The 112041-nt window shown below is 72.5% G+C and carries 107 protein-coding genes, 2 pseudogenes and 1 riboswitch (1 of these 110 only partly in view); of the genes and pseudogenes, 50 read left to right on the top strand and 59 right to left on the bottom strand.

Annotated features, from left to right (window positions below; genetic code table 11):
• From ACEZDG_RS19830 to ACEZDG_RS19820, 3 genes are all read left to right on the top strand, one after another.
• Positions 1–158: the 3' end of a peptidase inhibitor family I36 protein gene (locus tag ACEZDG_RS19830; RefSeq protein ID WP_380511308.1), read on the top strand. The gene continues 241 nt to the left of window position 1, outside the view; 158 of the gene's 399 nt are visible here — the last part of the coding sequence; its start codon lies off the left edge, out of view; it ends in the stop codon at positions 156–158.
• Between the two features lie 38 nt (positions 159–196).
• Positions 197–598 (top strand): peptidase inhibitor family I36 protein, encoded by a 402-nt coding sequence (locus ACEZDG_RS19825; RefSeq protein ID WP_380511305.1) that lies wholly within the window; start codon positions 197–199, stop codon positions 596–598.
• A gap of 71 nt (positions 599–669) precedes the next feature.
• Entirely contained in the window at positions 670–1119 is a 450-nt protein-coding gene (locus ACEZDG_RS19820) for a hypothetical protein (RefSeq protein WP_380511302.1), read from the top strand.
• 11 nt (positions 1120–1130) lie between these two features.
• Here ACEZDG_RS19820 and ACEZDG_RS19815 read toward each other — a convergent pair whose 3' ends face one another.
• Positions 1131–1775 (bottom strand): TetR/AcrR family transcriptional regulator, encoded by a 645-nt coding sequence (locus ACEZDG_RS19815; RefSeq protein ID WP_380511299.1) that lies wholly within the window; start codon positions 1773–1775, stop codon positions 1131–1133.
• 164 nt (positions 1776–1939) lie between these two features.
• On the opposite strand from ACEZDG_RS19815, the gene ACEZDG_RS19810 reads away from it, so the two are divergent.
• On the top strand, positions 1940–3607 hold the full coding sequence (locus ACEZDG_RS19810) for an FAD-binding dehydrogenase (RefSeq protein WP_380511296.1): 1668 nt from the start codon (positions 1940–1942) through the stop codon (positions 3605–3607).
• A gap of 37 nt (positions 3608–3644) precedes the next feature.
• Here ACEZDG_RS19810 and ACEZDG_RS19805 read toward each other — a convergent pair whose 3' ends face one another.
• The gene (locus tag ACEZDG_RS19805) at positions 3645–4250 is read right to left on the bottom strand and encodes a TetR/AcrR family transcriptional regulator (RefSeq protein WP_380511294.1); all 606 of its coding nucleotides are present in this window, start codon (positions 4248–4250) and stop codon (positions 3645–3647) included.
• 154 nt (positions 4251–4404) lie between these two features.
• On the opposite strand from ACEZDG_RS19805, the gene ACEZDG_RS19800 reads away from it, so the two are divergent.
• From ACEZDG_RS19800 to ACEZDG_RS19770, 7 genes and pseudogenes are all read left to right on the top strand, one after another.
• Positions 4405–5271 carry a S1 family peptidase gene (locus ACEZDG_RS19800; RefSeq protein WP_380511291.1) on the top strand — a complete coding sequence of 289 codons (867 nt, stop codon included), beginning with the start codon at positions 4405–4407 and terminating at the stop codon, positions 5269–5271.
• 286 nt (positions 5272–5557) lie between these two features.
• Positions 5558–5824 (top strand): annotated as a pseudogene (locus ACEZDG_RS19795) (aromatic-ring hydroxylase C-terminal domain-containing protein); the annotation flags it as partial.
• Between the two features lie 133 nt (positions 5825–5957).
• Entirely contained in the window at positions 5958–6512 is a 555-nt protein-coding gene (locus ACEZDG_RS19790; protein ID WP_380511288.1) for a GNAT family N-acetyltransferase, read from the top strand.
• Positions 6513–6640: 128 nt separating this feature from the next.
• Positions 6641–7597: an ABC transporter ATP-binding protein gene (locus ACEZDG_RS19785; RefSeq protein WP_380511872.1), complete on the top strand. Its 957-nt coding sequence runs from the start codon at positions 6641–6643 to the stop codon at positions 7595–7597.
• Positions 7598–7607: 10 nt separating this feature from the next.
• Complete coding sequence (locus ACEZDG_RS19780) at positions 7608–8399, top strand: ABC transporter permease (RefSeq protein WP_380511285.1); 792 nt, start codon at positions 7608–7610, stop codon at positions 8397–8399.
• Positions 8400–8418: 19 nt separating this feature from the next.
• Positions 8419–9702, top strand: a complete 1284-nt coding sequence (locus ACEZDG_RS19775) for a sensor histidine kinase (protein WP_380511282.1) — start codon at positions 8419–8421, stop codon at positions 9700–9702.
• A complete protein-coding gene (locus ACEZDG_RS19770) occupies positions 9699–10337 on the top strand; it encodes a response regulator (RefSeq protein ID WP_380511279.1) in 639 nt (212 codons plus the stop codon). The genes ACEZDG_RS19775 and ACEZDG_RS19770 overlap by 4 nt, the downstream gene beginning before the upstream one ends.
• A gap of 56 nt (positions 10338–10393) precedes the next feature.
• Here the strand turns inward: ACEZDG_RS19770 and ACEZDG_RS19765 are convergent, their stop codons facing one another.
• The gene (locus ACEZDG_RS19765; RefSeq protein ID WP_380511276.1) at positions 10394–11416 is read right to left on the bottom strand and encodes a LacI family DNA-binding transcriptional regulator; all 1023 of its coding nucleotides are present in this window, start codon (positions 11414–11416) and stop codon (positions 10394–10396) included.
• A gap of 125 nt (positions 11417–11541) precedes the next feature.
• On the opposite strand from ACEZDG_RS19765, the gene ACEZDG_RS19760 reads away from it, so the two are divergent.
• Entirely contained in the window at positions 11542–12318 is a 777-nt protein-coding gene (locus ACEZDG_RS19760) for a glucosamine-6-phosphate deaminase (RefSeq protein WP_380511273.1), read from the top strand.
• Entirely contained in the window at positions 12315–13481 is a 1167-nt protein-coding gene (locus ACEZDG_RS19755) for an N-acetylglucosamine-6-phosphate deacetylase (RefSeq protein WP_380511271.1), read from the top strand. Before ACEZDG_RS19760 ends, ACEZDG_RS19755 begins: the two co-directional genes overlap by 4 nt.
• Positions 13482–13498: 17 nt before the next feature.
• On the opposite strand, the gene ACEZDG_RS19750 is transcribed toward ACEZDG_RS19755, so the two are convergent.
• Both ACEZDG_RS19750 and ACEZDG_RS19745 read right to left on the bottom strand, forming a co-directional pair.
• Complete coding sequence (locus ACEZDG_RS19750; protein ID WP_380511268.1) at positions 13499–14521, bottom strand: N-acetylglucosamine kinase; 1023 nt, start codon at positions 14519–14521, stop codon at positions 13499–13501.
• Between the two features lie 37 nt (positions 14522–14558).
• Positions 14559–15818 (bottom strand): Gfo/Idh/MocA family protein, encoded by a 1260-nt coding sequence (locus tag ACEZDG_RS19745; RefSeq protein WP_380511265.1) that lies wholly within the window; start codon positions 15816–15818, stop codon positions 14559–14561.
• A gap of 72 nt (positions 15819–15890) precedes the next feature.
• Here ACEZDG_RS19745 and ACEZDG_RS19740 point away from each other — a divergent pair, with 72 nt between their 5' ends.
• From ACEZDG_RS19740 to ACEZDG_RS19705, 8 genes are all read left to right on the top strand, one after another.
• Complete coding sequence (locus ACEZDG_RS19740) at positions 15891–17105, top strand: ROK family transcriptional regulator (protein ID WP_380511263.1); 1215 nt, start codon at positions 15891–15893, stop codon at positions 17103–17105.
• A 105-nt stretch (positions 17106–17210) separates the two neighbouring features.
• Entirely contained in the window at positions 17211–18488 is a 1278-nt protein-coding gene (locus ACEZDG_RS19735) for an ABC transporter substrate-binding protein (protein ID WP_380511260.1), read from the top strand.
• A gap of 1 nt (position 18489) precedes the next feature.
• Entirely contained in the window at positions 18490–19470 is a 981-nt protein-coding gene (locus ACEZDG_RS19730) for a carbohydrate ABC transporter permease (protein WP_380511257.1), read from the top strand.
• Positions 19463–20296, top strand: coding sequence for a carbohydrate ABC transporter permease (locus ACEZDG_RS19725; protein ID WP_380511254.1), 834 nt, complete (start codon positions 19463–19465; stop codon positions 20294–20296). Before ACEZDG_RS19730 ends, ACEZDG_RS19725 begins: the two co-directional genes overlap by 8 nt.
• A 42-nt stretch (positions 20297–20338) precedes the next feature.
• Positions 20339–21646, top strand: coding sequence for a spherulation-specific family 4 protein (locus tag ACEZDG_RS19720; protein WP_380511251.1), 1308 nt, complete (start codon positions 20339–20341; stop codon positions 21644–21646).
• A 98-nt stretch (positions 21647–21744) separates the two neighbouring features.
• Positions 21745–22314 (top strand): TetR/AcrR family transcriptional regulator, encoded by a 570-nt coding sequence (locus tag ACEZDG_RS19715; protein WP_380511248.1) that lies wholly within the window; start codon positions 21745–21747, stop codon positions 22312–22314.
• Between the two features lie 62 nt (positions 22315–22376).
• Positions 22377–23540 (top strand): GDSL-type esterase/lipase family protein, encoded by a 1164-nt coding sequence (locus tag ACEZDG_RS19710; RefSeq protein WP_380511245.1) that lies wholly within the window; start codon positions 22377–22379, stop codon positions 23538–23540.
• 50 nt (positions 23541–23590) lie between these two features.
• A complete protein-coding gene (locus tag ACEZDG_RS19705; protein ID WP_380511242.1) occupies positions 23591–24133 on the top strand; it encodes a GNAT family N-acetyltransferase in 543 nt (180 codons plus the stop codon).
• Here the strand turns inward: ACEZDG_RS19705 and ACEZDG_RS19700 are convergent.
• Positions 24130–24894, bottom strand: a complete 765-nt coding sequence (locus tag ACEZDG_RS19700; RefSeq protein WP_380511239.1) for an NRDE family protein — start codon at positions 24892–24894, stop codon at positions 24130–24132. The genes ACEZDG_RS19705 and ACEZDG_RS19700 overlap by 4 nt on opposite strands.
• Positions 24895–24950: 56 nt before the next feature.
• Positions 24951–26279 (bottom strand): C4-dicarboxylate transporter DctA, encoded by a 1329-nt coding sequence (gene dctA / locus ACEZDG_RS19695; RefSeq protein ID WP_380511236.1) that lies wholly within the window; start codon positions 26277–26279, stop codon positions 24951–24953.
• A 162-nt stretch (positions 26280–26441) separates the two neighbouring features.
• Between dctA and ACEZDG_RS19690 the strand changes: the two genes are divergently transcribed.
• Together ACEZDG_RS19690 and ACEZDG_RS19685 are read left to right on the top strand one after the other, a co-directional pair.
• Positions 26442–28103 carry a sensor histidine kinase gene (locus tag ACEZDG_RS19690; RefSeq protein ID WP_380511233.1) on the top strand — a complete coding sequence of 554 codons (1662 nt, stop codon included), beginning with the start codon at positions 26442–26444 and terminating at the stop codon, positions 28101–28103.
• Positions 28100–28774 carry a response regulator gene (locus ACEZDG_RS19685; protein ID WP_380511229.1) on the top strand — a complete coding sequence of 225 codons (675 nt, stop codon included), beginning with the start codon at positions 28100–28102 and terminating at the stop codon, positions 28772–28774. The genes ACEZDG_RS19690 and ACEZDG_RS19685 overlap by 4 nt, the downstream gene beginning before the upstream one ends.
• 16 nt (positions 28775–28790) lie before the next feature.
• Here ACEZDG_RS19685 and ACEZDG_RS19680 read toward each other — a convergent pair whose 3' ends face one another.
• Positions 28791–29606: a PIG-L family deacetylase gene (locus tag ACEZDG_RS19680; RefSeq protein WP_380511226.1), complete on the bottom strand. Its 816-nt coding sequence runs from the start codon at positions 29604–29606 to the stop codon at positions 28791–28793.
• A gap of 180 nt (positions 29607–29786) precedes the next feature.
• Here ACEZDG_RS19680 and ACEZDG_RS19675 point away from each other — a divergent pair, with 180 nt between their 5' ends.
• The 3 genes from ACEZDG_RS19675 to ACEZDG_RS19665 all read left to right on the top strand — a co-directional run bounded on the left by ACEZDG_RS19675 (position 29787) and on the right by ACEZDG_RS19665 (position 33771).
• Complete coding sequence (locus ACEZDG_RS19675) at positions 29787–31385, top strand: APC family permease (RefSeq protein ID WP_380511223.1); 1599 nt, start codon at positions 29787–29789, stop codon at positions 31383–31385.
• 23 nt (positions 31386–31408) lie between these two features.
• Positions 31409–32881: a DHA2 family efflux MFS transporter permease subunit gene (locus ACEZDG_RS19670; RefSeq protein ID WP_380511220.1), complete on the top strand. Its 1473-nt coding sequence runs from the start codon at positions 31409–31411 to the stop codon at positions 32879–32881.
• A 77-nt stretch (positions 32882–32958) separates the two neighbouring features.
• Positions 32959–33771, top strand: a complete 813-nt coding sequence (locus tag ACEZDG_RS19665) for an SGNH/GDSL hydrolase family protein (protein ID WP_380511217.1) — start codon at positions 32959–32961, stop codon at positions 33769–33771.
• Between the two features lie 43 nt (positions 33772–33814).
• Here ACEZDG_RS19665 and ACEZDG_RS19660 read toward each other — a convergent pair whose 3' ends face one another.
• Positions 33815–34420 (bottom strand): TetR/AcrR family transcriptional regulator, encoded by a 606-nt coding sequence (locus ACEZDG_RS19660; protein WP_380511214.1) that lies wholly within the window; start codon positions 34418–34420, stop codon positions 33815–33817.
• Positions 34421–34524: 104 nt separating this feature from the next.
• Between ACEZDG_RS19660 and ACEZDG_RS19655 the strand changes: the two genes are divergently transcribed.
• Positions 34525–34749, top strand: a complete 225-nt coding sequence (locus ACEZDG_RS19655) for a hypothetical protein (protein ID WP_380511211.1) — start codon at positions 34525–34527, stop codon at positions 34747–34749.
• Here ACEZDG_RS19655 and ACEZDG_RS19650 read toward each other — a convergent pair.
• The 3 genes from ACEZDG_RS19650 to ACEZDG_RS19640 form a co-directional block, all read right to left on the bottom strand.
• Positions 34712–35257 (bottom strand): DoxX family protein, encoded by a 546-nt coding sequence (locus tag ACEZDG_RS19650; RefSeq protein WP_380511208.1) that lies wholly within the window; start codon positions 35255–35257, stop codon positions 34712–34714. The two genes, ACEZDG_RS19655 and ACEZDG_RS19650, sit on opposite strands and share 38 nt — an antisense overlap.
• A gap of 93 nt (positions 35258–35350) precedes the next feature.
• On the bottom strand, positions 35351–35869 hold the full coding sequence (locus tag ACEZDG_RS19645) for a GNAT family N-acetyltransferase (RefSeq protein ID WP_380511205.1): 519 nt from the start codon (positions 35867–35869) through the stop codon (positions 35351–35353).
• 20 nt (positions 35870–35889) lie between these two features.
• Positions 35890–36282, bottom strand: a complete 393-nt coding sequence (locus ACEZDG_RS19640) for an ankyrin repeat domain-containing protein (protein ID WP_380511202.1) — start codon at positions 36280–36282, stop codon at positions 35890–35892.
• A gap of 407 nt (positions 36283–36689) precedes the next feature.
• Between ACEZDG_RS19640 and ACEZDG_RS19635 the strand changes: the two genes are divergently transcribed.
• The 5 genes from ACEZDG_RS19635 to ACEZDG_RS19615 all read left to right on the top strand — a co-directional run bounded on the left by ACEZDG_RS19635 (position 36690) and on the right by ACEZDG_RS19615 (position 40881).
• The gene (locus tag ACEZDG_RS19635; RefSeq protein ID WP_380511199.1) at positions 36690–36884 is read left to right on the top strand and encodes a hypothetical protein; all 195 of its coding nucleotides are present in this window, start codon (positions 36690–36692) and stop codon (positions 36882–36884) included.
• Positions 36885–36927: 43 nt separating this feature from the next.
• On the top strand, positions 36928–38574 hold the full coding sequence (locus ACEZDG_RS19630) for a hypothetical protein (RefSeq protein WP_380511196.1): 1647 nt from the start codon (positions 36928–36930) through the stop codon (positions 38572–38574).
• A gap of 168 nt (positions 38575–38742) precedes the next feature.
• Entirely contained in the window at positions 38743–40302 is a 1560-nt protein-coding gene (locus ACEZDG_RS19625; protein ID WP_380511193.1) for an amino acid permease, read from the top strand.
• Between the two features lie 165 nt (positions 40303–40467).
• Positions 40468–40665: a DUF4236 domain-containing protein gene (locus ACEZDG_RS19620; RefSeq protein WP_380511190.1), complete on the top strand. Its 198-nt coding sequence runs from the start codon at positions 40468–40470 to the stop codon at positions 40663–40665.
• Between the two features lie 36 nt (positions 40666–40701).
• The gene (locus ACEZDG_RS19615) at positions 40702–40881 is read left to right on the top strand and encodes a hypothetical protein (RefSeq protein WP_380511187.1); all 180 of its coding nucleotides are present in this window, start codon (positions 40702–40704) and stop codon (positions 40879–40881) included.
• Between the two features lie 18 nt (positions 40882–40899).
• Here ACEZDG_RS19615 and ACEZDG_RS19610 read toward each other — a convergent pair whose 3' ends face one another.
• Both ACEZDG_RS19610 and ACEZDG_RS19605 read right to left on the bottom strand, forming a co-directional pair.
• Positions 40900–41097 (bottom strand): hypothetical protein, encoded by a 198-nt coding sequence (locus ACEZDG_RS19610; protein WP_380511182.1) that lies wholly within the window; start codon positions 41095–41097, stop codon positions 40900–40902.
• 50 nt (positions 41098–41147) lie between these two features.
• Positions 41148–42572 carry a ferredoxin reductase family protein gene (locus tag ACEZDG_RS19605; RefSeq protein ID WP_380511179.1) on the bottom strand — a complete coding sequence of 475 codons (1425 nt, stop codon included), beginning with the start codon at positions 42570–42572 and terminating at the stop codon, positions 41148–41150.
• A 206-nt stretch (positions 42573–42778) separates the two neighbouring features.
• On the opposite strand from ACEZDG_RS19605, the gene ACEZDG_RS19600 reads away from it, so the two are divergent.
• Positions 42779–43468 carry a response regulator transcription factor gene (locus ACEZDG_RS19600; RefSeq protein WP_380511176.1) on the top strand — a complete coding sequence of 230 codons (690 nt, stop codon included), beginning with the start codon at positions 42779–42781 and terminating at the stop codon, positions 43466–43468.
• 8 nt (positions 43469–43476) lie between these two features.
• On the top strand, positions 43477–44853 hold the full coding sequence (locus tag ACEZDG_RS19595) for a HAMP domain-containing sensor histidine kinase (protein ID WP_380511173.1): 1377 nt from the start codon (positions 43477–43479) through the stop codon (positions 44851–44853).
• A 27-nt stretch (positions 44854–44880) separates the two neighbouring features.
• On the opposite strand, the gene ACEZDG_RS19590 is transcribed toward ACEZDG_RS19595, so the two are convergent.
• From ACEZDG_RS19590 to ACEZDG_RS19555, 8 genes are all read right to left on the bottom strand, one after another.
• A complete protein-coding gene (locus tag ACEZDG_RS19590) occupies positions 44881–45687 on the bottom strand; it encodes an ABC transporter ATP-binding protein (RefSeq protein ID WP_380511170.1) in 807 nt (268 codons plus the stop codon).
• Positions 45680–46693: an ABC transporter ATP-binding protein gene (locus tag ACEZDG_RS19585; RefSeq protein ID WP_380511167.1), complete on the bottom strand. Its 1014-nt coding sequence runs from the start codon at positions 46691–46693 to the stop codon at positions 45680–45682. The genes ACEZDG_RS19590 and ACEZDG_RS19585 overlap by 8 nt, the downstream gene beginning before the upstream one ends.
• Positions 46690–47550 carry an ABC transporter permease gene (locus ACEZDG_RS19580; RefSeq protein ID WP_380511164.1) on the bottom strand — a complete coding sequence of 287 codons (861 nt, stop codon included), beginning with the start codon at positions 47548–47550 and terminating at the stop codon, positions 46690–46692. Before ACEZDG_RS19580 ends, ACEZDG_RS19585 begins: the two co-directional genes overlap by 4 nt.
• Positions 47550–48500 carry an ABC transporter permease gene (locus ACEZDG_RS19575; protein ID WP_380511871.1) on the bottom strand — a complete coding sequence of 317 codons (951 nt, stop codon included), beginning with the start codon at positions 48498–48500 and terminating at the stop codon, positions 47550–47552. The genes ACEZDG_RS19580 and ACEZDG_RS19575 overlap by 1 nt, the downstream gene beginning before the upstream one ends.
• Before the next feature lie 29 nt (positions 48501–48529).
• Positions 48530–50191 carry an ABC transporter substrate-binding protein gene (locus ACEZDG_RS19570; protein ID WP_380511162.1) on the bottom strand — a complete coding sequence of 554 codons (1662 nt, stop codon included), beginning with the start codon at positions 50189–50191 and terminating at the stop codon, positions 48530–48532.
• A gap of 31 nt (positions 50192–50222) precedes the next feature.
• A complete protein-coding gene (locus ACEZDG_RS19565) occupies positions 50223–51161 on the bottom strand; it encodes a nitrilase-related carbon-nitrogen hydrolase (RefSeq protein WP_380511159.1) in 939 nt (312 codons plus the stop codon).
• The gene (locus tag ACEZDG_RS19560) at positions 51158–52171 is read right to left on the bottom strand and encodes an agmatine deiminase family protein (protein WP_380511156.1); all 1014 of its coding nucleotides are present in this window, start codon (positions 52169–52171) and stop codon (positions 51158–51160) included. Before ACEZDG_RS19560 ends, ACEZDG_RS19565 begins: the two co-directional genes overlap by 4 nt.
• A 67-nt stretch (positions 52172–52238) precedes the next feature.
• A complete protein-coding gene (locus ACEZDG_RS19555; protein ID WP_380511154.1) occupies positions 52239–53402 on the bottom strand; it encodes an agmatine deiminase family protein in 1164 nt (387 codons plus the stop codon).
• Positions 53403–53521: 119 nt separating this feature from the next.
• On the opposite strand from ACEZDG_RS19555, the gene ACEZDG_RS19550 reads away from it, so the two are divergent.
• From ACEZDG_RS19550 to ACEZDG_RS19535, 4 genes are all read left to right on the top strand, one after another.
• Positions 53522–54103: a TetR/AcrR family transcriptional regulator gene (locus ACEZDG_RS19550; protein WP_380511151.1), complete on the top strand. Its 582-nt coding sequence runs from the start codon at positions 53522–53524 to the stop codon at positions 54101–54103.
• An 82-nt stretch (positions 54104–54185) separates the two neighbouring features.
• A complete protein-coding gene (locus ACEZDG_RS19545; RefSeq protein ID WP_380511148.1) occupies positions 54186–55049 on the top strand; it encodes a glycerophosphodiester phosphodiesterase in 864 nt (287 codons plus the stop codon).
• On the top strand, positions 55046–56422 hold the full coding sequence (locus ACEZDG_RS19540) for an MFS transporter (protein ID WP_380511145.1): 1377 nt from the start codon (positions 55046–55048) through the stop codon (positions 56420–56422). Before ACEZDG_RS19545 ends, ACEZDG_RS19540 begins: the two co-directional genes overlap by 4 nt.
• A 260-nt stretch (positions 56423–56682) precedes the next feature.
• On the top strand, positions 56683–57057 hold the full coding sequence (locus ACEZDG_RS19535) for an RNA polymerase-binding protein RbpA (RefSeq protein ID WP_380511143.1): 375 nt from the start codon (positions 56683–56685) through the stop codon (positions 57055–57057).
• A gap of 101 nt (positions 57058–57158) precedes the next feature.
• Here the strand turns inward: ACEZDG_RS19535 and ACEZDG_RS19530 are convergent, their stop codons facing one another.
• The 5 genes from ACEZDG_RS19530 to ACEZDG_RS19510 all read right to left on the bottom strand — a co-directional run bounded on the left by ACEZDG_RS19530 (position 57159) and on the right by ACEZDG_RS19510 (position 62983).
• Positions 57159–57695, bottom strand: coding sequence for an FxsA family protein (locus ACEZDG_RS19530; RefSeq protein ID WP_380511140.1), 537 nt, complete (start codon positions 57693–57695; stop codon positions 57159–57161).
• Positions 57696–57813: 118 nt separating this feature from the next.
• A complete protein-coding gene (locus ACEZDG_RS19525; RefSeq protein ID WP_380511137.1) occupies positions 57814–58617 on the bottom strand; it encodes a polyprenol monophosphomannose synthase in 804 nt (267 codons plus the stop codon).
• A 65-nt stretch (positions 58618–58682) separates the two neighbouring features.
• Entirely contained in the window at positions 58683–60329 is a 1647-nt protein-coding gene (lnt, locus tag ACEZDG_RS19520; protein ID WP_380511134.1) for an apolipoprotein N-acyltransferase, read from the bottom strand.
• 539 nt (positions 60330–60868) lie between these two features.
• Positions 60869–62509: an amidohydrolase gene (locus tag ACEZDG_RS19515; RefSeq protein WP_380511131.1), complete on the bottom strand. Its 1641-nt coding sequence runs from the start codon at positions 62507–62509 to the stop codon at positions 60869–60871.
• Between the two features lie 30 nt (positions 62510–62539).
• Positions 62540–62983: an Lrp/AsnC family transcriptional regulator gene (locus tag ACEZDG_RS19510; RefSeq protein WP_380511128.1), complete on the bottom strand. Its 444-nt coding sequence runs from the start codon at positions 62981–62983 to the stop codon at positions 62540–62542.
• Between the two features lie 261 nt (positions 62984–63244).
• Here ACEZDG_RS19510 and ACEZDG_RS19505 point away from each other — a divergent pair, with 261 nt between their 5' ends.
• Positions 63245–63646 (top strand): hypothetical protein, encoded by a 402-nt coding sequence (locus ACEZDG_RS19505; RefSeq protein WP_380511125.1) that lies wholly within the window; start codon positions 63245–63247, stop codon positions 63644–63646.
• A gap of 7 nt (positions 63647–63653) precedes the next feature.
• Here ACEZDG_RS19505 and ACEZDG_RS19500 read toward each other — a convergent pair whose 3' ends face one another.
• A complete protein-coding gene (locus ACEZDG_RS19500) occupies positions 63654–64835 on the bottom strand; it encodes an acyl-CoA dehydrogenase family protein (protein WP_380511122.1) in 1182 nt (393 codons plus the stop codon).
• Positions 64836–65175: 340 nt separating this feature from the next.
• On the opposite strand from ACEZDG_RS19500, the gene ACEZDG_RS19495 reads away from it, so the two are divergent.
• Positions 65176–65760, top strand: coding sequence for a uridine kinase family protein (locus tag ACEZDG_RS19495; protein ID WP_380511119.1), 585 nt, complete (start codon positions 65176–65178; stop codon positions 65758–65760).
• Positions 65761–66355: 595 nt separating this feature from the next.
• Entirely contained in the window at positions 66356–68266 is a 1911-nt protein-coding gene (locus tag ACEZDG_RS19490) for an AAA family ATPase (protein WP_380511869.1), read from the top strand.
• A gap of 12 nt (positions 68267–68278) precedes the next feature.
• Here the strand turns inward: ACEZDG_RS19490 and ACEZDG_RS19485 are convergent, their stop codons facing one another.
• The 14 genes from ACEZDG_RS19485 to ybaK all read right to left on the bottom strand — a co-directional run bounded on the left by ACEZDG_RS19485 (position 68279) and on the right by ybaK (position 80898).
• Positions 68279–69484 carry an ABC transporter permease gene (locus ACEZDG_RS19485; protein ID WP_380511116.1) on the bottom strand — a complete coding sequence of 402 codons (1206 nt, stop codon included), beginning with the start codon at positions 69482–69484 and terminating at the stop codon, positions 68279–68281.
• Positions 69481–70419 carry an ABC transporter ATP-binding protein gene (locus ACEZDG_RS19480; RefSeq protein WP_380511113.1) on the bottom strand — a complete coding sequence of 313 codons (939 nt, stop codon included), beginning with the start codon at positions 70417–70419 and terminating at the stop codon, positions 69481–69483. Before ACEZDG_RS19480 ends, ACEZDG_RS19485 begins: the two co-directional genes overlap by 4 nt.
• A 100-nt stretch (positions 70420–70519) precedes the next feature.
• Positions 70520–71536, bottom strand: coding sequence for a hemolysin family protein (locus ACEZDG_RS19475; RefSeq protein WP_380511110.1), 1017 nt, complete (start codon positions 71534–71536; stop codon positions 70520–70522).
• On the bottom strand, positions 71533–72891 hold the full coding sequence (locus ACEZDG_RS19470) for a hemolysin family protein (protein WP_380511107.1): 1359 nt from the start codon (positions 72889–72891) through the stop codon (positions 71533–71535). The genes ACEZDG_RS19475 and ACEZDG_RS19470 overlap by 4 nt, the downstream gene beginning before the upstream one ends.
• A gap of 74 nt (positions 72892–72965) precedes the next feature.
• Entirely contained in the window at positions 72966–73439 is a 474-nt protein-coding gene (locus ACEZDG_RS19465; protein ID WP_380511104.1) for a PH domain-containing protein, read from the bottom strand.
• Between the two features lie 31 nt (positions 73440–73470).
• Positions 73471–74319 (bottom strand): ATP phosphoribosyltransferase, encoded by an 849-nt coding sequence (gene hisG / locus ACEZDG_RS19460; protein ID WP_380511101.1) that lies wholly within the window; start codon positions 74317–74319, stop codon positions 73471–73473.
• A 99-nt stretch (positions 74320–74418) separates the two neighbouring features.
• Positions 74419–74688 (bottom strand): phosphoribosyl-ATP diphosphatase, encoded by a 270-nt coding sequence (locus tag ACEZDG_RS19455; protein WP_380511098.1) that lies wholly within the window; start codon positions 74686–74688, stop codon positions 74419–74421.
• An 87-nt stretch (positions 74689–74775) separates the two neighbouring features.
• Positions 74776–75258 carry a 6,7-dimethyl-8-ribityllumazine synthase gene (ribH, locus tag ACEZDG_RS19450; protein WP_380511095.1) on the bottom strand — a complete coding sequence of 161 codons (483 nt, stop codon included), beginning with the start codon at positions 75256–75258 and terminating at the stop codon, positions 74776–74778.
• Between the two features lie 36 nt (positions 75259–75294).
• Positions 75295–76611 (bottom strand): bifunctional 3,4-dihydroxy-2-butanone-4-phosphate synthase/GTP cyclohydrolase II, encoded by a 1317-nt coding sequence (locus tag ACEZDG_RS19445; RefSeq protein WP_380511092.1) that lies wholly within the window; start codon positions 76609–76611, stop codon positions 75295–75297.
• Positions 76608–77267 carry a nicotinamide mononucleotide transporter family protein gene (locus ACEZDG_RS19440; protein WP_380511089.1) on the bottom strand — a complete coding sequence of 220 codons (660 nt, stop codon included), beginning with the start codon at positions 77265–77267 and terminating at the stop codon, positions 76608–76610. The genes ACEZDG_RS19445 and ACEZDG_RS19440 overlap by 4 nt, the downstream gene beginning before the upstream one ends.
• Positions 77264–77917, bottom strand: coding sequence for a riboflavin synthase (locus tag ACEZDG_RS19435; protein ID WP_380511086.1), 654 nt, complete (start codon positions 77915–77917; stop codon positions 77264–77266). Before ACEZDG_RS19435 ends, ACEZDG_RS19440 begins: the two co-directional genes overlap by 4 nt.
• A gap of 239 nt (positions 77918–78156) precedes the next feature.
• A riboswitch (FMN riboswitch) is annotated at positions 78157–78287 on the bottom strand.
• 107 nt (positions 78288–78394) lie between these two features.
• Positions 78395–79066, bottom strand: coding sequence for a response regulator (locus ACEZDG_RS19430; protein WP_380511083.1), 672 nt, complete (start codon positions 79064–79066; stop codon positions 78395–78397).
• A 35-nt stretch (positions 79067–79101) separates the two neighbouring features.
• Positions 79102–80379 (bottom strand): sensor histidine kinase, encoded by a 1278-nt coding sequence (locus ACEZDG_RS19425; RefSeq protein ID WP_380511080.1) that lies wholly within the window; start codon positions 80377–80379, stop codon positions 79102–79104.
• Between the two features lie 21 nt (positions 80380–80400).
• Positions 80401–80898: a Cys-tRNA(Pro) deacylase gene (gene ybaK, locus ACEZDG_RS19420; RefSeq protein WP_380511077.1), complete on the bottom strand. Its 498-nt coding sequence runs from the start codon at positions 80896–80898 to the stop codon at positions 80401–80403.
• 83 nt (positions 80899–80981) lie between these two features.
• On the opposite strand from ybaK, the gene ACEZDG_RS19415 reads away from it, so the two are divergent.
• Both ACEZDG_RS19415 and ACEZDG_RS19410 read left to right on the top strand, forming a co-directional pair.
• Positions 80982–81449: a PPOX class F420-dependent oxidoreductase gene (locus ACEZDG_RS19415; RefSeq protein ID WP_380511074.1), complete on the top strand. Its 468-nt coding sequence runs from the start codon at positions 80982–80984 to the stop codon at positions 81447–81449.
• 6 nt (positions 81450–81455) lie between these two features.
• The gene (locus ACEZDG_RS19410; protein WP_380511071.1) at positions 81456–82208 is read left to right on the top strand and encodes a VOC family protein; all 753 of its coding nucleotides are present in this window, start codon (positions 81456–81458) and stop codon (positions 82206–82208) included.
• A 5-nt stretch (positions 82209–82213) separates the two neighbouring features.
• Here ACEZDG_RS19410 and paaE read toward each other — a convergent pair whose 3' ends face one another.
• The 14 genes from paaE to ACEZDG_RS19340 form a co-directional block, all read right to left on the bottom strand.
• Positions 82214–83350: a 1,2-phenylacetyl-CoA epoxidase subunit PaaE gene (paaE, locus tag ACEZDG_RS19405; RefSeq protein WP_380511068.1), complete on the bottom strand. Its 1137-nt coding sequence runs from the start codon at positions 83348–83350 to the stop codon at positions 82214–82216.
• A complete protein-coding gene (gene paaD, locus ACEZDG_RS19400) occupies positions 83350–83832 on the bottom strand; it encodes a 1,2-phenylacetyl-CoA epoxidase subunit PaaD (protein ID WP_380511867.1) in 483 nt (160 codons plus the stop codon). The genes paaE and paaD overlap by 1 nt, the downstream gene beginning before the upstream one ends.
• A gap of 53 nt (positions 83833–83885) precedes the next feature.
• A complete protein-coding gene (gene paaC / locus ACEZDG_RS19395; RefSeq protein WP_380511065.1) occupies positions 83886–84725 on the bottom strand; it encodes a 1,2-phenylacetyl-CoA epoxidase subunit PaaC in 840 nt (279 codons plus the stop codon).
• A 10-nt stretch (positions 84726–84735) separates the two neighbouring features.
• On the bottom strand, positions 84736–85032 hold the full coding sequence (paaB, locus tag ACEZDG_RS19390) for a 1,2-phenylacetyl-CoA epoxidase subunit PaaB (protein WP_380511062.1): 297 nt from the start codon (positions 85030–85032) through the stop codon (positions 84736–84738).
• Positions 85029–86030, bottom strand: coding sequence for a 1,2-phenylacetyl-CoA epoxidase subunit PaaA (gene paaA / locus ACEZDG_RS19385; RefSeq protein WP_380511059.1), 1002 nt, complete (start codon positions 86028–86030; stop codon positions 85029–85031). Before paaA ends, paaB begins: the two co-directional genes overlap by 4 nt.
• A gap of 126 nt (positions 86031–86156) precedes the next feature.
• Positions 86157–87407: a hypothetical protein gene (locus tag ACEZDG_RS19380; protein WP_380511056.1), complete on the bottom strand. Its 1251-nt coding sequence runs from the start codon at positions 87405–87407 to the stop codon at positions 86157–86159.
• On the bottom strand, positions 87407–87916 hold the full coding sequence (locus ACEZDG_RS19375) for a SigE family RNA polymerase sigma factor (protein ID WP_380511053.1): 510 nt from the start codon (positions 87914–87916) through the stop codon (positions 87407–87409). Before ACEZDG_RS19375 ends, ACEZDG_RS19380 begins: the two co-directional genes overlap by 1 nt.
• A gap of 110 nt (positions 87917–88026) precedes the next feature.
• Positions 88027–89343, bottom strand: coding sequence for a DUF2254 domain-containing protein (locus tag ACEZDG_RS19370; protein ID WP_380511050.1), 1317 nt, complete (start codon positions 89341–89343; stop codon positions 88027–88029).
• Complete coding sequence (locus tag ACEZDG_RS19365; RefSeq protein ID WP_380511048.1) at positions 89340–90725, bottom strand: uracil-xanthine permease family protein; 1386 nt, start codon at positions 90723–90725, stop codon at positions 89340–89342. Before ACEZDG_RS19365 ends, ACEZDG_RS19370 begins: the two co-directional genes overlap by 4 nt.
• Positions 90726–90871: 146 nt before the next feature.
• The gene (locus ACEZDG_RS19360; RefSeq protein WP_380511045.1) at positions 90872–91570 is read right to left on the bottom strand and encodes a FadR/GntR family transcriptional regulator; all 699 of its coding nucleotides are present in this window, start codon (positions 91568–91570) and stop codon (positions 90872–90874) included.
• Between the two features lie 54 nt (positions 91571–91624).
• Positions 91625–92740 (bottom strand): ABC transporter permease, encoded by a 1116-nt coding sequence (locus ACEZDG_RS19355; protein WP_380511042.1) that lies wholly within the window; start codon positions 92738–92740, stop codon positions 91625–91627.
• Positions 92741–92763: 23 nt separating this feature from the next.
• Positions 92764–94326, bottom strand: coding sequence for a sugar ABC transporter ATP-binding protein (locus ACEZDG_RS19350; protein WP_380511039.1), 1563 nt, complete (start codon positions 94324–94326; stop codon positions 92764–92766).
• Positions 94327–94383: 57 nt separating this feature from the next.
• Positions 94384–95538 (bottom strand): sugar ABC transporter substrate-binding protein, encoded by a 1155-nt coding sequence (locus ACEZDG_RS19345; protein ID WP_380511037.1) that lies wholly within the window; start codon positions 95536–95538, stop codon positions 94384–94386.
• A 42-nt stretch (positions 95539–95580) separates the two neighbouring features.
• A complete protein-coding gene (locus ACEZDG_RS19340) occupies positions 95581–96894 on the bottom strand; it encodes an enolase C-terminal domain-like protein (RefSeq protein WP_380511034.1) in 1314 nt (437 codons plus the stop codon).
• Between the two features lie 289 nt (positions 96895–97183).
• On the opposite strand from ACEZDG_RS19340, the gene ACEZDG_RS19335 reads away from it, so the two are divergent.
• Positions 97184–100189: a glycosyl hydrolase family 95 catalytic domain-containing protein gene (locus ACEZDG_RS19335; RefSeq protein WP_380511031.1), complete on the top strand. Its 3006-nt coding sequence runs from the start codon at positions 97184–97186 to the stop codon at positions 100187–100189.
• An 87-nt stretch (positions 100190–100276) separates the two neighbouring features.
• Here ACEZDG_RS19335 and ACEZDG_RS19330 read toward each other — a convergent pair whose 3' ends face one another.
• Positions 100277–100720 carry an RICIN domain-containing protein gene (locus tag ACEZDG_RS19330; protein ID WP_380511865.1) on the bottom strand — a complete coding sequence of 148 codons (444 nt, stop codon included), beginning with the start codon at positions 100718–100720 and terminating at the stop codon, positions 100277–100279.
• A gap of 6 nt (positions 100721–100726) precedes the next feature.
• A pseudogene (locus ACEZDG_RS19325) lies at positions 100727–101956 on the bottom strand (alginate lyase family protein); the annotation flags it as partial.
• Between the two features lie 269 nt (positions 101957–102225).
• On the opposite strand from ACEZDG_RS19325, the gene ACEZDG_RS19320 reads away from it, so the two are divergent.
• From ACEZDG_RS19320 to egtD, 5 genes are all read left to right on the top strand, one after another.
• Positions 102226–103479: a ThuA domain-containing protein gene (locus tag ACEZDG_RS19320; RefSeq protein WP_380511029.1), complete on the top strand. Its 1254-nt coding sequence runs from the start codon at positions 102226–102228 to the stop codon at positions 103477–103479.
• Positions 103480–103689: 210 nt separating this feature from the next.
• Positions 103690–104964, top strand: coding sequence for an ergothioneine biosynthesis glutamate--cysteine ligase EgtA (egtA, locus tag ACEZDG_RS19315; protein WP_380511026.1), 1275 nt, complete (start codon positions 103690–103692; stop codon positions 104962–104964).
• On the top strand, positions 104961–106292 hold the full coding sequence (gene egtB / locus ACEZDG_RS19310; RefSeq protein WP_380511023.1) for an ergothioneine biosynthesis protein EgtB: 1332 nt from the start codon (positions 104961–104963) through the stop codon (positions 106290–106292). The genes egtA and egtB overlap by 4 nt, the downstream gene beginning before the upstream one ends.
• Entirely contained in the window at positions 106292–107098 is an 807-nt protein-coding gene (egtC, locus tag ACEZDG_RS19305) for an ergothioneine biosynthesis protein EgtC (RefSeq protein WP_380511021.1), read from the top strand. Before egtB ends, egtC begins: the two co-directional genes overlap by 1 nt.
• A 60-nt stretch (positions 107099–107158) precedes the next feature.
• Positions 107159–108136, top strand: a complete 978-nt coding sequence (gene egtD / locus ACEZDG_RS19300; protein ID WP_380511864.1) for an L-histidine N(alpha)-methyltransferase — start codon at positions 107159–107161, stop codon at positions 108134–108136.
• A 48-nt stretch (positions 108137–108184) separates the two neighbouring features.
• Here egtD and ACEZDG_RS19295 read toward each other — a convergent pair whose 3' ends face one another.
• Positions 108185–110146, bottom strand: coding sequence for a tetratricopeptide repeat protein (locus ACEZDG_RS19295; protein ID WP_380511018.1), 1962 nt, complete (start codon positions 110144–110146; stop codon positions 108185–108187).
• Between the two features lie 652 nt (positions 110147–110798).
• Between ACEZDG_RS19295 and ACEZDG_RS19290 the strand changes: the two genes are divergently transcribed.
• Positions 110799–111890: a Gfo/Idh/MocA family protein gene (locus ACEZDG_RS19290; protein WP_380511015.1), complete on the top strand. Its 1092-nt coding sequence runs from the start codon at positions 110799–110801 to the stop codon at positions 111888–111890.
• Positions 111891–112041: the final 151 nt, after the last annotated feature.

The raw sequence follows: 112041 nt of genomic DNA, 5'->3' as shown, positions 1-112041 counted from the left end.
GGCAGAGCGTGGTCAACAACGCGGCCTCGTTCGTCAACAACACCGGGGTCACCTGGACCGTCTACAACCAGACCGGGACCCAGGTCTCGTACTACCACCCGGGCACCTCCGGAATTCTGGCCTTCCCCAACGGCGACTGGTCGATGTACGGGGGCTGAGCATCATCCGTTCGTTCACAAAAGGCACAGGAGGACCGATGAATCGGAAGACGGCAAAAATCGGGTCGGTCATGGCGGCTGCCGCGGCCATGACGGTCGCACTGATCGGTCCGGCGTACGCCGCCGGCCCGTCCGGCGCCGAGGCCTGCCCCGCAGGGAATTTCTGCCTGTACTACAACTCCCCCGGGTACGGCTGGGGCTCGTTCGAGCACTGGAGCCTGGGCAGCTACGACCTCTCCAAATACACGTTCCGGGACTGGGGAAACGGCTCCGGATACGGGCAGGTCGCGGCCAACAATGCCGCCTCGGCCGTCAACAACACCGGTGACGAATGGGGAATCTGCGCCGCCGCCGGATGCGAGGTGTTCCGGCCCGGATTCGCCGGGGCACTGCCTTCCGACATCGCCAACAAGGACCTGTCGATGGCCTACATGGGCTGATCAGGCCCCATCCGTTCCCATTCCCGTTCCCGCTACCCCTCCCCATCCCCTGACCAGGAAGCGACACCACCTTGACCATCGGACGAAAGCTGCGTTCCGCAGTGGCCGCGACCGCGCTCCTCTCCGGCACCCTCGTGGCCGGCGTGAGCGCCGCCGGCCCCGCCTCGGCCGCCTCCGGATGCCCGTCCGGCTACTACGCCAGCCAGGGCTACAACCTCTACGACGGCTCGGGCAGCCTCGCCGCGGTCGGCAACGTGTACGACTACTCGAACCGCGTCTGCACGACGCTCACCGCCAAGGGCCGCTACTACGGGATGTCCAAGTGGATGTCCGACGGCATCACCGCCGACCCCGGCTACGGGACCGGCTCGATCTGGGACAACAACTACTACAGCTACTACGCCGGGCCGATCCAGCTGTCGGACGTCTACGGCGCGATCTGCAAGGACTTCCACTTCGGCATGAAGGACAACTACGGCAACTGGGTCTTCAACACCGACCGCACCCTCGGCTGCGACTGACCGACGGACCGTCACCCGGCCCGGCCGGGGCCGCCCCGGCGGGGGCGGTCAGCCGGCCGGGTGACGGCGGTCAGGATGCGGGCCAGGAACAGGCGTTCCAGGCGGCCCGGCGGCAGTTGCTCGGGTTCGACGTAGCTCTGCGCCAGACCGCCCTCGCGGATGGCGACGAGCAGCCGGGCCAGTTCCTCCGCACCGACGGTCAGGGTGAGTCCGGCCCGGCCGAGGTGCCCGGTGATGCCGCGCGCGAGCGCCTCGCGGAGCCGGGCGTCGTGGTCGGCCAGGATCCGGGCGGTCTCCGGGTTCCGGATCGCGTGCAGGGTGAACTCGGTGGTGACCAAATACCAGTCGCGCTCGTCCGGCTCGATCTCGCAGACCCGCTCGGCGAGCCGGTCCAGGGTGAGGTCCTCGGTGGGGATCGAGTCCATCGCGGCGTCCAGCCGGCGCACGGTCTGCTCGCTGTGCTGGTCGAACAGGGCGAGGAACAGCTCGTCCTTGCTGGTGAAGTTGGAGTAGAAGGCGCCGCGGGTGTAGCCGGCCCGGGCGCAGACCTGTTCGATCGTGGTGGCCTGGAAGCCGTGCTCGGCGAAGGCCGCCAGCGCCGCCGTGAGCAGCGCGGCCCGGGTGCGCGGGCGGCGCACGGTGGTGCCCTTGGGCATCGCGCCCTCCTCCCTCGGCCGACGTGCTGCGGACACACGATACAGGGATGTATCCGATACACGGATGCATCGGTTACCTTGTCGGCACCACGGTAGAAGGCCGTCGTGCGGCGCAGGCCGTCGCGCAGGCGGGCCGCCACGAGTGAAGGCAGGGAAGAGCGCCCATGGACGCTGATGTGATCGTCGTCGGTGCGGGGCTGGCCGGCCTGGTCGCCGCCGCCGAACTGGCCGAGGCCGGGCGGCGCGTGGTGGTGCTGGACCAGGAGCCGGAGACCGGCCTCGGCGGGCAGGCGTTCTGGTCCTTCGGCGGCCTGTTCCTGGTGGACTCGCCCGAGCAGCGCCGGATGGGCATCAAGGACTCCCCCGAGCTGGCCTGGCAGGACTGGCTCGGCACGGCCGGCTTCGACCGCGGCGCGGACGACCCGGCCGGGGAGGACTACTGGGCCCGGCAGTGGGCCCGCGCCTATGTGGACTTCGCCTCCGGCGAGAAGCGGTCCTGGCTGCGGGCGCAGGGCGTGCGCTTCTTCCCGGTGGTGGGCTGGGCCGAGCGCGGCGGCTACCTCGCGGACGGCCACGGCAACAGCGTGCCCCGGTTCCACATCACCTGGGGCACCGGGCCCGGCGTGGTGGAGCCGTTCGTCCGCCGGGTCCGCAGCCAGGTCGAACTGGGCCGGATCGAGCTGCGCTTCCGGCACCGGGTGGACGAACTGGTGCTGACGGACGGCACGGTGACCGGCGTCCGCGGCGCGGTGCTGGTGCCCAGCGACGCCGCCCGCGGCACCGCGTCCTCGCGCGAGGAGGCCGGGGCCTTCGAACTGTCCGCGCAGGCGGTGATCGTCACCTCCGGCGGCATCGGCGCCGACCACGATCTGATCCGGGCCAACTGGCCGGAGCGGCTGGGCACTCCGCCCCGGCGGATGATCTCCGGCGTGCCCGAGCACGTGGACGGCCGGATGCTGGGGATCAGCGAGCAGGCCGGCGCCCGGCTGGTGAACCGGGACCGGATGTGGCACTACACCGAGGGGATCCAGAACTGGAACCCGATCTGGGCCCGGCACGGCATCCGGATCCTGCCGGGCCCGTCCTCGCTCTGGCTGGACGCCAACGGCCGGCGCTTCCCGGCGCCGAACTTCCCCGGTTTCGACACCCTCGGCACGCTCAAGGCCATTACCGACACCGGCCACGACTACTCCTGGTTCGTGCTGACCTACCGGATCGCCGAGAAGGAGTTCGCGCTCTCCGGCTCGGAGCAGAACCCGGACCTGACCGGCAAGAGCATCCCGGACGTGCTGAAGCGGGCCCGTTCCGGCGCGAGCGCCCCGGTCCAGGCGTTCCTGGACCAGGGCGCCGACTTCGTGGTCGCCGACACCCTGCCGGAGCTGGTGGCCGGGATGAACCGGCTGACCGACCAGCCGCTGATCGACCTGGCCGACCTGGAGGCGCAGATCACCGCGCGCGACCGGGACCTGGACAACCCGTTCGGCAAGGACCTGCAGACCATGGCGATCCGCAACGCCCGGCGCTACCGCGGCGACCGGCTGATCCGGACCGCCTCGCCGCACCGGATCCTGGACCCGAAGGCGGGCCCGCTGATCGCGGTCCGGCTGAACATCGTCACCCGGAAGACCCTCGGCGGGCTGCAGACCGACCTCTCCGGACGGGTGCTGCGGGCCGACGGCGAGGTGCTTCCCGGCCTCTACGCGGCGGGCGAGGTGGCGGGGTTCGGCGGCGGCGGCGTGCACGGCTACCGCTCGCTGGAGGGCACCTTCCTCGGCGGCTGCATCTTCTCCGGCCGCCAGGCGGGCCGCGCGGCGGTCGAGGCCACAGCCTGACCTGACGCTCCCTCAGCCCTCGTCGCTGCCAATGCCGCTACCGCTGCGCGGCGGTGCGGGCCCAGCCGGTTTCGAGCAGCTGGAAGATCGCGTCGAGGGCCTGGCGGGGGTGCGGTTCAAGACCCGCCAGGCTGGGGGCCTCCAGGGCGAAGCGGGCCAGCGCCCGCACACCGACGCCGGCGGCATCGGTGCCGGCGGCATCCGTGCCCGCCTCGGCGGCGAGGGCCTCGGCCAGGAGGTCCTCGCAGCAGATCCACATCCGGCGCGCGTATTCGCGCAGGACGGGTGTGCCCATGATCAGGTCCAGCCTGCGCCGGAACTCGGGCGTGGGGTCGGGCTTGGAGGCGCCGCGGGTGCCGAGGAAGTCCCGGGCGGCGATCAGCACGCCGGTCCCGGCGGCCCGCTGGTCCAGGGCGGACTGAAATGCGGTGCGCCGCTCGTGCTCCTCGCCGAAGATCAGCGCGGCCTTGCCGTCGGGGAAGTGCTTGAACACCGTCGCGATCGAGGTGTCCGCCTCCTCGGCGACCTGGGCGATGGTGACCTGGTCGAAGCCGCGCTCGCTGAACAACCGCCAGGCCGCGTCGCTGAGCGCCTGCCGGGTGGCGGCCTTCTTGCGTTCACGGCGGCCCGTCGTCGTCTCCATGCCGCCATGCTACCCGCCCCGGTCGAACCACTCTGAAAGTAGAACGTTATGGGTTCAGCACCCTTGTCCGGGCCGACTCCTCTCGCCATTATGTACATGACAATAGACCGAACGATCGGTCGTGAGTCATGAGTCATGAGAGGAATCGCTCCCCATGAAGCATCCGATCCGCACCACCCTGGCCGCGCTCGCGGCAGCCGCCGCCGCACTGCTGGGCCTGGCCGGCCCCGCCTCGGCCGCGCCGGCCGTCGCGCCGGCCGCCGCACCCGCACCCGCACCCGCGGCGGTCACCGTGACCTACGCCGGGACGGTCGCGCTCGACGACTGCTCGGGTTCCGTCATCGCGATGCCCGCGTCCGTGGCGAGCGACCCGGCGCTGGTGATGACCAACGGGCACTGCCTGGAAACCGGATTCCTCAACCCCGGCCAGGTGGTGCTGAACCAGTCCTCCACCCGGAGCTTCAGCCTGCTGAGCTCCACCGGGCGCAAGCTCACCACGCTCCGCGCCGTCAAGGTGGCGTACGCGACCATGACGGACACCGACATCACCATCTACCAGCTGGGCAAGACCTATGCGCAGATCCAGTCCGCGTACGGCATAGCGCCGCTGCGGCTGTCCGCCACGCACCCGGCCGCCGGCACGGCCATCAAGGTCGTCTCCGGCTACTGGAAGACCATCTACTCCTGCTCGGTCGACGGATTCGTCTTCCAGTTGCACGAGAGCAACTGGATCTGGAAGGACTCGGTGCGTTACACCTCGACCTGCGACACCATCGGCGGGACCTCCGGCTCCCCGGTCATCGACACCTCCACCGGCCTGGTGGTCGCCGTCAACAACACCGGCAACGAGGACGGCGCCCGCTGCACCCTGGACAACCCCTGCGAGGTCGACCAGAACGGCAATGTGACGGTTCATCAGGGCACCAACTACGCCGAGGAGACCTACCAGATCCCCGCCTGCGTCGCCGCCGGCAACCGCTTCGACCTCACCCTCCCGGGCTGCACCCTGCCCAAGCCGTGAGCGACGCCGCTCACCGGAAACGTGTCGTACGGGCAATCATGCCCGTACGGCACGTTTTGCTAGCCAGCACCACATCGTCCAGGTGCTCCAGGAGCGGGCCGCCGGGCTCGGGGTGGAGATCCGGCGCGGCCACGAGGCCGTCGACCTGTCGCAGGACGACAAGGCCTACGGCGGATGGTGCTCAACGCCCAGGCACAGGCCGCGCTCACCGCCCCGGGCAGCGACGTCCGCGCTGCGCGAGCTGTTCGCCGAACTCCTCGTCCGGCCGGACAACGTCCGGTACGCCATGGGCGGCGCCGACGCGCACCCCCTGGTCGGCCGGTTCGTCCCCGACCTGGACCTGCGCCTACCGACCGGGGAGACCGCCCGGCTGGCCGAACTCACCAGGACCGCGCGGCCGTTGCTGCTGGACCTGACCGAAGGCGCGGTACTCGCGGAGGAACTCAGACCATGGCTCGACCGGGTGGACCTCGTCACCGCCCAACCCCAGTCCCCCGCACCGGCGTTCACCGCGCTGCTGCTCCGCCCCGACTGCTACGTGGCCTGGGCCTCCGCCTCACCCCGCCCCGACCCGGCCCGGCCCGGCCGACCTGGACGCGCTGCGCACCGCGGCGCAGCAGTGGTTCGGCCCGGGACGATGTACTGTTCCCTGGCCATCGACCCGGCACTGATCCACTGGAGTCCGCATGTACACACAGCCGCTCGGGCCCGGAGCGGAACTCGCCCCGCTGGAGCCCTGGCAGGCCGGGGAGTTCCTCGCCAACCTCGACCGGTGCCGCAGCCACATCGCGCCCTGGGTCGGCGCCAGCTTCCTCGCCACCGACCTGGAGTCCGCCGAGGCGGTGCTGCGCCGCTACTGGGACGCCCAGGCGGCGACCGGCGCGGGCATCCACGGCATCCGGCTGGACGGGGTCCTGGTCGGCGGGGTCATGTTCGTCTCCATCGACACCGCGACGGGTGTCGCCGAGATCGGCTGCTGGCTGGAGCCCGCCGCCCAGGGCCGCGGACTGGTCACCCGCGCGGCCGGGCTGCTGATCGACTGGGCCTTCCGGGAGCGGGACATGCGCCGGGTCATCTGGCACACGCTGTCCGCCAACGCCCCGAGCATCAGCACGGCCCGCCGTCTCGGCCTGACCTACCTGGAGCCGGACGACTCGGGCGACGAGCCCATGGAGATCTGGTCGATCACCCCCGAGCAGTGGCACGCGCCCCGGCCGGAGCGGCATCCACCGATCGGTTGATGCGGCGCCTCCACCAGGCGTCGCCCCGGCTCTGGCCGGTCGGGCGATTCGCCGCCCGCGCCGCCGCTCCAGTATGGAACCCAGCTCGGCGAACCGCGCCGAGCTGCGAGTTCAAGGGGGCGGCACCGATGCCGGTCATCGAAGTGGAACATCTGCACAAGCGGTACGGGGACCGGACAGCGGTGGCCGATGTGTCGTTCTCCGTGGACGAGGGCGAGATCTTCGGCATCCTGGGACCGAACGGGGCCGGCAAGACCACCACCGTCGAGTGCATCAGCGGGCTGCGCCACGCCGACGGCGGGCGGCTGCGGGTGCTGGGCCTCGACCCGGTCAAGGACCGGGCCCGGGTCGTCGCCGACCTCGGCGTGCAGCTCCAGCACAGCGCGCTGCAGCCCAACCTCAAGGTGAGCGAAGCGCTGCGGCTGTTCAGCTCCTTCTACGAACGCCCCGCCGACTGGCGTGAACTGCTCGAACTGCTGGGCCTCGGCCCGCAGGCCGGCACCCGGTTCGGCAAGCTGTCCGGCGGCCAGCAGCAGCGGTTGTCGATCGCCCTGGCCCTGCTCGGCAATCCGCGGGTGGCGATCCTCGACGAGCTGACCACCGGCCTGGACCCGGCGGCCCGACGCGACACCTGGGAACTGATCGAGTCGGTGCGCGACCGGGGTGTGACCATCCTGCTGGTCACCCACTTCATGGCGGAGGCCGAGCGGCTGTGCGACCGGGTCGCGGTGATCGACAGCGGCCGGGTGGTCGCCCTGGACACCCCTGCCGAGCTGACCGCGCAGCTGGACGTGCAGCAGCGGATCCGCTTCGTCCCCTCGGCCCCGATCGAGGACAGCCTGCTCACCGACCTGCCCGAGGTGGAGTCGGTCAGCCGGCGCGGCGAGGAGATCCTGGTGGTCGGCGGCGCCGAGGCCCTGGCCGCGGTGGCCGCGCAACTGGCCCGGCACGGAGTGCTCGCGCACCGGCTGCGGGTCGAGCAGCCAAGCCTGGACGACGCGTTCCTGGCCATCACCGAACAGAGCGAAGCACCGAACAGCGAGGCCCAGAACACCGCCATCCGTCCGACGCGCCACACCGGTTGAGGAGAGTGCCATGACCACCACCGCCGTACCCCCCGTTGCCCCCTCCCCGGCGCGGGCCGCCGCCCGGAGCCCGTTCTGGCTGCTGACCCGGATCGAGGGGCTGCTGTTCCTCCGCTCCGCGGGCGCGGTCCTGTGGACCGCCCTGGTCCCGGTCGCCGCCGTGGTGGTGCTGGGCGTCGTCCCGGCCACCCGGCACCCCAGCCGGTCCTTCGGCGGGCTGAGCCCGCTGCAGGTGTATGTGCCGATCGTGATGATGTACGTGTTCCTGATGGCGGCGGTGAACCTGCTGCCCGCGGTGCTCACCGGTTACCGGGAGAAGGGGGTGCTGCGGCGGCTGTCCACCACCCCGGTGCCGCCGTCCCGGCTGCTGGCCGCCCAGGGGTTGATCTATCTGGGCCTGGGCGTCGTCATCGACGTGGTCATCCTGCTGATCGCCACGGTCAGCGGGGCGCCGGCCCCGCGCCAGTTCGCCGGCTTCGTGGTGTCGCTGCTGCTGGTCGCCGCGGCCACGCTGGGCATCGGGATGCTGATCACCGCCGTGGCGCCGAACGAGCGGATCGCCAACGGGCTGGGGCTGATCGTCTTCTTCCCGCTGATGTTCTTCGCGGGGTTGTGGATCCCCCGGCCCACCATGAACCCGGTGCTGCGCACCATCAGCGACTACAGCCCGCTGGGCGCCGGGGTGCGCGCGGTGCAGGCGTCCATCGCCGGGCAGTGGCCGCCCACCGCCGCGCTGCTGGTCCTGGCCGGGTACGCGGTCCTCTGCGGCGCGGCGGCGGCACGGTTGTTCCGCTGGGAATGAGGGTGACACCATCGAGACCATGAGCGCTCTGACCGATCCGGACGTGTGGCAGGCGCGTTCCGACCGACTGGCCCGACTGGTGCTGCTGCCGATGCTGGCCGTGGCCACGGCGCTGGCGGTGCTGGAACCGCCGGGAGGGCACAGTTCCTGGTCCAGCGTCGGCCACGGTTCGATCGGACTGGCCACGGTGGCCCTGACCGCCCTCTGGGCGGCCGGGATGAACCGCTACCCGACCACCGGGGTGGCGCCCGCCGCGCAACTCCTGGTCTTCTGCCTGCACGTGCTGCTGGCTGGGGTCCTGGTCTGGGTGAACCCCTGGTACGGCGTGTTCGCGGTCAGCGGCTACTTCTTCGCCGACGAGTTGCCGCCGGTACGGCGCAAGGCCGGGTTCGCCCTGGTCGCCGCCGTGCTGGCGGCCTCGCAGACCAACGGCTACCCGACCGGGTGGAACACCCACACCTTGGTCTACCTGCTGATGGCCTGCTTCAATATGACGGCGGTGCTGCTGATGGTCAGCCTCACCAACCGGGTGATGACGCAGAACACCGAGCGGGGACGGATGGTCGAGGAACTGGGCGAGACCAACCGCCGGTTGCAGGCGTCGATGGCCGAGAACGCCGGCCTGCACGCCCAACTCCTGGTCCAGGCACGCGAGGCGGGCATCGTGGAGGAGCGCCAGCGACTGGCGGGCGAGATCCACGACACCCTGGCGCAGGGACTGACCGGCATCGTCGCCCAGCTCCAGGCCGCCCGGCAGGCACGCCACGACGAGGCGGAGTGGGGCCGCCATCTCGACCTGGCGACCTCGCTCGCCCGGGCCAACCTCACCGAGGCCCGCCGCTCGGTGCGGGCGCTGCGGCCGGAGCAACTGGAGCAGGCCACCCTGACCGAGGCCATCGGCGCGCTGACCCGGAGCTGGTCCGAACAGTCGTCGATCCCGGCCGAGTTCGAGGCCACCGGGACCCCGCTCCCGGCGGGCCCGGACGTGGAGGCGGCGCTGTTCCGGGTGGCGCAGGAGGCCCTGGCCAACGTCGCCAAGCACGCCGGGGCCTCGAAGGTGCATCTGACCCTCAGTTACCTCGACGACACGGTGCTGCTCGACGTCGCGGACGACGGCGTGGGCTTCGCGCCCGCCCGGCGCGCCGAGAGCGACGGCTACGGCCTGGCCGGGATGCGGCGCAGGCTGGACCGCCTCTCCGGAACGCTCAACCTGGAGTCCACCCCCGGCTACGGCACCACCGTCAACGCCACCGTCCCGATGCAGGCAGCCGTCCACGCACCGTCGTTGGGGGCAACCCAGTGAGCCCGATCCGGCTGCTGATCGTGGACGACCACCCGGTGATGCGCGACGGCCTGCGCGGGGTCTTCGCCGGCGACGCCGGGTTCGAGGTGGTCGGCGAGGCGGGGGACGGCGCGGAGGCGGTCCGGCAGGCGCAGCGCACCGACATCGGCGTCGACGTGGTCCTGATGGACCTCCGCATGCCCGGCACCGGCGGCGTGGAGGCCATCCTGCGGCTGCGCGAACTCGGCCACCCGGCCCGGGTGCTGGTGCTGACCACCTTCGACACCGACCGGGACGTGCTGCCCGCCATCGAGGCCGGGGCCACCGGCTACCTGCTCAAGGACGCCCCGCGCGACGAGCTGATCCGCGCGGTGCGGGCGGCGTACGCGGGCCAGCCGGTCCTGTCGCCCTCCGTCGCCGGGACCCTGATGGGCCGGCTCGGCGTCCGGGAACCTGGCAGCCTGAGCCCGCGGGAACTCGATGTGCTCCGCCTGGTCGCCTCCGGTGCCACCAACCAGGCCGTCGCCCGCGAACTGCACGTCAGCGAGGCCACCATCAAGACCCATCTGATGCACCTCTACACCAAACTCGGCGTCCGCGACCGCGCCGCCGCCGTGGCCGCCGCCTACGAACGCGGGCTGCTCGGCCAGAACTGAGCCACCGTCACCGGCCCTGCAACCGATTGCACGCCACGCAGTCGGCGCAGCCGCCGTCAGCGGCCCGGCGCAGGCCCGGTGGTGGCGCGGACCACGAGCGAGGTCTCCAGCATCAGCCGGGCGTCGCTTATCGCCACCGCGCTGGCGAGCCGTCCGGTCAGCAGCTCGACCGCCGCCCGGCCGGCCTCGGCCGCCCGGGCCGAGACCGTGGTCAGCTGGGGGTGGGTCTGCGCGGCCAGCACGTCGTCGCAGCCGACCACGCTGAAAGCGGACGGCACGGCGACGCCCCGTTCGGCCAGTCCGGTGAGGACGCCGTGGGCCAGCAGGTCGTCGAAGGCGATCACCGCGCTCGCCCCGCAGGCCAGCAGCGCGGGCACGGCCCGGCGCCCCGCCTCGTAGCTGGAGAGCCGGGCCGCGACCATGGACACCGACCGGCCCAGCCGCTCGGCGGTGCGCTGAACCGTCCGCCGGCGCTGGGTGTTGGACCAGGAGCGGGACGGGCCGTTGAGGTAGGCGATGTGCCGGTGGCCGAGCCCGGCCAGGTGCTCGACCGCCTGGGCCACGCCGCCGGCGCTGTCGACCAGCACCCGGGGCAGGCCCGCGACATCCCGGTTGACCAGCACCAGCGGCCGTCGCTCGGCATGCTCCCTGATCAGTTCCTCGGTCATCCGCGAGGAGGCGAGCACGATGCCGTCGACCTGCTTGGCCAGCTGCCCGAGCAGCTTGTGCTCCCGGGCCGGGTCCTCGTCCGCGTTGCCCAGGAAGACCGAGAAGCCGGCCCGGTCGGCCAGGCCCTCCATCGCCCGGATCATCGGCGGGAAGAAGGGGTTGGCAATGTCCGGCACCACCAGCGCCAGGTTGCCGAACCGACCGGTGGACAGCGCCTTGGCGACCGGGTTCAGCACATAACCGAGCTCCTGCGCCGTCTGCTTCACCCGCTCCACGGTCTCCGGCCGCAACCGCTCCGGCCGGCTCAGCGCCCGCGAGACGGTGGCCCGGGAGACCCCGGCGCCCGCCGCCACGTCGCCCATGGTGGGGGAACGGACGAGTGCCGCACGGCTCGATTCGGATGCTGCCATGGCCGCAGCCTAGCGGCTGGCCCCGCACCGGTCGCCCCAAGGGTGCGATTGACGTGCAACCGATTGCACAGCATGATGGCCGCGCAGCACCACCGAGCGCGGCCTACCCGGAAGAGACTGTGCCCATGACCGGATCCACCCTTGCCCCGCAGGTCCACCAGGACCGCGGCGCGCTGGGCCGCGCGGCAGCCGCCGCGGTCGCCGAGGCGATGCGCGAACGGCTGGCCGGCCAGGCCCGGCTGCGGATGGTCTTCGCCGCCGCGCCCAGCCAACGGGAGATGCTGACCGCCCTGGCCGGCCAGCCCGGCCTGGACTGGAGCCGGGTCACCGCCTTCCACATGGACGAGTACCTCGGCCTGGCGCCGGACGCGCCCCAGCGCTTCGGGCGCTGGCTGCGGGACGCGCTCTTCGACCGGGTGCCGCTGGGCCGGATCCGGCTGATCGAGCCCGGCCCCGATCCCGAGCGGACGGCCCGCGACTACGCGGCGGAACTGGCCGCCGAACCCGTCGACCTGGTCTGCCTGGGCATCGGCGAGAACGGCCACCTGGCCTTCAACGACCCGCCGGTCGCGGACTTCGCCGACCCGCTGGACGTGAAGGTCGTCGAACTGGACCAGCCCTGCCGCCGCCAGCAGGTCGCCGACGGCTGCTTCGCCGCCCTGGACCAGGTACCCCGGCGGGCGATCACGCTGACCGTGCCCCGACTGCTGGCCGCGGACCGGCTCTTCTGCGTGGTCCCCGGCGCACGCAAGCGCGAGGCGGTGCGGCAGGCGCTGCTGGGCCCGATCGGCCCGCACTGCCCGGCGAGCGCGCTGCGCGAGCACCCCGACTGCCTGCTCTTCCTCGACCGCGACTCCGCCGCGGGCCTCCCGGCCGGACTCCCTGCGGGCGGCCGGCCTTGACGGCCGATCAGCAGCCCGGGCCGGCCCGCGTCCTGACCGGCAGGGACCCGGCGACCGGCCGTCCGCTCGCGGTCACCGTCCGCGGCGGACTGATCGCCGCCATCGGCCCCGGGCCGGCCGACGAGTCGCACTGGCTCGCCCCCGGGCTGATCGACCTCCAGGTCAACGGCTTCGCAGGGCACGACCTCAACGCCGAGGACACCACCCCGGAGACCGTGGCCGCCCTCACCCGCGCCCTGCACCGGCACGGAGTGACCACCTTCGTGCCGACCGTGGTCACCGCCTCGCACCGGCGGATCGCCCGGGCGCTGGCCACCATCGCCGCCGCCCGGCGGCTGGACCCGCTGGTCCGGCACTCCATCCCGTACGCCCATCTGGAGGGGCCGCACCTCTCGGCGCAGGACGGTCCGCGCGGAGTGCACCCGGCCGAGCACATCCGGCCGCCCTCGCTCGAGGAGTTCGAACGCTGGCAGCAGGCCGCCGACGGGCTGGTCGGTATGGTCACCCTGTCCCCGCACTACGACGAAGCCCCGGCCTACACCGCCGAGTTGACCCGCCGCGGGGTGCATGTCGCGATCGGGCACACCCATGCGGATCCCGACCGGATCACCGCGGTCGCCGACGCCGGCGCAAGGCTGTGCACCCACCTCGGCAACGGCGCCCACGCGGTACTGCCGCGCCACCCCAACTACCTGTGGACCCAGCTGGCCGACGACCGGCTCACCGCCGGCTTCATCGCCGACGGCCACCACCTGCCGGCCGACACCCTCACCGCGATGGTCCGGGCCAAGGGCCCGCAGCGCTCACTACTGGTCTCGGACGCCGTCGCCCTCGCCGGAATGCCGCCGGGCCGCTATCTGACCCCGGTCGGCGGCAGTGTGGAACTCGGCGCGGACGGCAGGCTCGGCCAGACCGGCACGCCCTTCCTGGCCGGCGCCGCCCGCGGGCTCGCCGACGGGGTCGCCCAGGCGGTGGTCTCGGCCCGGCTCGGCCTCGGCGAGGCCCTGCAGTTGGCCACCGGGAACCCGGGCCGGTTCGTCGGCGGACGCGGCCGGCTCGAACCGGGCGCCCACGCCGATCTGCTGCGCTTCGCCTGGTCCCCCGGCAGCCGGACGCTGACCGCGGACACGGTCCTGGTGCGGGGTCAGCAGGTCTCCGGATAACGGCCGGTGACGGCGGGTCAGAAACTGGTCAGACCCTGTTCAGGCCCTGGTCGGCCCCCGTGCCGGTACGGGTCCGGGCTCGACGGCGGCGCGCTGTCGCAGAGCACCGCGTGCAGCCGTCGGGCCGCCTCGGTGTCGACCTGGCCCAGGGCCCGGCAGGCCGCGATCCAGGCGGCGCCGCGAGCGGGGTCGCGGGCGAACCGCACCCGCACACCACGGCCCTGGAGCGCGGCGACCAGCCCGTCCCGCACCGGAGTGTCCTGGCACAGGACTCCCCCGGCCAGCACCACCGTCCCGAGGGCGGCGGCGTCCAGCTGGTCCAGGGTGGCGGTCAGCCGGGCCACCGCCTCCGCGGTGATCGCCGCGGCCACCGGGTCACCGGCCCGCGCCTCGGCGCACACCGAGGGCGCCAGCGCGGCGATCCGGCCGAGCGGCAGCCCGGTCGCCCAGCGGACCAGTTCGTCGGCCGTGGCCACGCCCGCGTGCCGGGCGACCGCTCCGGCCAGCCCCTCGGCCGGGAGCACCGCTGTCGCCCGGCAGGTCCGGGCCACCCGGCGGACGGCCTGCAGCCCGAGCCAGAAGCCTGAGCCCTCGTCACCGAGCAGCCAGCCGAGGCCGTCCGCGATCCGGGCCACCTCGCGCGCCTCGACCAGGGCGGCGACCGCCCCGGTGCCGACGATGACCACCACGCCGGAGGGCTCCGGCGTTCCGGCGGCGAAGGCGATCGGGGCGTCGCCGGAGGTCCACAGCGGGCAGCGCAGGCCCGCGCCGGTCCAGGCCGCGGTGTAGGCGGCGGCGACGTCCGGGTCGGCCAGGCCGCCGGATCCCGCGATGCCGATCAGACCGGCCCGCACGGTGCCCGGATCCGTACCGCGCAACGCCTGCTCCAGTGCGTCGGCGAAGGACCGCACCGCGGCCCGGCCGCCGACGATCGGGTTCCCGGGACCGGCCTCGCCGCCGGCCACGACCTGCCCGTCCAGGGTGACCAGCAGGGCCCTGGTCGCCGTGCCGCCCGCGTCGATTCCCAGTACCGAAGTCATGGCGGCATCGAAGCAGACCCAGGCCCGTCACGGACCTTCACACGGCCGGGGACAGCCGGACCACCGTCCCGCTGGTGCGGGCGCGCTCGGCCGCCCAGACCACCCGGTGGCTGGCCAGGCTCGCCGCGGCGTCGGACTTGAGCAGGGCCGGATCCTGCGAGCCGACCGCCTGGAGGAAGGCGTCCATCAGCGCCTCGTCACCGCCGCCGTGGCCGTCGGCGGCCGAGGCCCAGGCGGTGGTGCGGGTGTCCAGCAGCTCCTCGGCGCCGGTGCGGAAGTCGACCAGCCGGAGGGTGACGCCGTCGCCGTCCAGGAAGCCGTGGGTGCCCAGCAGCCGGGTGTGCCGGTGCTCCATCGGGGTGAAGGCGCTCATGGTGAAGGAGCAGGTCGCGCCGTCGTCGAACTCCATGGTGACCACCTGGTGGTCGACCACGTCGTTGTCGCAGGCGTAGACGCAGCGGCCGTAAGGGCCGGTCCGCAGGGCCCGCAGCACGCCCTGCTCGGTGTGGTCCCTGGTGACCGCCGACAGCGGCCAGAACTCGCGGTCCGGATCGCCGAGGCAGTCCAGGTAGAGGCGCTTGGCGGAGTAGGGGCAGCTGCTCTCGACCGAGCAGTCCAGGCAGCGCTCCCCGGCCCCGGGCGGCGCGGCCTCGGGCCGGAAGTGGGTCAGGCTGCCGAAGGAGCTGACCCGTTCCGGTGACCGCCCGAAGAGGTACACCAGCCAGTCGATGTCGTGGCAGGACTTGGTCAGCAGCATCGGCGCCGAGGTGTCCGAGCGGCGCCAGTTCCCGCGGACGAAGGAGTGCGCCTGGTGCCACCAGCCGACGGGTTCGAGGTGCTCCACGCTGACCAGGCGGCCGATCCGCCCCTCGTCCAGCAGGGACTTCAGCGCCTTGGTGTAGGGGGTGTACCGGAGGACGTGGCAGACCGCCAGCATGGTCTTGTTGCGCTCGGCGGCCTCGGCGATCACAGCGGCCTCGCCCTCGTCCGTGGCCATCGGCTTCTCCAGGAGTACGTGGTACCCCAGGTCGGCCAGCCGCACGGTCGGCCCGGTGTGCTGCCGGTCCTGGGTGGCGATGATCGCCGCGTCGGCGAGCCGTCCTTCCGCGGCGAGTTCGGCCCAGCCGGCGAAGGCCCGGTCCGGCGGGATGCCGAACTCCCGGGCCGCCGCGGCGCGGCGGGCCGGGTCCGGTTCGGCCACCGCGACCACCTGGCCGGCGCCGGTGGACTGGGCGCGACGCGCGTAGGACTGTCCTCGCAGCCCCGCTCCGACGAGGGCTAGAGTCACCCGAGGCATGGGTTCCTTTCCGGTACTTATGATGGAGTGCCTCATTATTAGCGCGACTGCAAGCGATCACAAGGGGGCGTGGTGACCGAATCGTCGAGTGGTGGCGACCTCTCCCAACTGCGGAGGCTCAACTCGCTGGCGGTGATCACCGTCCTGCGGGAGGAGCCGGCGCTCACCCTGACCGAGGTCTCCCGGCGGACCGGGCTGTCCCGGGCGTCCACCGAGGACGTGGTCCGCGAACTGCTGGAGCTCGGCTGGGTGGCCGTGGTGCCCGCCGCGGCCGGCGCGGTGGGACGCCCGGCCCGCCGCTTCCGGTTCCGGGCCGACGCCGGCCGGGTGCTCGGCGTCGACATCGGCGGCCACAAGGTGCTGGCCCTGGTCGCGGACCTGGACGGGGCCGTGCAGTACACCGCCAGGGTCGCCGTGACGCCGTCCATGGGCCGGCGGGAGCGGCTGGCCGCGCTGGACCGCGCGGTGGCCGACGCGCTGGCCGGGGCCGGGCTGACCGCCGACGGCGTGTGGGCCGTCGGCGCGGCCACCACCGGCCTGGTGGACGGCACCGGGCGGGTGATGCTCTCCGAGGCGCTGCCCGAGTGGACCGGCGTGGACGTGGCCGCGCACCTGCGCCGGCTGGTCGGCGGCCCGGTCCTGGTGGAGAACGACAGCAAACTGGCGGCGCTGGCCGAGTCCTGGCGCGGGGTGGCCCGCTACGCCAAGGACGTGGTGGTCATCCTGGCCGGGCTGCGCACCGGCACCGGCCTGATCATCGACGGCAAGCTGCACCGGGGGTTCGGCAACGCGGCCGGGGAGATCGGGGCACTGCCCGCGTCCGGCTGGATCAGGGCCCAGGACCACCTGACCGCCTGGTCGGACGCGGATCCGACGGCGGACCGGGACTCCGCGGTGGCGGCGGTGTTCGAGGCCGCGCGCGCGGGCGACCGCAGGGCCGCCGCGGTGATACGGCGCTATGTGCGGGACGTCGCGGTCGGCACCGCCGCCCTGGTACTGACCCTCGACCCGGAGCTGGTGGTGCTCGGCGGCGGCTTCTCCCGGTCGGCGGATCTCATCGTGGAGCCGCTGCGGCGGGAGCTGGACCGCTGGTGCCTCCGCACCCCCGAGGTCCGGGTGTCGGAGTTCGGCGACGAGGGGGTGGCGCTCGGTGCGCTGCGGCTGGCGCTCGACCATGTGGACCGCGAGCTGCGCGAATACGCCGGCCTCGGCAGCCCGGAGCGCTTCTCCCGGGGCTCCCGCCGGTCCGGCGCGGTGGCGGTGACACCCCCGGCTACAACTTCGTAACCACGGCGGGTCTTGACTTAATTACCCTGGACTCCATTATTAGTGCCACTCAGTCCCCCGGCGTGGATCCGCGCCGGGGCACCTCGGACACGCGGAGGCCAGGGAATGAGAAAGTCTGTGCGGTGGGGCGCGTTGGCGCTGGGGGTGGTGCTCTCCGCCTCCGCCTGCTCCTCGGGAGGCAGCGGTTCGGCCGGCAGTGGCTCCAGCGGTGGCGGGGGCAGCGTCACCCTCTCCTACGGGGTGTGGGACGCCACCCAGAAGTCGGCGATGGACGCGCTGGCCGCGGCCTTCACCAAGACCCACCCCGCTGTCAGGATCAAGGTCGAGCTGACCCCCTGGGCCGACTACTGGACCAAGCTCAAAGCCGCCGCCACCGGCGGCGCCGCACCCGATGTGTTCTGGATGAACGGGCCCAACTTCCAGCTCTACGCCGCCAACGGGGTGATCCGGCCGCTGGACGACGACATCAGCAAGGACCAGGTGGATCTGTCGGTCTACCCGGCCCAGCTGGTGAACCTCTACACCTACCGGGGCAAGCACTACGGCCTGCCGAAGGACATGGACACCATCGGCGTCTGGTACAACAAGGCGCTCTTCGACGCGGCGAAACTGCCCTTTCCGAAGGACAACTGGACCTGGAGCGACTTCCAGCAGGCCGCCGCGAAACTCACCGATGCGAGCAAGGGCCAGTACGGCACCGACGCCGAACTGACCAGTTTCCAGGAGTACCAGTACAACACCATCGCCCAGGCCGGCGGCTACGTCATCTCGCCGGACGGCAGGAAGAGCGGCTACGACGACCCGAGGACCATCGCCGGGCTGCGTTTCTGGACCGATCTGATCCAGAAGAAGGAGTCGCCCGACCTGAAGACCATGACCGACACCGCCCCGCTGCAGCTCTTCGAGGCCGGCAAGATCGCCATGTACTGGGGCGGCTCCTGGGACGCCGCCGAGTTCGGCGGCAACAGCTACACCAAGGACAAGGTCGACGTGGCCCCGCTGCCGACCGGTGCGAAGCAGGCCACCGTCATCCACGGCGTCGCCAATGTGGTGTCCGCCAAGTCCGCTCACAGCGACCAGGCCTGGCAGTTCGTCAGGTTCCTGGGCTCCGAGCAGGCGGCCGACATCCTCGGCCGGATGGGCCCGATCCCGGCCTACCGGGGCACCCAGAGCGCCTGGGTCGCCGCGCATCCGCAGTTCAAGCTGCAGACCTTCCTGGACGAGATCCCCTACGCGGTGCCGTACCCGGTCTCCAAGAACACCGCCGCCTGGAACGAGGACGAGCTGACGTACCTGACCAAGGCCTGGAACGGCGAGGAGTCGGTGGACCGGGCCGCGAAGGACCTGGCCGCGGCGATGAACGCCAAGCTCGCCGAGGAGTGACATGACGATCACCAGCAGACCCGGCGCCAGGCGCACCGGGTACCAGCCGTCCCCCGGCGGCGGACGGGCCACCTGGCGCCGGCCGCGCCGGGACCGGGTGGTCGAGGCGCTCTGGGGATACGCGTTCATCGCGCCGCTCGGCCTCGGCCTGGCCGTGTTCTACCTCTGGCCGGTGCTGCAGACCGCGTACTTCTCCTTCACCGCCTGGGGCGCCTTCGGCGGCCACAGCTGGAGCGGCCTCGACAACTACCGCCAACTGCTGCACGACCACGAGTTCGGCCAGGCCCTGGTCAACACCCTGGCCTACACCGCGCTCGGGCTGGTCTCGATCCCGCTGGCGATCGTCTTCGCCGCCCTGCTGGACCGGCCCGGCCTGCGCGGCACCGGCGCCTACCGCACCCTGTTCTTCCTTCCGGTGGTCACCATGCCGGTGGCGGTCGCCATGGTCTGGCGCTGGCTCTACAACGGCGACTACGGCCTGGTGAACTACCTGCTGTCGCTGGTCGGCCTGAAGGGCCCGCACTGGGTGTCCGACCCGCGGGTGGCGCTGTTCGCGCTGGTGGTGGTCGGCGTCTGGAGCAGCATCGGCTACAACCTGGTCATCTTCCTGGCCGGGATGCAGGGCATCCCCAAGGAGTACTACGAGGCCGCCGAGATCGACGGCGCCGGGCCGGTACGGCAGTTCTTCTCGGTCACCCTCCCGCTGCTGTCGCCCACGGCCTTCTTCGTCTCGGTGATCTCGGTGATCGGCTCGCTGCAACTCTTCGACCTGGTCTATGTGATGGCCGGATCCGGCGCGGCGGCCCGCTCCAACCCGGCCTTCCCGCGCCTGGAGACCGTGGTGCAGCTCTTCTACGACCGGGCCTTCGTCACCAATGACCGGGGTTACGCGGCGGCGATCGTCATGGTGCTGCTGCTGATCATCGTGGTGCTGACCGCGATTCAGTTCCGGCTGCAGCGGAGGTGGGTGCACTATGGCTGACGCCCGTTCCCGGCGGGGCCGCTCCCGCGTCGGTGTGCACACCGTGCTGATCGCCGCGTCACTGGCGATGGTGGCCCCCTTCGTCTGGGAGTTCGTCACCTCGCTCCAGTCGCTCAGCGACGCCACCCGGGTGCCGCCCTCGCCGCTGCCCGGCGGCCACTGGGACAACTACGGCAAGGTCTTCGACCTGCTGCCGTTCGGCCGGCAGTTCCTGAACACCCTGCTGATGTCGCTCGGCCGCACCCTGGCCCAGGTGGTGCTGTGCCCGATGGCCGCCTACGCCTTCGCCCGGCTGCGCTTTCCCGGCCGGGGGGTGCTCTTCGGGCTGTTCCTGTCCGTGCTGATGGTGCCGCCGCAGCTGTTCATCATTCCGCAGTACCAGATCATCTCCGACCTGGGCTGGCTCAACAGCCTCCAGGCGCTGATCCTGCCGGGCATGTTCAGCGCCTTCGGGGTCTTCCTGCTGCGGCAGTCCTTCCTTTCCCTGCCAAGGGAGTTGGAGGAGGCCGCGCGCATCGACGGGGCCGGCCCGCTGCGGATCTACTGGTCGGTGATGCTGCCGCTGATCCGTCCCGGGCTGGTCGCGCTGGCCGTGCTCGCCCTGCTGTGGTCGTGGAACGACCTGCTGTGGCCGCTGGTGGTGAACACCGACCCGGACAAGATGACGCTCTCGGCCGGACTGGCCTCGCTGCAGGGGCAGTTCCAGACCGACTACCCCGTACTGATGGCGGGTTCGCTGCTCGCGTCGCTCCCGGTGATCGCCGCGTTCGTGTTCCTGCAGCGGCAGTTCGTGCAGGGCATCGCCTACACCGGCGTCAAGGGCTGAACCCCTCTCTCTCCGCTGCTCTTCCCCACGAAAGGGACCGAGATGCTCATCAACCGATCCGCCTCCCGCGCAGGGAACGGCCGGCGCACCGCCGTGATCGGCGCCGTCGCCGCACTCGCCCTCACCCTGCTGGGCGCCCGGGCCGACCGGGCCGACGCCACCGCCGGAGTGCAACACCTCGCCATACCCGCGTACTTCAACCCCGCCGACGCGGCGGGCGGCGGCTTCTGGACCCAGATCGACCAGGCCGGGCCGCAGGCCGGCATCGTCGTCGCCAACCCGTCCAGCGGGCCGGGCGGCGCGGCCGACAGCGGCTACGCCCATGCTGTCCAGGGCGCCGCGAGCGCGGGCAGCAAGGTGCTCGGCTACGTCGACACCGGCTATTTCGGCACCACCGGACGCACCACCCGCGACGGGCAGACCAGCATCGCCGCGTGGACCGCCCAGATCAAGGCCGACGTCGCCAACTGGTATGCCTGGTACGGCACTTCCGGCCTCTCCGGGATCTTCTTCGACGACGCCCTGAACGACTGCGGCAGCAACAACGCACATGTGGACCTCTACTCCGGGATCAACACCTCCACCAAGCAGAGCCACCCCGGCGCCTTCACCGTCGACAATCCGGGCACCGCCGCCGAGCAGTGCTACTCCTCCGCCGCCGACGTGCTGGTGATGTTCGAGAACACCTATGCCGCCTACACCGCGTGGACCCCGCCGGCCTGGGAGCTCTCCGCGCCCGACCCCGCCAGGTTCTGGCACCTGGTCTACGCCGCGCCGACCCAGGCGGACCTGGAGAACACGGTGGCGCTGAGCAAGCAGCGCAACGCGGGCTACCTCTACGTCACCCCCGACGACCTGCCCAACCCGTGGGACACCCTGCCCACCGGCTCCTACTGGTCCGACGAGCTGGGCAAGGCGTCCGGCTCCGGCGGTTCCGGCGGCGGCTCGACCTGCGGCAGCACCGCCGGGACGGGGGCCATCACCGGGTACTCCGCCTGCGCGTCGGCCGGCACCGCCACCTTCAGGGCCACGTTCAACACCGCGCAGAGCTTCCACCACGTCTTCATCAACAGCGACGGCAACACCGCGACCGGATACCAACTGCCCTCGCCCTCGGCCTCGCCGCTGGGCGCGGACTACATGATCGAGAACGGCAGCCTGTACCGCAGCCTCTCCGGCGGCTGGAGCTGGGCCGGCGTCACGGCCGGACTGACCACCACGGTCAGCGGTTCCACCTACACCTGGACGGTGCCGCTGAGCGCGCTCGGTTCGCCCGGCGGGAGCGTGCCGACGGAGTTCAACGCCGGGACGGACTACAGCCCGGTGATCACCCTCACCCCGCACTACTGATCCTCCGGAGGATTGGGGTGGCTTCCTACAGAGTCAGCCAGTTTGCCTAAATGTATTAGGCAAATGTATGGTCGACTCTGTAGGAAGCGAGGATGGTTATGGCACGCGTAGGAGTGACCCCGGAGCGGCTCACCCTGGCCGGAGCGGAACTGGCCGACGAGGTGGGCTTCGACCAGGTGACCGTCTCGGAACTGGCCAGACGGTTCGACGTCAAGGTGGCGAGCCTGTACTCGCACCTGAAGAACTCCCAGGACCTCAAGACCAGGATCGCCCTGCTGGCCCTGGAGGAACTCGCCGACCGGGCCGCCGACGCCCTGGCCGGCCGGTCCGGCAAGGACGCCCTGATCGCTCTGGCGAACGTCTACCGCGACTACGCCCATGAGCATCCCGGCCGTTATGCCGCGGCCCAGTTCCGGCTCGACCCGGAGACCGCCGCCGCCAGCGCCGGCGTCAGGCACGCCCGGATGACCCGGGCCATCCTGCGCGGCTACGACCTGGCCGAGCCCGACCAGACCCATGCGGTCCGGCTGCTCGGCAGCGTCTTCCACGGTTATGTGTCCCTGGAGATGGGCGGCGGCTTCAGCCACAGCGCGCCCGACACCCAGGAGACCTGGAACCGAACCCTGGACGCCCTCGACGCCCTGCTGCGGAACTGGCCCGCGGCCTGATCTCCGGCCCCCGCGCGCCATGCGTCACAGCGAACCGACCCTCCCGACGGCAGGTACCAACCATGCACACCTGGATCACCACCCCGCTCACCCCCGACCTCCTGCGCGGAGCCGTCGACCTGGAGCGCACCGAGCACGGCCTCCTGCCGCACCGGCTGCCCGGCTGGGCCCGCGCGCAGTTCTCCGACCCGCAGTTGGACATGGCCGAGTCCCAGCCCTCCGGGGTACGGCTGGTCTTCCGCACCCGGGCCACCGCCGTCGAACTGGACACCCTGCCCACCAGGCGCGCCTACCTGGGCGCCCCGCCCCGTCCCGACTGCGTCTACGACCTGCTGGTCGACGGCCGGCTGGCCGGCCAGGCCGTGGCGACCGGCGGCAACACCCTGACCATCGACATGACCACCGGCGCCACCGAGCACCGGACCGGCCCGGTCGGCACACTGCGCTTCAGCGGGCTGTCCGAGGGCGACAAGGACGTCGAGATCTGGCTGCCGCACAACGAGACCACCGAACTCGTCGCGCTGCGCACCGACGCCCCGGTCGAGCCCGCGCCGGACCGGGGCCGCAGGACCTGGCTGCACCACGGCAGTTCGATCAGCCACGGCTCCAACGCCGCCAGCCCCAGCGGCACCTGGCCCGCGCTCGCCGCGGCCCTCGGCGGCGTGGAGCTGGTCAACCTGGGCTTCGGCGGCAGCGCCCTGCTCGACCCGTTCACCGCCCGCACCCTGCGGGACACCCCCGCCGACCTGATCAGCGTCAAGCTCGGCATCAACCTGGTGAACACCGACCTGATGCGGCTGCGCGCCTTCACCCCGGCGGTCCACGGCTTCCTCGACACCATCCGCGAGGGGCACCCCAGCACCCCGCTGCTGGTCGTCTCGCCCATCCTCTGCCCGATCCACGAGGACACCCCAGGCCCCAGCGCCCCGGACCTCAGCGCCCTCAGCAGCGGACAGCTGCGGTTCCGGGCCGCGGGCGATCCGGCGGAGCTCGCGGCCGGGAAACTGTCGCTGGGCGTCATCCGGGACGCCCTGGCCCGGATCGTGGAGCAGCGCGCGGCCGAGGACCCGCAGCTGTACTACCTCGACGGCCGCGAGCTCTACGGCGAGGCCGACAACGCCGCACTGCCGCTGCCCGACGAGTTGCACCCGGACGCCGCCACCCACCGGCTGATGGGCGAGCGCTTCGCCGAACTGGCCTTCGCCGCCGAGGGACCGCTCCGCTGACCCGGCAAATTCGTTTGCCGTCGACCGATCCGTTCGGATAGGAAGCTTGCATGCTACGAGGCGACAAGGTCGGGCTGCGGGCCCGGCACGAGGACGACATCCCGGTCCTACTGGCCGAGCTCTACGACGACGTGGTCAACTCCTCGCGGGCCGAGAGCCGGCCGTGGCGGCCGATCACGCCCGGCTCCAAGGACTCGCGGCTCGTGGTGGACGACCAGGATCAGGCCCATGTCCCGTTCTCCGTGGTGGAGTCGGAGGGCGGCACGCTGGTCGGCACCGCGTCGCTGTGGGGCATCGACAGTCACCACAGGTCCGCGCACATCGGGCTCGGCCTGCGGCCCTCGGCCCGCGGCAAGGGCTACGGCACCGACGTGGTCGCGGTGCTCTGCCACTACGGCTTCGTCGTCCGCGGCCTGCAGCGGCTGCAGATCGAGACGCTGGCGGACAACAACGCCATGCTGCGCTCCGCCGAGCACAACGGCTTCGTCCGCGAGGGTGTGCTGCGCTCCTCCGCCTGGGTGATGGGCGAGTTCCTGGACGAGGTCCTGCTCGGCCTCCTGGTCCAGGACTGGAAGCCGGGCGCGAAGGCCTAGCCTGCGAGGATGGTGCTCCATTGGGCGGGATCGCCCGGGGTGCCGTTGAAGTCGTAGCGGACGGTGTCGCGGCCGAGGGCGAGCAGCGTGGTGGAGACGGTTCCGGCGGCGCGGCCCTCGAAGTCCTGACGCAGTACCAGCGCGCGGGGGTCGCGCGGGTCCAGGCCGTCGCCGTCGACCAGGGGCAGCCAGTCGCCCCAGGCGGTCGCGGTCGGCCCGGCGTCCGGGGACGGGCGCCGGGCCGCGGCCAGGCGGGGGCGGAAGTGGGCGATCCTGGCGTTGATCGCGTTCAGTTCCGGCCCTGCTGACGGGTCGTCCGCGACAGCCAGGCCGAGATTGGTCACCAGGTGGAGCCCGGGTTCCAGGGCCCGGTCGGTGAGCGCCTCGCCGTCCCAGCTGAGCAGCCGCACCTGGTCGAGGGTGGCCCGGACCAGGTGGAACGGGTCGTAGCGGGCCGCGTCGGGATCGCCGAGGCTGCCGTCCGCGGCGAACCGCAGCGGCAGGTCGCCCCGGGACAGCCGGTCCTGCTCCGGGGCGGGCCGCCCGACCCCGTTGAGCACCACGCCCGCCCGGGGCACCCCGGGGTCGACCGCCAGCCAGGTTCCGCCGGCCAGCAGGTCCTGGCCGCCGACCACCTGCGGGCTGTCCGGCCAGTGCCGCCCCGGCGGAACCGCCTTCCGGTCGTGGAACTCGTCGCGGACACCCACCAGGAGGACCGGGAACGGGGCGGACGGGTCGAAGCTGATCACCGCAGTGCACATGACGCCATTTCAGCATCCGGCCGGGGGGAACCGCACATCCCCTCCCTGACAGCGACTCAGACGGGTTCGAGGGCCGGGTCGGCCACGGGCTCCGGCGCCGCGGTGCCCGGGGAGAGCGTCCGGTGCATGGTGTCCCGGTCCAGTACTCCCTCCCAGGCGGCGACCACGAACGAGCCGACCGCGTTGCCGCAGGCGTTGGTCAGCGCACGGCAGGTGGACATGAACCGGTCGATGCCGAAGATCAGCATGATGCCGGCGACCGGGATCGAGCCGGTCGAGGCCAGGGTCGCGGCCAGCACGATGAACCCGGAGCCGGTGACCCCGGCCGCTCCCTTGGACATCAGCAGCATGATCGCCAGGATGCCCAGCTGGCCGGCCAGCGAGAGGTGGGTGCCGGTGGCCTGGGCGATGAACAGCGCGGCCAGCGTCAGATAGATGCAGGTGCCGTCCAGGTTGAAGGAGTAGCCGGTCGGCACGGTGAGGCCGACCACGTCCTCCGGCACGCCCGCCTTCTCGATCTTGCGCATCAGCTGCGGCAGCACGGTCTCGCTGGACGAGGTGCCCAGCACGATCAGCAGTTCGTCCTTGATGTAGCGCAGCAGCAGCAGGATGTTCAGCCGGAACAGCGCGCACACCGCGCCCAGGCCGAACAGCACGAACACCGCGCTGGTCGCGTAGGTGAGGCCGATCAGCGAACCGAGGCTGGTCAGGGTGTGCACCCCGTACTTGCCGACGGTGAAGGCCATCGCGCCGAACGCGCCGACCGGCGCCGCGTACATGACGATCCGCAGCACCGCGAACATCACCTTGCCCAGCTTCTCCACTCCGGCCGCTATCCCCGCGGCCGGTTCGCCGACCAGCTTGATCGCCACGCCGAACAGGATGGAGAAGAACACCACCTGCAGGTCGTTGCCGCTGGAGAAGGCGTTCACCGCGCTGGACGGGACCACCTCGGTCAGGATCGACCAGAAGCCCTGGGCCTGTCCCGTCGCGGCGTAGTCGGCGGCCGTGCCGGTCAGCTTCAGGCTGCTCGCGTCGGCGTGGATCCCGCTGCCGGGGTGGAACACGTCGATGGCGACCAGGCCGAGCAGCAGCGCGACCGTGGTCATCCCCTCGAAGTAGACCAGCGCCTTGATCCCGATCCGGCCGACCTTGCGCAGGTCGGCCACCCCGGCGATGCCGCCGACGATGGTCACGAAGATGATCGGGGTGACCACCATGGAGATCGCGCTGACGAAGACGGTCCCCAGCGGCTGCAGGCCCGCGCCGGTCTTCGGCCACGCCGCGCCGACAGCGGCGCCGGCGACGATCCCGACCAGGACCCAGACGTAGAGTTTGCGGTACCAGGCCGATCGTGGGGTCGGCGTCGTTGCTGACTCGGACATCGGAGCTCCTCGGAGGGGGTCGGGGGTGGCCGGACAGTGGACTGAATGTGGCGCAGGCCACACCACCGGGTCTGCATTACGCGCATTACGCGCATGGACCGCCGCCCTCCCGTCCGGTATCGGCCCTGGCCAGGGCACCAGCGGGATGCCACACTCGGCGACATGCCGCGCCCCCACCCGTACCGGAGCCTGAGAGTCCGCGCCTCGCGGCTGAGCATCGCCGTGCAGGTGCTGCTGCTCCAGCTCGGCACCGTCGCCCTGCTCACCGTCGGCGGCACCGCCACCGCGATCGAGGTCGCCCACTCCGGCCAGACCGCCCACGCCCGCACGGAGACCCTCGCGCTCGCCGAGACCTTCGCGGACGCCCCCGGCATCGCCGCGGACGTGACCGGCCCCGACCCGAGCGCGCACCTGCAGTCGACCAGCCTGGCCGTGCAGCACGCCACCGCGGTCGACTTCATCGTGGTGATGAGCCCGACCGGGATCCGCTACACCCACCCGACCCCCGGCGAGATCGGCAAGCACTACCTCGGGGACACCGCGCCCGCGCTGGCCGGACACCCCTTCACCGAGACCTACACCGGCACCCTGGGCCCGTCGGTGCGCTCGGTCGCCCCGATCTACGGGCCGGGCCACCGGGTGGTCGGCCTGGTCTCGGTCGGCATCACGCTGGAGCGGCTGTCCGCGACGGCGCACCGCGAACTCCCGCTGATCCTGGCCATCGCCGCCGGCGCGGTCGCGGTGGTCGGGCTCGGCACCTGGGGCCTGGCCCGACGGCTGGACAAGCAGACCCTGGGCCTCGGACCGCAGGAGATCACCCGGCTCTACCAGCACCATGACGCGGTGCTGCACGCCATGCACGAAGGGCTGCTGGTCCTCGACCGGCAGCGCACCGTCCTGCTCGCCAACGACGAGGCGGTGCGCCTGCTCGGCCTGGACCGGGACCCGACCGGGCGCGGCGTGGCCGACCTGGGGCTGGACGCGGCGCTGGTCCGGCTGCTCGGCTCCGGCCTGGAGGCGCACGACGAGGCGTATGTGGCCGAGGACCGGGTGCTGGCGGTGAACCAGTCCCCGGCCCGGCGCGACGGACGCACTCTCGGCACCGTGGTCACCCTGCGCGACCACACCGAACTACGGGCCCTGGCAGGGGAGTTGGACTCAGCTCGGGGATTCGCCGAGGTGCTCTCGGCCACCGCGCACGAGGCCGCGAACCGGCTGCACACCGTGGTCACCCTGATCGAACTCGACCGGCCCGCGGACGCGGTGCGCTTCGCCACCGCCGAGTTGGCCGCCTCCCAGCAGCTGGTCGACCGGCTGATGTCGGCGGTCGGCGACCCGGCGGTGGCGGCGCTGCTGCTCGGCAAGGTGTCCCAGGCCGCCGAGCGCGGGGTGGAAGTGACCGTCAGCGACGACACCGCCGCCCCGCAACTACCCTTCGAGACACGGGACTTGGTCACCATCATCGGAAACCTGATCGACAACGCGGTCGAGGCGGTGCTCGCCGCCCCGGCCCCGCGCCGGGTCTCGGTCTCCCTCCGCGTCGGCGATAGCGACGAAGACGTCAGCGAAGGGGACCTGCTGGTCCGGGTGGCCGACAGCGGGGCGGGGATCGACCCGGACCGGATCGAGGACCTGTTCACCCGGGGCTGGACCACCAAGAACGAGGCCGGACACGGGATCGGCCTCGCCCTGGTGCGGCAGACCGTCGCCCGCAACCGGGGCACCATCGAGGCCGACCGCGACCGCACCCTGGGCGGCGCCGCCCTGGCCGTACGCCTGCCGACCCCGCGCCGCGGCGCCGTCCCCGCCGGGCGGCCGGAGTGATCAGCACCCTGATCGTCGAGGACGATCCGATCCTGGCCGAGGCGCACCGGGCCTTCACCGAGCGGGTCCCCGGCTTCACCGTCGCCGGGGTGGCGCACCTGGGCGGAGAGGCCCTGCGGCTGGTGGCCACCCGCCCGGTGGACCTGCTGCTGCTGGACGTCAACCTGCCCGACCTGACCGGGATCGAGCTGTGCCGGATCCTGCGCACCCGCGGCGACCAGGTCGACGTCATCGCGGTGACCTCGGCCCGGGATCTGGCCACGGTGCGCGCGGCGGTGTCGCTCGGCGTGGTGCAGTACCTGCTGAAGCCGTTCTCCTTCGCGTCCTTCCAGGAGAAGCTGGGCTCCTACGCCGAGTTCCGCCGCCGCGCGGCCGAGGCCCCGGACGTGCTCGCCCAGGACGACGTCGACCGCACCTTCGCCGCGCTGCACCAGACCGCCGGGCAGCCGCTGCCCAAGGGCCTCACCGACGCCACGCTGCGCGCGGTGTTCACCCTGCTGCGCGCCGAGGGCCGGCTCTCCGCCGCGCAGACGGCGGCCGGGGTCGGCGTCTCGGTGCAGACCGCCCGCCGCTACCTCGACTACCTCACCGCGCAACGGCTGGTGTCCCGCGCCCCGGTGTACGGCGGCGCCGGACGCCCGGAGCAGGTGTACCGCTGGACCGCCTCCTGACGCCCCTTCGGAGCGGTCAGCGCAGGCCGGCGAAGAGGTCGTCCTCCTGGTCGGGGGCGGGGACGGTGCTGAACTGCCGGACGAAGGACTCGGAGCCGAACATCCGCTGCTGGCCCTCCTCGGGCATCCGCAGGAAGAAGATGCCGTCGCCCTGGCTGGCGTGCGCCTCCAGCGCCTTGCGCTTGCTGTCGACATGGGCGGAGGTGTCCACGGTGGTGGTGATCAGCTCGTCCGGGGTGCCGAAGTCTTCGGGCGGCTCGAAGCCCCCGAGGTCGAAACCGGTCGCGCGCAGGTAGTCGAAGAGCCGGGTCATCCCGCTCCGGGAGATGGCGGTGTGGTAGAACTTCGCCGGAATCCCGGTCCGCTCGATCGCCGCGACCGTGATCCGGTGGGCCTGGATGTGGTCGGGGTGGCCGTAGTTGCCGTTCTCGTCGTAGGTGACGACGACATCGGGGCGGTACTTCTCCATCAGCGCGGCCAGCCGGCCGGACGACTCGTCCAGCGGGACGTTGGCGAACGCCTCCGGGCGCTCGTTGGCGGCCCAGCCCACCATGCCCGAGTCGCTGTAGCCGAGCAGTTCCACGTCGGAGATGCCCAGCAGGGCCACCGACTCGGCCAGTTCCTCCAGCCGGAGTTCGCGCACGGCCGCCTCGTCGTGGGCCGGGTCGTCGGGCTTGATGCCGCCCGGTCCGTCGCCCTGCTCCCCGTTGGTACAGGTGACCAGCACGGTGCGGATGCCCTCGGCCGCGGCCCGGGCCAGGACGCCCCCGGTGGAGAGCACCTCGTCGTCGGGATGGGCGTGCACGGCCATCAACGTCAGCTGACGATCCATCGGTGGTCGACCTCCGGGAGAAGCGGGAGAAGCGGGGTTCGAACGGCGTCCTCCCACCCTATGCGGTCGCGGTTGCGGCACCCGGCGGGGCTCGCCTGCCGCACAGCCGTCACGGGGCGTGTCACGCTGGGGGCGGAAGCGCCCCGGCGGCGCCGGGCCGGACTACGGAACGAGGGACGCGTGTCGGACAGTCGGGCCACCGAGGAGCGCAGGCTCCGGCGCGATCTCGGCCTCTGGGGCCTCACCGCCATCGGCTTCTCCAACATCATCGGCTCCGGCTGGCTGTTCGCCGCCATGTACGCGGCGCAGACGGCCGGCCCCGCCGCGATCCTGGCCTGGCTCGGGGCCGGGGTGCTGTGCGCGCTGGTCGCCCTGGTGATGGTGGAGCTCGGGGTCTCCCGGCCGGAGGGCGGCGGCACCGTCCGCTGGCCGCTGCTCGCCAGCGGACGGCTGGTGGGGACGCTGATCGGCTGGTCCACCCTGCTGTCCGTGGGCGGGACCGCCGCCGAGATCAGCGCGATCATGCAGTACGCCGGGCACTACCTGCCGTGGGTCTACCACCACGGCAGCCTCACCGGCCGCGGCCTGGCCGTGGCGCTGGCCCTGAGCGTGGTGCTGACCGCGCTCAACTGGTTCGGGGTCAAGCTCTTCGCCCGGGTCAACAACCTGGTGTCGGTGTTCAAGGTCGTGGTCCCGGTGCTCACCGTGGTCGCGCTGTTCGCCTCCGGCTTCCACTCCGGCCGGATGACCGATCCGGCCCACGGCGGGTTCGCCCCCTACGGCTACGCGGCCGTCCTCAGCGCGCTGGCCGGCGGCGGCATCGTCTACTCGCTGAACGGCTTCCAGGCCCCGCTGGACTTCTCCGGCGAGACCCGCAACCCCCGCCGTACCATGCCCGGTTCGGTGCTGGGCGGCATCGGCCTGGCCCTGGTGCTCTACCTGGCGCTGCAGCTCGCCTTCCTGTTCACCGTCCCGGAGCGGCTGCTCGGCCACGGCTGGTCCGGGGTGAGCTTCGACTCGCCGTTCGGCCAGCTCGCGCTGATCCTCAATCTGCAGTGGGTGTCCAGCCTGCTCTATGTGGACGCGGTGGTCTCCCCCGGCGGCTCGGCCTACGTCGGTGTGGCGCTCGACGCCCGGCACACCTACGCGCTCGCCAAGAACGGCACCCTGCCGCGGTTCTTCATGCGGGTCAGCGGACGCCGCGGCATCCCGCAGCGGGCGCTGCTGCTCAACCTCGCGGTGATCGTCGTCTTCCTGCTGCCGTTCAACGGCTGGCAGCAGATCGTCAGTGTGATGGGCGACATGTACCTGCTGATCTACGCCGCCTCCGCGGTCGCCGTCTCGGTCTTCCTGCGCCGGCCGGACGGGCGGATCCGCGGCTGGGTCCCCGGGCTGGTCTGGATCGCGCCGCTGAGCTTCGTGGTGGCCGGCGAGTTCGTGTACTGGTCCGGCTGGCACGATCTGCGGCTGGCGCTGCCGATGGTGCTGATCGGCCTGCTGATCTTCCTCTTCCTGCGTCCCGAGGGCCGGGCGCGGCGCTCCCTCGGCCGGGAACTCCTGGACGGCGCCTGGCTGGTGGTCTACCTGCTGGCGCTGACCCTGCTGTCCTGGCTGGGCTCGTTCAAGGGCTCGGGCCACCTGCGCGCGCCGTACGACTCGATCGCCGTCGCGGTGCTGTCGGCGGCGGTGTTCGGCTGGGCGGTGCGGGCCGGCCGCGGGGTGCCCGAGGCGCCAGCGGCCCTGCTTGATGTAAGTGACGAGGGGCCTGTTGGGGCCTGACATATGGTGAGTATGCTCAGCATATGTTGAGACGACGTGCCAACCAGCGATTCGTCGTGCCCACGATGTTCGTCCTCACCCTGTTCCTGGTGGTGATGGACGCCTCCATCACCACCGTCGCGCTGCCGTCCATCGCGGCGCAGTTCCGGGTCTCCCCCGCCGCCATCGACGGGGTGGTGGTGGTCTACCCGGTCTGCGTCGGCATGGTGATCCCGGCCTCCGGCTGGCTCGGCGACCGGTTCGGCACCAAACGGGTGCTGCTCAGCGCGATGGTCGCGTTCACCGCCGCCTCCGCGCTCTGCGGCACCGCCGGGTCGCTCGGCGAACTCGTCGCCTACCGCGGCCTGCAGGGCCTGGCCGGCGGCATGCTCACCCCGGTGGCCAACGCCATCCTGTTCCGCACCTTCACCACCCAGGAGCGGGTCCGGGTGTCCCGCTTCATGACGATCCCGCAGCAGATGGCCCCGGCCGTGGCACCGCTGCTGGGCGGCTTCCTGGTGGACGGGTTCTCCTGGCGCTGGGTGTTCTACGTCAACCTGCCGGTCGGCCTGGCCACCGTGGTCTTCGGCCTGCTCTGCCTGCACGAGCAGCGGCAGCCCGCCCCCGGCCGGTTCGACCTGCCCGGGCTGCTGCTCGCCGCCGCCGGGATGGGCACCCTGATGTACGGGCTGTGCGAGGGGGCGCAGCAGGGCTGGACCGCCGTCCCGATCCTGGCCGCGCTGGCCGCCGGCGCGCTGCTGCTGACCGCGACGGTCGGGCTGGAACTGCGGATCGCCGAGCCGATGCTGCGGCTGCGGCTGTTCGGCTCCCGGATCTTCCGGGACGCCGGGGTGGTCAACCTGTTCGGCCTGATCCCGTTCCAGGGAGCCATGTTCATGGCCCCGCTCTTCCTGCAGCAGGGACGGGGGTTCAGCGCGGTGGAGTCCGGGTCGAGCACCTTCACCGAGGCGCTCGGGGTGCTGCTGATGGTCCAGGTGGTCAGCCGGGTGTACGGGAGGCTGGGGCCGCGCCGGCTGATCGCGGGCGGCCTGCTGATGGTCGGGGTGGTGCTGGCCGCGATGGCCACCTGCGACCTGCACACCGGGATCTGGACCTTCCGCGGCTACATGTTCCTGCTCGGGGTCGGCATGGGCGCGGTCTTCATGCCCGCGATGGTGGTCACCTTCGCGGTGGTGGAGCAGGCGGACGTGGGCCAGGCGGCCACGCTGAACATGGTGCTCCGGCAGATGTCGGGCGGGATGGCGCCGGCCCTGGTGGCCGGGGTGCTGGCGGCCGGAACCCTGCACCGGGTCGGGGCCGCCGGGACGGTCGGCACACCGCCGGTGGGCGCGTACCGGGTGGCCTACCTGGTGCTGGCCGTGATCGCCCTGCTCTGCGGCCTGTACACGGCCGCGCGGATGCGGGACGGGGTCAGCGGGCGCGACAGCCGCCCCCGCGGCCGGGCCGGGGCGGACGCGCACGCCGCCGAGGCCCATGCGACTGAGGGACCGTCATAGGCCGGGCTGTTCCCGGATCCGCTTCGGACCTATACTTGCCGGGCGGCAGGTAAGTACCCGGACTGGGGGGTGCAGACATGGCACGGGAACCGATGGCCAGACGCCTCATCGCGGCGGCGCTCTACGGAGGCGGTGCGATCGGCCTGGTCGCCGTGGGCCTGGCCGGCCTGCTGCTCACCGAGGCGAAGATCGCCGAGGTCCGGCTGGACGCCCTGAAGGGCGAACCGCCGCGCGCCGACGGCCTCTACGGCGGCGCGTTCGCGAGTCCCGGCTCCACACCGCTGGTGCTGGTGGTCCTGGGCGACTCCACCGCGGCCGGATTCGGGGTGGACCGGGGACGGGACACCCCCGGCGCGCTGCTCGCCGCGGGCATCGCCTCGATCACCGAACGCCCGGTCAGACTGCGGGTGGCGGCGGCGAACGGGGCCGCGTCCGACGATCTGGAGGGCCAGCTGGACACCGTGCTCCGGGCCGAGCCGACCCCCGACATCGCCCTGGTCATGGTCGGCGTCAATGACATCGCCAAGCGGATCAAGCCTGCCGACTCGGCCCGGATGCTCGGCGGGACGGTCCGGCGGCTGCGGGCCGCGGGGGCCCAGGTCGTCGTCGGCACCTGTCCCGACCTCGGTGTGGTGGAGCCGCTGCAGCTGCCGCTGCGGTCCCTGGCCCAGCAGGCCGGGCGGCGGCTGGCCGCGGCCCAGGCCGCGGCCGTGCAGCAGGAGGGCGGGCACGCCGTGGCCCTGGCCGGGCTCGGGCCGGAGTTCGCGCACCGGCCGGAGATGTTCGCCTCCGACCGCTACCACCCGTCCCCGCTCGGCTACCAGACCGCGGCGATCGCCCTGCTGCCGGCCATGTGCACGGCGCTGGGCAGCTGGCCCCAGGAGAAGTGACGCCCCGTCGGGCGGCACCGCCGCATGCGTGCCGGTCAGGTCATCACGCCGGGGGCCGGGAGGCCGCGGGCGGGCGGAGCCCGTCGAGCAGCACGGCCAGGGTCCGGGCCCTGGTCCCCGGATCCACCCCGGCCTGTTCCACCGCCCGCGAGGCGCCGACCAGCAGCGCCTTGAGCTCGTCGGCGCCGATGTCCGCGCGCACCGCGCCGACCCGCTGCGCGTTGGCGAGCAGCCCCCCGATCACCGCGTCCAGCTGCCCGGCCACTTCCGAGACCGCCGCCTCGACGTTCACCCCGGCCGCCTCCAGGGCGTCCACCAGGACGCTCTTCGCCGAGGACTGGTCCACCGCGTGGGTGAAGAAGGCGAAGAAGGCCGGGCCGGGCTCCTGGCTCTCCGCGAGCGCCGCCGCCTCCTCGCCGAGCCGGGCGAGCCGTCCCAGGAAGACCGCCTTCAGCAGTGCCTCCTTGGTCGGGAAGTGCCGGAACACCGTCCCGATGCCGACCCCCGCCTGCCGCGCGATCTCCTCCGTGGACGCGCCGATCCCCTTCTCTGCGAAGACCTGCTCGGCCGCCTCCAGCAGCCGGGCCCGGTTCCGCCGGGCGTCGGCGCGCAGCGGCTTCGCCGAGCCGGGGCCGGACAGGCACCTCATCGCCCACCGCCCCGCGGGGGATGGACAAACGGAGTCGTCAGTCCGTATCGTTCAATCGGAGTCACGACTCCGATTCTATTGCCTCGGATGCCCAGGGAGGAACCATGTCCGCAGCAACCGGCGCCCCGACCCCGCGCGAACTCTTCGAGGCCCTGATCGGCCACATCGCGGCCGGCCGCTGGCAGCAGGTCGCGGATCTGTACGCCCGGCACACCGTCGCCGAGCTCTCGTTCGCCCTGCCCGCCCCCGCGTCCGACCGGGCCGAGGGACGGGAGCAGATCCGCCCCTACCTCAGTGCTCTGTCTCCAGCGGGCTGGCCGGCCGGCTGACCGGCGGCTCCGGCACCGCCCTGCGCGCCACCACCACCGTCGCCGCGGCCGTGCTCGCCGCGAAGGCCAGCAGCACCGTGACCGAGCGGTTCAGCCGGTGCCCGGTGACGTGGTCCAGCGAGTAGCGGCCCGGCCCGGCCAGGCCCAGCCCGGCGGCGACGAAGCCGAGGAAGGCCGGGTACTCGTAGCCGCCCTGGTGGTTGAAGAACCCGGACGGGACGTGCACCGCGACCGCGCCCGCCATCGCGCCCGCGGCGGCGGCGCCCGCCGCGGGCGTGGCCAGGCCGAGCGCCAGCAGCGCGCCGCCGCCCGCCTCGCCGAGGCCGGCCGCGACGGCGCTGACCTTCCCGGGGTTGAAGCCCATGTGCTCCATGCCCTTGGCGGTGCCTTCGAGACCGCCCCCGCCGAACCAGCCGAAGAGCTTCTGCGTACCGTGCGCGAACAGCACCCCGCCGGTGCCGAGCCGCAGCGCCAGCAGTCCGAGGTCCTTGCGGTGGAGGCAGGGCATGGCGGAGGCCTTTCGGGGTCGGCGGCACGCGCGGGAACAATCCAACTGTGCGTCAGATCCCGTGCCCGCGCGACCCCGCACCCGGGCCTCGGTTCAGGCCTGGGTCTCGGCCGCGTGGACCCCGGCCGGTTCGCCGACGACCAGCGGCTTGGCCAGGCACACGCTGAGCGGGCTGTCCCGGTAGAAGCCGAACTTGCGCGTCAGCAGATAGCCCTCGGAGGCGTACAGCGCCAGCGCCTCGGGCTGTTCGGTGCCGGTCTCCAGGACCACCCGCAGCCGTCCCGCGCTCCTGGCCTCGTCCTCCAGGAAGCGCAGCATCCGCCGGGCCAGGCCGCGTCCGCGCGCGGAGGGCACGGTGTACATCCGCTTCAGCTCCGCGTCGCCCTCGGCCAGACCGGCCTCCTCGGCCTCCCGGGCGCGCCAGGCGCCGGTGCCGACCGGGCGGCCGTCCTCGTCGTAGAGGACGGCGAAGAGCCCGCGCGGCGGGTCGAACTCGGTCGGGTCGACCGGGGTGACGTCGGGGTCGCCGTAGCGCCGGACGTACTCCTGCTGGACCTCGGCGATGAGCAGCTGCGCGTCGGGGTGGGCATAGCCCACGACTCGAATGTCCATCCGAAGATCCTAGACCGCGCTCAGTAGGCGCCGAACCGCTTCACCAGTTCGGTGCGGCCGAACATCTCCGCCGTCATCGCCGCCGAGGGCTGCCCGGCGTGCGGGTCGGCGCCGCCGGCCAGCAGCGTCTCGATCACCGCGTCCTCGCCCTTGAACACCGCCCCGGCCAGCGGCGTCTGGCCGCGGTCGTTGACCCGGTTGGCATCGGCCCCGCGCTCCAGCAGGGTGCGGACGGCGTCGGCGTGCCCGTGGTACGCGGCCAGCATCACCAGCGAGTCGCCGCGGTCGTTGCAGAGGTTCGCGGGGGCGCCCGCGTCGACGTAGGCGGCCAGCGCGGGTGCGTCCCCGGTCCGCGCCGCGTCGAAGACCCGCCCCGCCAACTCGACCAGTTCGGGGTCAACCGGCTCACTCATCGCCCACCACTCCTCAGCGTTCGCTCGACGCCCGCACGACCGTACGAGCCACGCCAGTGTGACGGGTCACGGCCCGCTCCCCCATCCCGGCGCGCACGCCGTCCCAGCATGCGGTCACCCGGCACGGCCGCCACGCCGCCACCGCACTCGTACGGGCGAACCTGCCGCGCGCCGCGCAGGGCGGGGCGAAAACGACGGCCACGATCACCCCGAGGGCTGCTCCACACGGGGTGGTAGCCCGGTTGGTTGCGGCTTGGACGAAAAACCACCCATTTGCGCCTATCCGTTTTCTGTCACTTTTTGTCACTATGTAGGGACATTCTGTTATCACTCCGCTTTGTTGATACCAACCTCGTCCACCCCGGCGTCATCCCCGCGCCTGTCCCCACCACTTCGAGGAGCTCCACATGATCCTCTCCATCTCCGGAGTCGTTCTGCTCGGCGTCATCGCCTTCCTCTTCTTCCGCAAGGACGGGATGAAGATCTCGCACGCGCTGGTGTGCGCGCTCTTCGGCTTCTACCTGGCGGGCACCGCGATCGCACCGAGCATCACGGCCGGGGGCGCCAGCCTGGCCGGGCTCCTCGGCGGCATCAAGTTCTGAGCTCCCTCGTGACCGTGGCCCACCATGCCTGCCGGAGAGACCGATGACCCTGATCCAGCACCTCTCCCGCGGACGCGATCTCGCGCGCACCGCGGGTGACCACGCCGCCGACATGTTCGGACCGCTGCTCACCATCGGCCGCGGCCTCCGCGCGCACGGCCGCTGGGCCGTGAAGTGGTGGGGCGGCCTGCCCAAGGACCGCCGCGGACCCGTCCTGCTGCTGGCCGTGGCGGTGGTCGCGGCGGTCGCCCTGCTCCCCTACGGCCCGCTGCTGGCCTTGCTCACCCTGATGGGAAGCGCCGCCTGGGCCGGACGGGACCGCGCCCCGGCCCCCGAGCCGGCCCCGGACACCAGCCAGCTCAAGCTGGGCGCCATCTACACCGCGCTCACCCCGTACCTGGTGCACGAGTCGGACCCGTCCCCGCTCTACAGCCACGGCGGCGACTTCAAGGACGCCTTCGGCAGCTGGGAGTTCGACCCGGAGGGCCGGCTCACCTCGCTGGAGCTGCGCTACCCCGCGTACTTCACCGACACCGAGCCGCACGCCAGGGCCCGGATCGAGCACGTGATCCACAGCAAGGCCGGACGCAGCCGCGAGTACCGCTTCACCTGGGACGAGGAGACCAACCACCTCCAGGTCTCGGTGCTCTCCCCGCTGCCCACCGACATCCTGGCGCAGCCCTACGTCACCGCCCAGGGCGAGGTCGTGCTCGGGTTCACCGACACCACCAGCACCAATCGGATGATCCCGGTCCGTCAGGGCGCGGGCACCACCCACCAGCCGCCGGTGCTCTGGCGCACCGGCCCCCGGGCCGGCGAGCCGCACCTGCTGGCGCTGGGCACCCACGGCCAGGGCACCTCCACCCTGCTGCGCTCGCTGGCGCTGCAGGCCCTGGCGCACGGCGACATCGTGGTGATCGACGGGGCCGGCACCGGCGAGCACGCCTGCCTGGTCGGCCGCCCCGGCGTGCACACCGTGGAGACCAGCCTGCACGGCGCGCTGGCCGCGCTGGAGTGGGCCGTGAACGAGACCCACCGCCGCCTGGACGCCCACAACCTGGCCAAGCGCAGCGGCATCACTCCCCCGGCCGACACGGTCCGGCCGCTGTGGCTGCTGCTCGACCACCCGGCCGAGCTGAGCGAACTGGCCCAGGCGGAGGGCAGGACCGACCCGCAGGACCTGCTGGAGGTGCCGCTCCGGCACGGCCGCACCGCCCACATCACCGTGGTGGTGGCGGACCACCTGGACGCGCTGCCGCGGATCAAGCCGACGGTCCGCTCCGCCGCCCGGGCCCGGGTGGTCCTCGGCCCGCTGGACCCGGACCTGGCCCCGGACGCGCTGGGCGCGCCGCTGGACATCACCCCGTCCAGCCACACCCCGCCCGGCCGCGGCTACGCCCGGCTCGGCATCCACCCGCCGGTCCGGATCCAGGTCCCGGCCGCGCCGGACCCGCTGGACGAGGAGACCCCGGCGGACCAGCGGGACGCGGTGATCGCCCTGCTGCCGCACACCGACAGCCGCACCGAGGCCCCGGCCTCCGCCGCGCTGTCGCTCGACAAGAATCCGCCGCCGGCCCGGTCCGGTCCCGCCCCGGACCCCGGCCCGGACCGGGCCGAGCAGCAGGAGCGCGCGGAGGAGCGGACCGGGGAGATCGCCACCCCCGTCATCCCGGCGCTGCAACTGCCCTGACGCGGCGTCACCCGCACCCTCGGAGCCCCCGGCCGTCCCGCCGGGGGCTCCGCCGCGTGCAATCCCCTGGCGGCTACCTCTTGACGGCCGGGCTCGGCACGGGCTCAATAGTGCGCCAATGGACCACTCTCATACCATTGAGCGGTCCGCACCCGACGAGAGGTGCACATGTCCTCCGAACCTGCCCCCGCCGACCTCCCCCTGAAGCCCCCGGCCGCCGAACGCACCGCCGACGAGCAACGGCTGCACGAACTCGGCTACGCCCAGGAGCTCTCCCGGACCATGTCCGGGTTCTCCAACTTCGCCGTCTCCTTCACCATCATCTCCATCCTCTCCGGCTGCCTCACCCTCTACGGGTACGGCATGAACACCGGCGGCCCGGTCCTGATCGTCTGGGGCTGGCCCTTCGTCGGCCTGATGACCCTGCTGGTCGGCCTCTCCATGGCCGAGGTCTGTTCCAGCTTCCCGACCGCCGGCGGGCTCTACTACTGGGCCGCGAAGCTGGCTCCCGGCCGCAGCGGGCCCGTGGTCAGCTGGTTCACCGGATGGTTCAACTTCATAGGCCAGGTCGCCGTCACCGCCGGCATCGACTTCGGCGCGGCCCAGTTCCTCAACGCGCTGCTGGACATCCAGGGCTGGTTCACCGCCACCCCCGGCCACACCGTGCTGCTGTTCGGGCTGATCCTGGTCCTGCACGGGGCGCTGAACACCTTCGGGGTGCGGCTGGTCGCGCTGCTCAACAACGTCAGCGTCTGGTGGCACATCCTCGGGGTGGCGCTGATCGTCGGCACGCTCGCCATCGCCCCGTCCCACCACCAGTCGGCGTCCTTCGTCTTCACCCACTTCGCCAACACCACCGGCTGGCACAGCACCCTCTATGTGGCCGCGCTCGGCCTGCTGCTGGCCCAGTACACCTTCACCGGCTACGACGCCTCCGCGCACATGACCGAGGAGACCCACGACGCGGCCCGCTCGGGACCGCGCGGCATCGTGATGTCGATCGTGGTCTCGCTGGTCGCCGGCTGGGTGCTGCTGATCGGCATCACCTTCGCCATCCAGAGCTACAGCGGCGCGCTGGGCAGCTCCACCGGGGTCCCGCCCGCGCAGATCTTCATCGACGCGGTCGGCGCCACCGGCGGCAAACTGCTGCTGCTGGTCGTGGTCGGCGCCCAGCTCTTCTGCGGAATGAGCTCGGTCACCGCCAACTCCCGCATGATCTACGCCTTCTCCCGGGACGGGGCGCTGCCGGGCTCGGCCCTCTGGCACCGCATCAACACCCGTACCCGGACGCCCACCAACGCCGTCTGGCTGGCCGCCGGCGGGGCCTTCCTGCTCGGCCTGCCCTATCTGTGGAATGTCACCGCCTACGCGGCGGTCACCTCCATCGCCGTCATCGGCCTCTACATCGCCTATGTCATCCCGACCTTCCTGCGACTCAGGCAGGGTGACGACTTCGTCCGCGGCCCCTGGCACCTGGGCCGCTGGAGCAAGCTGGTCGGCATCGTCGCGGTGGGCTGGGTGGTGGTGATCACCGTGCTGTTCATGCTCCCCCAGGTCAGCCCGGTCACCGCGAAGTCCTTCAACTACGCCCCGATCGCCGTGGTGGTGGTGATCGGCTTCGCCGGCATCTGGTGGCTCGTCTCCGCCCACAAGTGGTTCACCGGCCCCAAGGTCCAGGGCACGGAGGAGGAACTCGCCGCCGTCGAACGCGACCTCGGCGTGATCTGATCCCGACCGAATTCCGAGCCCGGCCGAACACGGTGCGGACGTCCGATTCCCCGGACGTCCGCACCGCTGCGTTCCGGAGGGAATTCCGGTCGCCGGAATGCGGTGTCGACTCGGCCCGGGTGGGCAGACGCAGCCCACGGAACCACCCAGCTGAAGGAGCCTCAGATGCCTCTCCGATTCCACAAGTCGTTCCGGATCCTGCCCGGAGTGCGGCTCAACATCAACGGGCACTCGATGTCCATCACCGCCGGATCCGGCCGCGAGCACATGACCGTCAATACCAAGGGCCGGCGCACCAGCAGCATCGACCTGCCCGGTCCGTTCTCCTGGCGGCACACCAGCAGCCGCCGCCGCGACCGCTGACCCCCCCTACCTATTCCTGACGAAAGAGGTTTTCCCATGCTTGGAATTGCTGCCGCCGTGGCCTTCGGTGTGGCCTTTGTCATCAATGCCGCCAACATAGCCACGGACAGAATCATCTCCCCGACCAGTCTTATGCTGCTCGGTCTGACCCTGCTCGCGCTGCACCTCTCCGGGGTCGCCACCTCGACCTACACCCGTCGCCGCACCCGCCGCTGACCGAGCCGAGGCCCGGGGCTACTTGTTCTCGCCGGGCTTGTCGACGTGCTGGCCGTCGCCCGGGGTGGTGTCCCCGGGCTTGGCCGGTGCGGAACTCGTGGCCGGATCGCGGGAGTCGTCAGACTTACCGGTCGTCCCGGAGAGGTTGGCCTGGTAGGCGAAGAGCAGCGCGGTCGCTGCGAGGGTCGCGGTGATCCAGAGCGTGATACGTCGCACGGGTTACTCCATGGTGTTGTGTGAGGGTTGATCAGAAAGGGCCGCCGGGACTACCAGGCGAAGTCCTCGGTGTGCAGGTGGTCCCGGTGCACCCCGGCCCGGCGTGCCGCCCTGCGGACCGCCCTCAGCCAGGCGGGCGGTCCGCAGACGTAGAGGTCGCACGCGGTGATGTCAGGCACCAGCCGGGCCAGGGCGCGGGCGTCGTCGCTGTCCGGCGCGGCCCCGGCCGTCCCCGCGGCCTGCCAGGAGCCGTCGGCGCTGCGGGGGCCGGGCAGGAAGTGCAGCCGGACTCCCCTTCGCTCCGCGATCTGCCGCAACTCCTCGGCCAGGAACGCGTGTTGGGTCTCGCTGTAGCGGTAGACCAGGGTGGCTTCGCCGGGGGCGTAGGGGGTGTCTTCGAGCAGGGCGCGCAGCGGGGTCACCCCGATGCCTGCGGCGACCAGCAGCACGTGGGGGTTGCTCCGCCTGCGGGCGGTCATCGTGCCGTAGGGGCCCTCGATCAGGACCCGGGTGCCCGGTCGCAGCCGGGCCGCCCGGGCGCTGCCGTCCCCGGCGGCCTTGACGGTGATCCGCAGCCGGTCCGGGGTGGGGGCGGCGGAGAGGGTGTAGGGGTTGCCGCGGGACCAGCCGGGGCCGTCCAGGAAGCGCCAGATGAAGAACTGCCCGGACTGGGTGCGCAGCCGGTCCAGCCGGCGTCCGCGCATGGTGACCGAGACCACGCCCGTGCCCTCGCCGGTGACCTGCTCCACCCGCAGCCGGTGGCGGAAGGACCGCCAGGCCGGCAGCGCCAGCCGGTAGAGCAGAGTGACGGCGACGGCGAACAGGTACAGCGTCCACCAGTAGGCCCGGGACCAGGCGCCGTGGAAGTCGGCGCCGTCGGCGAGGGTGTGCGGGAAGGAGAACCCGATCCCGAGGTAGGCGTAGAGGTGCAGCAGGTGCCAGGACTCGTAGCGCAGCCGCCGGCGCGCGGCGCGGGCCGAGGTGGCCACGACCATGATCAGCAGAAGGGTGCCGACCGTGGCGAAGAGCATCCAGGAGTCGGTGACGAAGACCTGCAGCAGCGCCTGGCCGGCCGCCGCCGGGTCGCGGGCCACGCGTTCGACGGCGAAGAGGGCGACATGCGCCGTCATCAGCCAGAACGAGGCGAAGCCGATCCAGCGGTGACGGCGGGTCAGCAGGTCGTGGCCCCAGGCGCGTTCGACCCAGGGGATCCGGGCCAGCAGCACCACCTGCAGCAGCAGCAGGTCGGAGGCGAGCAGCCCGGTCAGCAGGCCGAGGGAGCCCAGCGCCCGGTCCATCGAGGCCAGCCCCAGCGGACCGCCCTGGTCCATCACCCAGAGGCACACCACGGCGACACCGGAGAGGATGGCGGCCGGGCCGAGCAGGTCGGCCGGGCCGAACCGCCGCCCCGGCCGGGGCCTTCGGCGGTCGACCCGGACTGTTGTGGACGTCGTCGGCGTGGTGGGCAGAGTCATCGGCGGGTTCCCTCTCGCAGCGGCGGTGGCCGCCCCGGTGGGGGCCGCCTGGTCCAGCCAGCCTGACCACCCTTCTTGTGGCCCGTTTAAGAACCGGTCCGCCGGTCTTAATCTGCTTTGTGGTTCGCAGCGTTTACTCGGAACCGGAACGGAACCGGGTGGTAGGTTGCCGCAGACCGCAGGTGGAATGGGTAGGTTTGTCACTGATGAGTGCTTCTCGCCGGACGCCGCAGGCCCTGGTGGTCGACGACGACCACGGGGTGCGCCAGGCCCTGCAGCTGGGGCTGGGTCTTGAGGGCTTCGAGGTCCGCGAGGCGGCCGACGGTGAGTCGGCCCTGCGGCAGATCGCCGAGCGGCCCCCCGCCGTGGTGGTGCTCGATGTGACCATGCCGGGCCTGAGCGGCGTCGAGGTGGTGCGCCGGCTGCGGATCCAGGGGCGGACCCTCCCGGTCTGCATGCTCTCCGCCCGCGACGAGGTCGAGGACCGGGTGGCCGGACTCGCCGCCGGGGCCGACGACTACGTGGTGAAGCCCTTCTCGGTGGCCGAGCTGGCCGCCCGGCTGCACGCCCTGGTGCGGCTGCACGAGAGCGCCCGGCAGCGCCCGCTGGTGCTGGGCGACCTGGCCGTGGAACCGGCCTCCCGGGTGGCCACCAGGGCCGGGCGCGACCTGGAACTGACTACCCGTGAGTTCGACCTGCTGTTCACCCTCGCCCAGCGGCCCGGCCAGGTGCTCAGCCGGGCCCAGCTGCTGGAACGGGTGTGGGGCTACACCTGGGACGTGGACACCAATGTCGTGGACGTCTTCGTCGGTTATCTGCGCCGGAAACTGGAGGCGGACGGCGGGACCAGGATCCTGCGGACGGTGCGCGGCGTCGGCTTCGTCCTGCGCGGATGAGCGCGCTGATGGCTAGGCTCCTGCCGCGCAGCCTGCGCTCCCGGATCACCGCGAGCGTCGCCCTGCTGGTGATGACCGTGGTGGCCCTGGCGGGGCTGGTCGTGGTGCTGCGGATCGACCACCGGGACCGCACCGACGTCGACCGCCAGCTCGCCGTCCAGGCGCAGAAGGCCCAGCAGGACGCGGAGAAGCTGCTCTCCCCCGCCACGGGCACCGGCCAAGGCATCGGGCAGGGCATCAACGACGACTACGGCGGCCTGCTGGCCGGCAGCCAGTCCCTGGTCCGCCTGGTCTCCGACGGCCGGATCACCGCCCAGCGCGGCGGCACGCCCGGCGTCGAGCTGCCGGTCCCCACCGTGGACGGCTACAGCACGGTCGAGGCGGGCGGGCAGTCCTGGCGCTCCCTGGTGGAACCGCTCGGCAGCGGCGGCGACCGGCTCCAGGTGCTGCAGGACCTGGACCCGATCGAGCAGCGGCTGACCGACAACGCCCAGCTGGTGACCGTGGTCGCGCTACTGGCCACCCTGCTCGCCGGGACCGGGGTGTGGCTGCTCACCCGGCTGATCCTGCAGCCACTGGACCGGCTGCGGGCCGGCGCCCAGCGGATCCGGCCCGGCGACACCGAGCGGCGGCTCCCCGCCGCCGGCGGCCCCCGGGAGGTCGCCGAGCTGACCGAGGCCCTGAACCGGATGCTGCGGCAGCTGCAGACCAGCATGGACGCCACCCGCCGCTTCACCGCCGACGCGGGGCACGAACTGCGGACCCCGCTGACCAGCATCGGGATGAACCTGGAGACGCTCAGGCGCAACCCGGACCTGGATCCGGAGCGGCGCCGGCAGGCCCTGGCCGCCATGGCCGCCGAGCACGAGCGGATCACCGCCCTGCTCACCGGCCTGCAGGCGCTCGCCCGCGGCGACGCGGGGGCCCTGCCGGCCGGCGCCGGGGTCGACCTGGCCGAGCTGCTGGCGGAGGCGGTCCGGCAGGCCCGGCTGCGCCACCAGGGGACCGGCTACCGGCTGGCCGGTACCGACACCCCGCAGGTCACCGGCTGGCCCACCGGGCTGCGGCTGGCCATCGACAACCTGCTCGACAACGCCGCCCTGCACGGACGCCAGGACGGACAGGTGGAGGTCGGCCTCACCGTCGGGGACGGGCTCGCCCGGGTCACGGTCAGCGACGACGGACCCGGCATCCCGGCCGACCTGCGCGCCGCCATGAAGCAGCGCTTCACCCGGGGCGCCCGGCCGCGCAGCGGCGGATCCGGGCTCGGCCTGGCCCTGGTCGAGCAACAGGCCCGGCTGCACGGCGGCTCGCTGCGACTGGAGCAGGCGGTCGGCGGCGGTCTCCGAGCCGTCGTCACCCTGCCGACCGCCCAAGGAGACTGACCGTCCGAAGACCCTTCACCCCAGCTCTCACCCCAGCCGGGCCCGCGCGGCGGCCAGCGCCCGGGGGTCCCAGCCGGGGCGCGGGACCGAGTCCAGCAGCAGCCGGGTGTACGGGTGCCGCGGGTCCGACATGACCCGGTCGGTGGGTCCGGACTCGACCACCGCGCCGTGCCGCATCACCAGCACCCGGTCGGTGACGCAGCGGACCACGCCCAGGTCGTGGGTGATGAACAGATAGCTGATCCCGGTCTGCTCGCGGATGTCGCCCAGCAGGTTGAGGATCTGCGCCTGCACCGACACGTCCAGCGCGGCCACCGCCTCGTCCAGCACCAGTACGGCCGGCTCCACCGCCAGCGCGCGGGCGATGGCCACCCGTTGCCGCTGGCCGCCGGAGAGCTGCCGGGGCAGCGAGCCCGCCGCGCGGGCGCCCAGGCCGACCTGGTCCAGCAGTTGGGCGACCCGGGCGGTGTGGTCGCGTCCGGGGAAGTGCAGGGCGAGCGGTTCGCGCAGGGCCGCGCCGACGCTGATCCGGGGGTCGAGCGAGAGGTAGGGGTCCTGGAACACCATCTGCACCGCCCTGGCCCGTTCCAGCCGGGCGGCGCGCCCGCGCCCGCCCGCCGTCCGGTCCCGGCCGCCGACCAGGACCCGTCCCGCGTCCGCCCGTTCCAGGCCGACCACGATCCGCGCGGTGGTGGTCTTCCCGGAGCCGGACTCCCCGACGATGCCCAGCGAGGCGCCCCCGGCCAGGGTGAAGGAGACGTCGTCCACCGCCCGGACGGGGCCGTAGGCGCGTCGCAGCCCGGACACCTCCAGCACCGGTTCGGCGTCAGTCATGGACCCTGCTCCCCTCGAGTCGGTCGCTGTGGTGACAGGCGGTCAGATGCCCGGCGTCGCCGTCCACCGGCAGCGCGGCCGGCACCTGCTCCCGGCACAGCGCGGTGGCGTGGGCGCAGCGGGCCGCGAAGGCGCAGCCGGTCGGGGCCGTGCCCAGGTCCGGCGGCTGCCCCTCGATGGCGGCGAGCCTGCCCCCCGGCGGCGCGTCCAGCCTCGGCGTGGACGCCAGCAGCGCGGCGGTGTACGGGTGGCGCGGCCGGGCGAAGAGCTCCGCGGCCGGGCCGGTCTCAGCGATCCTGCCGCTGTACATGACGTACACCCGGTCGCTGATCGCGGCGGCCAGGCCCAAGTCATGGGTGACGAAGAGCAGCCCGGTGCCGAAGCGGTCGCGCAGCTCCCCCAGCAGCGCGACCACCTCGGCCTGGGTGGTCACGTCCAGGGCGGTGGTGGGTTCGTCGGCGAGCAGCAGCACCGGGTCGCCCATCAGCGCGGCGGCGATCATGACCCGCTGCAGCATGCCGCCGGACAGCTCGCCCGGGTACTGGCGCAGCACGGCGGTGCCGAGCCCGACCGCGGCCAGCAGCTCGGCCGCCCGGGCCTCGGCGTCGCGGCGGTCGCGGCGGGCGCCGAGGCGCACTCCCTCGGTGAGGAAGTCGCCGACCCGGCGCAGCGGGTTGACCACCGCGCGCGGATCCTGGAACACCATCGCGGCGGTGCCGGAGCGCAGCGCCCGCAGCCGGTCCGGCGGCATGGCCAGCACGTCCTCGCCCTGGACCTGGACCGTGCCCTCGGTCTCCGCGCCCGGCGGCAGCAGCCGCAGCACGCTCCGGGCGGTCAGCGTCTTGCCCGATCCCGACTCCCCCACCAGGGCCACCGTCTCGCGCGGACGGACCGTCAGGTCCACCCCGTCGAGCACCGGACGGGCGGTGTCCGGCAGCCGCAGCCGCAGCCCCCGGACGTCGAGCACGGGTAGGTCGGGCACAGGAGTGTCTGCCTCGGCGCTCATCGGTCGTCCCTCCTGGCGATCCGGTCGGCCCACTGCTCGCCGACGACATTGAAGGCGACGACGGTCAGCACGATCGCCGCGCAGGGCAGGAACGCCGACAGCGGGTACCCCTGCTGGATCGCCGACTCGCCGTCGAACACCATCTGCCCCCAGTCGGGGGTGAGCGCCGGGACGCCGAGGCCGAGGAAGGACAGCCCGGCCAGGTCGATCAGCGCGTAGCCGAAGTTGATGGTGGACTGGGCCAGCACCACCGGCGCGATGTTGGGCAGGACGTGCCGCAGGCAGATCTGCGGGCCGGAGTGCCCCTGGACCCGGTACGCGGCGACATAGGGCCGTTCGCGCTCGGCCAGCACCAGCGAGCGGGTGAGCCGGCTGACGTAGGGCAGGTAGGCGATCCCCAGCGCGATCACCGGGGCGACCAGCCCCTGCCCGTAGACGGAGACGATCAGCAGCGCCAGCAGCAGCCCGGGGAAGGCGAACACGATCTCGGTGCCGCGGGAGAGCAGCGAGTCCAGCCAGCCGCCGCGCCAGGCCGCGACCGTGCCGACGCCGACCCCGGTGACGGTGGAGAACAGGACCACGCCCAGCGGTCCCAGCAGCGAGGTCCGGCTGCCGAGCAGCAGCCGGGACAGGGTGTCCCGCCCGCTGGAGTCCAGGCCCAGCGGATGGCCCCCGGACGGCCCGGCCAGGGCGTCGCCGAGCTCGACGGCATTGGGGTCGTGCGGCGCCAGCCAGGGCGCCAGCAGCGCGGCGAGCACGATCAGCCCGACCAGGCCCAGGCACAGCAGGTAGAGCGGCGCCCGGGCGGTGCGGACCCGGCCGAGGCCAGGACGGCGGACGAGTGCGGCGGTGGTCATCAGGCGAGGCTCCTGGTGCCGAGGGCCACCTGTGGATCGACCAGCGGGTGCAGCAGGTCGACCAGCAGGTTCACCACCATGAACAGGGCGACGATGATCAGCGAGATGGCTTGGACCACGGGGAAGTCCTTGGTGGTGGTGGACAGGTCGAGCAGCTGCCCGATGCCGTCCAGGCTGAAGGCGGTCTCGACCAGCACCGTGCACACCACCAGGGTGGAGACCACCAGGCCGCCCATGGTGAGCACGGTCCCCAGCGAGTTGCGCAGCACATGGCGGCGGATCACCGCACGCTCCGGCACGCCCCGGCTGCGGGCCGCGGCCACATGCTCCTGGCCGAGTGCCTCCAGCATCGCGCTGCGGGTGACCCGGGCCAGCATCCCGACCAGGTACAGCGCCAACGCGCAGGCAGGCAGCACCAGGTGACGGACCGTCTGCCAGGCTCCGGTGCCGCTGCCGCCGCTGGGGAACCAGTGCAGGTCCACCGCGAACACCCCCTGCAGCACGATCGCGGCGACGAACGAGGGGGTGCCCAGGGCCAGCGTGGTGCCGACCAGGACGGTGGCGTCGACGGCGCCGCCGCGCACCGCGCCGAGCCGGCCGAGGACCAGCCCGAACACCACCACCAGCAGCAGCGCCATGGCGACCAGCAGCAGGGTGGTCGGCAGCCGGGCGGCGAGCAGGGTGGAGACCGGGGTCCGGTACTCGATCGAGCGGCCGAAGTCGCCGTGCAGCACCTGGCCGAGCCAGCGCAGGTACTGCTCCGCGAAGGGGTCGTCCAGGTGGTACTGCGCGTCGATCGCCGCCAGCGCCTGCGGGGTGGCCGCCCGTCCCGAGAGCAGGAAGCTCGCCGGGTCGCCGGGGGCGAGGTAGAGCGCGCCGAAGATGACGAAGGAGGCGCCGAGCAGGGTCGCCGCCAGCTCGCCGAGCCGCCGGGCGGCGAAGCGCAGCAGGGTGCCCGCCGTGACGGCGGTGCCGGCGCTCACCCGGCGGCCCCGACGTCGGCTGCCCAGGGGTAGTACATATAGGCGATGGAGGTCGGCGCGCCGGTGATCCGCTTGTCCAGGAACAGCGAGGTCGGCCACTCGGCGGCCGGGATCCACGGCACCTGCTGCGCCGCCAGCTGCTGGATCTTCGCCTCGATCGCCAGCCGTGCGGCCGGGTCGTAGGTCTCCCCGGCCTGCTCCAGCAGCTGGTCGTAGCCGGGGTCGCTGAAGCCGCCGTAGTTCTCGAAGGTCCCGGTCTGAAAGTTGGCGAAGACGTCCATCGGGTCGGTGATCGACAGGTAGTAGGTCTCCGGGAACATGTCCAGGCCCGCCCGCGCCTTCTGGTCCGAGAACAGCGCGGTGTAGGCGTCCGGCGCGATCGTCCTCAGCCTGACGTCGAGGCCGATCTGCCGTCCGGCCGACTGCACGGCGGTGGCCAGCAGCGAGACGTCCTGGCCGATCGGGCTGGTGGCCACGGTGACGGTCTTTCCGGTCGCCCCGGCCTGCGCTATCAGTGCCTTGGCCGCCGCCAGGTTCTGCGCGCGGTCGGTGGAGACCGGCGGCAGCCCGGCGAACGCGGCGTCGGCGACCGGGCCGGGCGCCGCGGCCCAGGCGGCGCGGGGCGAGAGCGCGTTGCTGGCGCTGCCCACCCCGTCCAGGCCGGTGGCGACGAAACCGCTGCGGTCCAGCGCCATCGACAGCGCCCGGCGCACCCGGACGTCGCCGAGCGGGCCCTTGAGGTTGCTGATCGCCAGGTTCACCGTGGTCAGCCCCTGGCCGAAGTACAGGGTGCCGACACCGCTGGTGCGCAGCCTGGTGTAGCTCTCCGACGGGATCAGATAGCCGCCGTCGGCCTGCCCGGTCAGCAGCGCGTTGGTCAGCGCGGACGGGTCGGTGAGGAAGTCGAAGACCACCTTCGCCGACTTGGCCGGCTTCCCCCAGTAGCCGGCGAAGCGGTCCAGCTCCAGGGACTGGCCCTTGTTCCAGGCGCCCAGTTGGTAGGGCCCGGTGCAGTCGAGGCCACCGGAGGTGCCGTAGTCCCGGCCGGCCGCCTTCACCCCCTTCGCACTGGCCACCACGCCCGCGGCCGTGGCCATGTACTGCGGGAACTGCGAGTCGGGCCGCTTGAGCCGCACGGTCACCTGCAGCGGTCCGGTCCTGCTGATCGAGTCGACGTTCTGGAAGACCTGGCCCCAGGACGAGCCCAGGGCCGGGTCCAGCTGCCGCTTCAGGCTGTACACCACGTCGTCGGCGGTCATGGTGCCGCCGTCCTGGAAGCGCACCCCGGGGCGGAGCTGGAAGACGAAGGTCTTCGGGTCCGGCCGGTCCATCCGCTCGGCCAGCCCGGGCACCTCGGTGAGCTGCGGGGTCCAGCGCATCAGGCTCTCGCAGACATTGGCGAGCACCATGTTCTGCTCGTAGTCGAACGCCGAGATGTAGTCCAGCGTCGGCGGCTCGGCGTACAGCGCCCAGGTGAAGGAGGAGAGGCTCCCCCGGGCCGCCGGGGTGCTCGCCGAGAGCCTGTTCCAGGCCGCCGCCCCGCCCTGGCCCGGGCCGCCGCCGCTGCCGCCGGTACGGGGCGGTCCGGCGCAGCCCGCGGCCAGCGCGAGCAGGGTCAGTGCGGTGACGCCGAGGGACCGGCGCCGGTGTGTTCTCATGGCTGCTCCCACTGTCGGATCTGACGGAGGCTCAACAGGCACTGCCGACCGGCTCGGTGAGCGGTCCGTAGAGCTCGGGGCGGCGGGTGCGGAGCAGGCCGAACTCGGCCATGTCCCGGCACTGGTCCAGGTCCAGGTCGGCGACCAGCACCGCTTCGCGGTCGCGCGGGGCGCGCAGCAGCACCCGGCCGTAGGGGTCGGAGACGAAGGAGCAGCCGTAGAAGTCGCTGTCCCCCTCCCGGCCGACCCGGTTGGGCACCACCATGAACATCGCGTTGGCCAGGCCGTTGGCGCTGATCGTGTGCTCCCACAGCGGCTGGGTGTCGAAGCCGGGGAGGTCGGCCTCGGAGCCGATCGCGGTGGGGTGCACCAGCACCTGCGTCCCCTGCAGGCCGTAGGCCCGGGCGAGTTCCGGGAACCACTCGTCCCAGCAGGTGGGGAAGCCGAACCGGGCCCCGGCCACGGCGGCCACCGGGAAGCCGGTGTCTCCGGGCCGGAAGCAGAGGTCCTCGTGGTAGCCGGGGAACCGCGGGATGTGCAGCTTGCGGGTACGGGCCAGGAGCGCGCCGTCGGGCGCCACGCAGACCGCCGTGTTGTAGCCGAGGCCGCCGTCGGCGGCCCGTTCGTACAGCGAGGCGTGCACCGCGATGCCGAGTTCGGCGGCGAGTTCGGCGGCCAGCCGGGTGGTGGGCCCGTCCGGCAGGTCCTCCAGGTAGCGGTCGGCCTCGGCGGCCAGCTTCTCGTCGGCGGCGAAGTAGCGGCTGCGGGTGAGCTCCGGCAGGCAGACGATCCGGGCGCCCTGCGCCGCGGCCAGCCGGACGCCCTGGCGCAGCGCCTCGTCGTGGGCGCGTTCGTCCTCGCGCCAGCGCATCTGCACCAGGCCGACCCGGAGCAGGTTCGGGGCGGCCTGGTCGCCCCGGCCGGGCGAGCCCAGCGGGGAGCCGAACGAGGTCAGCAGCACCTGGCTCATGCGCCCGCCCCTGCGGCCGGCACCTGCTGGGTGATGCAGTGGATCCCGCCTCCGCCGAAGCCGACCACCCGGGACCGGACGCCGACCACGGTGCGGTCCGGGAAGGCCGCCGCGATCACGGCCAGCGCACCGGCGTCCGCCGGCACGTCCGCGACCGGGACCACCACGCCGCCGTTGGCGACGTAGAAGTTGAGGTAGCCGACCTCGGTCTTCTCGCCGTCGACCTCCACGAAGGCGCTCTGCGGCAGGTCCAGGATCTCCAGCCGGCGGCCCCGGGCGTCGGTGGCCGCCTCCAGTACGGCGCGGTTGGCGCGCATCCGCTCGACGTCGGGGTGGTCCGGGTCGTCCGGCAGTGAGACCAGCACCCGGCCGGGGGCGGTGAAGGCGCAGACCCCGTCGACATGGCCGTCGGTCTCGGTGTCCTCCAGGCCGCCGTAGGGCAGCCAGATCACCTTGGTCACCCCGAGCCTGGCCTTCAGCTCGGCCTCGATCTGATCCTTGGTCAGTCCGGGGTTGCGGTTGGGGTGCAGCAGGCACTGCTCGGTGGTGATCAGCGTGCCCTCGCCGTCGACGGTGATGGACCCGCCCTCGAGGATCATCGAGGAGGCGATCCGCGGGACGCCGAGCCGGGCCAGCAGCAGTTCACTGATCCGGTCGTCGGCGTCCCACGGGCTGTGCTTGGAGCCCCAGGAGTTGAAGCGGAAGTCCACGCCCGCGCGCTCACCGTCCGGGCCGAGCACGAAGATTGGGCCCGAGTCGCGGAACCAGGAGTCGTCGATCGGCAGTTCCACCACCTCGACGCCCTCCCCGCAGAGTTCGGCCGCCCCGGCGCCCTGGCCGGGCCGGGCGACCATGGTCACCGGCTCGAACCCGGCGATGGCGCGGGCGACGGCCGCGTACTCCTGCCTGGCCTCGGCGAGGACGCCGCCCCAGAGGTCGGCCCTGGTCGGCCAGGCCATCAGGGTGCGCTCGTGCGGGGACCACTCGGCGGGCATGCGGTAGTTCGTCATGTGCGTGGATTCCTTCGTTCTGTTCCGTGGTGCTGATTCGTGGTGTGCGGGTTCGGGCCGGGCAGCCCTACGCGGCCGGGACGACCGGTTGCGACTGGGTGGCGCAGTGGATACCGCCCCCGCCGCTCGCGATGGTGTCGATGTTCAGCGGGACGATGTCCGAGCCGGGGAAGAGCGAGCCGAGGATCGACACCGCGGCTGCGTCGGCCTTCTTGTCCCCGTACTGGGGCAGGAAGACGGCCCCGCCCGCGGTGTAGAAGTTGGTGTAGCTGGCGAGGAAGTCGGATCCCTTGCCGCGGATCTTGGAGTAGTCCGGTTCGGGCAGCTCGACCACCGTGAGCGACCGCCCCCTGGCGTCGGTGGCGCTGCTGAGCACCTGCTTCGCCTGGGCGTAGACCTGGTACCAGATGTCGCTGGTCGGGGTGCTCGGGCCGGGGTTGTCCAGGATCACGTGGCCGGGCGCGCTGAACCGGGCCAGGGCGTCGACATGGTCGTCGGTGATGTCCTGCCCGGCGACCCCCGCCAGCCAGATGACCTTCTGCAGGCCGAAGGTGGTCTTGAGCTTCTGCTCCAGCTGGGCCTGGGTCTGGCCCGGGTTGCGGTTCTTGTTGACGATCGAGCTGACGGTGGCCAGCAGCGTGCCCTGGCCGTCGGTCTCCAGCGCGCCGCCCTCGGTGACCAGCGGCGCGTCGATCCTGGTGATCCCGTAGCGGGTGCAGAGCGCGGCGGCTGCCGCCGCGTCGTCGTTGTGCGGGTTCTGCTTATTGCCCCAGCCGTTGAAGTTGGTGTCGACCCCGGCGATCGCCCCGGGGCCGACCACGAAGCTGGGGCCGAAGTCCCGGATCCACAGGTCGTCCACGGTGACCGGGACGACCTGCACCCCGGAGCCGCAGGCCGCCTGGGCGTCGGCCACCTGCGCGGCCCTGGCCAGTACGACCACCGGCTCGTAGCGGGCCACGGCCTTGGCGATGGTGGCGACGTCGTTGCGGACCCCGGCGAGCTGGCGGCCCCAGATGGACGACAGCGCGGGCCAGGCCAGGAAGGTCCGGGTGTGCGGGCCGGTCTCGGACGGCAGCTGCAGCGCCGCGGTGGCGGCCGGGCCGGCGGCAGCGCCGGTGGCGGCGCGGGCCGAGCCGCCGAGAGCGGGCAGCAGCCCGCTCAGGGCGACCAGCGGAACGGCGGTGGCACCGGCGCGAAGAAGCCGGCGGCGGGAGAGTGCGGGCCTGTCCATGGATCTCCTCGGAAGGGAGTCGGAGGCTTTGCGGTGACCGCATCCTGCTCCTAACTGAAATTTCAGTCAATAGCTGCCCCGGCCTGTCTTCCGGTTCACCCGCCCGCTAGGCTGCGGCTGTGTCAGACCGCCGAACAGCACTTCTCGAAGCAGCCACCCGAGTCATCGCCCGCCGCGGCGTACGCGGCCTCCGGGTGGAGGAACTGGCAGCGGAGGCGGGGGTGTCGACCTCGCTGATCTACTACCACTTCACCGACCGGGCCGGGATCCTGCGGCACACCCTGGAGTTCATCAACGACCGGGCCGGGCGCTACACCAACGAGCGGGACCCCGCGGCCCCGCCGCTCGCCCCCCGCGACGAACTGGAGCAGACCCTGCTGCTGGAGCTCCAGGACACCCCGGCGGTACGGGAGAACAGCACCGCCTGGGGCGAGTTGCGGGCGACCGCGGTGTTCGACCCGGACCTGCGCGAGGACCTGGCCAAGGCCACCCTGGAGTGGGTCCAGGAGATCGCCGAACTGCTCGGCCGGATCCGTCCCACCGGCCCGGCACCCGCCCACGCGGCGGCGGCCGAGCGGCTGACCGCGCTGCTGGAGGGGCTGAGCGTGCGCTGGCTTAGCGGCTCCATCCCGCTCGGCCACGCCCGCGCGCTGCTCGCCGAGGCCATCGAGGTGGAACTCAGCCGCCCGCTGCCCGACTGATCGACCGACCGGTCGGCTGACTGAAATTTCAGACTCGGGCCGCGGCCCCCGCCGTACCCCCGGGGCATGCATACTGCTGCCCGTGACCAGCCGACGCCTTCCGCGCCACCCGTTCCTGGACCACCCGGGACCGCTCGCCTTCGCCCACCGCGGCGGCTGTCTCGGCGGCCCGGAGAACTCCATGGCGGCGTTCACCCGGGCGGTCGCACTCGGCTACCGGTATCTGGAGACGGACGTCCAGACCACCTCGGACGGCGTCCTGGTCGCCTTCCACGACACCCGGCTGGAACGGGCCACCGACGGCGTCGGCGCCATCGCCTCGCTGCCCTGGCGCACGGTCGCCAACGCGCGGATCGCCGGGCGCGAGCCCATCCCCCGGTTCGAGGAACTGCTGGAGGCCTTCCCCGACAGCCGCTTCAACGTCGATGTGAAAGCCCCCGGCGCGGTGCGCCCGCTGGCGGACGCCATCCGCAGGACCGGGGCCTGGGACCGGGTCTGCGTGGGCTCCTTCTCCGAGGGCCGGCTGGCCGCGGTCCGCGGCGCCGCCGGGCCCCGGCTGGCCACCTCGCTGGGCCCGCGGGCCGTCCTCGGGCTGCGGCTGCGCTCGCTCAGCGGCCCGGTCCCGGTGGACCGGCTGCTCGGCGCGGCCGTGCGGCGGCAGGCCGTCTGCGTCCAGGTGCCGGTGCACTGGCCGGCCGGCGGCGGCCTCTCGCTGGTGGACCGCCCGTTCGTCCGGGCCGCGCACCGGCTCGGCCTGCAGGTGCACGTGTGGACCGTGGACGCGCCCGAGCAGGTGCACGCCCTGCTCGACCTCGGCGTGGATGGCATCATGGCGGATCGCATCGACATCCTGCGCGATGCGCTGATCGAGCGCGGCGCCTGGTCCGGCCCGTCCGGACAGCCAGGACAGCCCGGCCCGGCCCAGGGGGAGCACAACCGCACGTGAGCAGCACTCAGCAGCAGGTCGGACAGCAGCCGCCGAAGACGGGCACACTGCGGCGGCAGCAGTACGGCTGGTTCTTCAACGACTGGGCCAACGCGGCCTTCTCGGCCACCGTGCTGACCGTCTTCCTCGGCCCCTACCTGACCACCGTGGCCACCGACGCCGCCGACGCCCACGGGGACGTCCACCCGCTCGGCATCCCGGTCCGGGCCGGCTCCTTCTACCCGTACACGGTCTCCGCCTCGGTGCTGCTCTCGGTGCTGGTGATGCTGCTCGCCGGGGCCGTCGCCGACCGCACCGGGTGGCACCGCAGGCTGCTCTGCGGCTTCGCCTACCTCGGCGCCGGCGCCACCCTCGGCATGTTCTTCCTACGCGGCGACCGCTACCTGCTCGGCGGCGGCCTGCTGGTGCTCGCCAACATCTGCTACGCGGTGTCGGCCGCCCTGGCCAACTCCTTCCTGCCCGGCCTGGCCGCGCCCGACGACCGGGACGCGGTCTCGTCCAAGGGCTGGGCCTTCGGCTACGCGGGCGGCGGGCTGCTGCTGATCGTCAACCTGGCCCTGTACGAGGGGCGGGCCGGGCTCGGGCTGTCCGAGGGGACCGCGGTGCGGCTCTGCCTGGCCTCGGCCGGTGCCTGGTGGGCGGCCTTCACCGTGCTGCCGATGCTGCGGCTGCCCAGCCGCCCGCAGTACGGCGCCGCGGCGGCCACCGCCCCGGTGCGCGAGCAGGCCGCCGGCGGCACCCTGCGCGAGCTGACGGCCACCCTGCGCGGGATGCGCCGCTACCCGCTGACGCTGCTCTTCCTGGTCGCCTTCCTCTGCTACAACGACGGCATCCAGACCGTCATCTCGCAGGCGTCGCTGTACGGCAGCAAGGAACTGGGCATGGGCCAGGGCACCCTGGTCACCGCGATCCTGGTGGTCCAGCTGGTCGCCATCGCCGGGGCCCTGCTGCTGGGCCGGCTGGCCCGCCGCTTCGGGGCCAAACGGACGATTCTCGGCTCCCTGGTCGGCTGGGTGCTCACCCTCGCCCTCGGCTACGCCATGCCCGCGCACAGCCCGGCCTGGTTCTTCGTGCTGGCCATGCTGATCGGCCTGGTGCTGGGCGGCAGCCAGGCGCTGTCCCGGTCGGTCTTCTCGCACCTGATCCCGGCCGGGCGGGAGGCCGAGTACTTCAGCCTCTACAAGATCAGCGACCGCGGCACCAGCTGGATGGGGCCGCTGGTCTTCGGCCTGGCCTACCAGCTGACCGGGAGCTACCGGGTGGCGATCATCTCGCTGCTGGTGTTCTTCGCCATCGGCTTCCTGCTGCTGCTCCGGGTGCCGGTGCGGCGCGCCATCGAGGCGGTCGGCAACCCGGTCCCGGAGATCCTGTGAGCCGGCCGGGAATCCTGGGGGCCGGTAGTGTACGCCCGGAATTCCCGGCCGACACCGTCACGTCATGCAAAAATTCGGCAACTCAGGGTGATATCCCCGTTCAGATGTGACAAATCGGGTGGGTGTGGGTACAAACAGGGGCGGCACGACGGAAGACGCTTCTCCCGACCGGGAATCTTCGACGGTTGCCGCACGTTGCACCAATCGACGAAGACAGCGACATCCAGTCCTGTGGGCCATAAGCCCGGGAGGCACGATTCATGAGTGAGCGAGCTCTCCGCGGCACGCGACTCGGGGCCACCAGCTACGAGACCGACCGCGGCATCGACCTGGCCCCGCGCCAGACCGTCGAGTACGCATGTACGAACGGACACCGCTTCGAGGTCCCGTTCTCTGTAGAGGCCGAGATCCCCACCGCGTGGGAGTGCCGCTTCTGCGGCAGCGAGGCACTACTGCTCAATGGCGACGAGCCGGAGGAGAAGAAGGCCAAGCCGGCCAGGACGCACTGGGACATGCTGATGGAACGGCGTACCCGTGAGGAACTGGAGGAGGTGCTCGCCGAACGGCTCGCAGTGCTGCGATCCGGCCGGATGAACATCGCCGTCCACCCCCGCGACAACCGCAAGTCAGCCTGATCCAGGCGGCCCGCCCCCGCCAGGGCGGGCACGGCAGGGCCCGGGACGCAGCGCCACCACCAGGTGCCGCGTCCCGGGCCCTGCCGTGTGTGCGGGTGGAGTCAGTGCAGCTGGTCGCGGTCGGTGTTGTAGCCGTAGGGGTCGTTCTTGGTAAAACCGTCGGGCTCGACCACCTCGCCGGGGACGACCTTGCCGTCCGGGCGGTGGATCCGGAACTGCTCGGTGCTGCGCCGCACCCAGCGCTCCGGGAAGCGGCGCAGCAGCGCCGCGGTGGGCGGGAACAGGCAGGCCAGGCCGAGCAGGTCGGACAGCAGCCCGGGGAGGATCAGCAGCGCCCCTCCGGCGATGGTCACCGCCGTCCGGGTCTCCTTGCCGATCGCGTCGGGGCCGGTGTCGGCGAGGCCGCCGCGCATCCCGGCGGTGGTGCTGCGCAGCGCCCGCATCCCGGCCCGCTTGATCACCCAGCCGCCGAGCAGCGCCGAGACCACCAGCACGCCGACCACCCCGAACCCGCCGATCAGCCCGGCCAGCAGGATCAGCAGCCAGATCTCCAGGACCACCCAGGCCGCCACGGCCAGCGGCAGGAACCGGCTGAGCCCGCGTCGCGGGCGGCGGGCATTCACTCGTACCTGGCTCACTCTGCTGCCACTTCCTCTGTCCTCCGGACGTGCTTCTGCCCTGGTCAACGTACGGAACGGGACCGGTGTTCCACCGGCTGCCGCGCCGACCAGGGCGGAGGGGGACGCAGGAGGCGGGTCAGCTCTGCGCGGTCTGCACCTCGACCTCGGCGACCGGCGCGGGCACCCGGCCGAGCCGGTAGTTGACGCCCCAGCTGGTGACCCGGAGCAGCGCCTCGACCAGGATGTTGCGGCTCATCTTGCTGGAGCCGAACTCGCGCTCGACGAAGGTGATCGGCACCTCGGCCACGGTGAACCCGGCCCGGACCGCGCGCCAGGCCAGGTCGACCTGGAAGCAGTAGCCCTGCGAGGCCACCTCGCTCATGCCGATGCCGAGCAGGGTGTGCTTGCGGAAGGCCCGGTAGCCGCCGGTGACGTCGCGGATCTGCACCTTCAGCATGGTCCGCGAGTAGAAGCTGCCGCCGCGGGAGATGAGCTGACGGCTCACCGGCCAGTTCACCACCTCGCCGCCGGGCACCCAGCGCGAGCCGAGGGCCAGGTCGGCGCCGCCGCGCAGCGCGGTGAGCAGCCGGGGCAGCTGCTCGGGCTGGTGCGAGCCGTCCGCGTCCATCTCGACCAGGACGTCGAAGCCGTGCTCGATGCCCCAGCGGAACCCGGCCAGGTAGGCCGCGCCGAGCCCCTCCTTGCCCTTCCGGTGCAGCACCTGGATGTGCGGGTCGGAGGCGGCCAGGCGGTCGGCCTCGTCCCCGGTCCCGTCCGGGCTGTTGTCGTCCGCGACCAGGATGTGCGCCTCGGGCACGGCAGCCCGGACCCTGGCGGTGATGAGCGGGATGTTCACGACCTCGTTGTAGGTCGGGATGATCACCAGGATCCTGCCCAGGTCACCAAAGGTCTCGTTGCCCTCAGTGCTGCTGTCCGTCACGGACCGGCCCCATTCTTCGGAATTCTTGTCGGAGTCAACTTCTCGGTCACCACCGCGTCTGCCCGTCACCGCGTCCCGGCCCGCCTCCGCAGGCCCGCGGCCGCACCTGCGGCGAGCAGTCCCAGCACGGCGAGGAACCACTCCGGCGCCGCGCCGACCCGGTCCGCGACCGTCAGCGGGTCACGGAGCGGGACCGAGGCCTCGATCTCGGCGGCGGTGGCGAGCTGAGTGCGCTTCAGCACGCTGCCGTCCGGCTCGATCACCGCGCTGATCCCGCTGGTGGCGGCGATCAGCACGGCCCGGCCGTGCTCGACGGCCCGCAGCCGCGACATCGCGAACTGCTGGTCCGGCTGGCCGGTGTGCTCGTACGTGGCGTTGTTGGTCTGCACCACGAGTACCCGGCCTCCCTTGCTGACCGCGTCGCTCACGATGCCGTCGTACGCCACTTCGAAGCAGATCACGTCACCGATCCTGGCGGGACCGACCTGCAGGATACCCGTAGCCGTTCCAGGGGCGAAGTCACGCGCCACGCGCTGCAGTCGGGTGATGTACTTCGAGAGCACCGAGCGGAACGGCACGTACTCGCCGAAGGGCACCGGGTGCTGCTTGGTGTAGTGCGCGCCGGGGCCCGGCTCGGCCGCGTTCGAGGGGGCCCAGACGATGCCCTCGTTCTGGACGTGCTGCGCGTCCGGGCCGTCGACCAGGGCGCCGACCAGGATCGGGACGCCGATGGCGTCCACCGCGCCCTGGATCGCCGTGTACGCCTCCGGGGTGTCGTAGGGGTTCACGTCGGAGGAGTTCTCCGGCCAGATCACCAGCTGCGGCTGCTTCGCGGTGCCCGCGGCCACCTCCTGCGCCAGCTTCTCGGTGGCCCGCACGTGGTTCTGCAGCACCTGCATCGGCCGGCCGAGGAAGTCCATCCCGGCGTGCGGGACATTGCCCTGGATCAGGGCGACCTCGGCCTGGGCCGGTCCCCCGGCGGTGGTTCCCGCGGTCGGCAGCGGCACGGCGTAGCCGACCACGCCGGCGGCCAGGGCGACCGCGACCGCGCCGAGGGCCTTCCTGCGGTTCCTCGCCCCCTCGCCGGCGCGCAGCGCCAGCACGGCGGCGGCCAGCAGCGCACCGCTGAGCGCCACCGCGAAGCTGACCAGCGGCGCCCCGCCGAGCGCGGCCAGCGGGGTGTACGGCGAGGTGGTGTTGGCGAAGGCGAGCCGGCCCCAGGGGAAGCCGCCGAGCGGCACCCGGTCCCTGGCCCACTCCTGGGTCACCCAAAGGCAGGCGGTCCACAGCGGCCAGCCGGGCAGCCGGGAGACCACCGCGAGCCCGGCCGCCATCAGCGCCAGGAACAGCGACTCGAACACCGCGAGCAGCAGCCAGGCGTCCGCGCCGATCACGGTCAGCCAGGCCAGCAGCCAGATCAGGAAGGGCGCGCCGAAGGCGAACCCGGTCCAGGCGGCCTGCCGGGCGGTGCGGCGGTGGGTGAGCAGGCTGAGCCCGGCCACCGCCACCAGCGACAGCGGCCACACCCCGTAGGGCGGGAAGGACAGCGCCAGCAGCACTCCGCAGAGCAGCGCCAGCACGGTGCGCGGGAATCCGGCGCGGAGCTTGCGCCGGCGCCGGGCCCACCGGGAGCCGGCCGGCGGCGACGCGTCGGCGGCAGCGTCCGGGCCGGCGTCGTCGACACGCGGACCGGGGTCGAGGGGGAGGACCACGGGCGCCACACTCACTCACGCGTTGGGGGTACGTATCCGAAGACCGTACAACGTGAGCGGAGCGGACCGGTCCATGGGTCCGACGGGCGCGGCCCGAACACTCTTCGGTCCGACCTGGGAGCCGCTGGCTGCGGATCGACCGAAGGCCGTTGTCTACTGAGCGTCCGGGCCGTGCTCGGGTCTCACCTAACCGACCGGACCCGGTTGGCCTGCCGGCGCCCGCGCTCCCCGGGCCTGGAGCGACTGGACCTGGCTGCCTGTCGGCGCTCCCCTGACGGGGGTCACCGCTCGATGGCCCAGTTGTGGTCCCGGGTTTTGCGTGGAGGTGTTCCGGTCGGTCGGTCCTGCGGAGGATTCCGGAAGGTGGACGCCGCCGAACCTACTCGCCGCCTCCGGTCGCCTGTCAACCGCCCCCCGACCTGCCCAAACGGAGTAAATCCGCAGGTCAGGGCGCTACGAACCGGTCCCATCGGGTGATCGGGACACCCGCCGTTCGGCGGTATCCGGACGCCCGTGACCGGGTCGGGGCCGGGTCGGGGCTACCCCAGGTGCACCGTGCGGCCGTTCACCACGGTGGCCAGGCAGCGCGGCAGTTCCCCGCCCGGGGTGAGGTCGGGCAGCCCGGGCACCCCGGCGCGGGGGTCGGTGGACCAGTTGGCCACCCGCTCGTCGGGGGCCTGCACCACCAGTTCGGTCGGCGCCCAGACGGCGTAGGAGGCGGGGGCGCCCGGTACCAGCACCCCGGCGTCGTCCCGGCCCAGCGCCCGCCAGCCGCCCCTGGTGTGGGCGGTGAAGCCGGCCCGGACCGAGATCCGGTGGGCCGGGGTGCGGTGGAAGGCAGCGGCGCGGACGGCGCCCCAGGGGTCGAGCGGGGTGACCGGTGCGTCCGAGCCGAAGGCCAGCGGGATCCCGGCCCTGACCATGGCCGCGAACGGGTTCATCGCCGCCGCCCGCTCCGCGCCGAGCCGGGTGGCGTACATGCCCTCGGGGCCGCCCCAGGCGGCGTCGAAGGCGGGCTGGACCGAGGCGGTCAGGCCCAGTTCGGCGAAACCGGCGATACCGGCCGGGTCGAGCAGTTCGGCGTGCTCCACCCGGTGCCGCAGCGCCCGCACCGCGGCCAGGCCGAGCTTGTCGGCGGCGGCCCTGACCCCGGCCACCACGGCGGTCAGCGCGGCGTCGCCGATGGCGTGGAAGCCGGCCTGGATCCCGGCCTCGGTGCAGGCCAGGACGTGCTCGGCGATCTGATCGGCCGTCAGGTGGCCGGTGCCCGACGACGCCGGGTCGTCGGCGTAGGGGCGGTGCAGGCAGGCGGTGTGCGAGCCGACCGCGCCGTCCGCGAAGAGGTCGCCGCCCGCGCCGACCGCGCCCAGTCGGCGGGCCGTGTCCACCGCGCCCAGCTCGCCCCAGTAGCCGAAGACCTCCGGTCCGCCGCCCTCGGCGGCGAGCGCCAGCAGCCCGGTGAGGTCCTGCTCGGAGGAGATGTCGGGCCCCGCGCACTCGTGCACCGCGCCGATGCCCAGCTCGGCCGCCCGGCGCAGCATCGCCCGCTGGGCGTCCTCGCGCTGCCGCGGGGTCTGCCGGGCCAGCGCGGCCCGGCGCACGGCGTGGTGGGCCTCCCCGATCAGCGGCCCCGGCGCGGTGGCGGCGCCGCCGACCAGGGCGCGCAGCGCGGTGGAGGCCAGCGCCGAGTGCACATCGGTACGGGAGAGGTAGACCGCCGCACCGCCGCAAGCCCGGTCCAGCTCCTGCTGGGTCGGCGGACGGCCCTCGGGCCAGCCGGTCTCGTCCCAGCCGTGGCCCAGCAGCACCCCGCCGGTCCGGTCGGCGGCGGGCTGTGCGCCGACGAACTCCTGGATCCGGCGCAGCGCCTCGGCCAGGCCGGGGCAGCCGGTGAGGTCCAGGCCGGTCAGCGCGAGGCCGGTGGCGGTGGCGTGCACATGGGCGTCGGTGAAGGCCGGGGTGACCAGCGCCCCGGCCAGGTCGACCACGGCGTCCGCGTCCCTGGCGTAGCTGTCGGCCGCGCTGTCCGAGCCCACCCAGGCGACCGTGCCGTCCTGCACCAGCAGGGCGGTGGCGAAGGGGTCGGCGGGACTGTAGACGTCGCCGCCGCGCAGCAGCAGGGTGCGCACGGTGGGCTCGTCCGGGGCGGGCAGGGCGGGGCGGGGGGCGGCGTGGTTCATGGGCACCAGTCTGCCCGGCCGCCCTCCGGGTCAGCCCAGCCGGGGCGGGCGGCCCTCGTACGGCGTACTGAGCACCACCGTGGTGCGGGTGGAGACCCCGGCGACGGTACGGATCCTGCTGAGCAGGTGCTCCAGGTCGCCGGGGACCGAGACCCGGACCTTGAGGATGTAGTTCTCGTCCCCGGCCACGCTGTGGCACGCCTCGATCTCGTCCAGCGGGGCCAGCCGCTCCGGGATGTCGTCGGGGTCGCTGGGATCGAACGGTTTGACCGAGATGAACGCCGTCAGCGGCAGGGCGACGGCCTCGGGGTCGACCAGGGCGGCGTAACCGCGGATCACCCCGCGCTGCTCCAGGCGGCGCACCCGCTGGTGCACCGCCGAGGTGGACAGGCCGGTGGCCTTGCCCAGGTCGGTGTAGCTCATCCGCCCGTCGGCGACGAGCAGCTGCACGATCTGACGATCCAGTTCCTCCACGTTCGGAGGCTATCCGACTGCGCCACCTGCCGCGTACAGCCGGAATACAGCTCCGCCGGTCCAGCAGTGTGACCAAGGCCACAGTGGCCAAGGTCAAGGAAGTCTCAAGGCAGGGTTATCCGCGGGTTGCGCCGGGAAGTCCTGGCATATGACTCCTCCCCGCCCGGGGACACATGAGGGACCGGGGGGAGCGCACCAGTGTGGTGACTGTCTTCCTGCTGCCAACCAGGGTCGTCGCCATCCTTCTCCAAGGGGGATCACATGCCTGCCACCGATGAGCTGACGCCTGCCGTCGAGCCGATGCCGGGGACCGACCCCGGCGACGGCGAGACCTGGGACATCCAGCGGCTCCGCTGCCCCGACTGCGACCGTCCGATCGCCCTGGTCGGCGACGAGTACCTGTTCCCGCAGCACGCGGTGCTGCCGACGGCCTGGCACCCCTTCTCCCCCGCCGTCTGCCCCGGCTCCGGCCGCCCGGTGGACGACGCCGAGGACCTGGAGGACGAGCCGGACTTCGACCCGGAGCCCTCGCTGGAGGCCCTGCTGGCGCTGCCCCCGGAGCTGGACTGGCGCCGGCAGCCGTTCTCGCACGTCGGCGGCCCGGGATCCAAGCCGGTCCGGCCGCGGATCCCGAGCCAGCGGATCCCGGCCCAGCGGGGCTGACGGGAAGTCAGCCGGTCAACTTGCGGCCGATCACCATGCGTTGGATCTGGTTGGTGCCCTCGACTATCTGCAGCACCTTCGCCTCGCGCATGTACCGCTCCACCGGGTGGTCGGCCGTGTAGCCGTAGCCGCCGAGCACCTGCACCGCGTCGGTGGTGACCCGCATCGCCGCGTCGGTGCAGAACAGCTTGGCCATCGCGGCCTCCTTGCCGAACGCCAGCCCGGCGTCCCGGCGCCGGGCGGCGGAGAGGTAGAGGGCGCGTCCGGCCTCCACCGCCGTCGCCATGTCCGCGAGCATGAAGGACAGGCCCTGGAACTCGGCGATGGGGCGGCCGAACTGGGTCCTGGTCCTGGCGTACTCCACCGCGTGGTCCAGCGCCGCGCGGGCGACCCCGATCGCGCAGGCGGCGATGCCGAGGCGGCCCGAGTCCAGCGCGGACAGCGCGATGGAGAAGCCCTGCCCCTCCGTGCCGACCAGCCGCCCGGCCGGGACCCGGGCGCCCTCGAAGCGCACCTGCGCGGTCGGCGAGCCCTTGAGTCCCATCTTCCGCTCGGGGGCGTCGGCGGCCACCCCGGGGGTGTCCGCGGGCACCAGCAACACGCTGATCCCGCCCGCGCCGGGGCCGCCGGTCCTGACCATGGTGCTGTAGAAGTCGGCGACCCCGCCGTGGGTGATCCACGCCTTGGTGCCGGTGACGGTGTAGCCGGAGCCGTCCGGGGCGAGTTCGGCGCGGGTGCTCAGGGCCGCCGCGTCGGAACCGGCCTGCGGCTCGGACAGGCAGTAGGCGCCCAGGAGTTCACCGCCGAGCATGTCCGGCAGCCAGGCCTGCTTCTGCGACTCGCTGCCGAAGGTCGCCAGCGCGTGGCAGGAGAGCGTGTGCACGCTGACGCCGAGGCCCACGGTGAGCCGTCCGGCCGCCAGTTCCTCCAGCACCTGGAGGTAGACCTCGTAGGGCTGGTCCCCGCCGCCGTACTCCTCCGGGTAGGGCAGGCCGAGCAGTCCTGAGCGGCCGAGCAGGCGCATGGTGTCGCGCGGGAAGCCGCCCTCGGCCTCGCCCTCCGCGGCCTGCGGCAGGATCTCGCGGACGACCAGCTCCCGGGTCAGGGCGAGCAGGTCGGCGGCCTCCTCGCTCGGCAGCTGACGGTCCAACGGCTTCGGGGAATCACCCGAACGGCTCGACTGGCTCATGGCGGACTCACGCCTCCTGCGCTTCGCGGCGGGGCGCCTCCGGGTTCGCGGGCGCCGCCGTACCGGCCACCGACAGCGCCGTCACCCGATCGGAGTGAACGCTCGCTAACATGCGTGGCGTGGTGAGTATGCCCCATTCCGCGCCCTGCGTCACCAGGCCGTGGGCCTGTCCGGTCGATCTTCGCGGATCAGCGCATGCCGTCCGGTGCGGTGCCTCGCAAGGCGGCGCAGCGCCCTTCGTAGCGGAGCTACCAGGGCGTTGTGCCAACGCGGCGAGGTGCCGTGCCGGGCGGTGGGCGCCCGCGAAGATCGGCCGGACAGGCCCTAGCCTGGGCGGACCATGTCATGTGCGCTCAGCTCTCTCGCCGCCGACCTGTTGGCGCTGCCGCCCTCCTGCGGGCCGGTCCGGCTGGTCGCCGTGGACGGCCACGCGGGCTCCGGCAAGACCACCTTCGCCGCCGCCCTGGCCGCCGCGCTGGCCGACCGCGCGGGCCCGGCCCCGGTGGTCCACCTGGACGACCTGGCCACCCATCAGCAGCTGTTCGACTGGACCGGGCGGCTCCAGGACGAGGTGCTGACCCCGCTGGCCCAGGGCCGCCCGGCCCGGCACCGGGTGTACGACTGGTCCGCCCGGCGCTTCGACGGCACCCGCGAGCTGCGGCCCGCCCCGGTGGTGCTGGTCGAGGGCGTGGGCGCGGGCCGGCGCGCCGTCCGTCCGCACCTCGCGCTGCTGGTCTGGATGGACCTGCCGGCCGCCGCCGCCCGGGCCAGGGGCGAGGCCAGGGACGGGCCGGAGCTGGCCGGCTTCTGGCGGACCTGGTCGGCGGCCGAGCAGGCGCACTTCGCCGCCGATCCGAGCCGCCCGTTCGCGGACCTTCTGGCCGACCCGACCAGCTCCGCGGTGCGAGCGAACACATACCGATGAGTATGTGACGTTGGGTAATCAGCTGAGACCGGACCGGGTGGCCTGACCCGGAGCCAGTCCACAACCGGGCCGGGCCCGGCCGACCGGCACCGGTTCCGGCGGCCCCCGCGCGGACCCCGCCGCCCCGGAGCCCCTTGACCTGCCGCCTCAACAGGAACTACGTTCTGTGCAGCGCAGGAAATCAAGACATTCGTGCGCTCCAGGACACGACCCGGCAGCCGTTCCCCCGTGGCTGCCGGGTCGTTCTGCGTCCACCGCGGACCCGGTACTTCGCCGTGACTCCCCGTGATCACACCGGTCACACCGAACCCTTCCGCGCGGATGTGCGACACATTCGCGCCAGTCCGTCGCCGTCCGGCACCCTTCCGGATCAGCACGCCACCGGTACCATGCCAGCAGGGCGCAGACACGGTCCGCACCCGCCGACGAAGCGTCATGGAGCGTTGTCCGCAAGGTCTTCCATGGGGGGACGACCCGCGTTCGGACGCTGCGTGACCGGCACAGCCGCGCACAGCAGGGGGACTGACCGGTGGGGACAGAGGAGACTGAGGGCAGGCGGCCCGGCGGCCTGGCCGACCGGGCCTGGCTGCGGGCCATGGACGCGTACACCGCCGGCGCCTACACCCGCGCCGAGGAGGAGTTCCGTGCCGCCGTCCGGATCGACCCCGGCATGGCGGACGCCTGGCTCGGGCTGCACGCGCTGCGCTCGGAGACCTCGGCCGCGCTGCTGGCGATGCACCGCAACCGGGAGCGCTTCGGCGAGCAGCGCCGCCGCCACCGCCGCCCGCTGAGCTCCTGGTACTGGCTCGGCTGGTGGGTCCAGCCGGTGCTGGAGGACGCCAGGGACCTCTGCCTGGCCCATGCCTCGCACTGGCTGGACGGGCGGCACCTGGCCGAGCTGGAGCACGCCCTGTCCGAGTGCCCGGCCCGCGAGGAGGACGCCTCGGTGCGCTTCCTGCACGCCTGCCGCTCCTACCTGCTGAAGGACTGGGAGCAGCTGATCCGGGACACCGACGGGCTGCTGGACGACCAGCTGCTCGGCATCGAGGCCGGGCTGTTCGGCGGGATGGCCCGGGTCCGGCTGGACATGTGCGGCCAGGCCGAGCTGCCGCTGGCCGGCTCGCTGGCCCGCTGCCGCTCCGAGCAGCCGCAGCGCAAGGAGCTGCGCTACTGGCTGGCCCGCGCCTACGAGGGCGGCGGGCGCAGCGCGGCGGCGGTGTCGCTGTACCGGGCGGTGCACCGGGTGGACCCCGGTTTCATGGACACCGCCGCCCGGCTGGCCGCGATCACCGCCGAGGACGGGGTGGATCCGGCCATGTTGGAGGCCCCGGCGCCGCCCAGCCCGCAGCGTCCGCGCCATGCCAGCGGCGGCGGCCCGGTCCAGCCGGCCCCCGAGCAGTTCCCGGACCAGCTCTCCGAGCAGGTCTACGAGAGCTCCTTCTACGACACCTACCCGGACAGCGCCGGGAGCGCCGACCAGGCCGAGGACGGCGGCGAGTTCGAGAGCGCCTACCTGCCCGGGCTGCTGGACCCGGCCCCGCAGAACGACGAGGGCGCGGAGGGCGAGGGCCCGGCCGGCGCCCGGCACCGGGCCGCCGCCTCGGCCGCGCCGCTGCCGCCGGGGACCAGCGCCCAGCCGGACCGCCCCCGGCTGGAGGCCGCCCTGGCCGAGTTGGAGCGGATGGTCGGCATGGAGCCGGTGAAGCGTCAAGTACTGGCGCTGTCGGCGCAGTTGAGGATGGCTCAGCTGCGCGCGGACCAGGGGCTCCCGGTCCAGCCGCCCAAACGTCACTTCGTTTTCTCGGGCCCCTCCGGCACCGGGAAGACCACGGTGGCCCGGATACTGGGCCGGGTGTTCTACGCCCTGGGCCTGCTGTCGGGGGACCACCTGGTCGAAGCCCAACGGGCGGACCTGGTCGGCGAGTTCCTCGGCCAGACCGCGGTGAAGGCCAATGAGCTGATCGACTCCGCGCTGGACGGCGTGCTGTTCGTGGACGAGGCCTACAGCCTGGCCAACTCCGGCTACAGCAAGGGCGACGCCTACGGTGACGAGGCGCTGCAGGTGCTGCTGAAGCGGGCCGAGGACAACCGGGACCGGCTGGTGGTGATCCTGGCCGGCTACCCGGAGGGGATGAACCGGCTGCTGGCCGCCAACCCCGGCCTCAACTCCCGCTTCACCAGCCGGGTCGACTTCCCCAGCTACCGCCCGGCCGAGCTGACCTCGATCGGCGTGGCGCTGGCCGAGGGCGACGGCGACTTCTGGGACGAGGAGGCCCTGGAGGAACTGCGCAGCATCTGCGCCCATGTGGTCCGCGAGGGCTGGATCGACGACCTGGGCAACGGCCGCTTCATGCGCACCCTGTACGAGAAGTCCTGCGCCTACCGCGACCTGCGGCTGTCGATGATGGCGGAGCCGCCGACCCGCCAGGACCTGGCCACGCTCCGGCTCCCGGACGTGCTCCAGGCCTACGGCGAACTGATCGACGGCCGCCCCACCAGCAACTGAGCCCCTGCGGCCCTACGCGGCCCTGAGCGCCTCCCGCAGCGGGATCCTGGCGCCGCTGCGCAGCACCGAGTTGCGGTAGACCCGCCCGGCCAGCCGCAGCAGCAGCGCGGCGAAGCCGATGGCCAGCACCAGCGACAGCAGGATCTGCCAGGTCGGGGCCACTCCCATGGCGATCCGCATCGGCATCAGCACCGGCGCGCACGGCGGCACCATCGACAGCCAGGTCACCAGCGAGCTGCCCGGGTTGGACGGCACCACCGAGATGCCGACCACCCAGGCCAGGATCAGCGGGGCCACCGCCGGGAAGGTGAGCCCGCCCACGTCCTCCTGCCGGGACACGGTGGCCCCGAGCGCGGCGAACACCAGCGCGTAGACGGCGAAGCCGACCCCGTACCAGGCCAGGGCCCAGAGCACGGTGCCGACCGAGCTGGCCAGTGACAGGGTGATCGACCCGATCGCCAGCCCGACGCCCACCCCCAGGGCCGCCGGGACCAGGAACTGCACCAGCCCGAGCACCCCGACCCCGACCACCTTGCCGCCCAGCAGCTGCCACGGGCGCAGCGTGGAGAGCAGCAGCTCGACCACCCGGCTGGACTTCTCCTCCACCACGCCCTGGGCCACCGACTGGCCGACGAACATCAGCGTCAGATAGAGCAGCAGCCCGGCCACGATGGCGATGATGATCCGCTGGCCGTTCTCGGCCGCGGCCGGCTCCAGCGCGCTGACCGCCACCCGGGTGCCGCCGACCGCCCGCAGCACCGGCGCCGGGTCCTGGCCGAGGCCGGTGATCTGACTGGTCAGCACCTCCTGCTGGCCGGCCACGTAGAACAGCTGGTTCAGCGGGTCGCTGAGGGTCCGCTTCACGGTGGCGCCGATGCCCTGCGGGCCGGCCTCGGCGAGCGCGTCCACCGCCCCCGAGCGCACCTGCGCCACCCCGGCGGCGTGGTCGGCGACCGTGCTGACCACGACGTTCTGGCCGAGGTGGTCCGCGGTGGCCTGGAGCACCGGCGCCAGCGCGGCGTCCTGCCGCACCACCGCGACCCTGGTGGGCCCGGGGCTGAGGTTGGCGAAGTGGGTGATCAGCGGGGTGGCCACGGCCGCGGCGGCGGTGATGCCCAGCAGGATCAGGAACGCCTTGCTGCGCACCCGCACCACGATCTCGCGCCAGGCGACCAGTTGGATCGCCTGCCGCGATCCGATCCGAAGCTTGCCGTTCATGCCGCCGCCCCCTCGTCGTCCTGTCCCGCTACCTCGTCGGCGCTGACCACATGGCGGAAGAGCTCGGTCAGGGTCGGCAGCCGCCGGGCGAACTCCCTTACCGGGCCGGTCGCCAGGGCCGCGCGCAGCACCGCCTGGTCGTCCGCGCCCTCGCCCAGGGCCAGCACGGTGCGCGGGCCCTGGTGCGAGCGGAGGGTGACCCCGGGCAGTGCGTCCGCCCAGCCGGGCGGGGCCTGCGGCGCGTCCACCACCAGCTCCTCGGTGGCCCGGCCGCGCAGCTCGGCGACCGAGCCGACCGCGACCATGCTGCCGGCCCGGACGATGCCGACCCGGTCCGAGATCCGCTCCACCAGCTCCAGTTGATGGCTGGAGAAGATCACTGGGACCCCCTCCGCGCACTTCTCCCTGAGCACCTCGCTCATCACGTCCACGGCCACCGGGTCCAGGCCGGAGAAGGGCTCGTCCAGCACCAGGATCTCCGGGTGGTGCACCAGTGCCGCGGCCAGCTGCACCCGCTGCTGGTTGCCCAGGCTGAGCTTCTGCACCTCGTCGCCGATCCTGCCGTCCACACCGAGCCTGGTGGTCCACTCGCGGGTGGCGCGGACCGCGTCGGCCCGGGTCAGGCCGTGCAGCCTGGCCAGGTACTCCAACTGCTCGCCGACCCGCATCCGCGGGTAGAGGCCGCGCTCCTCCGGCATGTAGCCGATCCGGCTGCGGGTCTCCAGGGTCACCGGCGCGCCGTCCCAGCGCACCTCCCCCGCGTCGGCGGCCAGCACACCGAGGGCGATCCGCATGGTGGTGGTCTTGCCGGCGCCGTTGCTGCCGACGAAGCCGAAGACCTCGCCCGCCCTGACGTCGAAGGTCATCCCGCTGAGGGCGACGGTGTCCCCGTACCGCTTGGAGACGCCGTCGACCTCCAGTCTGCGATCGCTCACGTGCCTGCTCCCGTTCACCCCGTTGCCGTCCCTGCACGAACGCACCGATCATGCCCCACCCCGCGCCGGGACCGGCGGGAATTGAGCACCACTTGAGCTGCTACAGCTGGACCTCGCCGACCAGTTCCTCCAGCACGTCCTCCATGGTCACCAGGCCGACCGGCAGGCCGTCCCGGTCGACCACCGCGGCCAGGTGCGAGGTGGCCCGGCGCATCGCGCCGAGCGCGTCGTCCAGCGGCGTGAGGTCGGGCAGGGTGAGGATGCCGCGCCACAGCGACTGCGGCACCGGCGCCTCCCGGTCGTCCAGCTCCAGCACGTCCTTCACATGCAGGTACCCCAGGTACGCGCCGTTGCCGCCGACGATCGGGAACCGGGAGAAGCCGGTGGCCACCGCCAGCTCCTCCAACTGCCGCGCGGTCACCGAGCTGTCCACGCCGACCAGCCGCTCACGGGCCATCAGCACCTCGCGGATCGGCCGCCGCCCCAGCTCCAGCGCGTCCGCCAGCCGCTCCTGTGCGCCCCGGCCGAGCAGCCCGGCCTCGCGCGAGTCCTGGAGCAGGCCCGCCAGCTCCTCGCTGGTGAAGACCGACTCCACCTCGTCCCTGGCCTCCACCCCGAGCAGCCGCAGCAGCAGGTTGGCGAAGGCGTTCAGGAAGGAGATCACCGGGCGCAGCAGCCGGGCGATGGCGGCCAGCGGCGGGCCCAGCCACATCGCGGCCCGCTCCGGGCCGGCCAGCGCGATGTTCTTGGGCACCATCTCGCCGACCACCATGTGCAGGAAGACCACCACCGCCAGCGCGATCACATACGCCAGCGGATGGGTGAGCTCGGCCGGGATGCCCAGGGCCGCGCCCGGGCCCTCCAGCAGCCGGGCGATCACCGGCTCGGCCAGCGCGCCCAGCAGCAGCGAGCAGACGGTGATGCCGAGCTGCGCGGCGGCCATCATCGCCGACACGTGCTCCAGCGCGTAGAGCACGGTACGGGCCCGGCGGTTGCCGGACTCGGCCAGCGGCTGCACCTGGCTGCGGCGCACCGAGACCAGGGCGAACTCGGCGCCGACGAAGAAGCCGTTGCCGAGCAGCAGCAGGATCGAGATGCCGATCTGAAGGGCGCTCACTTCGCCGCCCCCCGCTCGTCGCCGTGGTGGGCCTCGTCGTCCGTCCGGACCAGCAGCACGGCCTCGGTGCGGTGCCGGACCACGTCCAGCACGGTCAGCCGCCAGCCCGGCAGGGTGCAGCTGTCGCCCTCGGCGGGCAGCCGGCCGAGCCGGTCCGCGACCAGCCCGGCGATGGTCTCGTACGGGCCCTCCGGCGCGTGGAAGCCGACCGCCTCCAACTGGTCCACGCGGCAGCGGCCGTCGACCTCCCAGGCCGGCCGGCCCTCGACCGGGGCGACCGCCCGCAGCTCCGGGTGCTCACCGGTGTCGTGCTCGTCCAGGACTTCGCCGACCATCTCCTCGACCACGTCCTCCAGGGTGGCCACCCCGGCCGTGCCGCCGTACTCGTCCACCACCACCGCCATGCTGTGCTGACGGCGCAGCAGTTCCAGCAGCCGCTCGGCCGGCAGCGTCTCCGGGACCAGCAGCGGCGCGGACATCAGCTCGGCGACCGGTATCCCGGCCCTGCGGTCGGCCGGGACCGCCAGCGCGTCCTTGAGCGTGACGATGCCGGTGACCTCGTCGATGCTGTCCCGGTAGACCGGGAAGCGGGACAGGCCGGTGGCCCGGGTGAGGTTGAGCACGTCGGCGGCGGTGGCCTGCTCCTGCAGCGAGCGGACCTCGACCCTGGGCTTCATCACGCTCTGCGCGGTCAGCTCGCCCAGACCCAGGGTGCGGACGAACAGGTCGGCGGTGTCCGCCTCGAGCGCGCCCTCGCTGGCCGAGTGCCGGGCCAGCGCCACCAGTTCCTCGGCGCCGCGCGCGGAGGCCAGTTCCTCGGCCGGCTCCAGGCCGAGCGCCCGGACCATCCGGTTGGCGGCGCCGTTCAGCAGCACGATGGCCGGACGGCAGACGGTGGAGAAGACCCGCTGCGGGCCGACCACCGAGCGGGCCACCTGCAGCGGGCGGGAGATCGCCCAGTTCTTCGGGACCAGTTCGCCGACCACCATCTGCACCACGGTGGCCACCAGCATCCCGACCACGGCGGCCGTGCCGTGCACCGCCCCCGAGGGCAGTCCTAGGCCGCGCAGCGGCGGGGAGAGCAGGGTGGCCAGGGCCGGATTGCCGAGCATGCCGACCAGCAGCGAGGTGACGGTGATGCCGAGCTGGGCGCCGGAGAGCTCGAAGGAGAGGGTGCGCAGGGCGCCCTGGACCCGTCGCGCCCGGCGGTCCCCGGACTCCGCGGCCCGGTTCACCGCCCCGCGGTCGACGGTGACCAGGGCGAATTCGGCGGCGACGAACAGCCCGTTGGCGAGGATCAGCAGCAGGGCCACGCCCAGCAGCAGCCAGGCGGTGGTGGGACTTGCGGGTTCCATCGGGGAGCGATCTTCTCCAGGCTCGCGGACGGTGGGTACGGTCCGACAAGGATGCCTGAAAGGAACACACGCGCCTATTCGACGCGGCGGGCCGTGCCGTAGGCCTCCACACAGGCCCGTAGCTCACGGGCGGCGCGGACGGCCTGGCGCAGCCCGGAGCCCGGCTGGATCGCCACCACCGCGAGGGTGCCGCCGTCGGCGAGGTCCAGCAGCACCCAGGGGTCGCCCCGGCGCAGGTTGACGCCCAGGATCTCGGCCCACTCCAGCCGGCGCCGCCGGACGAAGTTGACCACGGTCAGCCCCTCCCGGTCGGCCCGGGCCACCGGGCGCGCCAGCAGCGCCAGCACCAGCGCGAACAGCAGCCCGGCCACGCCGAGCCCGACCCGGTCGTGCCGGTGCCAGTCGGCCGGGCCGAGCGCGGCGATGGTGCAGAAGAAGCCCAGGCTGAGCAGCGCAAGCACCAGCAGCACCGTTCTGGTCAGCAGTGGCCGCCAGCGGGTGGGCAGCCGCGGCGGACCGAGCACGGTACGACTGGCACTGGCGGTCATACCCCAGGGCTCCCGACGGTACGGCCGACGGTCAGAGCCGGCAGGCGTGGATGTTGGTGACCAGGATGGCGCGGGCCCCGATGGCCCAGAGGTCGTCCATGATCCGCTGTGCCTCCTTGCGGAGCACCATCGACCGCACGGCGACCCAGCCCTCGCTGTGCAGCGGCGAGACCGTGGGCGACTCCAGGCCGGGTGTGAGCCCGACCGCGTCCGCGACCCGCTCGGCCCGGATGTCGTAGTCCATCATCACGTACCGGCGGGCCACCAGGACACCCTGCAGACGGCGCAGGAACTGCTCGGCGCGCGGGTCCTCCTCGGCGCCGGTGGGACGGATCACCACGGCGTCGGAGACCAGGATCGGCGCGCCGAACACCTCCATCCCGGCGTTGCGCAGGCTGGTGCCGGTCTCCACCACGTCGGCGATGACGTCGGCGACGCCCAGCTGCACCGCGGTCTCCACCGCGCCGTCCAGCTTGGTGACCGCGGAGGCGGTGACCCCGTGCTCGGCCAGGTAGGTCTTGACCAGGCCGGTGTAGGAGGTGGCGATCCGGCGCCCCTCCAGGTCCTTGACGTCCGAGGCGATGCCCTTGGGCCCGGCGAAGCGGAAGGTGGACCCGGCGAAGCCGAGCGCCAGCACCTCCTCCGCGTCCGCGCCCGAGTCCAGCAGCAGGTCGCGCCCGGTGATGCCGACGTCGAGGCGGCCGGAGCCGACGTAGATGGCGATGTCGCGCGGGCGCAGGAAGAAGAACTCGACCTGGTTCTCCGGGTCCACCAGGACCAGTTCCTTGGAGTCCTTGCGCTGCCGGTAGCCCGCCTCGTGCAGCATCGCCGACGCCGGCTCGGAGAGGGACCCCTTGTTGGGAACGGCGATACGCAGCATGGGACGTGCCTTTCGTGGTGAACCGGATTCGGACATCAAAAAAGCGGGGCACCGGATGTGCTCGGTGCCCCGCTCCCTTCGACTGCTCAAGGGCGGGGTCTACAGATGGGCGTACACGTCCTCCAGGGTGAGGCCGCGGGCGACCATCATCACCTGGAGGTGGTAGAGCAGCTGGGAGATCTCCTCCGCGGTCCGCTCGTCCGACTCGTGCTCGGCCGCCATCCACACCTCGGCGGCCTCTTCGACCACCTTCTTGCCGATCGCGTGCACGCCGAGGCCGACGAGCTCGGCGGTACGCGAGCCCGAGTCGCCGGATGCGGCCTTCTGCTGGAGCTCGGTGAAGAGCTCCTCGAATGTCTTCTGCGCCATGATGTGTCCCACCCTAAGGGGTCCGTCCCGCTGTCCGCGTGAGCGTCCAGGGAACGGACGGTGAACCGCGGCCGGCCGGGGCGGCCCTCAGTGGTTCCTGGCGATCTCGCGGAGCAGCGCGGCGGTGGCCAGGGCGGCCGTGGTGGCCTCGAATCCCTTGTCCTCCTTGGAGCCGGGCAGTCCCGCGCGGTCCAGCGCCTGCTGGTCGTTGTCGCAGGTCAGCAGGCCGAAGCCAATGGGGACACCGGTGTCGGTGGAGACCTGGGTGAGCCCCAGCGTCGCCGCCTCGCACACATAGTCGAAGTGGGGGGTGCCGCCGCGGATGACGACGCCCAGGGCGACCACCGCGTCGTAGCCGCGCGCGGCGAGGCCCCTGGCCACCACCGGGAGCTCGAAGCTGCCCGGGACCCGCAGCAGCACCGACTCCTCGACGCCGTACTCCTTCAGCGCCCGCTGGGCGCCGTCGATCAGGCCGTCCATGACCTTCTCGTGCCACTGCGACGCGATCACCGCGACCCGCAGGCCCCGGACGTCCTGCACGGTCAGCACGGGTGCGCCTTCGCCGCTCATCTTCTTCGTTCTCCTACGTTGTATGTCGATTGGGTGCTAGCGGAGCCAGGGCAGCTCGTGCCCCATCCGGTCGCGCTTGGTGGTCAGGTAGCGCAGGTTGTGCTCGCCGGCCGCGACCGGCACCGGCTCGCGCTCCTTGACCGTGATCCCGTGGCCCTCGAGCGCCAGGTGCTTCTCCGGGTTGTTGGTCAGCAGCCGGACCGAGCGCACGCCCAGCTCGTCCAGGATCCGCGCCGCCGCCGCGTAGTCGCGCGCGTCGGCCGGCAGCCCGAGCTCCAGGTTGGCGTCCACGGTGTCCCGGCCCGCCTCCTGCAGCTGGTAGGCGCGCAGCTTGGGCAGCAGCCCTATGCCGCGGCCCTCGTGCCCGCGCAGGTAGAGCAGCACGCCGCGGCCCTCGGCGGCGATCCGCTCCAACGAGGCCTGCAGCTGCGGGCCGCAGTCGCAGCGCAGCGAACCGAAGGCGTCCCCGGTCAGGCACTCGGAGTGCACCCGGACCAGGACGTTCTCACCCTCCGGCAGCCGCCCCTCGGGGTCGAGGCCGCCGGCCACCAGGGCGATGTGCTCCACCCCGTCCGGCTCGCTGAGGTAGCCGATCGCGGTGAACTCGCCGTGGGCGGTCGGCAGCGCGGTGACGGCGGCGCGGGTGACCGTGCCCCCGCCCGCGCCCGGTCCGTCCTGCTCGGGGCCGGACTCGGTGCGGCGGCGGTAGGCGATCAGGTCCTCGATGGAGATGATCGCCAGGCCGTGCCGGCGGGCGAACGGGACCAGGTCGGGCAGCCGGGCCATGGTGCCGTCGTCGTTGACCACCTCGGCGATGCCGCCGGCCGGGGCGAGGCCGGCCAGCCGGGCCAGGTCCACGGCCGCCTCGGTGTGGCCGGGGCGCTCCAGCACGCCGCCGTCCTTGGCCCGCAGCGGGAACACATGGCCCGGCCGGGTCAGGTCGGTGGCCCGGGTGCCGGCCTCGGCCAGCAGCCGCACCGTACGGGCCCGGTCGGCGGCCGAGATGCCGGTGCTGACGCCGTCCCTGGCGTCCACCGAGACCGCGTAGGCGGTGCCCTTGCGGTCCTCGTTGACGGCGGTCATCGGCGGCAGCTTCAGCCGGTCGAGCTCGGCGCCGGTCATCGGCACGCAGACCACACCGGAGCTGTAGCGGACGGTGAAGGCCATCACCTCGGCGGTGGCCGCACTCGCGGCGAAGACGATGTCGCCCTCGTTCTCGCGGTCCTCGTCGTCCACCACCACGACCGGGCGGCCCGCCGCGATCTCGGCGATGGCGAACTCGACGCTGTCCAGCGTCAGGTCCTCGTCCGCGTCCTGCTGCGGCAGGGTGATCGGGTCCAGGGTGATGCTCATGCGGTTGCCCCCTTCGGGAGGATCGTGGCGGGAAGCTGCTGGGCGGTGCGGGAGCGCAGCCACCAGGACCGCATCCCGGCGATCACCAGGACGAAGTAGACGATGTAGATGAGGCCGGAGAAGGCCAGCCCGCTGTTGAACGCCAGCGGCACGCCGACCAGGTCGACGGCCAGCCAGGCGAACCAGAACTCCACCCAGCCGCGGCCCTGCGCCACCATCGCGGCCAGGGTGCCGGTGAACAGGTAGGCGTCCTGCCAGGGGGCCCAGGAGAGGTCGTACGCCTGGAACAGCAGCGCCACGCCGACGGTGCCGACGGCGGTGCCGGCCACCAGCCAGGCCCGCTCGGTCCAGGTGGCGAAGCGGACGGCCAGGTCGCCGGTGCCGCGGCGGCCGCGCTGCCACTGCAGCCAGCCCCAGACCGACACCACGATGACCACCAGCTGCTTGCCGACGCCGCCGCTCAGGTCGGCCGACCAGTAGGCGGCGACCAGGACAAGACCGGACAGCAGCTGCACCGGCCAGCTCAGCACCGAACGCCGCCAGCCGAGCGCCAGCGCGCCCAGGCCGAGCAGGTTGCCGATCAGGTCGGACCACTTGATGTGCTCGCCGAACACGGTGAACGCCTGGCTGTTGAGGTCCTGGAGCAGACCGCTCACCGCGGATCGCCCCCGCTCCCCGCCCGGTCGCCGAGCAGCCGCTCGACGTACTTCGCCAGCACGTCCACCTCGAGGTTCACCGGCTCGCCGACCTGCTTGCGGCCCAGCGTGGTGTGGGTGAGGGTGGCCGGGATCAGGCTCACCGTGAAGCTGTCGGCGGCGGCCTCGACCACGGTCAGGCTGACCCCGTCCACGGTGATCGAGCCCTTCTCGACCAGGTAGCGGGAGAGCGCGGCCGGCAGGCTGAAGCGCAGGATCTCCCACTGCGGGACACCGTCCGCGCCGGGCTCGCCGGGGCTGCGCCCGAGCAGCACCGCGGTGCCGTCGACATGGCCCTGCACCAGGTGGCCGCCGAGCCGGGCGCCCAGCGCCATGGCCCGCTCCAGGTTGACCCTGGAACCGGGGCCGACCGCGCCCAGACTGGACCTGAGCAGCGTCTCCGCCATCACGTCGGCGCTGAACTCGCCCGGCGCGGAGGCCAGTTGCTCATCGGTGTCCAGGACGGTCAGACAGACGCCGTTCACTGCGATGGACTGCCCCTCGCGGGCGTCCTGGGTGGTCACCGGCCCGCGCAGGCGGATGCGCGAGGAGTCCCCCAGGTCCTCGACCGAGAGGACCTCACCCAGCTCTTCGATGATTCCCGTGAACATTCAGCTCTCCTCGACAGTGAACCGGCGCAGCGCGCGGACATCCGTCGTGAACAGCTCTGGAACGAAAGAAATGCCCACCGGATCCTCCTCGCGCTGTCTGGCGCGGGCTCCGGGGGCACAGGGAGAGATGATGCGGACACGGCCAGGAGGCCTCGGGGACGTTCTGCGAGGGCACGGATCCCTCGGCGCTCGGAGAGTACCGGTGGACCACTGCGGACGCAGCACGAGCCCGACGTCCGCAGCGCACTGCCTCCCATCCGGACTTTCACCGTCGGTCCAGGAATTTCACCTGGTCAACCGACCGCTGGAAGCGATCGGGTCGCGGACTGTAACCGCCGGTTCGGAATTACACCGACCCCGGAGTGCGCAAACGTCGTAACTTGTGACTCCAGTCTGCCATGATCCGACCGCGTTCTGGCAAGACCGTCCACCTGTCGAACGGATGTGGTGCTTGTCACGGCCGGTGCGGCGTTTGGCTCAGCGCTCGCCCGGGCGGACCAGGCCCGACTCATAGGCCAGGACCACCAGCTGGGCCCGGTCCCGCGCGCCGAGCTTCAGCAGCGCCCGGGAGACATGGGTCTTCACGGTCAGCGGGCTGACCGCCAGCTCCTCGGCGATGTCGTCGTTGGAGCCGCCGCCGGCCACCAGCGCGACGATCTCCCGCTCCCGGTCGGTGAGCACCGACAGCTGCTCGGGGCTGCGGGCCGGAGGCTTGTCGGGCTGCTCAAGGAAGCGGGCGATCAGGCCCTGGGTGGCGGCCGGGGAGAGCAGCGACTCGCCCCTGGCGACCACCCGGATCGCGTCCAGCAGGTCGTCAGGCTCGGCGCCCTTGCCGAGGAAGCCGCTGGCCCCGGCCCGCAGCGCCTGGAACACGTACTCATTGACCTCGAAGGTGGTCAGCACCAGCACCCTGACCCCGGCCAGGTCCTCGTCCGCGGTGATGGCGCGGGTGGCGGCGAGTCCGTCCATGTCCGGCATCCGGATGTCCATCAGCACCACGTCGGCGCGGGCCTCGCGGGCGAGCGAGACGGCCTCCCGCCCGGTGGCGGCCTCACCGACCACCTCCAGGTCGGGGGCCGAGTCCACCAGGACCTTGAGACCGGCCCTGACCAGCACCTGGTCGTCGGCGATGACTACTCTGATCGTCACTGTGGCTCCCAAGGCGGTGGCTCCCATGCCGGTGTTCAGGTCCTGGCCCGGCGGGCCGAGGCGGAGCGCGGTGCGACCACCCGGGGCAGCGGCAGGTCGACGCAGACCCGGAAGCCGCCGTCGGGTCCGGGCCCGGCCCGGAAGCTGCCGCCGACCGAGGCGGCCCGCTCGCGCATCCCGATCAGCCCGTGGCCGGTGCCTTCCGCGCCGCGCTCGCGGTCCCGGGCGGACGGGTCGCGGTCGGCCGCGTCCCTGGCCGGGCCGGGCCCGTCGTCCTCCACCTCGATGTGCAGTTCGTCGCGGCGGTAGGCGAGCCGCAGCCGGGCGACCGAGGTCCCGGCGTGCTTGCGGACATTGGTCAGCGACTCCTGGACCACCCGGTAGGCGGTCAGGTCCACCGTGGTCGGCAGCCGGCGCGGCACGCCCTCGTCCTCCCGGCTGACCTGCAGTCCGGCCCGGCCGAAGGTCTCCAGCAGGGCCGGCAGCCCGTCCAGGCCCGGCACCGGCTCGTGCGGGGCGTCCGACTCGTCGCCCTGGCGCAGCACCGCGACCGTCGCGCTGAGCTCGGCCAGCGCGGAGCGCCCGGCCTCGCGGACGTGCGCCAGCGCCTGCCTGGCCTGCTCCGGCTGGGTGTCCAGGACGTGCGAGGCCACCCCGGCCTGGACGTTGATCAGCGCGATGTGGTGGCCGACGATGTCGTGCAGCTCGCGGGCGATCCGCATCCGCTCCTCGGCGACCCGGCGGCGGGCCTCCTCCTCCCGGGTGTGCTCGGCCCGGCGGGCCCGTTCCTCTATCGCGGCGACGAAGGCCCGGCGGTTGCGCACCGCCTCGCCCACCGCGACGGCCAGCGCGGTCCAGACGAACGCTATGGCGTTCACCGGGCGGTCCCAGACCTCCGGCGAGAGCCGCATGCTCACCCCGCCCAGGCACAGCACCGCGACCGCGCCGATGCTCAGCGCGACCGGGCGCTCCACCACCGAGGAGACGGTGTACACGGCCAGCGCCGAGCCCAGCAGGATCGGGCCGCGGACCGGACCGACGTACATGAAGCCCAGCGTGCCGATCACGGAGACCACCAGCACCGCGACCGGGTAGCGGCGGCGCCAGGCCAGCGGGGCGAACACCGGGATCCCGGCGATGGTCAGCACCAGCAGCGGGTTCAGATGGGACCACGCGTCGGGGATGTGGTCGCTGATCGGGTCCAGCAGGGTGGCCGCGTAGAGCACGGCCGCCAGCAGCCCGTCCGCCCGGTACGGGTGCGCCCGCACGAGCGCGCGGCAGCGCTGGAGGCCGCCGCGTCCGAAGAGGTGCATGGACCTCACATTAGCGTCAGATCAGCGGCGGCCGATCGGGGCGGAGACCGCGGTGGTGAGGGTGAGCAGGTCCTGCGGGGAGAGCTCGACCTCCAGGCCGCGGCGTCCGGCCGAGACGAAGACGGTGGGATGGGCCGCGGCGCTGCCGTCCAGCACCGTGCGCAGCCGCTTCCGCTGGCCCAGCGGGGAGATCCCGCCGAGGACGTAGCCGGTGGCGCGCTCGGCGGCGGCCGGGTCGGCCATCGCCGCGTGCTTGCCGCCGACCGCGGCGGCCAGCGCCTTGAGGTCGAGCTTGGCCGCGACCGGGACCACCCCGACCGTGAGGGTGCCGTCGACCTCGGCGACCAGGGTCTTGAACACCCGCTCCTGGCTGACGCCCATCGCCTCGGCGGCCTCCTCGCCGTAGGAGGCGGCGGCCGGGTCGTGCGGATAGGCGTGCACGGTGAAGACCACCCCCGCGGCCTCCAGCGCCACCGTCGCCGGGGTGCCCTGACCGCCGCGCTTCGCCTTCTTCGCCATGCCCGCCGAGCTCCTGACGCCGTGTCCGTACCGGTCCGTGTCCCCGGATATTCCGGTTGCGCCCCGACCTTAGACTGCCGAGCATGACCCGACGAATCGCCACCAGTACCGCCGTCGAGCGCGAGGCCCTGCTCGACTTCCTGCGCCCCCGGCACCGCGGGCTGCTGATCACCACCCGCGCGGACGGCCGGCCGCAGGCCTCCCCGGTGGCCTGCGGCGTGGACAGCTCGGGGCACATCGTCGTATCGACCTATCCACAGCGCGCCAAGGCCCGCAACGCCCGGCGCGACCCCCGGGTCGGCATCGTGGTCCTCTCCGACGACTTCGACGGCCCCTGGGTGCAGGTGGACGGCAGCGCGGAGGTGATCGACGCCACCGAGGACGTGGAGCCGCTGGTCGAGTACTTCCGCTGCATCGCCGGGGAGCACCCGGACTGGGCCGAGTACCGCGAGGCGATGCTGAAGCAGGGCAAGGCCCTGGTCCGGATCACCCCGGAGCGCTGGGGACCGATCGCCACCGGCGGCTTCCCGGCCGACCTCGCCGAGGACTGACTGTCGGTGATCAGGTGGACTTATGCCTTTGTCGACCGGCCCGCGGAGCAGTTCGCCGCGGCGGCGGCGTTCTGGACCGCGGTCACCGGCACCCGGCTCTCCGAACCCCGGGGTGAGCACGGCGAGTTCGCCACCCTGCTGGCCGACGGCGCCGACGCCTGCCTGAAGCTGCAGGCGGTCGGCGGCGACGACACCGGCGACGGCGGCGGGCATCCGGACCTGGCGGTGGACGACGTCCTGGCCACGGCCGGGGCCGCGGTCCGGCTCGGCGCGACCGTGGTCGACCAGCAGCCGGACGTGACCGTGCTGCGCTCCCCCGGCGGCCAACTGTTCTGCCTGGTCGACTGGCACGGCGAGACGGTCCGGCCGCCGGTGGCCACCGCCCCCGGCGGAGCGTCCAGCCGGCTGGACCAGCTCGCCCTGGACATCCCGCCCGCGGCCTACCCGGCCGAGGTCGCCTTCTGGGCCGAACTGACCGGCTGGGAGCTGCTGACCGGCTCCCGGCCCGAGTTCCAGGTGCTCCGGCCGCCGGCCCCGCTGCCGCTGCGGTTCCTGCTGCACCGCCTGGACCAGCCCCGCCCGGCCGCCGCCCACCACGACCTGGCCTGCACCGACGTCGAAGCGGTCCGCGCCTGGCACGAGTCCCTCGGCGCGGTCGCGGTCGCCCGACACCCGCACTGGACCGCCATGCGCGACCCGGCGGGCGGCAGCTACTGCCTCACCGGGCGGGACCCGGCCACCGGTAGCCTGCCGGGCTGACGCTGTCAGCTGTCGTAGTCGACGGTGAGGGTGTCGGAGACCGGGTAGGTCTGGCAGGTGAGCACGTAGCCCGCGTCGACCTCGGCCGGTTCCAGGGCGAAGTTGCGGCGCATCTCGGCCTCGCCGCCGGTCACCAGGGCGCGGCAGGTGCCGCACACGCCCCCCTTGCAGGCGAAGGGCAGGTCGGGGCGGCTGCGCTGGGCGCCGTCCAGGATCGACCGGCCGCGGGGCAGGGCGGCCGTGGTGGAGCGTCCGTCCAGGATCAGGGTGGCCTCGGTGACCGGGCCCTCGGGCGCGGCGTCCGGGTGCCGCAGCTCCACCACCGGGGCCTCGTCGGCGAAGAACAGCTCTTGGTGCACCCGGTCCGCGGGGACGCCGAGGCCGGTCAGCAGTTCCCGGGCGCCGAGCACCATCTCGTACGGCCCGCAGAGCCACCAGTGGTCCACCGTGTCCGGGTCGAGCAGCGCGGGCAGCAGGGCGGAGAGCCGGTCGGCGTCCAGCCGGCCGGACAGCAGTTCGGCCTCGCGCGGCTCGCGGGAGAGCACATGGGCCAGCTGGAACCGGTCCGGGTAGCGGTCCTTGAGGTCGGCCAGCTCGTCGGTGAACATCACCGTGTCGCTGCGCCGGTTGCCGTAGAGCAGGGTGACCTGCGAACGGTCGTCGGCGGCCAGCACCGAACCGGCGATCGACACCATCGGGGTGATCCCCGAACCGGCGGCGACCAGGACATGGCGTCCTGGCACGGTGAGGTCGGGGGTGAACGAGCCGACCGGCTCCAGCACCTCGATCACGTCCCCGGCCACGACCTGGTGCACCAGCCAGGAGGAGAACAGTCCGTCCGGCACCACCCTGACCCCGATCCTGGGCCGGGCCCCGGCCGGTGCGCAGATGGAGTAGGAGCGGCGCTCGTCCCGGCCGTCGACCTCCCGACGCAGCGTCAGCGACTGGCCCGGCGCGAAGGCGAAGGCCGCGGCCAGCTCGTCGGGGATCTCGAAGCTGACGGCGGCGGCGTCCTCGCACAGCGGCTCGACCCCGGCCACCCGCAGGGCGTGGAACACGGGACGGCGGCGGACCGGGGCGGCGGGGGCCTGGGGTGTGGCCTCCGTCGCGGCCTGGGCTGTGGCCTGGGTCGGGGCCGTCATCAGATCTCCTTGAAGTGCTCGAAGGGCTCGCGGCACGCGCGGCAGCGCCACAGCGCCTTGCAGGCCGTGCCGGAGAAGCGCGAGGTCTCCTCGGTGTCCGCGGAGCCGCAGCGCGGGCAGGACAGCGGGCGCCGGGTCGGCGACAGCACCAGCGGGACCGGTCCCGCCGGGTGCCGGGGAGCCGGACCGGGCGGGGCGATCCCGTGCTCGGCCAGGGCCCGGCGGCCGGCCGGGCTGATCCAGTCGGTGGTCCACGGCGGGTCGATGCTGGTACGGATCCGCACCTCGGCGAACCCGGCCGCGCGCAGCCGCCGGTCCACGTCGGCGCGCATCTCGGCCAGCGCCGGGCAGCCGGAGTAGGTGGGGGTGAGCACCGCGGTCACCGCCCCGTCCGGGTCCACCCGGACCGACCGGAGCACACCCAGGTCGGCCAGGGTGAGCATGGGCAGCTCGGGATCGGGTGCCTGCCCGGCGACGCCCAGCGCGTAGGCGGTGTCGTGCGGCGTGTCGTGGAGGGTGTCATGAAGGGTGTCGTTCACCAGGTCGCCTCCGGGTCCGCCCGGGCCACGCTCTGCAGCTCGGTGAGCAGCGGGGCGAGGTGATCGGTGTGCTGTCCGTCCCGGCCCGAGCCCGGCAGCGGTTCGGCCTCGGACAGCACCAGGCCGGCCGTCTCGGCCACCTGCCGCAGCACCGCCGCGAGCTGCTCCCGCACCTGCGGTTCGGCGGCGTTCAGCTCGTCCAGGTACGGGGCCACCCGGTCGAGCCCGGCCTGCATCCGCCGCGCCGACTCCTCGGTGCCGTCGCCCAGCCTGACCGCCCACTCGGCGGCGTAGAGGCGGTGGTAGCCCAGCTCCTTGAGGCCCTTGGCCGCGATCGCGGCCAGTACCGGGTCGGCCGAGGTCGCGGCCAACTGCTCGAAGACGGCCAGCCGCCAGGCCGAGAGCACCAGCAGCCGGGCGGTGGAGCAGGCGAAGTCGCCGTTGGGCAGCTCGGCCAGCCGGACGTTGCGGAACTCGGCCGGGTCGCGGAAGTAGGCGTAGGCGTCCTCGCCGCGTCCGCTGCCGTCGGCCTGCCCGGCCCGGGTGTAGAGCAGCCGGGCCTGTCCGAGCAGGTCGAGGCCGAGGTTGGCGAGTGCCACCTCCTCCTCCAGCTCGGGCGCCCTGGTGCACCACTCGGCCAGCCGCTGCGCCAGTACCAGCGCGTCGTCGCCGAGCGCCAGGCACTGGGCGGCCAGCGCCGCGCCGTCCAGGTCGGCGGGGACGGCCGGGTCCAGGCCCAGCAGCGGGTCCTCAAAACCGGTGCCGAAGGCCCAGTGGGCGGCGTCCCCGCCGGGATGCTCCTCGGCCAGGGTCAGGTACACATGGTCCTCGCTCATGCCCTGGCTCCTAGATGTGGGGGACGTCGTCGGGGATGTCGTAGAAGGTGGGGTGGCGGTAGACCTTGTCACCGCTGGGGGCGAAGAACGGGTCCTTCTCGTCCGGGGTGGACGCGGTGATCGCCGAGCTGCGCACCACCCAGATGCTGACGCCCTCGTTGCGCCGGGTGTAGAGGTCGCGGGCGTGGGTCAGCGCCATCCGGTCGTCGGCGGCGTGCAGCGAGCCCACGTGGACGTGGTTCAGGCCGCGCTTCCCGCGCACGAACACCTCGTACAGCGGCCACTCGGCCTTCGACTGCCCGCTCATGCCGCCGTCCCTTCCTGTGCCTGTGCCTGCCCTTGTGTCGCCGCCGCTGCCCCCGCCGCGCGGGCGGCCTGCTTCGCGGCGTACGCGCTCGCCGCCTCGCGGACCCAGGCCCCGTCCTCGTGCGCCGCACGGCGCCGGGACACCCGCTCGGCGTTGCGGGGGCCGTCGCCCGCGATCACCCGCTGCAGCTCGGACCAGTCCGGGGTGCCGAAGTCGTGCCGACCCCGTTCCTCGTTCCAGCGCAGCTCCGGATCCGGCAGCCGCACCCCCAGCCGCTCGGCCTGAGGGACCGTCATATCGACGAAGCGCTGCCGCAGTTCGTCATTGGTGTGGCGCTTGATCTTCCAGGCCATGGACTGCGCCGAGTTGGGCGAGTCGCCGTCCGGGGGGCCGAACATCATCAGCGAGGGCCACCACCAGCGGTCCACCGCGTCCTGCACCATGGCCCGCTGGCCCTCGGTGCCGCGCATCATGGTCAGCAGCAGTTCGTAGCCCTGGCGCTGGTGGAAGGACTCCTCCTTGCAGACCCGGACCATCGCCCGTGCGTACGGGCCGAAGGAGCTGCGGCACAGCGGCACCTGGTTGCAGATCGCCGCCCCGTCCACGAACCAGCCGATGACGCCGACGTCGGCGTAGGTCGGGGTGGGGTAGTTGAAGATCGAGGAGTACTTCTGCCGCCCCTCGATCAGCCGCTCGGTCAGATCCGCCCGGTCCGCGCCCAGGGTCTCGGCGGCCGAGTAGAGGTAGAGCCCGTGCCCGGCCTCGTCCTGGACCTTGGCGAACAGGATGGCCTTGCGGCGCAGCGAGGGCGCGCGGGTGATCCAGTCGCCCTCCGGCTGCATGCCGATGATCTCCGAGTGGGCGTGCTGGGCGATCTGCCGGATCAGCGTCCTGCGGTAGCCGTCCGGCATCCAGTCGCGGGGCTCCACCCGGTGGTCCCTCGCGATGGTGTCGTCGAACTGCCGCTGGAGCGGTTCGGCGGTGTCTGGTGCCGTCATGCCCCCAAACTAACCGAATGTTCGGTCGGCTAGCAAGAGCGCCTGCCCGAGGCGCGGCCGGGACGCGTCCTCGGAAGCGGCCCGGGACAGCGGCGAACCGCCGCCCCGGGCGCCCCGAGGGACGCGTCAGCAGCCCGGGATCCTGGGCAGCCCCGCGGTGTCCACGGCATGGGACGGGTCGCTCAGAGCATTGGCCTGGCTGCTGGTCAGCGGCGCGTAGCTGTGGTCCCGCAGGTCGATCAGGACCGAGCGCTCGTCCGTCCCACTGTCCGTGATCGGCTGCCCCTTCGCCTCGAAGACACCGACCGCGTAGTCCGCCGCGAGCGGGGTCACCCCGGCGACGAAGTAGCCGCTGGGCGCGGTGACCCGCAGCACGGACGGGGTGCCCTGCCACCAGAGGTCCCAACTGGCCGGACCCTTCCCGATCTCCTTGCCCGCCGCGTCCTTGACCGGTGTGGTGCCCTCGCCCCAGCTGAACGCCGGGCCGCTGCCGGTGTTCGACCCCCAGCTCCCGTGCGTCCGCAGGAACGCCTTCAGCGCGTCCGGCACCGCCATCGGCGTTCCGCCGCTGAGCGAGACCGTCCTGGGCACACTGCCCTTGTCGAGGACCAGCATGGTGTCGCCGAGGAACGCCCGGACGCTGCCACCCGGATCCTGGTCGCTGCCGGAGGACAGGTCGACCAGATGGCTCTTCAGGTTGTCGCCGTACATCCCCTCGGCCGAGAACGTCGAGCTGTCCCAGGCCACCCGGCCGGACCCGGCCACCCAGGTGCTCAGCTGCTGGGTGGGCTGGTGCGCCGCGGCCATCAGCGTCCTGGTCACACCGGTGGAGGCGTTCCAGGCATACAGGCCGAGGGTGTTGACGTAGTGGTGGTCGTCCGGGGTCAGCGCCAGGACCAGCCAGGTTCCGTCGAAGCTGCCGGACACCGACCAGTTCGTCGTGGTGAACCCGGCCGGGATCGCCGGCAGCGTCAGCACCGTGCTGCGGTTCCTGAACCGGTCGGTCAGCTGCAGGATCCGGTTGCCCTGCTGGACGAACACCCGCGATCCGTCCGGCGCCGCCGCGACCAGGGTCATCCCCTTGGGCAGGGCGTTCGCCGGGTCGGCCAGCGCCGTCGCCCAGCCCGTCGGCAGCGGCACCCGGCACAGCGGGGCCGGCTTGGCCGGGACCGGCGGGTGCGCCGAGCGGTCCAGGCCGAGCAGCGCTCCCCCGGTCACCGCCAGCGCGACGGCCAGCGCTCCCGCCGCGGCCCGCCGCCGACGGCTCCGCCGGACCTTCGAGATCACCAGGGCGGCCGGCGAGTGGCTCGCCGGACGGTCCTCCACCAGGGCGTTCAACTGGGCGCGCAGCGCCACCTCTGCATCGTGCTCGGACATTACGCCTCCCGCGTCAGCTGAGCGGTTCCCGCGTCGGAGCGCAGTTTCGCCAGGGCTCGGGACGCCTGGCTGCGCACGGTCGCCGCGGAGCAGTCGAGCAGATGTGCGGTCTGCTCCACGGACAGGTCCTCGTAGTACCGCAGCACCACCACGGCACGCTGCCGTCGCGGCAACTGCCGCAACGCCCGGGACAGCACGTCCCGGCTGCCCACCGCGCCGGTGAAGTCCGGGGCGGCCCCGGCCGGCTCCGGCAGCTCCTCCTGGGCGGACTCGCCGTGCCAGCGGCGGCGCATCGAGGTGAGGAAGAGGTTCAGCATGATCCGCTGGGTGTAGGCGAGCGCGGAGTCCGCGGCCACCACCCGGCGCCACTGCCGGTAGACCTTCATCAGCGTGGCCTGCACCAGATCCTCGGCCGAATGCCAGTCGCCGGTCAGCAGTCGCGCCGACCTGGTCAGCTGGCTGTGCGTCTCGGCGACGAACTCCGTGAATGCGACATCGTCCGTGGTCACATCCCGCCCCCCGTTCCCCCGGCCTCCCCTGCGGAGCCCCTTCAGCTACTCGGACAACCTGGCCGACAGCAAACGCTGCATCCTGTCATCCCTGATCAGCTCGCCACTCATCAGCCGAGGTCGGTGCCGGCCTCGGAGCCGAGCCCCTGCGCGTCGGGACGGCGGGCCAGCCGCCGGTCCAGGGGCTGGGACCAGTGCGTCCCGGCATGGGCGTCCATGGTGTCCAGGCGCACCCGCAGGGCGGCGGACTGCTCCGGGCTGCAGAGCCAGGCCAGGCGTTCGAACAGCGCCCGCAGCCGGCGCTGGACCTGGATGCTGTCGGCGGCGAAGTGCCGGATCTCGTCCGTGCCCACGCAGACGTAGTCCGCCCAGGTGCGGACCGGGTACCGCAGCAGCGCGTCGCCGCTCATGCCCGCACCGCTGGGGGCAGCCGGGATCAGCAGCACCAGCAGGTCCTCGATGTGGTCCAATGCCTGGACGGCGCGGGCCGGGTCGTTGATCGCCGGGGAGAGCGCCTTGAGCGCGATGTCCACCAGGGTCCGCAGCGCACCGGCCGGGTCCGCCTCGGGGCTGTAGCACTCGGCGAACAGCAGGCAGTCGAGCAGTCGGCGCTCGCTGACCGCGCTCCTGGCCCCTGCGGCGCCATGGACCAGGAACACCGTGCTGCGCAGCGCGACGAAGTCCCCGGAGTGGGCGCAGAGCTCCAGGCCGACGCCCCAGCGCTCGGCCAGCCGGCGCAGCCGGGGCTCGTTCCAGGCCAGCAGCACCTGCCCGGTACGCGGGGCCCGGTCCAGCACGATCTCCGCGGCCTCGGGGTCGGCCTCGGGCAGCGGCAGGGTGGGGACCGGGGCCAGCCGCCGCACCGCCCGGCTCCCCCGCTCGCCCACCCAGCGCAGCAGTGCGCTGGAGTTGAGCACCAGCACCACCCGGGCCACCAGCGCGAAGAACAGGCAGGCCGAGACGATGGTCAGGCCCAGCGCGAAGAGCGTGGACAGCACCGGCCGGTAGTCCTCCTGACGGACCGCCAGCCGGATCGCGATCAGCAGCGAGTAGAGGAAGGTGGCCATGAAGGTGCCCATGGCCCAGCGCATCACCCGGTCCTGCTGCAGCATCGGCACCACCCGCAGCGACAGCTGGGTCGCACCGAACTGCATGGCCAGGGTGATCGCGGTGAAGACCAGGCCGGTGAGGGTGATCATGCTCCCGGCGATGGACCCGAGCAGGGTCGCCATGCTCCCGGCGTCCAGCAGCGGGAAGATCTTCTCGCCGTACTCCTGCTCGGCCTGGTGCAGGGTGCGGTCCAGCGCGGGCATGGCCCAGGACAGCACACAGGCCGCGGCCAGCAGGATCACCGGCAGCGTCCAGGGCCGCCGCTGCCGCAGCCGCCGCCGGGTTCCGCGCCACCGGGCGCCCGGAACCGGGATCACCTGGCCCCGGCCCTTGCCTCAGCCGCTGCCGCCGCTGCCGCCTCGGCCCGTGCGTCGGCCTTCAGATGCGGCGGCGCCAGCGCCCGCAGGGCGTGGAAGCCGGCCAGCACCACGATCGTGCCCAGCGCGATCCCGCCCAGCTGGAAGTTCTTGCCGATCTCCAGGGTGACGCCGCCGATGCCGACGATCACCCCGGCCGCGACCGGTACCAGGTTGATCGGGTTGGCCAGGTCGACCCGGTTGCGGATCCAGATCTGCGCGCCCAGCAGCCCGATCATTCCGTACAGCACCACGGTGATCCCGCCCAGCACCGCGCCGGGGACCGCGGCGACCACCGCGCCGAACTTCGGGCAGAGCCCGAACAGCAGCGCGAAGCAGGCCGCGGCCCAGTACGCGGCGGTGGAGTAGATCCGGGTCGCCGCCATCACCCCGATGTTCTCCGCGTAGGTGGTCGTGGCCGGCCCGCCCAGCGAGGTGGACAGGACGGTGGCCGCACCGTCCGCCGCGATCGCCGTGCCCAGCTCGTCGTCCAGCGGCTGGCCGGTCATCTCGCCCACGGCCTTCACATGGCCCGCGTTCTCCGCGATCAGCGCGATCACCACCGGCAGCGCCACCACGATCGCGGAGGTACTGAAGCTGGGGCCGTGGAAGTGCGGCAGCCCGAGCCAGGCCGCCCGGCCGACCGCCGAGAGGTCGAGCCGCCAATGGTCCGTCAGTTTCCCTGCGGCGTCGACCGAGTGGATCCTGCCGAAGACCCGGTCCAGCCCCCAGGACAGCAGATAGCCGAACACCAGGCCGAGGAAGATGGCGATCCGGGACCAGAAGCCTCGTAGCGCCACCAGTGCGAACCCGGTGAACAGCATGGTGGCCAGCGCGGTCCACTGGTCCTGCGGCCAGTAGGTGCCCGCGGCCACCGGGGCCAGGTTGAACCCGATCAGCATCACCACCGCGCCGGTCACCACCGGCGGCAGCACCGCGTGGATCACCCGCGCGCCCAGCGCCCGCACCACGAGGCCGCAGGCCAGCAGCAGCGCGCCGACACAGAGCAGCGCCCCGGTCACCGTGGCGGTCGACCCGCCCTGGGCCCGGATCACCGCCGCCACGCCCACGAAGGAGAGACTGCTGCCCAGATAGCTGGGCACCCTGCCCCGGGTCGCCAGCAGGAACAGCACGGTGGCGACCCCGGACATCATGATCGCCAGATTGGGGTCGAGACCCATCAGCACCGGCGCCACGAACGAGGCCCCGAACATCGCCACCACGTGCTGCGCGCCCAGGCCGACCGTCCGCACCCAGCTCAGCCGCTCGTCCGGACGCACCACCGCCCCGGGCAGCGGCGGGCGTCCCCCGTTGTGCAGCTTCCAGCCGAGACCCCAGTCCATCCCGTGCTCCCTGCACCCGTCCCGGCCCTCACGTCATGATCACGCTAGGCGAGCCGCGGCTCCTCCCGGCGGACCCGGTCGGCGTGGCCCGGCGCCGGGTCCTCCGGGCAGCGCAACGGGGGTCGGCCCGGCGAGCCGCCGCGGCGTCAGTCGCGCTCCAGGCCGAGCGGCGCGGCGAGCGCGGTGCGCAGCCAGGACTCGATGCCGGCCACATGGACGGTGGCCCAGGACCGGGCCAGATTGCCGTCGTGGGCGCGGATCGCGTCGTAGATGGCCCGGTGCTCGGCCAGAGTCCGGTCCAGCGCGCCGCGTTCGGTCATCCCGCGCCAGACCCGGGCCCGGATGGTCGGCGCGGACATGTTGTCCACCAGCGAGGCCAGCACCGGGTTCCCGGCGCCGAGCGCGATCAGCCGGTGGAACTCCAGGTCGGCCGCGACCAGTTCCTCGACCGGGGTGCTGCTGGTGACGCTCTCCAGCACCTTGCCCAGTTCGGTGCAGTCCGCGTCGGACATCCGCGCGGCGGCCAGCGCCGTCGCGGAGGGTTCCAGGATCCGGCGCACCTCCAGGAAGTCCAGCACGGTGTCGTCCCGGTGGAAGTCGACGATGAAGCTCAGCGCCTCCAGCAGCAGCGAGGGCGCCAGGCTGGTCGCGTAGGTGCCGTCGCCCTGGCGCACGTCCAGCACATTGACCAGGGTCAGCGCCTTGACCGCCTCCCGCAGCGAGTTGCGGGAGAGGCCGAGCTCGGCGGCCAGGTCCGCCTCGCGCGGCAGCTTCTCGCCCGGGCGCACCCGGCCCGAGATGATCATTTCCTTGATCTTGCCGATCGCTTCGTCCGTGAGCGCCACGCCCGCCTCCGCCACCCCTCGCTGTATGAAGAACCCGCCCCGCCGGCCGCCGTGCTACTCGGCCGTCGCCTCCCCACCGATCACCCGGGCCAGGAACAGCGCGAAGAGGATCACCCCGCCGTCGATCGCCTCGATCCAGTAGTTCGAGACGTTCGCCAGGTCCAGTATGTTCTGGACCAGGCCCAGCAGGATCACCCCGGTGGCCGCGCCGACCATGTTGCCGCGTCCGCCCTTCAGGCTGACACCGCCGATGACCGCCGCCGCGAACACCGAGAAGATCAGGCCCTCGCCGTAGCCCTGCTGGCCGGTGACGGCGGACACCCGGCCCGCCTCCATCAGCCCGCCGAGCGCGGCCAGCACACTGCCCGCCACGTAGACGCCGATCCTGACCCGGTCCACCTTGATGCCCGCGGCCCGCGCGGCGGCCGGGTTGCCGCCGACCGCGTAGATGGCCCGGCCGGTGCGGTGGTAGCGCAGGAACAGTCCGACCAGGACGAAGATGACCGCGGCGACCACCAGCGACACCGACACCTTGCCGAAGGAGGCGGCGCCGAGGTAGCTGAACGTGGTCGGCAGCCCGAACAGGGTCTGCGCCTTGACGATGCCGTTCTGCAGCCCCGCCAGCACGATCGTCATGCCCAGGGTGACGATGAAGCCGTTCAGCCTGCCCTTGACGATGAGCAGGCCGTTGACCAGCCCGACCAGCGCGCCGACGGCGAGCAGCACCACGATGCCGAGGTAGGGGTCCAGCTTCCAGCCGTTGCCGAACGCGGTGACCGGCAGGATCAGCCAGGCCGCGACCATGGGCGCGAGTCCGTAGGTCGACTCCAGCGACAGGTCCATCCCGCCGATCAGCAGGATCAGGCTCTCGCCGACCACCACCACGCCGAGCGCGGAGACCTGCTGGCCGATCCCGGCGATATTGGAGACGGTGAAGAACACCGGGCTGACCAGGGCGCCGACCACCAGCAGCAGTCCCAGCACCGGCAGCAGCGCCACCTCGCGCAGGGCGCCGACGTTGAGGTCGCGCAGTCGTTGGGCGAGCCCGGGGGCGCGCCCGCCCTGCGCCTGGGCCTTCTCGGCGCCGTCCCTGCCGTCGCGCTGCTCCGGGACCGCGGGGGCCTCCGGGTCCGGTGCCTGGCTCGTGTCGGGGGTCGACTGGGAGAACACGCTCCTGCCTCCTTTGCGTTCGCTCATCGCGGATCAACTCCATCTGTGTCCTGCTGGTCGACCACCCGGGCGTTGGCGCCAAGGCCCTCGGTCGCCACGATCAACTCGTCCCGGTCGAACGGTGGTTCGGTGAACTCGGTGAAGACCTCGCCGCGCACCAGCACGATCACCCGGTCGCACAGCACCAGGTCGGAGAGCTCGTCGCTGCAGAGCAGCACCCCGGCGCCGGTGGTCCTGGCCACGTCCGCCAGCGAGCTCAGCAGCAGCGCCTTGGAGGCGACGTCGACCCCTCGGGTCGGTGTGATCGCCACCACCACCCCGGGGTCGTGCGCCAGCGTCCTGGCCACGGTGACCTTCTGCTGGTTGCCGCCGGAGAGCTCGCCGACCGGTTGCCCCGGGCTGGCCGCGACCAGCGAGAGCGCCCTGGTCAACGGTTCCGCCGCGGCCGTCCGCCGGCCCGGCCGGAGCACCCCGAACCGGTCCGCCAGCCGCTCGGTGATGGTCATGGTGACGTTCTCGGCCACGCCGAGGTGCGCGACGAAGCCCTCGGCCAGCCGGTCCTCGGGGACGTAGCCGACCCCGGCCCGCTGGGCCAGGTCCCGGCGGCCCGACCGGACTGTTTGGCCCCGCACGCTGACCCTGCCGCCCTGGTAGGGCACGGCGCCGGCCACCACCCGGCCCAGGGTGGCCACCCCGGCGCTGAGCAGCCCGGTGACCCCGACCACCTCGCCGGGGGCGACCGTCAGCGAGACCCCGGACAGCCGGCCCCGGGCCGAGGCCGCGGTCAACTCCTCGACCCGGAGCACCGGTTCGGCCTCGGTGTCGACCGCCTGCTCCCGCGCCGCCGGACGTTCGGCCACCGGGGCGGTGCCGACCATGGCCGCGACCAGCTGCTCCCGGCCGAGGTCCGCGGTCGGCGCCGAGAGCACCAACTGGCCGTCGCGGAGCACCGCGACGTCCTGGCAGATCTCGAAGACCTCCTCCAGATGGTGCGAGATGTAGAGGACGGCGACCCCGCCGTCCACCAGTCGGCGCACCCGCTCGAACAGCCGCCGCACCGCGTCGCGTTCCAGCGCCGCGGTCGGCTCGTCCAGCAGCACGCAGCGGGCGCCCCGGGCCAGCGCCCGGGCGATCTCGACGATCTGCAGTTCCTCCACGCTGAGGTCCCGGCAGAAGGCCTCGGCCTCGATCTCATAGCCCCACTCGGCCATGATCTCCCTGGTGCGGGCCCGCATCTCGCGCCAGCCGACGACCCGGCCGACGTCGCCGAGGAAGACGTTCTCGGCGACCGTCAGATCCGGTACCACCATGGAGTGCTGGAACACGGTGGAGATCCAGTCCCGCCACCGCGCCACCTCGCCGACCGGCGGCGCGGGCTCGCCGTCGAAGCGCACCGTGCCGCCGTCCGGCGCGAGCAGCCCGGACAGGATCGACACCAGCGTGGACTTGCCGGCGCCGTTCCGGCCGACCAGGCCGAGGCAGCGCCCGGCCTCGATCGACAGGTCGACGCCGCGCAGCGCCCGGGTGCTGCCGAACCGTTTGTCGATGCCGCTGACCTGGACCAGCGGCGGGCTGGTGGTGACCATCCGCTCTTGCCCCTTCCGTGCTTCGATGGCTACGAGGTGGAATTCACGAAGTGGTACCTACGAGGTCGTGTTGCAGACGCCGCCGTGCGTGGCGCCGTAGACATTGCCCCAGAGCGAACTGTCGCTGACCGCCGTGGAGGTCAGGCCGGACGGGAATCCGGGCTGGGCCGCGCTCAGGGTCAGCGGCTGCTCGGCCTTGGTCACGAAGGGCGCGACGATCGGGTCCGAGAGGTTGGTGTCGCCCTGGTAGGTGACGTTCTGCAGGGTGGGCGCACCGCCGCCGGGCTGCCCCGCCGCCAGTTTGACCCCCTTGGCCGCGTCGACCGCGTAGGTCAGCGCCCACTTGGCGTAGAGGTCGGCCGGCTGCGACTGGGAGGCGTCCACGGTGCCCTTGCCGATGTCGCACATCTCGAACGGCACACCGTCGTCGCTGACCAGCAGCACGTGGTTGGGCGAACCCGCCCCCAGGCCCTTCTTGTCCAGCAGCGGGATGATCCCGGTGTCGGGGCTGGACCACTGCGAGTAGATGGCCTTGAGCTTGGAGCCGTAGGCGTTGATCGCGTTCTGGGCGTCGGTGACGGCGGTGGCGTCGTTCCACTGGGTGGGCTTCTTCAGCACGGTGACGCCGGGTGCGTTCGCGGCCATGCAGGCGTCGAAGGCGTTGGTCCGGTCCGCGCCGTTGGACGAGGTGAGGTCGCCCTCCAGGTCCATCACATAACCGGAGGTCACCTTGGACGCGATGAAGGCGCAGGCGTCCTGCCCGTACAGGGTGTTGGACGCGCGGACCACCATGTAGACGTGCCCGCTGCTGACCACGGTGTCCACCGAGATCAGCTGGACGTGGTGCGCGGTGGCGTAGGCGATGGCCGGGCCGAGGCTGGCGGCCGTCTCCGGGTTCACCACGATGGCCTGGGCGCCCTCGTTGACCAGGGTCTGGATCTGGTTGTTCTGCAGGCTCGCGTCGGACCCGGCCAGCAGCGGGCCGAGCAGCTTGATGTTCATGTCCTTGGCGTACTGCTGCTCGTAGTTGACGTAGGCGGACCAGAACGCGGTGTTGTTGAAGGTCAGATCGACACCGATCTTGATCTGTGCCGATCCCGACCCGCCGCCGGCGGCAGCAGTACCGGTACTGCCGCCGGACCCGCAGGCGGCGAGGAGCAGGGTGCCGGCCGCGGCACAGGCCGCTGTCGCCAGAAGACGCTTTCTGTTCATGTCTCTCCCATCATGCGCATGTGGACTCGGGGTGGGGTGTGGTCAGGCGCGGATGGCCTGCCAGACCGAGCCGTAGGGGAAGCTGTGCGCCCGGAGGGATCCGGGCTTCAGGGTGGACGAGAAGCCGGGCTCGGTCGGGGCCAGGTAGTGGCCGCGGACGATCCTGGCGGGGTCCTCGAAGTGCTCGTGCAGGTGGTCCACGTACTCGATCACCCGGTCCTCGGTGCTGGCCGAGACCGCGACGTAGTCGAACATCGCCAGGTGCTGGACCAGTTCGCACAGGCCGACGCCGCCCGCGTGCGGGCACACCGGGATCCCGAACTTGGCTGCCAGCAGCAGGATCGCGATGTTCTCGTTGACTCCGGCCACCCGGCAGGCGTCGATCTGCAGGAAGTCCACCGCGCCGGCCTGCAGCAGTTGCTTGAACACCACGCGGTTGGCCACGTGCTCGCCCACCGCGATCCTGACCGGCGCCGCCGCCCGCCGGATCTCGGCGAGCCCCAGCACCTCGTCCGGGCTGGTGGGCTCCTCGACCCAGTACGGGTCCCAGGGAGCCAGCGCCTTGATCGCCTCGACCGCCTCAGGGACGCTCCAGCGCTGGTTGGCGTCGACCGCGATCCTGATCCCGGGGCCGACCGCGTCCCTGGCCAGCGCCATCCGCCGGGCGTCGTCCGCCCGGTCGGCGCCGACCTTCAGCTTGATCTGGGTGAAGCCGTCCGCGACGGCCTCCCGTGACAGCCGTACCAGCTTCTGGTCGGAGTAGCCGATCCAGCCGGGCGTGGTCGTATAGGCCGGGTAGCCGGTCTGTTGCAGGGCCTCGATCCGCTGCTCCCGGCCGTTCCGGCCGGCCCGGAGGATGTCCAGCGCCTCGTCCCGGGTCAGCGCGTCCTCCAGGTAGCGGAAGTCGAGCAGATCCACGATCTGATCCGGCGTCATATCGCTGAGCAGCCGCCACAACGGCTTTCCGGCGAGCTTCGCGGCGAGGTCCCAGGCCGCGTTCACCACGGTGCCGATGGCCATGTGGATCACGCCCTTCTCCGGTCCCAGCCACCGGAGTTGGCTGTCGCCGACCAGGTCGGCGCTGAAGCCGCCGAGGTCGCGGACCAGCTCGTCGACCGACCGTCCGACCACATGCGGACGGAGTGCCTCGATCGCCGCGACCACCACCTCGTTGCCGCGCCCGATGGTGAAGCAGAGCCCGTGGCCCTGCGGGCCCGGCAGGTCGGTGCGCAGAACCGCGTAGGCAGCCGAGTAGTCCGGGTCCGGGTTCATCGCATCCGAGCCGTCGTGCTGGAGCGAGGTCGGGAACCGGATGTCCTGGCATTCGAGCGCCACGATGCGCGCACCCTGCGTCACAAGGAGCTCCTCACTCTGTAAAGGTCGGATCTATATAGGTCGGATGTATACGCGTCGGCCTGGGACCACACAAGGGGTCGAACCAACCGGCGCTCCCTCAAAAATCCCGCACCAAACCAGTACTGACAGCAAATCAGCAGCTCAAGGCCGCAGTGACCGGGCAACTCAGGCGGATCACGATTCGGACACGACAACCGGATCGTGCATGCCTCTGGACTCCCCCGGGACCCGAGGACTATATGTACATCCGACGTCTACCAGGTTCCGCCCCCCACCCTAGGAGAGCCCGGTGTTGCATCGACTCACTTGGCGGCGCGCTGTCGCGGCGACAGCCACCGCCGCACTCGCCACCGCCTTACCGCTCGGACTCGGCCCGGCGCCGGCCGCGACCGCGGCCACCCTCACCACCGCCTGGCAGAACGGCGCGTTCTCGCAGAACACCGCCGGTGTGGTCGGCAGGTCCGACATCGTGCTCGGACAGGCCAACACGGCCGCCACGCAGTACCTGCCGCTCGGCAACGGCACGCTCGGCGTCGCCGAGTGGGCCGCGAACGGCTTCACCGCCCAGCTCAACCGGAGCGACACCATGCCGGGCCGCAAGTCGCCCGGGCAGGTCCACATCCCCGGCCTGGCCGCGATGACCTCGGCCGCGGACTTCAAGGCGACCCTGGACGTCTACAACGGCGTGCTCAACGAGTCCGGCGGCGGGATGACCGCCAAGGTCTGGGTCGCCTCCGGCAAGGACGAGCTGGTCGTCGACGTGACCGGCGCCAACCCGGCCACCACCCAGACCGCGACCGTGAACCTGTGGTCCGGACGCAGCCCGGCCGCGGCGGTGTCCGGCGGTATCGCCACCCTGGCCGAGACCTGGGTCGACAACTCCGGCCAGGGCGCGTCCGGGCAGACCTTCGGCTCGCTCGCCGCGCTCACGGCCGGCGGCCAGAACGTGGCCGCGTCGGTGGTCAACTCCAGCTCGGTGCAGGTGAGTTTCAAGCCCAACAGCAACGGCTCGTTCCGGGTCGTGGTCGGCGCACCCGGCTGGACCGGCGGCAATGCCGCGAGCACCGCCTCGGCCCTGATCGGCGCCGACGCCACCACCGCCGAGTCCACCCTGCTGGCCACCCAGTCCGCGCACTGGAACGGGTTCTGGGGCAGCACCGGGCTGATCGAGATCACCTCCGCCGACGGCTCCGGCGAGTACCTGGAGGCGCTGCGCACGCTCTACCTGTACGCCGAGGAGGCGTCGACCGGCGGGCCCTACGGCGGCAGCCAGGCCGGTGTGGCCGACCTGTTCAACTTCGACCAGGACCACCAGGACTGGTTCCCGGCCGGGTTCTGGCTGTGGAACCTGCGCGGCGAGATCGCCACCAACATCAGCGCGGGCGACTTCGCCTCGAACCTGCCGATCTTCACCATGTACCTCAACGACCTTCCGGCGATCGAGTCCTGGACCAGTGCCCAGATGGGCGGCAAACCGGGTGCCTGCGTGCCGGAGACCATGCGCTTCAACGGCAACGGCTGGTACAACGGCGGCACCGGCAACGCCTCGTGCAGCCTGGCCTCCTCGCCCAGCTACAACGCCGAGAACGTGACCTCCGGCGCGGAGATCGCGCTGTGGATCTGGCAGCAGTACCAGGACACCGGCAGCCTCCCGTTCCTGCAGAAGTACTATCCGGTGCTGCAGCAGGCCGCCACCTTCCTGCTGGCCTACCAGAGCGTCGGCTCCGACGGCTATCTGCACGCCACCGCCAACGCCCACGAGACCCAGTGGGCGGTCACCGACCCGACCACCGACCTGGCCGCCGACGCCGCGCTGTTCCCGGCCACGGTGGCCGCGGCCACGCTGCTCAACACCGACTCCGCGCTGGTCTCCAGGCTGCGCACGGCGGAGACCCAGATCGAGCCGTACGCCCGTACCGACGCGGCGACGCACCAGCAACTGCTGACACCCTCGGCCGACGCCGCCGGCACCGATGTGATCGGCGACTCCTTCCAGCCCACCGCCGCGATCAACAACAGCGAGAACATCGGCCTGGAACCGGTCTGGCCCTACGGCCTGATCGGTGACAACTCGCCGCTCACCGCGCTGGCCGACCGCACCTACACCAGCCGGCCCAACAACGGCGGCAACGACTGGAGCTTCGACGCGGTGGACGCCGCCCGGCTCGGCCTGGCGAGCCAGGTGCAGTCCGACCTGGTCTCGCTCACCGAGCACGACCAGGCGTTCATCGCCGGCACCGCCAACCTGTCCGGCAGCACCGCCGGGGACGAGCCGTACCTGGAGCAGTCGGCCACCGTCGGCACCGCGCTGGACGAGGCGCTGGCCACCGACTACGACGGCACCCTGCGGTTCGCCCCGGCCTGGCCGTCCGCCTGGAGCGTGTCCGGCACCGTGTACGTACGCGGCGGCTCCAGGGTCGAGGTGCAGGTGCAGAACGGCACCCTCACCACCGCGGCGCTGATCGCCGGCACGACCGGCAGCACCGCGGTGCGCAACCCCTGGCCCGGCCAGTCCGCCACCGTGGTCAACGGCTCGACCGGGGCGGTGGTGGTCCCGCCGACGACCGCGGCCACTTTCACCGTCCCGGTCACGGCGGGCTCCTCGTATCTGATCGAGAACACCGCCTCGCCGACCACGTCCTACCAGTTCGCCCAGGTCACCGGGACAGTGGCGACCACCGACAAGCACCTCGGCGGAGTGCGGATCGGGCTGGACCCGGCCACCCACTACGCCTCGCTCGCGGCCAGCTTCAACGATGTCGGCATCACCGCCGACAACAACACCGCGCCGGGCAACTTCGACGGCGGGGGCGCCAGTTACTCGCAGACCGCGCTGAGCAACGCGGGCGCGGGCCCCGGGGCCCAGGTCTCCGCCTCCGGCAAGCACTTCAGCATGCCGGGCGCGGCGGCCGGAACCGCCGACAACACGGTCGCAGGCGGCCAGACGATCAACCTCAGCGGCTCGTCCGGCACGCTCGGGTTCCTGGTCTCCGGCAGCTACGGCCCGGCGACCGGTTCCGGAACCGTCACCTACACCGACGGCAGCACCCAGTCCTACACCGTCACCGCACCGGACTGGTTCTCCACCTCACCGCCCAGCGGCGGCGCGCTGGCGGTCAGTTCGGCCTACCAGAACCGCCAGGGCAACACCACGTACAACGGCACCGGGAACCTGTTCTCGACCACCGTCGCGATCAACGCGGCCAAGACCGTGGCCTCGGTGACCCTGCCGGCCCTCGGCAGCCTGGCGGCCGGAACTCCCACCCTGCACATCTGGGCGGTGTCGCTCAACTGATCACTGAGACCCGATGGTTCCCGTCGCGGCCGGGCGAGCGCGCCCGGCCGCGACGGGGGTCCGTGGCAGTGGATCCGGCCCCAGGGTCTAACTGGGCAGGGCCCACTGCTGGTTGGCGGATCCGCCGCAGGTCCAGATCTGCAGCAGGGTGCCGTTGGCCGAACTCGGCCCGGTCGCGTCCAGGCATTTCCCGGACTGCGGGTTCACCAGCGAGCCGTTGCTGCCCGCCGTCCAGACCTGCGACCCGGTGCCGTTGCAGGCGTAGAGGTCCACCTTGGTGCCGTTGGCGGTGCCCGCGGCAGTGACGTCCAGGCACTTGCCCAGGGCCTGCAGCGTGCCGTCGGAGGCGACGGTCCAGCTCTGCGCGGCGGTGCCGTTGCAGTCGTAGAGCTCGACCGGGGTGCCGTTGGCGCTGTTGGCCCCGGTGATGTCCACGCACTTGCCGCCGTAGCCGGTGATCGCGCCGGTGGGCGTGGCCGGGTTGGTCGGCGGGGCCGAGGTCGGCGGCGTGGTGCCACCGCCGGTCGGCACGACATCGGGGTTGTTCGCGTTGGTGAGCGTCTCCCAGGCGACGAACAGGTCGTTGCTGCCCTGCGGCCGCTTCTGCTCGGTGTACGCCTGGGTGTTGGCCATCGCGATGCCCTCACGGTTGTGCAGGGCGTTGAAGCCGGGCTCGGTGACCGGGCCGAGGCCCTTGTTGACGCTTCCGCCGCAGAGCCAGGACGGCACCGCCGCGCCGAGCTCGTACTTCGTCTGGAAGCCGAGCGCCTGCTGCAGCCGGGGTCCGACCTCCGGGTAGAGGTCCTGACCCTGGATCAGCGCGGTCTCGGCCACGCTGGAGATCGAGGCGATCCCGTAGCCGGTGTGGGTGAAGTCGCGGCAGGTCTCCTGGGTGAGCCCGTCGACGAAGGTCGACTGGCCCTGCCAGTAGGAGATGATCTTCGCGCTGGTATTGAGGTTCTGGCTGGGCACGGTCTTCGGCAGCGCGCCGTCCGAGCTCAGGTAGATGTAGGCGGGGACCCGGACCAGGAACGTGTTGATCGCCTTGGTGTAGTCCGCGGTGTCATTGAGGTAGATGGAGATGCCGACCGCCGCCTGCATCATCACCAGCTCCCAGTTGCCGTTGCTGTTGGAGCCGTTGATGATCTCGGGCAGGTAGACGTTCTTCAGCATGGTGCCGAAGCGGGCCTGGTTCGCCCAGCCGCCGGTGTAGGTGTAGCGGATGATCTCCGCGGCCTGCGGCCACATCGAGCCGGCCCAGCCGGTCTGCAGCGGGGCGTTGCTGTTGGTGTGCTCGGTGATGCTGCCGGACCAGGCGTCCATCAGCTTGATGGATTCCTGCGCGTAGGCCGCGTTGCCGGTGATGTACCAAGCGAGGGCGTCGGTGTAGGCGGCGATCGCGTCCTGGCGCTCGTCGGTGCAGCCGTTGTTGGGGTTGGAGACCGGGCCGCACTCGACATTGGCGCGCGGCTTGGGCACCCGGCTCAGCGAGGCGTAGGAACTCGCCATCATCTGCGCGTAGGCGTCCTTCCAGGGCTGCGCCCCGGCCTTCACCTGGGTCTTCACATAGGCGAGTTGGGGCAGGCTGACGCCGACCCCGGGGTGGACGAAGGAGGTCGGCGCGGGGGCCACGGCGGGGACCGCGGCCGGGGCGGCCGTCGTGGTGGCCGCGTTGCCCGACGGGACGGTGAGCACTCCGGCGAGCACGGCGACCAGCAAGCCGGTGACGCCGACCAGCCATTGTCGGGGTATCGAGGACGAACGCATGGGATGCCTTCCTGTGGGGGGGCGGAACCGATCCCTGGAGTTCATGGACGTGAATACATGTCAGTGACATGAACTTGCTTAGGCAAGCCTGAAAGATAGGTCTGAACCAATCCCGCGTCAATACCTGGCCGCCGGACCCCGAAACATTGGCCCAGACCATTGACGTGCCCATGCGTGATGAGTTCAATCAAGTCGCGAGAGAAGTACGGGAGAGCGCTCCCCGGTTCACTTCGAACCCCCACAGCACCCACCCACGGAGGAGCCCGACGATGGCCCCGATCCGCTCCGCTTCCACGCCCGGCCGCACCCTCTGGGGGCTGCTCGCGCTGGTCGCACTCCTGTTGGGCCTGGTCGCGGCCCCGGGATCCGGCACCGCCCGGGCCGCCACCCCGTTCAAGGTGATCGCGTTCTACGACGGCACCTACGACGCGGCCCACATCAGCTTCGACCACGAGGCGAACCAGTGGTTCCCGCAGCAGGGCGCGGCGAACGGCTTCACCTACACCTCCACCACCGACTGGAGCCAGCTCAACACCGCCAACCTGAAGAACTACCAGGTGGTGCTGTTCCTGGACGACGCGCCCCACACCGCCGCCCAGCAGACGGCCTTCCAGCAGTACGTCCAGGGCGGAGGCGGCTGGATGGGCTTCCACGTCTCCGCCTTCAACACCGACCCCAGCACCTGGCCCTGGTACTACAACACCTTCCTCGGCACCGGGGCGTTCCAGACCAACAGCTGGGGACCCACCTCGGAGACCCTGAAGATCGAGGACCACAGCAACCCCGCCACCGCGTCCCTGCCGGCCACCATCACCTCCTCGGTGAGCGAGTGGTACAGCTGGACCAACGACCTGCGGCAGAACCCGAACATCGACATCCTGGCCTCGATCGACCCGTCCAGCTTCCCGGTCGGCACCGATCCCAACCAGACCTGGTACAGCGGCTACTACCCGATCGTCTGGACCAATCGCAACTACCGCATGATCTACGCCAACTTCGGCCACAACGCGATGGACTACGCCACCAACACCACGCTGTCGTCGACCTTCGCCAGCCCGGCCCAGAACAGCCTGGTGCTGAACGGGCTCAAGTGGCTCGCCGGCGCCGGTACCGTCACGCCTCCCCCGCCGCCGCCGACCGGCACCGGCCCGATCACCGGCTACGGCAGCAAGTGCGTGGACGTGGCCGCGGCCAACAGCGCCAACGGCACCGCCGTCCAGCTGTACGACTGCAACGGCACCGCCGCACAGACCTGGACCGTGGGCACCGACGGCTCGCTGCAGGCCCTGGGCAAGTGCCTGGACGTCACCGCCGCGGGCACCGCCAACGGCACCAAGGTCCAGCTCTACGACTGCAACGGCACCAATGCCCAGAAGTGGACCGTCGGCAGCAACAACACCCTGGTCAACACCGGTTCCGGCCGCTGCCTGGACGCCACCGGGCCCAGCTCGGCCAATGGCACCCGGCTGCAGATCTGGGACTGCTCCGGCGGAGCCAACCAGCAGTGGCACCTCCCGAGCTGAGCAGCGGCTGAGCAGCAGCTGAGCCCCCGGCCCCTGGCGCGCTCCCCCGCGCCAGGGGCTTCGTCTTATTTTCGACATGACATGACCAAAACAGTCGTACGGTCCTCGACTCTGTGCTCGGATGGTCTCAAGGTGTCCATCCAGAGGGTTCGCCACATAATCAGCAGGTATCGGAGTGTTGGTACCCGTGTGGCGGGAAAGGAGCGAGGGATGAGTACACGGCTCGATGAATACGAAGCGCTGAGTCACATAGCCGGGATCGCCTTCAAGACCGGTCCGCCGCGGCACACGGGCGTGGAGCTGGAGTGGCTGGTCCGCGACAGCGGGGACCCCACGGCGACGGTCCCGATCGAACGCCTGGAGTCCGCGCTGGCGCCGCTGGCCCCGCTGGCCGAACTGCCGCACGGGGGCCGGATCACCCTGGAACCCGGCGGACAGGTGGAGCTCAGCTCCCGTCCGGAGACCTCCCCGGTGCGATGTCTGCGCGAGACCGGCGCCGACCTGGCCCTGCTCCGCGCGGCCCTGGCGGACGCCGGTCTCGAGGTCGCCGGGTACGGGTTGGAGCCCTACCGCACCCCCGGCCGGGTGCTGGACCAGCCCCGCTACGGGGCGATGGAGGCCTACTTCGACCGGAACGGCCCCTGGGGCCGGATGATGATGCGGGCCACCGCCTCGATCCAGGTGAACGTGGACGCCGGTGACGACAGCGACGAGGCCACCGGGTACCGCTTCCGCTGGGCCCTGCTGCACCGGCTGGGGCCCGTACTGATCGCCGCCTTCGCCAACTCACCGCTGTGGCAGGGCCGCCCCACCGGCTGGCTCTCCAGCCGGCAGGCCGTCTGGGCCCATATGGACCCCGGCCGCACCCGCCCTCCGGTCCCGGACGGCGACCCCCGCACCGCCTGGGCCCGTTACGCCCTGGACGCCGGCGTGCTCTGCCTGCGCCGGCCGGCGCCCGCGCCCTGGACCGCTCCGCCGGAGCTGTCGCTGCGCTCCTGGCTGCGCGGCGCCCCGACCGGTCCGCCGCCCACCCTGGGCGACGCCGAGTACCACCTGACCACGCTGTTCCCCCCGATCCGGCCCCGCGGCTGGCTGGAACTCCGCATGATCGACGCCCAGCAGGACGACGACTGGACCGTGCCGGCCCTGCTGGTCACCGCCCTGCTCGACGACCCGGACACCGCCCGCGCCGCCCACCGGGCGACCGAGCCGCTCACCGGCGGCGCCGACGTCCCCCCGTGGACGGTGTGGCTGCGCGCGGCGCGGGACGGGCTGGCGGACCCGGCGCTGCTCGCCTGCGCCCGGGACTGCTTCGCGCTGGCCGGGGCCGCGCTGGAACGCACCGGCACACCCCCCGACCTGCAACAGGCGCTGGCCCGCTTCGCCCGGCGCTACACCGACCGGGGCCGCTGCCCCGCCGACGACCGACTCGAGGCCCTGCGCACGGGGCCCGTACCCGATCTCACGGAAGGCGTGTCACGATGACGCCGCAGCCCACGCCCAGGGAGCGGGCCCGGTTGGCCCTGGAGGCCGCACGGGCCAGGACCCTGGCGCTGACCGACTGCCTGGACGACGCCGAACTCGGCGCCCAGCACTCCCCGTTGATGTCCCCGCTGGTCTGGGACCTGGCCCACATCGGCAACCAGGAGGAGATCTGGCTGGTCCGCGAGGCCGGCGGCCGTCCGGCGCTGCGCCCGGACCTGGACCCGCTCTACGACGCCTTCCGGCACCCCAGGGCCGAGCGTCCGGCCCTGCCGCTGCTGGGCCCGGACCAGGCCCGCCGCTTTGTCGCCGAGGTCCGCGACCAGGCCATGGACGTGCTGGCCAAGGCCCCCACGGCCGGCAGTCCGCTGTTCGAGGGCGGCTTCGTCTTCGGCATGCTCGCCCAGCACGAGCAGCAGCACGACGAGACCATGCTCGCCACCCACCAGCTGCGCCAGGGCCCGCCGGTGCTGGACGCGCCCGCGCCGCCGCCGGCGCCCGACGAGGCCGCGCTGCTGCCCTCCGAGGTCCTGGTCCCGGCGGGCCCGTTCACCATGGGGACGGACACCGACGCCTGGGCGCTGGACAACGAGCGCCCGGCCCACACCGTGCGGGTCGCCGACTTCTGGCTGGACACCGCCCCGGTCAGCAACGCCGCCTACCAGCAGTTCATCGACGACGGCGGCTACCAGGAGCCGGAGTGGTGGGCGCCGGAGGGCTGGGCGCACCGGCAGCGGGAGCAACTGGAGGCCCCGCTGTTCTGGATCCGCGACCAGGACCGGCCGGGCGGCTGGCTGCGCCGCAGGTTCGGCCGGACCGAGCCGCTGCCCCCGGACCAGCCGGTGGTCCACGTCTGCTGGTACGAGGCCGACGCCTACGCCCGCTGGGCCGGCCGCCGGCTGCCCACCGAGGCCGAGTGGGAGAAGGCCGCCCGGCACGACCCGGACACCGGGCGCAGCCTGCGCCACCCCTGGGGCGACCAGGACCCCGGGCCCGAGCACGCCAATCTGGCCCAGCGGCACCTGGAACCGGCCCCGGTCGGCTCGTACCCGGACGGCACCGCGCCGTGCGGGGCCCGGCAGTTGCTCGGCGACGTCTGGGAGTGGACCTCCTCCGACTTCGACGGCTACCCGGGCTTCACCGCCTTCCCCTACGCCGAGTACTCCGAGGTCTTCTTCGGCGGCGACTACAAGGTGCTGCGCGGCGGCTCCTTCGGCACCGATCCGGTCGCCTGCCGCTCGACCTTCCGCAACTGGGACTATCCGATCCGGCGTCAGATCTTCGCCGGCTTCCGCACCGCCCGGGACGCCCGGTTCTCGGAGGACGGCTGATGTGCCGTCATCTGGCCTCCCTGGGACCGGTCCGCCCGCTGGCCGAGCTGCTGGCGGACCGGCCGGGGAGCCTGTACCGGCAGTCCTGGGCGCCGCGGCGGCAGACCCACGGCACCGTCAACGCGGACGGCTTCGGCATCGGCTGGTACCCGCCCGGCGCCGAGGACGCCCCGGCCCGCTACCGGCGGGCCGTGCCGATCTGGGCCGACACCGAACTGCCGGACCTGGCCCGGACCCTGCACAGCGCGGCGGTACTGGCCGCGGTCCGCGACGCCACCGCGGGCACCAGCCAGGACGCCGCCGCCTGCGCGCCGTTCCGCACCGGGCGGTGGCTGTTCAGCCACAACGGCGCCATCGCCGACTGGCGCCGGCTGCCCGAGGAGATCGACTCCGGCCTCTCCGCGAGCGCGCTGCTCGGCCTGGAGGCGTCCTGCGACTCCGCGCTGCTGTGGGCGCTGCTGCACCGGCGGCTCGACACCGGCGAGCCGCCGGGCGAGGCCCTGGCCGCGGTCACCCGCCAGGTCGCGGCGGTGCGACCGCAGGCCCGGCTGAACCTGCTGCTCACCGACGGACGGACGATCGGCGCCATCCGCTGGGGCGACACCCTCAGCTGGCGGGCCGGGACCGACCGGGTCCTGGTCGCCTCCGAGCCCTGCGACGAGTCCGACGGCTGGCAGGACGTGCCCGAGCACTCACTGCTGCTGGCCACCCGCGACCAGGTCCGGATCACCCCGATCCCCCTCCCGTCCCCTCAGTCCCCCGGCGTCGAACAGGAGCAGTCCCATGACATCCGCCTTCACGCTTGAGAACCGGCTGCCACTGCGCTCGGACCTGCTGTCGACCGAAGGGGGGCGCCCGTGACCCGCATCCGCAGCTACGGCTTCACCGACACCCTGGCCGCCAAGCACTACGCCACGGCGCTGCGCGCCGACATCCGCGACGGGCTGACCCGCACCCCGAAGTCCACGGCGCCCACCTGGTTCTACGACGCCCGGGGCAGCGAACTCTTCGAGCAGATCACCCAGCTCGACGAGTACCCGGTGTGGCGCGCGGAACTCGGTCTGTTCCTGCTGCACGCCGACGACATCGCGGTGCGGACCCGCGCCCGCAGCCTGGTCGAACTCGGCTCGGGCAGCAGCAACAAGACCCAGCTGATCCTGGAGGCCCTCGGTCCGGCCGGCCTCCACTACGTCCCGATCGACGTCAGCGCGGACGCGCTGCACCAGGCGGGCGCCCAGCTCGCCAAGGACCATCCGGGGATCGTCATCCATGCCGTCCGTGCCGACTTCACCGCCCCGCTGGTGCTGCCGGAGCTCCCGGACGACGGCCCGCGGCTGATCGCCTTCATCGGCAGCACGCTGAGCAACTTCCGCCGGCCGGCCCGCGGTCCCTTCCTTCGGGGGCTCCGCGACATGATGCGCCCCGAGGACTTCCTGCTGATCGGCGCCGACCTGGTCAAACCCGTACCGGAGATGCTCGCCGCCTACGACGACGGCAAGGGCGTCACCGCCGCCTTCGACAAGAACCTGCTGCACGTCCTCAACCGTGAGCTGGACGCCGACTTCGACCCGGACTCCTTCGACCACGTGGCGGTGTGGAACAGCGCCGAGCAGCACATCGAGATGAGGCTGCGCAGCCGGGTCGAGCAGCGCGTCAAGATCCGGGACCTCGACCTGGTGGTGCACTTCGAGCGCGGGGAGGAGTGGGTCACCGAGAGCAGCGCCAAGTTCAGTACGGACGCGCTGCAGGCAGAGCTGTCCGCCGCCGGCCTGCGCACCGACCAGCTCTGGGCGGACGAGGACGCCGGTTTCGCCCTCATGCTCACGATTCGCTCGACCGACTGACAACAACGAGCACACCCGGGCGTTGAGGCGGTCGCCGCACCGACCGCCTCACCGCCCGGCGTGCAGCTGCTCGCACATGTCGGCAGCCGCGACGGTCCAGGGATGGTGCTGCCCCAGCACCCGCACCCTGCCCCGCAGCACCATCTCCGCCTGCCGCAGGGCCTCCTCCCGGGCACCGGCGTCGTCCAGGGTTTGGGCGAGCAGGGTGCGGGCGGAGAGGGAGATCGGATGCTCGGCGCCGAACATCCTTTCATGGGCTTCGAAGGACCACCGTGCCTGGGGAAGCGCCTCCTCGACGTGCCCCGTCGTGCGAAGGGCGTAGGCGTAGTCAAGTTCCGCCATGAGCGTGATCGCATGGTCGGGCCCGAGTTCGGTCCTACAGGTCTCCACCAGTGTCCGGCCGGCCGGGAGGTGGCGGTTGAGCTCGGTGACGGAGCAGGATTCCAGGGCGATCGCCCGTGCGATGAGGGTCACCGGATGCTCAGGGCCGAGCAGTTCCTCACGTCCGGCGATCGTGCGTCGGACCAGGTCGGCGGCCTCCGCGGCCTGTTGCAGGGCGACCAGCGGGCGGGACAGCGAGACCGCTGTCTGCAGGGCTTCCAAGGAACCCTGGCCGAACACCCGCTCGGTGTCGGCCAGGACTGCGCGCAGTGTGACCGCGGAGTCCTCGAAACGGCCCATGCGGTGCAGACTTCGGCCGATACGCTGACGCAGCTCCAGGACGACGGCGTCACCGTCGTCCAGTGCGCCCTGAACCAGCCGCAGCGTCACACTCGCGAGGGTGTGGGCGGATGTCGCGTCGCCGCTGCGGTGCAGGGCGACGACCAGGTGCAGACAACTGCGGGCAGCGGCACGGACGGTCGAGGGTGCTGGAGCGACCCACCCGACCGAGCGCCGCACAAGTGCCAGTGCGTGCGGAACGAGGCGGACCAACTCCTGCTTCGCGCGCCCGCGTTGAGGGACCGCTGGGATCTGGCCCGCCAACAGGGCGGAGGCCGAGGCGACGTACCGGGCGCGCTCCGCCATCGGCGTGCCGAGCGCCACACTGTCCAACAGCACAGCATGGGTGCGCAAACAGCGGCTCTCCGGGACGATCTCGGTCAGGGACCGGTCGATCAGGCCGCGCAGAGCCAGCTCCATCCGGGGTTCGGGGTGGCCGAGCGCGCTGCCACTGTCGGCGAGGACGGCGATCGGCAGCGGATCGCCCGCCCAGCAGGCGAGCAGCCGCAACAGGTCCACTGCCTCGGGCAGCCCTCCCCCGGCGAGCCCGTCCAGGGAGATCTGCCAGGTGGTGCTCAACAGATGCCGCGATTCCTCGGCGGACGAGGCGGAGGCACCCCGATCGATCAGCTCGATGCGGTCCAGCCCGCTGTCCTCGCCCAGGTGCTCGCTGTACTCACTCATCGTCCACGGGCGGATCACCTGCTGCGAGAGGAACCCCCCGGCGAGGGTGAGGGCGAGCGGAAGCCGACCGAGCCTCTCGGCGATCCGCTCGGCCTCCTCCATCGTCCCGGACGCCGGGGCCAGGTCGCAGAGCACACGCGCAGCCTCGGCCAGGGGCAGAACGCCGACGTGGACCAACTGCGCTCCGGGCCACCAGTGGGCCGCCGCCTGCCGCGACGTCACCAGGACAAGGCCGCGGGGGCTGGACCGCAGCCATCCGCCGTCGCGCAGCACCACCGGGTCGTCGGCGTTGTCCAGAACCAGGATCCAAGGCTCGGGAGACGCGTCGAGGCACTGCCACACCAGGTCGGCGGCAGCCCGGAGGCCACTGCGCGCCGCCGTCAGCTCGCCCTCGCGGGCGCCCCGGTCGGCGGCGACAGCCAGCATGCCGGAACGGAGCGAGGCCGTGTCGGAGGCATTGACCCACAGGCCCAACCGGTTGGCCTCCTCCTCCGCGTAGCGGAACGCCTCGAGGGCGACGGCAGTCTTTCCGCAGCCGCCGAGCCCGTGCAGGACGAAGGTCATGCCCCCGTCCTGAGCGTCCATCGCCTGTCGCAACTGCTGCATGACCCCTCGCGGTCGCGCAGAACCACGGGTCGACGCCCCGCGGACGGGCGACGAACGGAGTCCGGGCCGGACCATGCGGGTGCGTGGTGGTGATGCTCCGTGATGTGCTGGTCTCGGGAGGCCTGGTACACGCGTCCGCGATCCGAGGCGGTCGCGCGCAGCACAACACCTGGCGTGCGGGGAAGAGCTCCGGCCTCCGCCAGCAGGGCACGTAGGCCGGAGACGAGTTCGGGATGCGCGGCCAGGAGTCGACGGATGCGTGCCTGCCACTCGGCCGCACATTCCTGGGACACTCCGTCCGCGGTACTGGGCGGCGCGGCCCGGAGGTCGTCGTGCGCCGCGTCGAGTTCCTCCGCCACCGCCGACGCGCGATCCGGACGGCCACTCCGCCACAGCTCGACCAGGCCGTCGCGAAATCCGTCCCAGTCGTCAACCGCGGTCAACCCAGCGACAGTTGTTCCCGCACTCGCCGCGAGCGCGGCAATTTCCGCGTCCATCCCCGACCCCCATCGCTCCCCTCCGTTGAACGTACCCCGACATGCCCCGTGCTGCAGCTGTTCGGCTGTTCCGGACAGCACTGCGGCACCGCCTGAAGGCGTGGGTACTTGAAGATGCAACCATGGGCGGGTCACCGAACCGGAGAGGCGTATCCATGGCTACCGAGGCACCCGGCACCTTCGCACTGATCGGCACCGGCTGGAGGTCCGAGTTCTTCCTCCGGCTGGCCCGTCAGGCCCCGACCCGGCTGCGGGTCTCCGGGGTGGTCAGCCGCAGCGCGGAACGCGGCGCGCGGATCACCGGGGCGTGGGGGGTGCCGGTCTTCCGCAGCACCGAGGAGCTGCTCGGCGCGGTCGACAGCGAGTTCGTGATCCCCTGCGTGCCCTGGGACGCCAGTCCCGGGGTGATCACCGAGCTGGTCCGGGCCGGCGCCCGGGTGCTCGCCGAGACCCCGCCGGCCCCCGACCTGGCGGGGCTGCGGGAGCTGTGGGCGGCGGTCGGCGGCAGCGGCGCGGTGCAGGTCGCCGAGCAGTACACCCGGATGCCCGCCCACGCCGTGCGCGGCACCCTGGTGGACCGCGGCGCGATCGGGGAGGTCGGCTCGGTGCAGATCTCCTCCACCCACCTCTACCACGCGGTCGCGCTGATCCGCCGGCTGCTCGGGGTGGGCTTCACCCCCGCGACGGTGCACGCGCGGAACTTCACCGCGCCGCTGGTCGACCCGCTGAACCGGGACGGCTGGACCGGCGACACCGCCGCCAAGCCGGCCGCCACCACCCTGGCCACCCTGGACTTCGGCGGCCCGATGGGCCTGTACGACTTCACCGACAACCAGTGGTGGAACCCGCTGCGGGCCCGGCGGCTCACCGTCCGCGGCTCGCACGGCGAGATCGTCGACGACACGGTGACCCGGCTGCTGGACGCCCGCAGCGTGGTGGACTCCCCGCTGGTGCGCCGCCGGGCCGGGGTCGACCTCAATCTGGAGGGCGTGGACCTGGACCACATCAGCGTCGACGGCGAGGTCCTGTGGCGCAACCGGCTGGTCGGCTCCCGGCTGTCCGAGGACGACCTGGCCGTCACCGACCTGCTGCTGGACACCGTCGCCTGGAGCCGCGGCGAGGGGCCCGCCCCCTACCCGCTGGCCGAGGGCTGCCAGGACCACCAGCTCAGCCTGGCGATCGAGGAGTCGCTGCGCACCGGCGCCGCGGTGACCACCACCCGCGAGCCCTGGGCCGAGCCCGCCTGACCCGACGTCACCTGGGCCGGCCCGGTCGAGGGGGTGTCTGACGGATCTCCGCGGGTGAAGGAGCGGTGTCCGGTGCGTGCGGTCGCAAGGCGCCGGAGCGCCCTTGTAGCGGAGCTACCAGGGCGGTTCGGCAACGCGGCGAGCGTGCGTG

Origin of the sequence: Streptacidiphilus alkalitolerans, from assembly GCF_042511045.1 — a bacterium.
Classification (GTDB): Bacteria; Actinomycetota; Actinomycetes; order Streptomycetales; family Streptomycetaceae; genus Streptacidiphilus; species Streptacidiphilus alkalitolerans.
This window is presented reverse-complemented; position numbering and strand designations above follow the sequence as displayed.

Bases quoted from the DNA above. Each gene is read 5' to 3' on its own strand.
- ACEZDG_RS19650 (WP_380511208.1), bottom strand. From the start codon at position 35,257: ATGCCCTGCCTCCACCGCAAGGACCTCGGACTGCTGGCGCTGCGGCTC.
- ACEZDG_RS19760 (WP_380511273.1), top strand. From the start codon at position 11,542: ATGACCGGATCCACCCTTGCCCCGCAGGTCCACCAGGACCGCGGCGCG.
- ACEZDG_RS19535 (WP_380511143.1), top strand. From the start codon at position 56,683: ATGAGTGAGCGAGCTCTCCGCGGCACGCGACTCGGGGCCACCAGCTAC.
- ACEZDG_RS19735 (WP_380511260.1), top strand. From the start codon at position 17,211: ATGAGAAAGTCTGTGCGGTGGGGCGCGTTGGCGCTGGGGGTGGTGCTC.
- ACEZDG_RS19290 (WP_380511015.1), top strand. From the start codon at position 110,799: ATGGCTACCGAGGCACCCGGCACCTTCGCACTGATCGGCACCGGCTGG.
- ACEZDG_RS19605 (WP_380511179.1), bottom strand. From the start codon at position 42,572: ATGACTCTGCCCACCACGCCGACGACGTCCACAACAGTCCGGGTCGAC.
- paaA (WP_380511059.1), bottom strand. From the start codon at position 86,030: ATGACGGCACCAGACACCGCCGAACCGCTCCAGCGGCAGTTCGACGAC.
- dctA (WP_380511236.1), bottom strand. From the start codon at position 26,279: ATGTCCGAGTCAGCAACGACGCCGACCCCACGATCGGCCTGGTACCGC.
- ACEZDG_RS19615 (WP_380511187.1), top strand. From the start codon at position 40,702: ATGCTTGGAATTGCTGCCGCCGTGGCCTTCGGTGTGGCCTTTGTCATC.
- ACEZDG_RS19670 (WP_380511220.1), top strand. From the start codon at position 31,409: ATGTTGAGACGACGTGCCAACCAGCGATTCGTCGTGCCCACGATGTTC.
- ACEZDG_RS19505 (WP_380511125.1), top strand. From the start codon at position 63,245: ATGCCTGCCACCGATGAGCTGACGCCTGCCGTCGAGCCGATGCCGGGG.
- ACEZDG_RS19710 (WP_380511245.1), top strand. From the start codon at position 22,377: ATGCACACCTGGATCACCACCCCGCTCACCCCCGACCTCCTGCGCGGA.
- egtC (WP_380511021.1), top strand. From the start codon at position 106,292: ATGTGCCGTCATCTGGCCTCCCTGGGACCGGTCCGCCCGCTGGCCGAG.
- ACEZDG_RS19765 (WP_380511276.1), bottom strand. From the start codon at position 11,416: ATGGCAGCATCCGAATCGAGCCGTGCGGCACTCGTCCGTTCCCCCACC.
- ACEZDG_RS19345 (WP_380511037.1), bottom strand. From the start codon at position 95,538: ATGAACAGAAAGCGTCTTCTGGCGACAGCGGCCTGTGCCGCGGCCGGC.
- ribH (WP_380511095.1), bottom strand. From the start codon at position 75,258: ATGAGCGGCGAAGGCGCACCCGTGCTGACCGTGCAGGACGTCCGGGGC.
- ACEZDG_RS19595 (WP_380511173.1), top strand. From the start codon at position 43,477: ATGGCTAGGCTCCTGCCGCGCAGCCTGCGCTCCCGGATCACCGCGAGC.
- paaE (WP_380511068.1), bottom strand. From the start codon at position 83,350: ATGACGGCCCCGACCCAGGCCACAGCCCAGGCCGCGACGGAGGCCACA.
- ACEZDG_RS19445 (WP_380511092.1), bottom strand. From the start codon at position 76,611: ATGAGCATCACCCTGGACCCGATCACCCTGCCGCAGCAGGACGCGGAC.
- ACEZDG_RS19745 (WP_380511265.1), bottom strand. From the start codon at position 15,818: ATGCCTCGGGTGACTCTAGCCCTCGTCGGAGCGGGGCTGCGAGGACAG.
- ACEZDG_RS19815 (WP_380511299.1), bottom strand. From the start codon at position 1,775: ATGCCCAAGGGCACCACCGTGCGCCGCCCGCGCACCCGGGCCGCGCTG.
- ACEZDG_RS19490 (WP_380511869.1), top strand. From the start codon at position 66,356: ATGGACGCGTACACCGCCGGCGCCTACACCCGCGCCGAGGAGGAGTTC.
- ACEZDG_RS19570 (WP_380511162.1), bottom strand. From the start codon at position 50,191: ATGAGAACACACCGGCGCCGGTCCCTCGGCGTCACCGCACTGACCCTG.
- ybaK (WP_380511077.1), bottom strand. From the start codon at position 80,898: ATGGCGAAGAAGGCGAAGCGCGGCGGTCAGGGCACCCCGGCGACGGTG.
- ACEZDG_RS19585 (WP_380511167.1), bottom strand. From the start codon at position 46,693: ATGAGCGCCGAGGCAGACACTCCTGTGCCCGACCTACCCGTGCTCGAC.
- hisG (WP_380511101.1), bottom strand. From the start codon at position 74,319: ATGCTGCGTATCGCCGTTCCCAACAAGGGGTCCCTCTCCGAGCCGGCG.
- ACEZDG_RS19435 (WP_380511086.1), bottom strand. From the start codon at position 77,917: ATGTTCACGGGAATCATCGAAGAGCTGGGTGAGGTCCTCTCGGTCGAG.
- ACEZDG_RS19365 (WP_380511048.1), bottom strand. From the start codon at position 90,725: ATGGACTGGGGTCTCGGCTGGAAGCTGCACAACGGGGGACGCCCGCCG.
- ACEZDG_RS19630 (WP_380511196.1), top strand. From the start codon at position 36,928: ATGACCCTGATCCAGCACCTCTCCCGCGGACGCGATCTCGCGCGCACC.
- ACEZDG_RS19805 (WP_380511294.1), bottom strand. From the start codon at position 4,250: ATGGAGACGACGACGGGCCGCCGTGAACGCAAGAAGGCCGCCACCCGG.
- ACEZDG_RS19425 (WP_380511080.1), bottom strand. From the start codon at position 80,379: ATGCACCTCTTCGGACGCGGCGGCCTCCAGCGCTGCCGCGCGCTCGTG.
- ACEZDG_RS19465 (WP_380511104.1), bottom strand. From the start codon at position 73,439: ATGACCGCCAGTGCCAGTCGTACCGTGCTCGGTCCGCCGCGGCTGCCC.
- egtB (WP_380511023.1), top strand. From the start codon at position 104,961: ATGACGCCGCAGCCCACGCCCAGGGAGCGGGCCCGGTTGGCCCTGGAG.
- ACEZDG_RS19775 (WP_380511282.1), top strand. From the start codon at position 8,419: ATGAGCGCTCTGACCGATCCGGACGTGTGGCAGGCGCGTTCCGACCGA.
- ACEZDG_RS19660 (WP_380511214.1), bottom strand. From the start codon at position 34,420: ATGAGGTGCCTGTCCGGCCCCGGCTCGGCGAAGCCGCTGCGCGCCGAC.
- ACEZDG_RS19810 (WP_380511296.1), top strand. From the start codon at position 1,940: ATGGACGCTGATGTGATCGTCGTCGGTGCGGGGCTGGCCGGCCTGGTC.
- ACEZDG_RS19790 (WP_380511288.1), top strand. From the start codon at position 5,958: ATGTACACACAGCCGCTCGGGCCCGGAGCGGAACTCGCCCCGCTGGAG.
- ACEZDG_RS19635 (WP_380511199.1), top strand. From the start codon at position 36,690: ATGATCCTCTCCATCTCCGGAGTCGTTCTGCTCGGCGTCATCGCCTTC.
- ACEZDG_RS19495 (WP_380511119.1), top strand. From the start codon at position 65,176: ATGTCATGTGCGCTCAGCTCTCTCGCCGCCGACCTGTTGGCGCTGCCG.
- ACEZDG_RS19645 (WP_380511205.1), bottom strand. From the start codon at position 35,869: ATGGACATTCGAGTCGTGGGCTATGCCCACCCCGACGCGCAGCTGCTC.
- ACEZDG_RS19555 (WP_380511154.1), bottom strand. From the start codon at position 53,402: ATGGACAGGCCCGCACTCTCCCGCCGCCGGCTTCTTCGCGCCGGTGCC.
- ACEZDG_RS19620 (WP_380511190.1), top strand. From the start codon at position 40,468: ATGCCTCTCCGATTCCACAAGTCGTTCCGGATCCTGCCCGGAGTGCGG.
- ACEZDG_RS19565 (WP_380511159.1), bottom strand. From the start codon at position 51,161: ATGAGCCAGGTGCTGCTGACCTCGTTCGGCTCCCCGCTGGGCTCGCCC.
- ACEZDG_RS19485 (WP_380511116.1), bottom strand. From the start codon at position 69,484: ATGAACGGCAAGCTTCGGATCGGATCGCGGCAGGCGATCCAACTGGTC.
- ACEZDG_RS19725 (WP_380511254.1), top strand. From the start codon at position 19,463: ATGGCTGACGCCCGTTCCCGGCGGGGCCGCTCCCGCGTCGGTGTGCAC.
- ACEZDG_RS19500 (WP_380511122.1), bottom strand. From the start codon at position 64,835: ATGAGCCAGTCGAGCCGTTCGGGTGATTCCCCGAAGCCGTTGGACCGT.
- ACEZDG_RS19655 (WP_380511211.1), top strand. From the start codon at position 34,525: ATGTCCGCAGCAACCGGCGCCCCGACCCCGCGCGAACTCTTCGAGGCC.
- ACEZDG_RS19730 (WP_380511257.1), top strand. From the start codon at position 18,490: ATGACGATCACCAGCAGACCCGGCGCCAGGCGCACCGGGTACCAGCCG.
- ACEZDG_RS19560 (WP_380511156.1), bottom strand. From the start codon at position 52,171: ATGACGAACTACCGCATGCCCGCCGAGTGGTCCCCGCACGAGCGCACC.
- ACEZDG_RS19785 (WP_380511872.1), top strand. From the start codon at position 6,641: ATGCCGGTCATCGAAGTGGAACATCTGCACAAGCGGTACGGGGACCGG.
- ACEZDG_RS19680 (WP_380511226.1), bottom strand. From the start codon at position 29,606: ATGGATCGTCAGCTGACGTTGATGGCCGTGCACGCCCATCCCGACGAC.
- ACEZDG_RS19780 (WP_380511285.1), top strand. From the start codon at position 7,608: ATGACCACCACCGCCGTACCCCCCGTTGCCCCCTCCCCGGCGCGGGCC.
- ACEZDG_RS19295 (WP_380511018.1), bottom strand. From the start codon at position 110,146: ATGCAGCAGTTGCGACAGGCGATGGACGCTCAGGACGGGGGCATGACC.
- paaC (WP_380511065.1), bottom strand. From the start codon at position 84,725: ATGAGCGAGGACCATGTGTACCTGACCCTGGCCGAGGAGCATCCCGGC.
- ACEZDG_RS19455 (WP_380511098.1), bottom strand. From the start codon at position 74,688: ATGGCGCAGAAGACATTCGAGGAGCTCTTCACCGAGCTCCAGCAGAAG.
- ACEZDG_RS19380 (WP_380511056.1), bottom strand. From the start codon at position 87,407: ATGTCCGAGCACGATGCAGAGGTGGCGCTGCGCGCCCAGTTGAACGCC.
- ACEZDG_RS19470 (WP_380511107.1), bottom strand. From the start codon at position 72,891: ATGGAACCCGCAAGTCCCACCACCGCCTGGCTGCTGCTGGGCGTGGCC.
- ACEZDG_RS19625 (WP_380511193.1), top strand. From the start codon at position 38,743: ATGTCCTCCGAACCTGCCCCCGCCGACCTCCCCCTGAAGCCCCCGGCC.
- ACEZDG_RS19800 (WP_380511291.1), top strand. From the start codon at position 4,405: ATGAAGCATCCGATCCGCACCACCCTGGCCGCGCTCGCGGCAGCCGCC.
- ACEZDG_RS19825 (WP_380511305.1), top strand. From the start codon at position 197: ATGAATCGGAAGACGGCAAAAATCGGGTCGGTCATGGCGGCTGCCGCG.
- ACEZDG_RS19320 (WP_380511029.1), top strand. From the start codon at position 102,226: ATGGCCCCGATCCGCTCCGCTTCCACGCCCGGCCGCACCCTCTGGGGG.
- ACEZDG_RS19705 (WP_380511242.1), top strand. From the start codon at position 23,591: ATGCTACGAGGCGACAAGGTCGGGCTGCGGGCCCGGCACGAGGACGAC.
- ACEZDG_RS19640 (WP_380511202.1), bottom strand. From the start codon at position 36,282: ATGAGTGAGCCGGTTGACCCCGAACTGGTCGAGTTGGCGGGGCGGGTC.
- ACEZDG_RS19715 (WP_380511248.1), top strand. From the start codon at position 21,745: ATGGCACGCGTAGGAGTGACCCCGGAGCGGCTCACCCTGGCCGGAGCG.
- ACEZDG_RS19600 (WP_380511176.1), top strand. From the start codon at position 42,779: ATGAGTGCTTCTCGCCGGACGCCGCAGGCCCTGGTGGTCGACGACGAC.
- ACEZDG_RS19350 (WP_380511039.1), bottom strand. From the start codon at position 94,326: ATGGTCACCACCAGCCCGCCGCTGGTCCAGGTCAGCGGCATCGACAAA.
- ACEZDG_RS19690 (WP_380511233.1), top strand. From the start codon at position 26,442: ATGCCGCGCCCCCACCCGTACCGGAGCCTGAGAGTCCGCGCCTCGCGG.
- egtA (WP_380511026.1), top strand. From the start codon at position 103,690: ATGAGTACACGGCTCGATGAATACGAAGCGCTGAGTCACATAGCCGGG.
- ACEZDG_RS19590 (WP_380511170.1), bottom strand. From the start codon at position 45,687: ATGACTGACGCCGAACCGGTGCTGGAGGTGTCCGGGCTGCGACGCGCC.
- paaB (WP_380511062.1), bottom strand. From the start codon at position 85,032: ATGAGCGGGCAGTCGAAGGCCGAGTGGCCGCTGTACGAGGTGTTCGTG.
- ACEZDG_RS19515 (WP_380511131.1), bottom strand. From the start codon at position 62,509: ATGAACCACGCCGCCCCCCGCCCCGCCCTGCCCGCCCCGGACGAGCCC.
- ACEZDG_RS19700 (WP_380511239.1), bottom strand. From the start codon at position 24,894: ATGTGCACTGCGGTGATCAGCTTCGACCCGTCCGCCCCGTTCCCGGTC.
- ACEZDG_RS19580 (WP_380511164.1), bottom strand. From the start codon at position 47,550: ATGACCACCGCCGCACTCGTCCGCCGTCCTGGCCTCGGCCGGGTCCGC.
- ACEZDG_RS19750 (WP_380511268.1), bottom strand. From the start codon at position 14,521: ATGACTTCGGTACTGGGAATCGACGCGGGCGGCACGGCGACCAGGGCC.
- ACEZDG_RS19415 (WP_380511074.1), top strand. From the start codon at position 80,982: ATGACCCGACGAATCGCCACCAGTACCGCCGTCGAGCGCGAGGCCCTG.
- ACEZDG_RS19720 (WP_380511251.1), top strand. From the start codon at position 20,339: ATGCTCATCAACCGATCCGCCTCCCGCGCAGGGAACGGCCGGCGCACC.
- ACEZDG_RS19665 (WP_380511217.1), top strand. From the start codon at position 32,959: ATGGCACGGGAACCGATGGCCAGACGCCTCATCGCGGCGGCGCTCTAC.